Source organism: Chitinophaga sp. 01L420, from assembly GCF_056399985.1.
The window spans coordinates 1-115,343 of record NZ_JBFTSK010000005.1; the positions used below are offsets into that span (position 1 = coordinate 1).

The 115,343-nt window shown below is 44.0% G+C and carries 101 protein-coding genes (1 of these 101 running past the window's edge); 41 read left to right on the forward strand and 60 right to left on the reverse strand.

What is annotated here, in order from left to right; translation table 11 throughout:
• From AC1DP6_RS06420 to ftsZ, 6 genes are all read left to right on the forward strand, one after another.
• A partial coding sequence (locus tag AC1DP6_RS06420; protein ID WP_477054089.1) for an FtsW/RodA/SpoVE family cell cycle protein occupies positions 1-447 on the forward strand: 447 nt, incomplete at its 5' end.
• 40 nt (positions 448-487) lie between these two features.
• The gene (gene murG, locus AC1DP6_RS06425) at positions 488-1,579 is read left to right on the forward strand and encodes an undecaprenyldiphospho-muramoylpentapeptide beta-N-acetylglucosaminyltransferase (RefSeq protein ID WP_477054090.1); all 1,092 of its coding nucleotides are present in this window, start codon (positions 488-490) and stop codon (positions 1,577-1,579) included.
• Between the two features lie 16 nt (positions 1,580-1,595).
• Positions 1,596-2,951, forward strand: a complete 1,356-nt coding sequence (gene murC, locus AC1DP6_RS06430; RefSeq protein WP_477054091.1) for a UDP-N-acetylmuramate--L-alanine ligase — start codon at positions 1,596-1,598, stop codon at positions 2,949-2,951.
• A gap of 26 nt (positions 2,952-2,977) precedes the next feature.
• Positions 2,978-4,066, forward strand: a complete 1,089-nt coding sequence (locus AC1DP6_RS06435; RefSeq protein ID WP_477054092.1) for a cell division protein FtsQ/DivIB — start codon at positions 2,978-2,980, stop codon at positions 4,064-4,066.
• A complete protein-coding gene (gene ftsA / locus AC1DP6_RS06440) occupies positions 4,063-5,466 on the forward strand; it encodes a cell division protein FtsA (RefSeq protein WP_291922745.1) in 1,404 nt (467 codons plus the stop codon). The genes AC1DP6_RS06435 and ftsA overlap by 4 nt, the downstream gene beginning before the upstream one ends.
• A gap of 171 nt (positions 5,467-5,637) precedes the next feature.
• Positions 5,638-7,491: a cell division protein FtsZ gene (gene ftsZ, locus AC1DP6_RS06445; RefSeq protein ID WP_477054093.1), complete on the forward strand. Its 1,854-nt coding sequence runs from the start codon at positions 5,638-5,640 to the stop codon at positions 7,489-7,491.
• Positions 7,492-7,624: 133 nt separating this feature from the next.
• On the opposite strand, the gene AC1DP6_RS06450 is transcribed toward ftsZ, so the two are convergent.
• From AC1DP6_RS06450 to AC1DP6_RS06460, 3 genes are all read right to left on the reverse strand, one after another.
• Positions 7,625-9,382, reverse strand: a complete 1,758-nt coding sequence (locus tag AC1DP6_RS06450; RefSeq protein WP_477054094.1) for a DUF4091 domain-containing protein — start codon at positions 9,380-9,382, stop codon at positions 7,625-7,627.
• Between the two features lie 185 nt (positions 9,383-9,567).
• Positions 9,568-11,520 (reverse strand): KUP/HAK/KT family potassium transporter, encoded by a 1,953-nt coding sequence (locus AC1DP6_RS06455; RefSeq protein ID WP_441573613.1) that lies wholly within the window; start codon positions 11,518-11,520, stop codon positions 9,568-9,570.
• 154 nt (positions 11,521-11,674) lie between these two features.
• Positions 11,675-13,225, reverse strand: a complete 1,551-nt coding sequence (locus AC1DP6_RS06460) for an OmpA family protein (protein ID WP_477054095.1) — start codon at positions 13,223-13,225, stop codon at positions 11,675-11,677.
• Between the two features lie 314 nt (positions 13,226-13,539).
• Between AC1DP6_RS06460 and AC1DP6_RS06465 the strand changes: the two genes are divergently transcribed.
• Together AC1DP6_RS06465 and recJ are read left to right on the forward strand one after the other, a co-directional pair.
• Positions 13,540-14,505 (forward strand): polyprenyl synthetase family protein, encoded by a 966-nt coding sequence (locus tag AC1DP6_RS06465; protein ID WP_133806442.1) that lies wholly within the window; start codon positions 13,540-13,542, stop codon positions 14,503-14,505.
• A 63-nt stretch (positions 14,506-14,568) separates the two neighbouring features.
• A complete protein-coding gene (gene recJ, locus AC1DP6_RS06470; protein ID WP_441573611.1) occupies positions 14,569-16,278 on the forward strand; it encodes a single-stranded-DNA-specific exonuclease RecJ in 1,710 nt (569 codons plus the stop codon).
• A gap of 73 nt (positions 16,279-16,351) precedes the next feature.
• Here recJ and AC1DP6_RS06475 read toward each other — a convergent pair whose 3' ends face one another.
• Complete coding sequence (locus tag AC1DP6_RS06475; protein ID WP_477054096.1) at positions 16,352-17,149, reverse strand: carboxylesterase family protein; 798 nt, start codon at positions 17,147-17,149, stop codon at positions 16,352-16,354.
• A 160-nt stretch (positions 17,150-17,309) separates the two neighbouring features.
• Complete coding sequence (htpG, locus tag AC1DP6_RS06480; RefSeq protein WP_477054097.1) at positions 17,310-19,139, reverse strand: molecular chaperone HtpG; 1,830 nt, start codon at positions 19,137-19,139, stop codon at positions 17,310-17,312.
• A 340-nt stretch (positions 19,140-19,479) separates the two neighbouring features.
• On the opposite strand from htpG, the gene AC1DP6_RS06485 reads away from it, so the two are divergent.
• From AC1DP6_RS06485 to AC1DP6_RS06520, 8 genes are all read left to right on the forward strand, one after another.
• Complete coding sequence (locus AC1DP6_RS06485; RefSeq protein ID WP_477054098.1) at positions 19,480-22,764, forward strand: Ig-like domain-containing protein; 3,285 nt, start codon at positions 19,480-19,482, stop codon at positions 22,762-22,764.
• A gap of 201 nt (positions 22,765-22,965) precedes the next feature.
• Positions 22,966-23,316, forward strand: a complete 351-nt coding sequence (rpsF, locus tag AC1DP6_RS06490) for a 30S ribosomal protein S6 (RefSeq protein ID WP_245898643.1) — start codon at positions 22,966-22,968, stop codon at positions 23,314-23,316.
• A gap of 4 nt (positions 23,317-23,320) precedes the next feature.
• Positions 23,321-23,593: a 30S ribosomal protein S18 gene (rpsR, locus tag AC1DP6_RS06495; RefSeq protein WP_133806446.1), complete on the forward strand. Its 273-nt coding sequence runs from the start codon at positions 23,321-23,323 to the stop codon at positions 23,591-23,593.
• Positions 23,594-23,599: 6 nt separating this feature from the next.
• On the forward strand, positions 23,600-24,046 hold the full coding sequence (gene rplI / locus AC1DP6_RS06500) for a 50S ribosomal protein L9 (protein WP_079469410.1): 447 nt from the start codon (positions 23,600-23,602) through the stop codon (positions 24,044-24,046).
• Positions 24,047-24,199: 153 nt separating this feature from the next.
• Positions 24,200-25,075, forward strand: a complete 876-nt coding sequence (locus AC1DP6_RS06505) for a hypothetical protein (RefSeq protein WP_477054099.1) — start codon at positions 24,200-24,202, stop codon at positions 25,073-25,075.
• Between the two features lie 35 nt (positions 25,076-25,110).
• On the forward strand, positions 25,111-25,734 hold the full coding sequence (locus AC1DP6_RS06510; RefSeq protein WP_477054100.1) for a rhomboid family intramembrane serine protease: 624 nt from the start codon (positions 25,111-25,113) through the stop codon (positions 25,732-25,734).
• A gap of 54 nt (positions 25,735-25,788) precedes the next feature.
• Complete coding sequence (locus tag AC1DP6_RS06515; RefSeq protein WP_477054101.1) at positions 25,789-26,514, forward strand: hypothetical protein; 726 nt, start codon at positions 25,789-25,791, stop codon at positions 26,512-26,514.
• Between the two features lie 53 nt (positions 26,515-26,567).
• On the forward strand, positions 26,568-26,969 hold the full coding sequence (locus tag AC1DP6_RS06520) for a hypothetical protein (protein WP_477054102.1): 402 nt from the start codon (positions 26,568-26,570) through the stop codon (positions 26,967-26,969).
• 122 nt (positions 26,970-27,091) lie between these two features.
• Here AC1DP6_RS06520 and AC1DP6_RS06525 read toward each other — a convergent pair whose 3' ends face one another.
• From AC1DP6_RS06525 to AC1DP6_RS06620, 20 genes are all read right to left on the reverse strand, one after another.
• Positions 27,092-28,195, reverse strand: a complete 1,104-nt coding sequence (locus AC1DP6_RS06525) for a D-TA family PLP-dependent enzyme (RefSeq protein WP_477054103.1) — start codon at positions 28,193-28,195, stop codon at positions 27,092-27,094.
• An 81-nt stretch (positions 28,196-28,276) separates the two neighbouring features.
• Entirely contained in the window at positions 28,277-29,590 is a 1,314-nt protein-coding gene (locus AC1DP6_RS06530; protein ID WP_477054104.1) for a gluconate:H+ symporter, read from the reverse strand.
• A gap of 49 nt (positions 29,591-29,639) precedes the next feature.
• Positions 29,640-30,917 (reverse strand): ABC transporter permease, encoded by a 1,278-nt coding sequence (locus AC1DP6_RS06535; RefSeq protein ID WP_477054105.1) that lies wholly within the window; start codon positions 30,915-30,917, stop codon positions 29,640-29,642.
• A 138-nt stretch (positions 30,918-31,055) separates the two neighbouring features.
• Positions 31,056-32,429 (reverse strand): NADH-quinone oxidoreductase subunit N, encoded by a 1,374-nt coding sequence (locus tag AC1DP6_RS06540; protein WP_477054106.1) that lies wholly within the window; start codon positions 32,427-32,429, stop codon positions 31,056-31,058.
• Between the two features lie 62 nt (positions 32,430-32,491).
• Positions 32,492-33,928 carry a complex I subunit 4 family protein gene (locus AC1DP6_RS06545; protein WP_441573599.1) on the reverse strand — a complete coding sequence of 479 codons (1,437 nt, stop codon included), beginning with the start codon at positions 33,926-33,928 and terminating at the stop codon, positions 32,492-32,494.
• Between the two features lie 33 nt (positions 33,929-33,961).
• Entirely contained in the window at positions 33,962-35,860 is a 1,899-nt protein-coding gene (gene nuoL, locus AC1DP6_RS06550) for an NADH-quinone oxidoreductase subunit L (protein WP_477054107.1), read from the reverse strand.
• Positions 35,861-35,914: 54 nt separating this feature from the next.
• Complete coding sequence (gene nuoK / locus AC1DP6_RS06555) at positions 35,915-36,232, reverse strand: NADH-quinone oxidoreductase subunit NuoK (RefSeq protein WP_106527262.1); 318 nt, start codon at positions 36,230-36,232, stop codon at positions 35,915-35,917.
• A gap of 59 nt (positions 36,233-36,291) precedes the next feature.
• Positions 36,292-36,786, reverse strand: coding sequence for an NADH-quinone oxidoreductase subunit J (locus AC1DP6_RS06560; RefSeq protein WP_133807222.1), 495 nt, complete (start codon positions 36,784-36,786; stop codon positions 36,292-36,294).
• Between the two features lie 59 nt (positions 36,787-36,845).
• Positions 36,846-37,349 (reverse strand): NADH-quinone oxidoreductase subunit NuoI, encoded by a 504-nt coding sequence (nuoI, locus tag AC1DP6_RS06565; RefSeq protein WP_441573596.1) that lies wholly within the window; start codon positions 37,347-37,349, stop codon positions 36,846-36,848.
• Positions 37,350-37,401: 52 nt separating this feature from the next.
• A complete protein-coding gene (gene nuoH, locus AC1DP6_RS06570) occupies positions 37,402-38,445 on the reverse strand; it encodes an NADH-quinone oxidoreductase subunit NuoH (RefSeq protein ID WP_477054108.1) in 1,044 nt (347 codons plus the stop codon).
• A gap of 21 nt (positions 38,446-38,466) precedes the next feature.
• Entirely contained in the window at positions 38,467-39,555 is a 1,089-nt protein-coding gene (locus AC1DP6_RS06575; protein ID WP_441573594.1) for an NADH-quinone oxidoreductase subunit G, read from the reverse strand.
• A 75-nt stretch (positions 39,556-39,630) separates the two neighbouring features.
• Entirely contained in the window at positions 39,631-40,995 is a 1,365-nt protein-coding gene (nuoF, locus tag AC1DP6_RS06580) for an NADH-quinone oxidoreductase subunit NuoF (protein WP_477054109.1), read from the reverse strand.
• Positions 40,996-41,061: 66 nt separating this feature from the next.
• Complete coding sequence (locus AC1DP6_RS06585; RefSeq protein WP_477054110.1) at positions 41,062-41,274, reverse strand: hypothetical protein; 213 nt, start codon at positions 41,272-41,274, stop codon at positions 41,062-41,064.
• On the reverse strand, positions 41,274-41,777 hold the full coding sequence (locus AC1DP6_RS06590) for an NADH-quinone oxidoreductase subunit NuoE family protein (RefSeq protein WP_331957363.1): 504 nt from the start codon (positions 41,775-41,777) through the stop codon (positions 41,274-41,276). Before AC1DP6_RS06590 ends, AC1DP6_RS06585 begins: the two co-directional genes overlap by 1 nt.
• Before the next feature lie 32 nt (positions 41,778-41,809).
• A complete protein-coding gene (locus AC1DP6_RS06595; RefSeq protein WP_441573590.1) occupies positions 41,810-43,030 on the reverse strand; it encodes an NADH-quinone oxidoreductase subunit D in 1,221 nt (406 codons plus the stop codon).
• A gap of 12 nt (positions 43,031-43,042) precedes the next feature.
• Positions 43,043-43,558, reverse strand: a complete 516-nt coding sequence (locus AC1DP6_RS06600) for an NADH-quinone oxidoreductase subunit C (protein WP_477054111.1) — start codon at positions 43,556-43,558, stop codon at positions 43,043-43,045.
• A gap of 43 nt (positions 43,559-43,601) precedes the next feature.
• Positions 43,602-44,165: an NADH-quinone oxidoreductase subunit B gene (locus tag AC1DP6_RS06605; RefSeq protein WP_133806465.1), complete on the reverse strand. Its 564-nt coding sequence runs from the start codon at positions 44,163-44,165 to the stop codon at positions 43,602-43,604.
• Positions 44,166-44,189: 24 nt separating this feature from the next.
• Positions 44,190-44,681 (reverse strand): NADH-quinone oxidoreductase subunit A, encoded by a 492-nt coding sequence (locus AC1DP6_RS06610; RefSeq protein WP_477054112.1) that lies wholly within the window; start codon positions 44,679-44,681, stop codon positions 44,190-44,192.
• A 65-nt stretch (positions 44,682-44,746) separates the two neighbouring features.
• Positions 44,747-46,510, reverse strand: a complete 1,764-nt coding sequence (locus AC1DP6_RS06615) for a tetratricopeptide repeat protein (protein WP_477054113.1) — start codon at positions 46,508-46,510, stop codon at positions 44,747-44,749.
• Between the two features lie 36 nt (positions 46,511-46,546).
• Positions 46,547-47,458 (reverse strand): substrate-binding domain-containing protein, encoded by a 912-nt coding sequence (locus tag AC1DP6_RS06620; protein ID WP_477054114.1) that lies wholly within the window; start codon positions 47,456-47,458, stop codon positions 46,547-46,549.
• Positions 47,459-48,024: 566 nt separating this feature from the next.
• On the opposite strand from AC1DP6_RS06620, the gene AC1DP6_RS06625 reads away from it, so the two are divergent.
• Together AC1DP6_RS06625 and hisS are read left to right on the forward strand one after the other, a co-directional pair.
• Entirely contained in the window at positions 48,025-48,462 is a 438-nt protein-coding gene (locus AC1DP6_RS06625; RefSeq protein WP_477054115.1) for a low molecular weight protein-tyrosine-phosphatase, read from the forward strand.
• A gap of 21 nt (positions 48,463-48,483) precedes the next feature.
• The gene (gene hisS, locus AC1DP6_RS06630) at positions 48,484-49,833 is read left to right on the forward strand and encodes a histidine--tRNA ligase (RefSeq protein WP_477054116.1); all 1,350 of its coding nucleotides are present in this window, start codon (positions 48,484-48,486) and stop codon (positions 49,831-49,833) included.
• A gap of 81 nt (positions 49,834-49,914) precedes the next feature.
• On the opposite strand, the gene AC1DP6_RS06635 is transcribed toward hisS, so the two are convergent.
• The 5 genes from AC1DP6_RS06635 to AC1DP6_RS06655 form a co-directional block, all read right to left on the reverse strand.
• Complete coding sequence (locus AC1DP6_RS06635) at positions 49,915-51,918, reverse strand: protein-disulfide reductase DsbD family protein (protein ID WP_477054117.1); 2,004 nt, start codon at positions 51,916-51,918, stop codon at positions 49,915-49,917.
• A 105-nt stretch (positions 51,919-52,023) separates the two neighbouring features.
• Positions 52,024-52,479: a protein-disulfide reductase DsbD domain-containing protein gene (locus AC1DP6_RS06640; protein WP_477054118.1), complete on the reverse strand. Its 456-nt coding sequence runs from the start codon at positions 52,477-52,479 to the stop codon at positions 52,024-52,026.
• 35 nt (positions 52,480-52,514) lie between these two features.
• Complete coding sequence (purQ, locus tag AC1DP6_RS06645; RefSeq protein WP_441573580.1) at positions 52,515-53,207, reverse strand: phosphoribosylformylglycinamidine synthase subunit PurQ; 693 nt, start codon at positions 53,205-53,207, stop codon at positions 52,515-52,517.
• Positions 53,208-53,397: 190 nt separating this feature from the next.
• On the reverse strand, positions 53,398-54,375 hold the full coding sequence (locus tag AC1DP6_RS06650) for a hypothetical protein (RefSeq protein WP_441573579.1): 978 nt from the start codon (positions 54,373-54,375) through the stop codon (positions 53,398-53,400).
• Positions 54,376-54,390: 15 nt separating this feature from the next.
• Complete coding sequence (locus AC1DP6_RS06655; protein ID WP_477054119.1) at positions 54,391-55,911, reverse strand: hypothetical protein; 1,521 nt, start codon at positions 55,909-55,911, stop codon at positions 54,391-54,393.
• Between the two features lie 194 nt (positions 55,912-56,105).
• On the opposite strand from AC1DP6_RS06655, the gene AC1DP6_RS06660 reads away from it, so the two are divergent.
• Positions 56,106-57,020 (forward strand): TIGR01777 family oxidoreductase, encoded by a 915-nt coding sequence (locus AC1DP6_RS06660; protein ID WP_477054120.1) that lies wholly within the window; start codon positions 56,106-56,108, stop codon positions 57,018-57,020.
• Here the strand turns inward: AC1DP6_RS06660 and AC1DP6_RS06665 are convergent.
• The 7 genes from AC1DP6_RS06665 to AC1DP6_RS06695 form a co-directional block, all read right to left on the reverse strand.
• Positions 57,010-58,254, reverse strand: a complete 1,245-nt coding sequence (locus AC1DP6_RS06665; RefSeq protein WP_477054121.1) for an anthranilate synthase component I family protein — start codon at positions 58,252-58,254, stop codon at positions 57,010-57,012. The two genes, AC1DP6_RS06660 and AC1DP6_RS06665, sit on opposite strands and share 11 nt — an antisense overlap.
• A gap of 73 nt (positions 58,255-58,327) precedes the next feature.
• Positions 58,328-58,780, reverse strand: a complete 453-nt coding sequence (locus tag AC1DP6_RS06670; protein WP_477054122.1) for a hypothetical protein — start codon at positions 58,778-58,780, stop codon at positions 58,328-58,330.
• Between the two features lie 94 nt (positions 58,781-58,874).
• Positions 58,875-60,146 (reverse strand): adenylosuccinate synthase, encoded by a 1,272-nt coding sequence (locus AC1DP6_RS06675; RefSeq protein WP_477054123.1) that lies wholly within the window; start codon positions 60,144-60,146, stop codon positions 58,875-58,877.
• 200 nt (positions 60,147-60,346) lie between these two features.
• Positions 60,347-62,593, reverse strand: a complete 2,247-nt coding sequence (locus AC1DP6_RS06680) for a RelA/SpoT family protein (protein WP_477054124.1) — start codon at positions 62,591-62,593, stop codon at positions 60,347-60,349.
• A 149-nt stretch (positions 62,594-62,742) separates the two neighbouring features.
• Positions 62,743-63,483: a response regulator transcription factor gene (locus AC1DP6_RS06685; RefSeq protein WP_441573572.1), complete on the reverse strand. Its 741-nt coding sequence runs from the start codon at positions 63,481-63,483 to the stop codon at positions 62,743-62,745.
• A gap of 239 nt (positions 63,484-63,722) precedes the next feature.
• Positions 63,723-65,162, reverse strand: a complete 1,440-nt coding sequence (locus tag AC1DP6_RS06690) for an alpha-L-fucosidase (protein WP_477054125.1) — start codon at positions 65,160-65,162, stop codon at positions 63,723-63,725.
• A 2-nt stretch (positions 65,163-65,164) separates the two neighbouring features.
• Positions 65,165-67,744 carry a beta-mannosidase gene (locus AC1DP6_RS06695; protein WP_477054126.1) on the reverse strand — a complete coding sequence of 860 codons (2,580 nt, stop codon included), beginning with the start codon at positions 67,742-67,744 and terminating at the stop codon, positions 65,165-65,167.
• A 54-nt stretch (positions 67,745-67,798) separates the two neighbouring features.
• On the opposite strand from AC1DP6_RS06695, the gene AC1DP6_RS06700 reads away from it, so the two are divergent.
• Entirely contained in the window at positions 67,799-67,969 is a 171-nt protein-coding gene (locus AC1DP6_RS06700) for a DUF6728 family protein (protein ID WP_441573569.1), read from the forward strand.
• Here the strand turns inward: AC1DP6_RS06700 and lpxB are convergent.
• The 8 genes from lpxB to metG form a co-directional block, all read right to left on the reverse strand.
• Positions 67,966-69,069 (reverse strand): lipid-A-disaccharide synthase, encoded by a 1,104-nt coding sequence (gene lpxB, locus AC1DP6_RS06705; protein ID WP_477054127.1) that lies wholly within the window; start codon positions 69,067-69,069, stop codon positions 67,966-67,968. The genes AC1DP6_RS06700 and lpxB overlap by 4 nt on opposite strands.
• Positions 69,070-69,087: 18 nt before the next feature.
• Positions 69,088-69,393, reverse strand: coding sequence for a hypothetical protein (locus AC1DP6_RS06710; protein ID WP_477054128.1), 306 nt, complete (start codon positions 69,391-69,393; stop codon positions 69,088-69,090).
• 97 nt (positions 69,394-69,490) lie between these two features.
• Positions 69,491-70,267: a 5'/3'-nucleotidase SurE gene (surE, locus tag AC1DP6_RS06715; RefSeq protein WP_477054129.1), complete on the reverse strand. Its 777-nt coding sequence runs from the start codon at positions 70,265-70,267 to the stop codon at positions 69,491-69,493.
• Between the two features lie 84 nt (positions 70,268-70,351).
• Positions 70,352-71,131 (reverse strand): ABC transporter permease, encoded by a 780-nt coding sequence (locus AC1DP6_RS06720; RefSeq protein ID WP_477054130.1) that lies wholly within the window; start codon positions 71,129-71,131, stop codon positions 70,352-70,354.
• Entirely contained in the window at positions 71,131-72,024 is an 894-nt protein-coding gene (locus AC1DP6_RS06725) for an ABC transporter ATP-binding protein (RefSeq protein WP_441573564.1), read from the reverse strand. Before AC1DP6_RS06725 ends, AC1DP6_RS06720 begins: the two co-directional genes overlap by 1 nt.
• Before the next feature lie 97 nt (positions 72,025-72,121).
• Positions 72,122-74,524, reverse strand: a complete 2,403-nt coding sequence (locus tag AC1DP6_RS06730) for a 3-hydroxyacyl-CoA dehydrogenase/enoyl-CoA hydratase family protein (RefSeq protein ID WP_477054131.1) — start codon at positions 74,522-74,524, stop codon at positions 72,122-72,124.
• A 26-nt stretch (positions 74,525-74,550) separates the two neighbouring features.
• Entirely contained in the window at positions 74,551-74,928 is a 378-nt protein-coding gene (locus tag AC1DP6_RS06735; protein ID WP_477054132.1) for a four helix bundle protein, read from the reverse strand.
• A gap of 146 nt (positions 74,929-75,074) precedes the next feature.
• Positions 75,075-77,213 carry a methionine--tRNA ligase gene (gene metG / locus AC1DP6_RS06740; RefSeq protein ID WP_477054133.1) on the reverse strand — a complete coding sequence of 713 codons (2,139 nt, stop codon included), beginning with the start codon at positions 77,211-77,213 and terminating at the stop codon, positions 75,075-75,077.
• A gap of 157 nt (positions 77,214-77,370) precedes the next feature.
• On the opposite strand from metG, the gene AC1DP6_RS06745 reads away from it, so the two are divergent.
• Positions 77,371-78,255, forward strand: coding sequence for a S66 peptidase family protein (locus AC1DP6_RS06745; protein WP_477054134.1), 885 nt, complete (start codon positions 77,371-77,373; stop codon positions 78,253-78,255).
• 108 nt (positions 78,256-78,363) lie between these two features.
• Here AC1DP6_RS06745 and AC1DP6_RS06750 read toward each other — a convergent pair whose 3' ends face one another.
• From AC1DP6_RS06750 to AC1DP6_RS06760, 3 genes are all read right to left on the reverse strand, one after another.
• Entirely contained in the window at positions 78,364-79,176 is an 813-nt protein-coding gene (locus tag AC1DP6_RS06750; protein WP_477054135.1) for a HesA/MoeB/ThiF family protein, read from the reverse strand.
• Between the two features lie 15 nt (positions 79,177-79,191).
• Positions 79,192-80,568, reverse strand: a complete 1,377-nt coding sequence (locus tag AC1DP6_RS06755; protein WP_477054136.1) for a sensor histidine kinase — start codon at positions 80,566-80,568, stop codon at positions 79,192-79,194.
• 303 nt (positions 80,569-80,871) lie between these two features.
• Positions 80,872-81,129 carry a hypothetical protein gene (locus AC1DP6_RS06760; RefSeq protein WP_477054137.1) on the reverse strand — a complete coding sequence of 86 codons (258 nt, stop codon included), beginning with the start codon at positions 81,127-81,129 and terminating at the stop codon, positions 80,872-80,874.
• Between the two features lie 416 nt (positions 81,130-81,545).
• On the opposite strand from AC1DP6_RS06760, the gene AC1DP6_RS06765 reads away from it, so the two are divergent.
• Entirely contained in the window at positions 81,546-82,097 is a 552-nt protein-coding gene (locus AC1DP6_RS06765; RefSeq protein WP_477054138.1) for a YqgE/AlgH family protein, read from the forward strand.
• Between the two features lie 503 nt (positions 82,098-82,600).
• Here AC1DP6_RS06765 and atpC read toward each other — a convergent pair.
• Together atpC and atpD are read right to left on the reverse strand one after the other, a co-directional pair.
• On the reverse strand, positions 82,601-82,909 hold the full coding sequence (gene atpC, locus AC1DP6_RS06770; protein ID WP_441573556.1) for an ATP synthase F1 subunit epsilon: 309 nt from the start codon (positions 82,907-82,909) through the stop codon (positions 82,601-82,603).
• An 8-nt stretch (positions 82,910-82,917) separates the two neighbouring features.
• A complete protein-coding gene (atpD, locus tag AC1DP6_RS06775; RefSeq protein ID WP_441573555.1) occupies positions 82,918-84,420 on the reverse strand; it encodes a F0F1 ATP synthase subunit beta in 1,503 nt (500 codons plus the stop codon).
• Positions 84,421-84,762: 342 nt separating this feature from the next.
• Between atpD and AC1DP6_RS06780 the strand changes: the two genes are divergently transcribed.
• A complete protein-coding gene (locus AC1DP6_RS06780; RefSeq protein WP_477054139.1) occupies positions 84,763-85,989 on the forward strand; it encodes a purple acid phosphatase family protein in 1,227 nt (408 codons plus the stop codon).
• Between the two features lie 35 nt (positions 85,990-86,024).
• Here the strand turns inward: AC1DP6_RS06780 and AC1DP6_RS06785 are convergent, their stop codons facing one another.
• On the reverse strand, positions 86,025-86,900 hold the full coding sequence (locus AC1DP6_RS06785) for a DUF4349 domain-containing protein (RefSeq protein ID WP_477054140.1): 876 nt from the start codon (positions 86,898-86,900) through the stop codon (positions 86,025-86,027).
• A gap of 21 nt (positions 86,901-86,921) precedes the next feature.
• Entirely contained in the window at positions 86,922-87,575 is a 654-nt protein-coding gene (gene pnuC, locus AC1DP6_RS06790) for a nicotinamide riboside transporter PnuC (protein WP_477054141.1), read from the reverse strand.
• A 334-nt stretch (positions 87,576-87,909) separates the two neighbouring features.
• Between pnuC and AC1DP6_RS06795 the strand changes: the two genes are divergently transcribed.
• Positions 87,910-89,400 (forward strand): DUF6600 domain-containing protein, encoded by a 1,491-nt coding sequence (locus AC1DP6_RS06795; RefSeq protein WP_477054142.1) that lies wholly within the window; start codon positions 87,910-87,912, stop codon positions 89,398-89,400.
• Between the two features lie 125 nt (positions 89,401-89,525).
• On the opposite strand, the gene AC1DP6_RS06800 is transcribed toward AC1DP6_RS06795, so the two are convergent.
• Together AC1DP6_RS06800 and AC1DP6_RS06805 are read right to left on the reverse strand one after the other, a co-directional pair.
• On the reverse strand, positions 89,526-90,041 hold the full coding sequence (locus tag AC1DP6_RS06800; protein ID WP_477054143.1) for a GNAT family N-acetyltransferase: 516 nt from the start codon (positions 90,039-90,041) through the stop codon (positions 89,526-89,528).
• Between the two features lie 9 nt (positions 90,042-90,050).
• On the reverse strand, positions 90,051-90,668 hold the full coding sequence (locus tag AC1DP6_RS06805; RefSeq protein WP_477054144.1) for a hypothetical protein: 618 nt from the start codon (positions 90,666-90,668) through the stop codon (positions 90,051-90,053).
• Positions 90,669-90,731: 63 nt separating this feature from the next.
• Here AC1DP6_RS06805 and AC1DP6_RS06810 point away from each other — a divergent pair, with 63 nt between their 5' ends.
• On the forward strand, positions 90,732-91,898 hold the full coding sequence (locus AC1DP6_RS06810; protein WP_477054145.1) for a hypothetical protein: 1,167 nt from the start codon (positions 90,732-90,734) through the stop codon (positions 91,896-91,898).
• Here AC1DP6_RS06810 and AC1DP6_RS06815 read toward each other — a convergent pair.
• Positions 91,864-92,037 (reverse strand): hypothetical protein, encoded by a 174-nt coding sequence (locus tag AC1DP6_RS06815; RefSeq protein WP_477054146.1) that lies wholly within the window; start codon positions 92,035-92,037, stop codon positions 91,864-91,866. The genes AC1DP6_RS06810 and AC1DP6_RS06815 overlap by 35 nt on opposite strands.
• 391 nt (positions 92,038-92,428) lie before the next feature.
• On the opposite strand from AC1DP6_RS06815, the gene AC1DP6_RS06820 reads away from it, so the two are divergent.
• From AC1DP6_RS06820 to AC1DP6_RS06870, 11 genes are all read left to right on the forward strand, one after another.
• Positions 92,429-94,546, forward strand: a complete 2,118-nt coding sequence (locus tag AC1DP6_RS06820) for a M48 family metallopeptidase (protein WP_477054147.1) — start codon at positions 92,429-92,431, stop codon at positions 94,544-94,546.
• Positions 94,547-94,634: 88 nt separating this feature from the next.
• Positions 94,635-96,614: a DNA polymerase III subunit gamma/tau gene (locus AC1DP6_RS06825; protein WP_477054148.1), complete on the forward strand. Its 1,980-nt coding sequence runs from the start codon at positions 94,635-94,637 to the stop codon at positions 96,612-96,614.
• Between the two features lie 118 nt (positions 96,615-96,732).
• Positions 96,733-98,394: a pyruvate dehydrogenase complex dihydrolipoamide acetyltransferase gene (locus AC1DP6_RS06830; protein WP_477054149.1), complete on the forward strand. Its 1,662-nt coding sequence runs from the start codon at positions 96,733-96,735 to the stop codon at positions 98,392-98,394.
• 162 nt (positions 98,395-98,556) lie between these two features.
• Positions 98,557-99,063 carry a GbsR/MarR family transcriptional regulator gene (locus AC1DP6_RS06835; protein WP_133806502.1) on the forward strand — a complete coding sequence of 169 codons (507 nt, stop codon included), beginning with the start codon at positions 98,557-98,559 and terminating at the stop codon, positions 99,061-99,063.
• A gap of 131 nt (positions 99,064-99,194) precedes the next feature.
• Entirely contained in the window at positions 99,195-99,473 is a 279-nt protein-coding gene (locus AC1DP6_RS06840; protein WP_477054150.1) for a hypothetical protein, read from the forward strand.
• Positions 99,470-100,417 (forward strand): TIGR01777 family oxidoreductase, encoded by a 948-nt coding sequence (locus AC1DP6_RS06845; RefSeq protein ID WP_477054151.1) that lies wholly within the window; start codon positions 99,470-99,472, stop codon positions 100,415-100,417. The genes AC1DP6_RS06840 and AC1DP6_RS06845 overlap by 4 nt, the downstream gene beginning before the upstream one ends.
• An 18-nt stretch (positions 100,418-100,435) precedes the next feature.
• A complete protein-coding gene (locus AC1DP6_RS06850) occupies positions 100,436-100,813 on the forward strand; it encodes a CoA-binding protein (RefSeq protein ID WP_477054152.1) in 378 nt (125 codons plus the stop codon).
• Between the two features lie 206 nt (positions 100,814-101,019).
• A complete protein-coding gene (locus AC1DP6_RS06855; RefSeq protein ID WP_441573540.1) occupies positions 101,020-101,493 on the forward strand; it encodes a ribonuclease H-like YkuK family protein in 474 nt (157 codons plus the stop codon).
• A 152-nt stretch (positions 101,494-101,645) separates the two neighbouring features.
• Entirely contained in the window at positions 101,646-102,131 is a 486-nt protein-coding gene (locus AC1DP6_RS06860; protein WP_477054153.1) for a hypothetical protein, read from the forward strand.
• Positions 102,132-102,221: 90 nt separating this feature from the next.
• Positions 102,222-102,710, forward strand: coding sequence for a hypothetical protein (locus AC1DP6_RS06865; protein ID WP_477054154.1), 489 nt, complete (start codon positions 102,222-102,224; stop codon positions 102,708-102,710).
• A gap of 11 nt (positions 102,711-102,721) precedes the next feature.
• Positions 102,722-103,108 carry a hypothetical protein gene (locus AC1DP6_RS06870; protein WP_477054155.1) on the forward strand — a complete coding sequence of 129 codons (387 nt, stop codon included), beginning with the start codon at positions 102,722-102,724 and terminating at the stop codon, positions 103,106-103,108.
• Positions 103,109-103,171: 63 nt separating this feature from the next.
• On the opposite strand, the gene AC1DP6_RS06875 is transcribed toward AC1DP6_RS06870, so the two are convergent.
• From AC1DP6_RS06875 to yihA, 5 genes are all read right to left on the reverse strand, one after another.
• Positions 103,172-104,731 carry a SusD/RagB family nutrient-binding outer membrane lipoprotein gene (locus AC1DP6_RS06875; RefSeq protein ID WP_477054156.1) on the reverse strand — a complete coding sequence of 520 codons (1,560 nt, stop codon included), beginning with the start codon at positions 104,729-104,731 and terminating at the stop codon, positions 103,172-103,174.
• A 24-nt stretch (positions 104,732-104,755) separates the two neighbouring features.
• Positions 104,756-108,106, reverse strand: coding sequence for a SusC/RagA family TonB-linked outer membrane protein (locus AC1DP6_RS06880; RefSeq protein WP_477054157.1), 3,351 nt, complete (start codon positions 108,104-108,106; stop codon positions 104,756-104,758).
• A gap of 19 nt (positions 108,107-108,125) precedes the next feature.
• A complete protein-coding gene (locus tag AC1DP6_RS06885; RefSeq protein WP_477054158.1) occupies positions 108,126-109,094 on the reverse strand; it encodes a FecR family protein in 969 nt (322 codons plus the stop codon).
• Between the two features lie 69 nt (positions 109,095-109,163).
• On the reverse strand, positions 109,164-109,754 hold the full coding sequence (locus AC1DP6_RS06890) for an RNA polymerase sigma factor (protein ID WP_441573533.1): 591 nt from the start codon (positions 109,752-109,754) through the stop codon (positions 109,164-109,166).
• A gap of 91 nt (positions 109,755-109,845) precedes the next feature.
• Positions 109,846-110,454, reverse strand: coding sequence for a ribosome biogenesis GTP-binding protein YihA/YsxC (gene yihA, locus AC1DP6_RS06895; RefSeq protein ID WP_133806507.1), 609 nt, complete (start codon positions 110,452-110,454; stop codon positions 109,846-109,848).
• A gap of 76 nt (positions 110,455-110,530) precedes the next feature.
• Here yihA and ubiE point away from each other — a divergent pair, with 76 nt between their 5' ends.
• The 5 genes from ubiE to AC1DP6_RS06920 all read left to right on the forward strand — a co-directional run.
• A complete protein-coding gene (ubiE, locus tag AC1DP6_RS06900) occupies positions 110,531-111,277 on the forward strand; it encodes a bifunctional demethylmenaquinone methyltransferase/2-methoxy-6-polyprenyl-1,4-benzoquinol methylase UbiE (protein WP_477054159.1) in 747 nt (248 codons plus the stop codon).
• The gene (gene porT, locus AC1DP6_RS06905; protein WP_477054160.1) at positions 111,250-111,951 is read left to right on the forward strand and encodes a type IX secretion/gliding motility protein PorT/SprT; all 702 of its coding nucleotides are present in this window, start codon (positions 111,250-111,252) and stop codon (positions 111,949-111,951) included. The genes ubiE and porT overlap by 28 nt, the downstream gene beginning before the upstream one ends.
• 134 nt (positions 111,952-112,085) lie before the next feature.
• Complete coding sequence (locus AC1DP6_RS06910) at positions 112,086-113,429, forward strand: dihydroorotase (RefSeq protein WP_477054161.1); 1,344 nt, start codon at positions 112,086-112,088, stop codon at positions 113,427-113,429.
• Between the two features lie 167 nt (positions 113,430-113,596).
• The gene (locus AC1DP6_RS06915) at positions 113,597-114,925 is read left to right on the forward strand and encodes a MutS-related protein (protein WP_477054162.1); all 1,329 of its coding nucleotides are present in this window, start codon (positions 113,597-113,599) and stop codon (positions 114,923-114,925) included.
• Between the two features lie 136 nt (positions 114,926-115,061).
• Positions 115,062-115,343, forward strand: partial view of a YifB family Mg chelatase-like AAA ATPase gene (locus AC1DP6_RS06920; RefSeq protein ID WP_477054163.1) — the start only. 1,257 nt of this gene lie beyond the right edge of the window; only the first 282 of its 1,539 coding nucleotides appear in the window; it begins with the start codon at positions 115,062-115,064; the stop codon falls past the right edge of the window.

Consider the following 115,343-nt stretch of genomic DNA (forward strand, 5'->3'; position numbering starts at 1 on the left):
ATTTTAGGTAAAGGACCCGGCAATAGTACACAACGTAACTTCCTGCCGCACGCCTATTCTGATTATATCTATGCAACGATTATTGAAGAATATGGCATGTTTGGCGCCTTCCTGATACTGGCAGCTTACATGATCTTATTACTGAGAAGTATCAGGATCTATAAAAGATGTCCGTATGCCTTTGGTGCATTCCTGGCAGTAGGGCTCAGTGTTACACTGGTGATACAGGCGCTGACCAATATGGCAGTAAACGTGCAGCTGTTCCCGGTTACAGGGGTTACCCTGCCACTGGTGAGTATGGGCGGATCTTCTGTTTTATTTACAAGTATGGCCATCGGAATTATCCTCAGTGTATCCAGAAATGTAGAAGAAATGGAAGGAAAGCAGGCAGAAAAAGAACGTTTGGAAAGAGTAATGGCGAGTACGGAAAACGCTGCAGTCGCTTAATACGTATTTATATAGCATCAATCGTAATTAGTATAACAATATGCAACGCAAAGTGATCATAGCAGGCGGCGGTACCGGGGGACATATCTTCCCCGCGATAGCGATCGCGAATGCGTTGAAAAAATTGCAGCCGGACATCAACATACTATTTGTAGGTGCCACCGGAAAAATGGAAATGGAAAAGGTGCCACAAGCAGGCTATCCAATCGAAGGATTGGAAATCGCAGGATTTAATCGCAGCAATATCTTCAAAAATATACTGCTGCCTTATAAAATCTGGAAAAGTTTGCGCCGCGCAAAAGCCATCCTGAAAAACTTTCAACCCGACGCAGTAGTAGGTGTGGGCGGATACGCCAGCTTCCCTATGCTGAACAGGGCGCAGAAAAATGGTATTCCTACCCTGATACAGGAACAAAATTCCTTTGCAGGTAAAACGAATAAAATATTAGGTAAGAAGGCGAAGAAGATTTGTGTGGCATATGATGGAATGGAGAAATTTTTTCCGGCAGACAAACTGGTAATGACCGGTAACCCTGTCAGGAACAACATTTCACAATCGGCTGTAACAAGAGAAGATGCCCTGCATCATTTTGGCTTACGCACCAATAAGCAAACCATCTTTGCAGTAGGCGGCAGCTTAGGCGCTAAATCCATTAACGAGGGTTTACAACCATTGCTGAAAATGATAGTGGATAAAGACATACAGCTGATCTGGCAAACCGGAAAGCCGTATTATGAAACCGCTAAAGCAGCTGCTGCACCGTATGAGTCGCACATAAAAGTATACGACTTCATTAACGTAATGGACTTTGCCTACAAAGCAGCAGACGTAGTGTTATCAAGGGCAGGAGCATTGGCCATTGCAGAATTATGTGTCGTGAAAAAGCCCGTGATATTTGTGCCTTATCCTTTTGCAGCGGAAGATCATCAGACTTCCAATGCGATGAACCTGGTAAACAAACAGGCAGGTTTAATCATTAAGGACGAAGAAGTAAAGTCACAATTAAGCAGCGTGTTGTTCAGCCTCCTGCAAAACAAGGCGCTGATGGAACAGCTGGAAAATCATATCGGTAAATTGGGGAATCCCAATGCTGATATGGTTATTGCAAAACAAGTATTGGAAATTATTTAGCGATTTAGCAGCATATATGGATTTGAATAACATACAAAGGGTTTATTTCATCGGTATCGGTGGTATTGGCATGAGCGCCATTGCACGCTTTTTCAATGAAAAAGGAGTGCAGGTAAGCGGTTATGACCGTACTTCCACAGCGCTTACAAAGCAGCTGGAAGCAGAGGGTATGCAAATCCATTACACAGACGATATTAACGCAGCAGATAAACAAGCTAACCTCGTAGTATATACGCCGGCGATACCGGCCGCTCACACAGAGTTGCAGTGGTTCCGGGACAATAGCTATGAAGTGGTAAAGCGCAGTGATGTTTTGCAGGAAATTACACGTTCGCTGTTTGCCATCACAGTAGCTGGTACACATGGTAAAACAACAGTTTCTACCATGATCGCACACTTGCTCACCGACAGTGGGTATGGCTGTAATGCTTTCCTGGGTGGTATCAGCGTGAACTATAACAAAAATTTCTGGAGCAGCGACAAACAAGTGGCTGTAATTGAAGCAGATGAATATGACCGCTCTTTCCTGAAATTAAGTCCGGACGTAGCGGTGTTGACTGCCATGGATGCAGATCACCTCGATATATACGGCACGCCGGAAGCAATGGAAGACGCTTTTATTCAGTATACACACAATATTAAGCCCAATGGCACGCTGATTGCTAGGTTCGGCCTGCATCGGAATAACGAACTCAATGCAACAAACAAGTTGTTGTACAGTTTACAAAACGATGCTGCCAACGTTTACGCTGCCAACATCCGCATGCACAACGGCGGATATGAGTTTGATGTAATGCAGCAGGATTGGATGATCGACAACATTTCCATGCACATTGGCGGAATGCACAACGTGGAAAATGCAGTTGCCGCCATCACCGTAGCACACCTGCTGGGAATAGATGCTGATAAGATAAGAGCTGCCATCGCTAATTTCAAAGGAATCAAACGCAGGTTTGAATACGTGGTAAAAAATGATCGACAGGTATATATCGATGATTATGCACACCATCCTGAAGAATTGCGCGCACTGATTACCAGTGCAAAAGCATTATTCCCCGGTAAAAAATGTACAGTTGTTTTCCAACCACATTTATTTACCCGTACCCGTGATCTGGCAGATGGTTTTGCTGAAAGTCTTTCTCTGGCAGACGAAGTAATACTGCTTCCTATCTACCCGGCACGTGAACTGCCTATTGAAGGGGTTAGCAGCGAAATGATTGCAGCAAAAATGACAGTACCGGTAAAAATAATACCGAAAGAAGAAGTAGTGGAATATTTAAGATCAAAAGATACCCCATTACTGGTTACTGCCGGAGCAGGAGACATCGATCAGTTAAAAGAACCGATTGCAAACGAATTAAAAATGAAGTAAACATCACAACATAAATTTTAAAATACTTGTCTAAAACAACCACAATATTAAAACGCCTGGGCATCGCTCTCCTTTGGGGAATGGCATTGTCTGGCTTTATAGTATTGCTGGTAGCGGCTATACAAGATAAAGACGCTGGCAAGTGTAAAGGTATACAGGTGAAGTTTGAAGGGAAAGATGACAACTTTTTTATTGAGTCCAAGGATATAAAATCCCTGATCACAAAAGATAAAAGTCTGAATCCTGTAGGTAAACGGATTGGTGACATCAACATATCGCAGCTGGAAGCAATAGTGGACCAGGACCCGTGGGTAAAGAATGCGGAAATTTATTTTGATAACGGGCAGCAGCTGAATATCAAAGTAACGCAACGCGAACCGGTAGCAAGGGTGTTCACGTTTTCCGGGAATAGCTTTTACCTCGACGGAGCCGGAGAACATATCCCCGTATCCAGCCGTTATGCTGCCAGAGTGCCTGTATTCACCGGCTTTCCCACAGATGCGGAAAAGTTGCAGAAAGCAGATAGTCTTTTAACCGCCCAGATCGTAGATCTGGGAAGTTATATTGGCGATGATCCTTTCTGGATGGCACAGGTAGAACAGTTAATGATTACGGAAGATCGCAGGTTTGAGTTCATACCTAAACTGGGAGACCAGGTCATCGCTTTCGGAGAAGGGATAGATATAGATAAAAAATTTACCAAACTGTTGGCTTTTTACAAAGAAGGATTGAATAAAGTAGGCTGGAATAATTATACGCGCATCAATATCGCCTTTGACGGTGAAGTGGTGTGCACCCGTAAAGATGGCGTAATTCCATTGCAACCGGTTTTCAAAACGGATAGTTTGAAACTGACGGCACCAGATGAGCCGCCGATATCGGACAGCGAAGACTCTACTGCAGCGACACCAGCAACAGCTAAACCGGAACACGCAGTAGCGGCAAAACCGGAAAAGAAACCGGCACCGGTAGTAAAAGAAAAGGCTAAAACGCAGCATGTAAAAGTGGTAAAGAAAGAAAAAGCAGCTGTTGCGCCGGCCAAACAACAACCTAAAGCAGTGTATAAGCCAGGGAATAAATCTGTTAACACATCAAAAAAACAAAAAACGCCATGAATCAGGAAGCTCCCATCATTGTAGGACTCGACATAGGTACTACGAAGATTGCTGCCATTGCAGGACGGAAGAATGAATACGGGAAACTGGAAATCCTGGGATTCGGTAAAGCTACATCGTTTGGTGTGCAGCACGGTATGGTGCTGAACATTGACCAAACAATAAAAGCTATCAGGCAAGCACTCGAAAATTGTTATGCATCCAACCCCAACCTGGAGATTAACGAGGTATATGTTGGTATAGCCGGTCATCATATAAAAAGTTTGCAAACCCGCGGCGATATTGTGCGCAACGACACCGATGCGGAAATCTCCCAGAAAGATATTGACCAGCTGATCAACGATCAGTACAAAACAGTTATTCCCGCGAGTGATCAGATCATCGATGTGATCCCGCAGCAATATATAGTGGATAGTTTGCAGAATATCACCTACCCTATTGGTATGTCTGGGGTGAAGGTGGGCGCAAACTTCCATATTATTACCGGCGATAAAAACGCCATCCGCAACATTAACCGCAGCGTGGAAAAATCAGGTCTAAAAATCCGTGACCTGGTATTGCAACCACTTGCCTCTGCAGCTGCTGTTATGTGCGACATGGACTTTGAAGCAGGTGTAGCCATTGTTGATATTGGTGGTGGTACCACTGACCTAGCCGTGTTTTACGAAGGTATTCTCAAACATACCGCAGTAATTCCTTACGGTGGTGAAAACATTACCAATGACATCAAAAACGGACTGGGTGTATTAAAAACACAGGCAGAACAGATGAAAGTGCAGTTTGGTTATGCACTGGCAGATGAAGCTAAAAGCAATGCCTATATCACCATTCCCGGATTAAGAGGTCAGAGCCCCAAAGAAATTTCAGTGAAGAACCTCGCGCATATCATACAGGCGCGGATGAGTGAAATACTCGATTTCGTAGTATATCATCTCAAGCAAATCGGTATGGATAATAAAATGCTGAATGGCGGTATTATCCTCACCGGTGGCGGATCCCAACTGAAACACCTCATACAGCTGACAGAATACACCACCGGCGCAAGCGCCCGTATAGGTTTCCCCAATGAGCACCTTGCAAGTGGTCACATAGATGAGCTAACCAAACCTATGTATGCTACCTGTGTGGGCTTGATCCTGAAAGGATACAATGATTTTGAAAATGATCGTAAAGCACTGGAAGAAAATTATGTAAAAATTAATACAAGCTATCTTGCCAAAGAACAGGCTGCACAGTCAGTTACTCCAACAGACGACTGGATAGAAGAAGCTGCCCCCACCAGCCAGGAAATACAGGACAGGAAAGCAAAAGAGCGGAATGCGTCATTAAAGAACTTCTTGGACAAAATGAAAACAAAGATCATTGATATGTTCACAGAAGAAGAAGATGCAAAACTTTAAAAGTTAAATGGCGCAATTGTTGCAAAAACGAAACGTTAATACAATAAGAATTAAGAACCGATAATTAATAATGACAGGACAAATGAACCATAGTAACAGTAAAGCATATACGCACTTAATTCTTAATAGTTCATTATTATTTATCGTACTAACCCATAAAAGTATAGAGTCATGATACATTTTGATCTTCCTAAGGAAAAATCTTCTATCATCAAAGTCATCGGCATAGGTGGTGGAGGAAGTAATGCGGTGAATCATATGTATAGCCAGCGCATTGAAGGGGTAAATTTCATTATTTGCAATACCGATGCACAAGCTATTGCTAATAGCCCAGTTCCCAACAAAATTCAGTTGGGACCTCACCTCACCCAGGGGCTGGGAGCCGGTGCGAATCCTGAAATAGGGAAACAGGCGACAGAAGAATCCTTTGAAGAAATCAAAAAAATACTGGAGGTAAATACCAAAATGGCCTTCATTACTGCCGGTATGGGCGGTGGCACCGGCACCGGTGGCGCTCCTATTATCGCCAAAATATGTAAGGAACTGGGTATTTTGACTGTTGGTATTGTTACCACCCCGTTTTCTTATGAAGGCAAAAAAAGGATGCTGCAGGCAGACGAAGGCGTTTCCCGCCTGAAAGAGTATGTAGATACCCTGCTGATCATCTCCAACGATAAATTACGCCAGAAATTCGGCGACCTGAAATTCAAGGCGGCCTTCGAAAAAGCGGATAACGTATTGGCTACTGCTGCCAAGTGTATTACGGATGTCATCAATTCTACCGGTCAGATCAACGTGGATTTTGCCGACGTTTGTACCGTTATGCGTAACGGTGGCGTGGCAATTCTGGGTGCTGCACTGGCAGAAGGTGAAAACCGCGCGCAAAGGGCTATTGAAGACGCATTGACTTCTCCGTTGCTGAATGATAACGATATACGCGGTGCTAAATGGATACTTATCAACATCTCTTCTTCCGAAGGTGAATTTGAACATACACTGGACGAAATGGATATTATCCAGGCCTATGTACAAAGCCAGGCCGGAGAGGATTGCGATGTGATCCTGGGTGTGGGCTACGATCAAACACTGGACAGGCAACTGGGTGTAACCATCATTGCTACCGGTTTTGAACAAAAACCAATCACACAGCAAAAAATCACTCCCTCCAACCCGGAGCGCGTAGAACCTAAAATTGTAATGCAATTAGGGAAAGATGGTGATGAAAAAAAAATGAGCGTACAACAGGCACAGGGGCTGCTGTTCCAGGAGCCACAGGATCTGATGGCACCACGTCTCATGGAACCAGTCATCACACATCCTGAACCAGTGATGGCTTATACACCACCACAGCCACAACAACAGGCGCCTATTGCACCTGCTCGTCAGAACTATGTGCTGAATATCCAACAGGTACCACCAACACAGCCTCAACAGCCTGACCAGCAGCAGATACAACAACAAATCCAACAGGCCCAGCAACAACAACTGCAGCAAATGCAACAACAACAAATGCAGCAGCCAATACAGCAACAACCTGTTCAACAGCCGGTTCAACAAATACCACCTGCACACGCCCAACAGCCGAATGTGAATATCATTCAGCCACAAACCGGTAATGCGGCAGGAGGATATTTAAACAGACCGTCTCATATATATGTAGAACCAGGTACACCTACTCCCGAAATGAAGATGGTGTATAAAGAAGATGAAGGTACTGTAAACGTACCTCCTGCTCCTCCTGAAGTGCCTATGCAACAGGCATATGAAGATCTGGAAGAACAGAAACGCAAACAGGCAGAAAGAGTAGCCAAATTACGCAGCATCAGTTTCAATGTGAAAAACATGGACAATAATGCGGAACTGGAAAATGTGCCCGCCTATCTGCGCAGAAATGTAAACCTGGATAACGGTGCCGGCTCCGCTGAGCATTTCTATTCGAATTACACCGTGAGCGATCCCGGACAAAATAATCATACAGAAATTAATACAATCAATACCTTTTTAGATGGGAAAAAGCCCGATTGATGAACACATTTGATTGTTTTTTAGTTGTGTTAAAAAAAAATCCTCCGGTTCCCCGGAGGATTTTTTTTATATAGTAATACTATTGCAAAGATGGTTATAAACGTTTAACCTTTACCGTTATATCGACTATAAATTATAAACTGTTCAATGCCTGTTTGGCTGCTTCTAAAACAACCGCTGCTGGCGTGGTTTTCAACGTTTCTTCCTCAAAAGGTTTCAGTATATTATTCAATTGATCCAAAGCTGCTGTTTTATTCGCTTTAGTAAATTCAGCTCTCAGAATGCTTATCTTCTCATAATCCTGTATACCTTCCACCATTCTTTCGAAACGGATAGAAGATCTCGGTCCCGGATATACGAAATAAGTATCTCCGGCTGACCAGCTACGGAAGCGGGAATCCTGTAACGGATCTGCTACCCAGCAATTAAATGCCCAGCGTAAATAACCGTTATATCCTTTTAAGGCAGCATGCCATCCCATAAATGCAGATTCTGCCGGAGGCGAAAAAGTGAAAGTGTTTGGAAATCCTTCTGTACAGCAGGTATAGAAAGTAGTCGGTAAACCTTTTGCCAAACGTGCTTTCAGTACATCTGCAGGAAATGATTCTCTCAAAGCAATACAATAGTCGTGAATTTCATTGGCCAGTGGTGCATGATAAGAACCTGCCAATGATAATTTGAAATCTTTATCTGCTTTACGGATAACGGTCATCGCCTGCYGCATATCTTCCATAGGTCTTTCATCCATAGCAATAGCAGTGATATTAAACCATCCTTTTACTTTCAGGTGTTTCACAAAATCATTCAGCATAGGTTGCCAGTGAGCACTATATTCAGGTGTACCTGGCTTGGCTACAATGAAAGTATCTTTTGCAGCAGCTTCATCGTAATAGTAGAATTTCAGATTCCATGGAATCATGCTATAGCAGTTGATTTCCTTGCGGATACCCTGGTCCATCATGAACTGTACCCACTTATCAAAAATAGTATAATCATAAGCCCAGCCACCATTTTTTTTCTTCGTCCATTTCACCATAGTACCATAAATATCTTCCGTTTGGCTATTCCATGGATCGTAAATGATGGTGGTGGTAATCACTTTCTGACCAGCATCTGCCAGCATTTTTATGTAAGGCTTCATTGCCTTGAAATGAGCCTCGCTCCAGGGTTTCACACCATATACACGTGCTATAGCATAAGGACTCTGCCACAGATCCAGGTGAAAGCTCCAATCTTTCGGAGCGGGTAATGTATGCTCCAACACCGTTACTTCGTAAGGCATATTTACCGCAGTGGCACCACCTTTTACGCTCACAGTGCCTTTATATACACCGGCTGGCGTATTGGCAGGTACTTGTATACTCAGCCAAACAGGTTGTGTATTATTGGCGGCAATGTCTCTTTTGGTGAGGATGTCGATGCCATCTGCTACCAGTGAAGAGTCAAACTCTCCGGGTTTGCGATATCCGCAGCCACCACCGTCTTTATTCAACCCATCGGTCATAACATATCTTACAAAGCCCGTTGTTACTGCATTAGCAGCAATCTGATGGCCTTTGTTATCCTGTAGTGCAGACGCCTGAACAGTAACAGCTGATTGCGCAATAGTTGTCCAGATCACCAATTGGGTGTGAATACGCTCACCTTTCCATGCGGTGGCTTTCCAGGTGTCCCTGAGAAGAGCGTTACCAGGTGCATTTCGCTTTTCATAACGTGTATCTGCAGTACCGAATGCTACGTGAAGCCGGGCGTCATTAACAGCGGCCCAGGAGGCTTTATTTACGGGTTTGGGATCGGGCAGTTCCCTGTAATCGCTGGCAGGAGTTGTTTGCGCCCATAGGTTTTGTTGCAGTGCCAGCATTACCAGCACGCCAAAAAATTTGTTCACCATTACTAAAATTTAGCTTTTTTCAGAAGTTGGAGCCAATATCCAGTACAGAAACCAGCTCCCTTACACCCCAATATCTATAAAAAAAATGGGAATATCCAATTTGTGGGATAGGTGGAAATCAGGAAAGCAAAAAGCTATTGTCCCGCAAATCTCCGCGACAATAGCTTTTTGCTTTATGCTTTATGCTAATGTACAATCCTCTTCAGCTGAAGGTTGGTAACAGGTGCTACTACCAAAGGATACTTTTCTATGGTTACATAGCTGGAATCCAGTCCGAAGCCTCTTTCTTCCGATAAACTGATCTTTTTCAGGAAGAAATACATTTTCATGACCATCCTTTCGTACAAAGGCAAATCATTATCATGTGAAAGGAATTTCTCCATTACAATGAACTGGAAGTCTCCTACTACATTATTCTTACTCAATGATTCGTAACGGCTGGTAATATTTACTTCTTTGTTACGAACCATATCTTCCACCACCATCCTGAACATCAGATTAATACGCTGTTCCACTTTGAATCCCAGGCGGAATTCCACGCGTATTACTTCATTCGGGATAATTGTTTGTACGGAGTATTCACTTAAATAAGGTTCATCTACCACATCCACATGCACAAACCAATAGATATCTGCCCGTTTAGGCTTTTTATTAAGAATAGAATAGATGATCTTATGTTCTATCTCCTTAGGATTATCCGCGCTGCTCATATATACCAGGTGAGTGGCATATTTGGGAATAGATGTATCGTTACTCAGTTCCTGGATAATAGGTAGATAATCTTCCAGTCGCACAAACTCCACATAACGGTTTTTGATTTTACGGGATTTGAACCAGACAATCATCACCAGGAATAGTGCACCCGCTACAATCACCGTAACATAACCTCCGTGCATGAATTTAATAACATTCGCAAACAGGAAGGAGAATTCAATCGTGAAATAGACGACCAGGTATAGTAGTATCCACCCGACCCATACCCGTTTGGTATACAGGTAAAAGGCAAAGAGACAGGAGGTCATGAGCATACAGATGGTAATAGACAAACCATAAGCCGCCTCCATATTGGAAGACTCCTGGAAGATCATTACAATAGCCGCACAACCCACAAACAGCATCGTATTGATACCGGGAATATAGAGTTGTCCCCTCATTTCCGTTGGGTAGTTTACCCGCATTTTCGGCCAGAGATTAAGTCGCATGGCTTCCGCGATGAGGGTAAAGGACCCGGATATCAATGCCTGACTGGCGATTACGGAAGCCAGTGTGGCGATTAATACACCAAAAATGATGAACCATTCCGGCATAATGGTAAAGAATGGATTCTGGTCTTTAGGAAGAATCTGACCTTTTTGTGTCAGCAACCATGCGCCCTGGCCCAGATAATTCAAAATAAGACAGGATTTAACGAAAATCCAGGAAATTCTGATGTTACCCCTACCGCAGTGTCCAAGGTCAGAATACAGCGCCTCTGCCCCTGTTGTACACAGGAATACAGCACCCAGTATCAGGAAACCTTTAGGATAAGTCGTTAAGAGTTCAATAGCGTAATGGGGACTAAAAGCTTTAAAGATGCTAAGGTCATCGGCAATGTGTGAAATACCGAGGATACCGAGCATAGAAAACCACAGTACCATGATGGGGCCAAACATACGACCGATAGAAACGGTACCGAACTGTTGCATCACAAAGAGGCCTGTAATAATGGTCAGTACTATTTTTACGATAGTAAGCTGTCCCAGGTCTTTGAAAACTTCCAGTGTTCGTAACCCTTCAATAGCAGAGGTGACGGTAATGGGAGGTGTAATAATACCATCAGCGAGTAAGGCCGCGCCCCCGATCATACCGAATATAACGGTCCATCTGGCATGGCGTCTTACGAGCGCGTACAGTGAAAAGATACCACCTTCCCCTTTATTATCTGCCCGGAGGGTCAGGATAACGTATTTAACGGTGGTTTGCAGGGTTAGTGTCCATATGATACAGGAGATACCACCTATCACCAGCAGATCGCTGATGGGGTTGCCCCCTACGATGGCCTTGAAAACATAAAGTGGAGATGTTCCGATGTCGCCGTAGATAATACCGAGCGCTACTACGAGACCTGCCAGGGAGACCCTGTTAATGTTTATTCCCACGTAATAATAAGTTGGTTAAAAAGCCTTCAAAATTAGGGGTAAATATTGACACTCCAACAATAAATCGTAGCGGAGTGTTTAGTGAATAAAAAAATCCCCACCCGAATGAACGGGCGGGGATTTTTTTAGTTATCATCTTAATGAGTGATACTGATTAGTTAGCAGGAGCTAAATCAACAGTGCCAGACTCACCAGGAGTGTTTTGTTTGATGAAACGACCGCGGTCGATTCCTTGTTTGTCAGCCAGGTAGTCGATAACTGAATCAACACGACGGCTGCTCAGGTCAACACCACCTTTCTTACCTTTCGCACCTGCGTGACCTGTTACCAGGACGTTGCAAGATGGGTTAGATTTCAGGGTAGCTGCAACAGAAGCCAGGATAGCTTCCTGATCTTTACCAACTTTGGTAGTGCTTCCTTTGAAAGAAACGCTAGGCAGAACCAGGTTAGCGCAAGTCACTGCAGGAGCAATGTTTTTGCAGCATTCTGGATCTGGGCATTTACCAACACCATCAGCATCAACTGGCTGGCAATAAGTAGGCGTGATCAGTTGTTTGTCTTTGTAATCAGGAACGCCATCACCATCAGTATCTTTAGCAACACCATGAGAATCAACTGGTGCACCTGCTGGAGTGTTAGGTTCGCGATCGAATTGGTCAGTTACACCATCACCATCAGCATCAGGCAGAACCGGAGCTGGGATCTTCATGTGACGTGGGTTGCTCAGCTCGCTGTAAGCGTATTCCAGTGGGTTGATCCACCATAATGGCTGTACACGTTTAGCTGGGTTACCCAGGTTGAAGTTCAGACGTAAGCTGGTGTAAGAGTAGAAATCTTTAGAAGAACCATAAGGATTAGCATATCCATCCAGGTATGCGTCAAATGGCATGGTGATTTTTTCTTCAATACCGATGTTGAAACGTTTAGAAACTTTAAACGCTACACCAGTACCGAGATCCAGGGCGTGACGGAGCAACTGGTTGTCATCCTTACGACCAATGGAAGTTCTGTTACCCTGTGAAGGAGCATTCTGTTCGTACTTCTTGTCCTGAACACTCTTGATATAACTTTTAATATCAGAACGTTTGCCAGTCAGTTTAGCTGGATCGTATTTGTAACCATTGCCGCTTGCATCCAATGCATCTACGTCAACGTCAGCCATTACGATAGAGTAACCAGCCAGTAAATACCAGTTAACTTTAGGTTCAGCTCTGTAGAACAGGATGTTGCTCAAAGAAGCAATCACGTCCAAAGACAGCTGATGATTCTGAGATTTGTAGTTCGGGATGATCTGACCACCGTTCAACGCCGCAGTCTTAGCCCATGGGTTACCATTAGCTATGATAGTAGGACGCAGTCTGTAATCCTGACCTTTATCAATGGAACCGATGTACTCAGCTCTCAGGGAGAAAGTGTGACCCAGCGCTTTTCTCAGGGAGATACCGCCACCGAAACCTGCTTGAGGAGGAACAGTTCCGCTAATCAGGTGTAAACCACCACTAAAACCCAGTTCCCACATATCTCTCGGTTTCGCCGGGAAATTCGATTGGTGGTTCGTGAAGTTATTTTGTTGTACCATACGCTTGCTAGACACTTTGGTGCTATCCAGAGCATCATAGCCGGTTGGTTGAACCTGTGCAAAACTAGAAGATGCTGATAGTAAACCCACAGCGCCTGCCAGTAATAAGTACTTTTTGCTTGCCATAATTGTTTTTTTTATTAAAAACTGTTAAAAATTTACTAATAACCCGTTTTTTACCTAGCAAAGGTAAATATCATAAATGAATATACAAATTTTTCTTGCAATATTATTTTCATTGATAAGTCCTTCAATATTAGAGCTTAAATGAAAGTATTTATATACCTTAAATCCAGTTAAGTTAAACTTATGCATACCTCGTGTTAAAGGAATCTTTACCTCATGTTAAAGGAATGTTATACTCCATATACAAATTAAAGGCCAAAATGTTAAAATGTGATTTATAAAACCTAGCTTAGCAATCCTTTTTTATTTAATACATGGATGACATTAAACACCTGATAGGTAAAGAATTACAGGATTTTGAAAGTAAGTTCGCAGATTCAGTAAAAAGTCATGTGCCATTGCTGGACAGGATTATGCATTACATTGTGAAGCGCAAGGGAAAGCAGATCAGGCCCATGTTTGTTTTATTATCAGCAAAACTTTTCAGCGACAATATCCAGGAGAGTACCTACCGTGCAGCAGCACTGGTAGAATTGCTACATACTGCTACACTGGTGCATGATGATGTGGTGGATGACGCCAACGAACGCCGGGGACTCTTTTCTATCAATGCTTTATGGAAAAATAAAATAGCAGTGCTGGTTGGCGACTATCTGCTGTCTAAAGGCCTGCTGCTATCTCTTAATAACAATGACTTCCGAACTTTACAGATATTATCTGAAGCGGTGAAAGAAATGAGTGAAGGGGAATTGCTGCAAATTGAAAAAACCCGTAAACTGAATATCAAGGAAGATATTTATTTCGAGATCATCCGTCGCAAAACGGCCTCATTACTGGCCTCTGCCTGCGCTGCAGGCGCATGGAGCAGTAGCAATGACGAACACACCACGGAACAAATGCGCCTTTTCGGAGAGAAAGTAGGTGTCGCCTTTCAAATAAAGGATGACCTGTTCGATTATGGTTCCGCCAAAATCGGTAAGCCTACCGGTATTGATATCCGCGAGAAAAAAATGACCCTTCCACTCATCTATACGCTGGAACATGCCTCCACAGAAACCAGGAGAAAAATTATCAACATAGTAAAAAATCATAATACCGATAAAGACCGCGTAGAAGAAGTCATCCGTCTGGTAAAAGCATCCGGAGGGATTGATTACACCAGGCAAAAAATGTTTGAATACCGCGATGAAGCCCTTACCATTTTAAATAAGTTCCCAGAAAATGCTGTCAGAAACGGACTGGAATCTCTTGTTAGATTTACAACTGACAGAACATTTTAGAAAGAATAAAAAATAATGTAATATGCGGAAGAAGCGGATAGCTTAAGCCTTTAAAATAAAATAATGCAAAAACGCTGGACAGTAAAGGCATATCAACCAAATCAGGAACAGTTACTACAGTCATCATTGCGTATACACCCGTTGCTATGCCGGTTATTAGTACAACGCAGTGTAACCAACTTTGAGGCTGCCCGGCAATTTTTTCGCCCTACGCTTGAAGATCTCCATGATCCATGGAAGATGAAAGATATGGATAAAGCCATTTCACGTATAGAACTGGCTTTCTTCCAACATGAAAAAATACTGATTTACGGAGATTATGACGTAGATGGCACTACCGCAGTAGCTACTGTGTACGCTTTTCTACAGAAACTCTACAGCAATATTGAATTTTATATCCCGCACCGCTACCGTGAGGGCTACGGTATTTCCATGCAGGGCATTGAATATGCCCGGGATAATGATTTCAGCCTGATTATAGCCCTGGACTGTGGTATTAAATCTATAGAACATATTACAGTGGCCAAAGAATGGGGAATTGACTTCATTATCTGTGACCATCACCTTCCCGATGCCATATTACCTCCGGCAGTAGCCATTCTGAATCCGAAACAGGCAGACTGTCCCTATCCTTATAAAGAGTTAAGCGGGTGTGGTATCGGTTATAAGCTGATCTGTGCTTTTGCTCAAAAAAGAGGATTACCATCTGCCGAGGCCAATAAATTCCTCGATCTGGTAGCCACCAGCATTGCCGCAGATATTGTTCCCATGACCGGAGAGAACAGGATACTGGCTTTTCATGGTCTCATAAAAGTAAATGAAGATCCACTGCCAGGTATCAAAGCGCTGATTACCCTCAGTGCACTAAAAGAAAAGTTAACCATTGCCAACCTGGTATTCGTAATTGCCCCGCGTGTGAATGCAGCCGGCAGAATGGATGATGCCCGGAAGGCGGTCAACCTTTTTATAGAAAATGATGTGGAAAAAGCAGCCGCTATTGCTGCCGTATTACACGCAGATAATTTCGACAGAAAAGAAATTGACAGCACCATTACCCAGGAAGCAATTTTGCTCCTGCAAAATGATGTGGACATTGCCAACAGAAAATCAACTGTCCTGTACCAGGCCCACTGGCATAAGGGAGTAGTAGGAATTGTTGCGTCCAGGTTGATTGATAAATATTACTATCGCCCCACAATTATTCTCACACAATCAAACGATAAGGTAGCAGGGTCCGCACGCTCTGTTATGGGCTTTAACGTATATGAAGCCATTCACCAGTGTAAAGATTTGCTGGAAAACTATGGCGGACATTTTTATGCAGCAGGGATGACCCTCAAAACAGAAAATGTAAAAGCCTTCCAGGAACGTTTTGAAGAAGTAGTGGCCAGGACGATACACCCGGATCAACTGGTGCCCGAAATAGTGATTGATTCAGAAATTCATTTCTCCGACATCACGCCGGCATTTTTTAATATTCTTAAACAATTTGAACCCCTGGGACCAGAAAATCTGCGCCCTGTTTTCCTGGCCAGAAATCTTGTAGACAACGGTTATTCAAAGATTGTAAAAGATGAGCACATTAAATTTTCTGTAAAACAGGGGAGATATGGCCCCACCATGTCCGGGATTGGCTTTTATATGGCGGAAAAATTCCCGGTAATGGCTGGCAAAAAACCTTTTGACATGGTATTTTCGCTGGATGAAAATGAATGGAACGGTCAAACCTCTCTCCAACTAAAAGTAATTGATATCAGAATCGGAAATAATTGATCTTTATTCAGATATTTTGTTCCGGTGAGTACCCCTCCTGAGGCAAAATATCTGAATAAAAAACAACCAATTATTATTTATGCTGCTTTAACAACCAGGTATATACATCGGCATTGGCATAAGTGCGTGTCCAGGCATCATGGCCGCCGTTAGGATACTCTGTATACTGCACATTTCCTCCAATTGCTTTCAAGGCTTTCACCAGCGTCCGCGAATTCTCCACATTTACAGTTGGATCATCTGCTGAATGGAAAACCCATGTAGGCATTGTTTTCAACGCCGGCATACGATTTACATCCCCTCCTCCGGAAATTGGAATAATAGCGGCAAATTTTTCAGGATGAGCAGAACTCCAATCCCATGTTCCATATCCGCCCATACTTAAACCTGTCAGATAAATCCGGCTGGGATCCACGTGATACTTAGCCAACACTTCTTTATAGAGCACATCAAGATATTGTGGATTCCACCAGCCGCTTAAACATTGTGGAGCAATCATCACAAAAGGCTTTCCACTCACTACCTTTACCAGGCCTACATTTCTCAGTACATTAATATCATTCCCCATTTCTCCAACTCCGTGCAGGAAAATGACAACTGGCCACTTGTGGCTTTTCTCGCTGTTATAAGTACTTGGAATATATAGCAGATAGCTACTGATATTCCCACCCTTTGTGTCGATTTTTTGTACGGTGATACCGGCCGTTTGCTGGGGAAAAGTATCCCCTGCCGGTGGTGGCGTTCCAGGTGTGGTTGTTACCGGTGGATTTGTTGCAACTGGTTGTGTGGTTTCTGTTTTCGAACAGGAAAAAAGTGCGAGCGTACTCAACACAATGACATGGCTTAAAATCTTAATTGCTCTTTTTTTCATATAACTACTATAAACTAAAAATCCCCCGGCAATATGCCAGGGGATAGGTTTTACAATATTTTTCTCCTGCCTTATTTAATATTATATGCAGTTTCGGGGGTTGCTGCAAATAAAAACTAAAAACCAGGAAATGAAATACTTTTTTTATTGTGCAGTTATCTTACTTTCTTTCTCCCATCAGTTCTACGCTTCTATTGACAAATGCGGTAAGATCCGCTCCTGTTAATAAATTCTGCGATAATAGTGCCAAATCCGCCAGATTCTTTATCTGCTTCTGTTGCAATGTATTATCACTTTCTTTCAGTATCTGTGTATATACCGGGTGATTCGCATTCACCGTCATACTTATTTCGTCAGGCATATTGGCATACCAGCTCATTCCGCCACCGCCCATAGCCGCCATGTCTTTCATACGGCGCATCAATTCCGGACGGGTAACAATAACTGGTTGTGCATCAGTACTCAAACCTTTCATTTCCACTTTGATGTTGGGCTGGGTAACCTGCGCACCAAACAATTCTTTCAGTGTACCTTCCTGCTCCTGCGATAATACAGTGGTGGTGTTCTCGTCCTTATCTATCAGGTTATCTGCAATGTCTGCATCCACGCGGGTGAAAGAAACATTATCCCACTTCATTTCCATATTGTTGATGAAAGCGGCATCTACCATGGTTTCCATCTTCACTACGAGGAAGCCCTTATTTTTTGCAGCCTGTACATAGCTGTCCTGCTGTACCGGGTTGGTAGCATAGAGTACCACCAGCTTCTGCTCCTTATTGGTTTGCAGTGCTGCTGCTGCAGTACGGTATTCTTCCTGGGTATAAAATTTACCGCCGGCCACATCTTCCATTATCAGGAATTTGTTGGCTTTGTCCATGAACTTGTCATCGGTCATCATACCGTATTTCACAAAAAGACCAATGGAATCCCATTTATCCTCAAAAGAAGTACGGTCATTACGGAAAATTTCATCCAGTTTATCCGCTACCTTCTTAGTGATATGTGCGTTGATTTTCTTTACATTCGGATCTCCCTGCAGGTAACTACGACTCACGTTCAGCGGAATATCCGGGCTATCGATCACACCATGCAGCAACATCAGGAATTCAGGAACAATGTCCTTTACTTCATCTGTTACATATACCTGGTTGGAGTACAGATTGATCTTATCTTTCTGCATCTCGTAGCTCTTGTTAATTTTTGGGAAGTACAGGATACCAGTAAGATTAAAAGGATAATCCACATTCAGATGAATCCAGAATAACGGTGCTTCCGCGTATGGATATAATTCTTTATAAAAATTCTGGTAATCTTCTGTGGTCAGTTCACTTGGTTTCTTAGTCCATGCAGGGCTGGTATTGTTGATCTGTGTACCTTCAAAAGTAACCGGAACGGGCAGGAACTTACAGAACTTCTCCAGGATAGAACGGATGCGGCCATCTTCCAGGAATTCTTCACTTTCTTCGTTGATATACATCACGATTTCAGTACCCCTGTCAGCTTTGCTGGTTTCTTCCAGTTCATATTCCGGGCTGCCATCGCATTCCCAGCGAACCGCTGCGACATCTTCTCTCCAGGATTTGGAGAAGATTTCCACTTTGCTGCTCACCATGAAAGAAGAATAAAAACCAAGACCAAAATGTCCGATGATATTGGTACCATTCTCTTGCCCTTTGTACTTCTTCAGGAACTCTTCCGCTCCTGAAAATGCCACCTGGTTAATATATTTATCCACTTCTTCTGCAGTCATACCTATACCATGATCTGCAATGGTAATCGTCTTTTTCTCCTTGTCTACTCTTATATCGATCGCAATGTCGCCCAGATCTCCTTTAAACTCCCCTACACTGGCTAAGGTCTTTAATTTCTGGGTAGCATCCACGGCATTACTTACCAGCTCGCGGATAAAAATTTCATGATCGGAGTACAGGAACTTCTTAATAATTGGGAATATGTTCTCTGTTTGAACACGTATTGCACCTTTTTGCATTGGTTATCTGATTTTTTTCGTGAACATTTTTCAAAGTGTGTGCCAGCAGGGTTATACTGACAAGATGACAAGACACAAATTAAAAAAATATAAAATATAAATACAGCAGGCTGTGAATATACAGAACCTATACTTGCCCGCACAAAATTTTATCGGAAAAAGGACTGCTATTTTCCATTTGCCTCTTTTGTTACAAAACCTAAGCAAGCGTAGCATTCATATAAGAATATGATATGGTTAAGGATCTTAACTATTAACAAAAAAATCATATGAAGGATGGTATGAATTCCGTAGATTTAAGATACCGAAATCTGATTACCCCCCTTTCTAAAAACATACTATGGAAAAACCTCTATTCTCTTTATTATTTATTGGTATTCTTATTTGTAACAACGTGGTTGGGCAAACTAATCCAGGGGCAAGGCCATTGCCATATCAACAGGATTTTGATGCCCTTCCCTCTTCTGCCACTACTTACCCGGATGGATGGCAGGGATGGTTGTTAGCAGGCTCGCCTTCCGGCAATTTTAATACCGCAGCACCTTCCGGCGACAAACCACTGATAGCCAATGGCAGCGCATCATCCACTGCTAATGGTGTATACAACTACACCGGTAAACTTGGATTCTTAAACAGTGGTAGTGTGGATAATGCACTGGTACTTTCTGTCAACACCGGCGGGCAACAAAATGTACAGCTGAGTTACGATGTAATGACTATCAGGAATCCTTACGATGGCAATTCAAACACACGTATAAATGAAGTGGTTGTACAATATCGTATAGGCGATACCGGTAGTTTTATTAATATCGGTGAGACTGCCTATCAGAACGACACTATTACACAAACCGGATCGGGTGTTACCTTGCCACAGCATGCTGTCAATAAATCAGTGCTGTTACCTCCCGCCTGTAACAACCAGGCGCTGGTGCAGTTGCGCTGGGTAAACCGACAAATCAGCGGAGCTGGCTCCAGACCTGGATTTGCCATTGATAATATACTGGCAAACGGATCTGGCAGTGATACTACTTCACCTGTTATCAGCAACCTGGTTCCGGCCAATGCTGCAGTGGGGGTATCTCCCGTAACATCTCCCCAGATTACCTTCAGTGAAAATATACAGGCAGGTAATGGATTCATTTTCCTGCACAACAGCAACACGGGTACGACAGACAGTTTGGCTATAAATAATGCTGCGGTAATCATTAGCAATAATGTACTCACTATTAAAAAAATACTGCAGCCTAACCGGCACTATTATATTACAGCAGATAGCGGTGTAATAAAAGACCTGTCAGGAAATGCGTTTGCAGGCATCAGCGACAGCACGCAATGGGGCTTTGCTACCGGCAGTCAGGAACTCAGTTATTCCTTTAACGACTGTACGCCCAGTGGCAGCAGTGTCCTCAGCGGAGGTTTTACCCAGTACAGTGTAAGCGGAGCACAACTATGGGGCTGCACCACTTTTGGTCAAAATAACAGCAATGGCATACAGATCAATGGTTATAGCGGAGGTCCGGTTGAGAATGAAGACTGGTTAATTTCTCCTGCCTTTGATCTGACAAGTTTACATTTCCCACTGTTACAATTCAGCAGTCGTACTGCCTTTGCTGGTCCATCCCTCAGCCTCCGTGTATCTACCAACTATACTGGTAATGGCGATCCACGGCTGGCCACCTGGACGACCATCAATGGTCGCTTTCCTGATGCCGGTAGTGATGCCTGGAAATTATCTTCCGGTATAAATCTTACGCCATTCAAACAAGGCAGTGTTTACATTGCTTTTGTGTATACTTCAGGTCCATCGGTACAGGCAGCACGCTGGACAATAGACGATTTTGTGCTTACAGATACTACTGCCGCACCTGCGCCTACCCTGAACAGTAGTCCTGCTATGCTTGATTTCGATTATGTGAAATCCGGACAAACATCGGAGGCACAAAGCATTCATTTCTGGGCAAATGATTTTACCAGTGATCTGAATATCAGTGCTCCTGCGGGTTTCAAGGTATCACGCGACAACAGCACCTTCAGTAACCAGGTAACCTTTACACTGGCAGACATTAATGCTGGTCCGCAGGATGTATATGTACAGTTTGCTCCTGCAGCCACCGGACAGCCTTACAGCGGTACGCTTAGCTTTAGCAGCACGGCCTTCTCCGACCATCACATTACGTTATCCGGTACTTCGCTGCGCTCTTTAAAAGTAGTTAACTGGAATATTGAATGGTTTGGTAGTCCGGCGCAGGACCCCGCTAATGATAGTCTGCAGCAGGTGAATGTAACCACCGTACTTAAAAAGCTGGATGCAGACATATTTGCATTGGCAGAAGTAGTGGACACCGCGCGCTTCCGGGCAGTGGTAGCCCAGCTGCCGGGTTATAGTTATGTACTATCAGATTTCGGATCTTACGCCGACAGTTTAACAGATGTGGATTATGTGAGTGCACAGAAGCTGGCTTTTGTATATAAAACGGCTGTAATCAGGAAGATCCGGAGCTACGGTATACTGAGAAAAGGCGGCAGCAGCAATGCCTATTATAACTGGTCCTCAGGACGTTTCCCTTATCTGATGGAAGCCACCGCCAAACTGGACAATGATTCGGCGCGGATACAGTTTGTATTATTACATGCCAAGGCCAATACTGGTACCAAGCCGGAAAAAATTACTTCCTGGCACCGGCGTAAGGATGGCTTGAAGGAATTAAAAGATACCCTGGATCTGCAATACCCTTATAGTAATATTATTATGTTGGGAGATTTTAATGATGACTTGTCTAAAACCATCACTACAGAGTTATTACCGGATAGCACCACATCTTACATCGACTTCATGAATGACAGCAGTGACTACCGGCCGCTGACGTTGCCGTTAAGTTTGTCCGGGCAGCGATCTACCATCAGCTTCCCTTCAGTTATTGATAATGTCATTGCTTCCAATGAGGTAGGTGTGGCCTACCTGGCAGGCTCTGCAAGTATTCAAAAGCAGGTAGAGAAACTGGTGAACAGTTATGGCAGCACTACTACGGATCATTACCCGGTAATGAGTCGTTATAGCCTGCCGGTATTGGCGAATCCTTTGCCTGTCACTGGTTTTGATGCCAAAGGCGATGGCAGCAAGGTATTGGTGAGCTGGCATACGCCGTATGAAATCAACAGTAAATACTTTGTGGTAGAGCGTTCCAGGAATTATCAGACATATGAGTCGGTAGATACCATTGCGGCTCATGGCACTACCCGGGAAGCATCGGCCTATATTACCTATGATGAGAAGCCCTGGTTCGGGTTTTCTCAGTACCGGTTAAAAATAGTGGGCCTGGATAGCAGTATCCGGTACAGCCCGGTAAAATTGATTTTCATGGCTGATAAGGATTTTTTATGGAAATTATTGTGGTGTATATTTGGCCGCCAATTGCAGTATTGGATTGATTGGCCGCGTGGTGGACCAGCAAATGTGGAGTTGATAGATGTGCAGGGTCRTGTCCGTTACCAGGGCCATACGGAGTTGATGAAGGGCAAAAATTATAAAACCATTGATATAGGACAGTTGCCAACGGGTATTTATTTCCTGCGGGTACAGTCGGGTGAACAGGTGCAGGTTAGCAAGATTCTCGTTAACCACTGATCTTTTTGAAAAAACCATGCAACGAGACGCCGCCCTGGGCCACCGGGGCGGCTTTTTATATCCTATTCATTTGACTATCAATATAATACACATACATCGCAAGATATTTAGGGAATAACGGGCCAATCGCGTGGAAATAAGGAATAGTTCAGTATCTTTGCGGTCCTAATTTTTTAATTAAACCATTTAAAACAGGGAATTATGAACTACGAATTGATGGTGATCTTTACCCCTGTGCTTTCCGAGGACGACTACAAAGCCGCCCAGAAGAAATTCGCTGATATCATTAAAGATAACGGCGGAGAAATCACGCACGAAAATCCCTGGGGATTAAGATCACTGGCGTATCCTATCCGGAAGAAAACTACAGGAATGTATGTTGTTCTGGAATACAATGCGCCATCCGACCTCAATGAGAAGCTGAAAATCCAGCTGAATCGCGATGAAAATGTATTACGTCACATGGTTACTGCGCTGGATAAGCACGCTGTTACTTACAACGGCCGCAAAAGACATGGCGTAAATGCTGAATCTAAAACCACTGAAGCTTAAAACTATGGCAGTTAAACCGAAACAAGAAATCAAGTACTTAACGGCCGTAAAAACCGAGAAACGTCAGAAGAAATACTGCCGTTTCAAGAAGTTGGGCATCAGGTACGTAGATTACAAAGACGCGGAGTTTTTGAAGAAATTTTTGAACGATCAAGGCAAAATGTTGCCACGTCGTATTACGGGTAACTCCCTGAAATTTCAGCGTAAAGTAGCCCAGGCTATTAAGAAAGCTCGTCAAATGGCTTTATTGCCTTATGTTACTGACCTTTTAAAGTAAGAAGTTATGCAAATTATCTTAATACAAGACGTAGATAACCTGGGTCAGAAGAATGAACTGGTTAGCGTAAAAAATGGTTACGCCAGGAATTTTCTGATTCCTCAGAAATTTGCAGTGGAAGCAAGCCCTTCTAACATGAAGCAACTGCAGGAACGCCTGAAGGTGCAGAAAGTAAAAGAAGAGAAACTGCTGGCTGAAATTGCGAAAGTAGTGGAAGTTCTGAAAGCTTCTCCTGTTAAAATTGGCGCTAAAACCGGTACTTCCGGTAAAATATTCGGTAGCGTAACTGGTGTTCAGATTGCACGTGCAATTAAAGAACAGAAAGGTTATGAAATCGACCGTCGCCGCATCCACATCCTGGATGACGTTAAAGAACTGGGTACATACAAAGCTCGCCTCGATTTCGGTAAAGGCAACGAAACCGAACTGGAATTTGAAGTAGTAGCTGAGTAATATTCCAACTTGTTGGAAAAAGAAACTTCCCGGACTGAATCAGTCCGGGATTTTTTTTGTGTCCGCATGATCGCATATCTGTTCCGTTAGCCAATCAACCGCCGGAAAACTCAAATCTTATTAGTATTTTCATACCCTTATTCCGCCATGAGTATGAAAAATGTTATCTACTGTTTATTTATCGTTATCACTGTTTCAGCCTGTAGTACCAATAAATACAAGGCAGCCGTTCCCCGGCTGACAACTATTGGTATCCGTGGCGACAGTATTCCCCAATATACCTTTCACTATGATGCTGCTGGCAATCTGCAGGAACTGGTGCATCATGAACAGTTGAATGATACCAACATCAGCACCTTTTTTTACGATAGCTCCCATCGCATTACCGGCATGACATTATCCAGCCGGGATACCAACACCAACAAAGTACAGGAACGTGCTAAGGTAACTGCCTGGGATGAAGAGGGTAATGTAACGGCCATACAATATTTCGATGCCCAGGAGCGTCCATTACGTTCTGCCAGCATCCGCTGGAAAAAAGGCCTCCCCGAAGTAATGAAATATTCTGATTCCACGCAGGCGATCAGCTGGAACTACAAACAAGGCAACCCTGAACGTAAGGATATCTGCATAGATACCTTTGCAGGTAAGCAAAAAGATACCCTGATTACTTTGCGAACCGCCCACTATGAGTGGGATGATTCCATTAATCCAATGCATCCGATTCTAAACCAGTTGCTTATCAGCCATGCGGTGGCACCGGTTATTTATCTGACTCCGCTGGGCGACCTCTCCAATGCATTTCTGCACCTGAGTACCAATAATCCTTCCCTGGTGAAGATTACAGAAAAGGAAAAATCAATCTATCAGCAACATTTCCAGGAGTATGAACGTTCCACTGTTGTGCAATACACCTATAACTACAATGGTAACGGATATCCAACAGGAGCATGGGTACACCTGCACAGTGAAGGGTTCACTAAACTGGGCACTGATACCGAGTTCATAATGGAATATCGCTACGAGTAAAGCGTTATTGGTGTTTTTTCATTAACTTTTAGGAGATGAAAATCACAGACCGACTTAAAATAATGCCGGTTACACTGGTGCTGATTAGTATAAATGTGGGAATGTTCCTGTTTACCATCCTAACAGGAATGGATATATGGTGGGGAAATGGTACACAGCTGTTGCACTGCGGTGCCAACTACTGGCCTTTGACCATCCATCATCAGGAGTATTGGCGATTATTAAGTAGTATGTTTTTGCATGCCGGATTGTGGCACCTTTTTACCAATATGCTGGGATTGTTCATTGGTGGTTTTTTCCTGGAGCCCGTATTACGTAGTCTCCGGTATAGTGGAGCTTATATCATTACCGGTCTTTTATCCGACTATGTCAGTATCTGGTTTCATAAAAGTGCAGTAGGAGTAGGTGCATCCGGAGCTATTTTTGGCATTTACGGGGTGTTTCTGGCGCTGCTGACAACGCCTCTCTTCCACCGGGAAACACGTAAGGTGTTCCTGGCTTATATAGGCTTATTTATAGTATTAAACGTAATAGCTGCGGTTATCTCGCAAGGAGTGGATAACGCGGCGCACCTGGCTGGCTTTCTGAGTGGCACCCTTATCGGGTATCTTTTCTTCTTCACTTTAACAAAAACAGATGGAGAAAGACTATCCGTCTAAGCATCCTCACAAAGGTCTAAATACTTACATTTGTACACTTAAATGCGACAAAAGATGATGAATAAGTTATGGTTCCTGCTATGTGCTGCCACTATACTGGTAGTTGGCTGCAAAAATAAACAGGCAGGCAACACTACTACCGCAGCCAACGACTCTACACCGCCAGCCATTCATAATATCCCTGATGATACCCTTCAGATGGGGAGTAAAACATTTTTTGTCTACTTTATTGAGAAAAAAGATTTTGACAAATATCCCCTCCCTCCTGTAGATTCCAACGAAACAGATGTGCTGGCAAAAGATACCCTCGTAAAACGGGAAGGTACCCGGCTCACCATTCAACTGCAAAATGGCAAGCAAAGAGTGATGGCCAACAATAGCAGCGAGGGAGAAGACTATATCGGATACACCTATGCCGCCAATTATCCCGTTATTAAAAGAAAAGGATTTTTTGTTACTTATTATGAAGGCAGTGCTTTTGAACTGGTGAATGCCTTAAACGGAGACTCCATGATGACCTGGTCTGCTCCTGCAATTTCGCCCGACAAAAAATATCTCATCACCTCCTCTATGGACCTCGTGGCTGCCTTTGATCCAAATGGATTTCAATTGTTTTCCGTGAATAATAATGATATCAAACCTGTGGGAGAAGTGAGCCTGACTGACTGGGGTCCGGGTATGGTCCAATGGATTAATAACAAAACAATACTGTCCGAATATATTACCATCGATGAAGAAGGAAACACGCAAATACAATACGTAAAAATGGTGATGCAATAAAGACTATTTAGTATATTTAAATAGCAATCACCAAAATCAAATCCACGCCATACATGAAAAAACTGATCACCTCTGGATTATTGTTTGCATTCACCTTTTCCTATACAGCATTTGCTACGAATATACCCGTCAATACGCTGCTTCAGGTACCTACGATGAATGTAGATGGCACGGCCAGTTCCATTGTAAGTAAGCTGGATAAATCGCTGCAGCTAACGGCCGTACAAAAGCCGAAATTACTCAATATTGTAACAGGCTATTTAAAACAAAAAATAGCTATTCAACCGTTGCAACAAAGTAATCTGAAAGCATATACTACCAAGATGAACAGTATGCAAAATGGCCTGCAATCAAAATTAAAACCATTGCTTACGCTCACCCAGTACACAGAGTACCTTGGTTTGAAACCAAAGTCATATGATGAAACAAATGTTTTGTCAAACTTGTACTACTGAGCGAAAAGCGAAAAGCAAAAGGCATAAAGCAAAAAAAAGTTATTGAAGCGAATGAATAAAGTGGATATTGTTCCGCTCTAATCATTCGCTTCAATAACTTTTTGCTTTTTGCTTTTCGCTTCTTAAACAATAATCTGTCTGTCGCGGGCTACAATCCTCCAGTTGGCTGTAACCGTATTTCCTTCCGCCACATAGGCCTTTTCGTATAAAGCTACCGTAGGACAAATATGCAGTGGTACACCATAAAACACAGTGCCTACCGGATATAATGCAGTATCTGTGACTTTGAGTATCAAGTGTTCCTCACTTTGTGATACTGGTTCTGCTGCCGGTGCATTGAGGAAATATACCCTTGGCTGCGGGCTTTCAGCCGCCACGGATTTATGCCCCAGGTCCAGGCAAATATGCGTTTCATCGATGACAGAAATTACCCGGCTGATCACCAGCGCCGCCCATTTAAATGCCTGCTCCGGCAAGTTTCTGCCATATCCCCAATCCCAGAAAATAAAAGTACCAGGGCTGCATTGAATATCTTTTCTTTTTGCATACACCGGAAAAGTAGGACTGCCTCCGGCAATAATAACCGGCTGCGGAAAGCCACCGGCAACGATTTGCTCTGCCAGCACAGCTACAGGTGCATAGGAAGCATCGCATTTCTCTTTTCGTACATCCATATCCGTATCATGAATATGGCCATCATAAGCGTGTAGTCCTACCGGCGTTATTCCCGGTAAAGTATGCAGGTATTTATATAGTTCCAGTGCTGCTGCTGCAGGTTTGATACCAGTGCGGTTCATTCCTATATTCAAATCCATGTATACCGGCAAACGGCGTCCCTGTGCAGCAAATATCCCGCTGATCGCCAGTGCTGCATCCGGATTATCCGTAATACACGAAAAAGATGTTTGAGGATATTTCTGTACCAGTTCCAGCAAACGTACAATCTTTGGCCCTACCGGCTGATAAGCCAGTAATACATCCGCTGCATTTACCATTCCCAGCATTTCTGCTTCTGCTATAGTGGCACATTTAAAACGCTGTATGCCCGCTTCCTGCATCAGTTGCGCCACTTCCGCAATTTTACTTGTTTTTACGTGTGGGCGTAACCGTTGTACATCATCGATCATCGTTTTTAGCAACGCAATATTCTCTGCTACCCTATCTTTATAAACAACAACAGCCGGAGAGTCAACTTGCGCGGCATTTGTAAGCTGATACCATTCCATGAAAAAAAATTTATTCCAATTTATTTTTATCGTTTCCCTGTACGCAGACTAAAGGAATATAATTACGTATATACATCTTCGTTATACCACCAAACTTAACAGCAAACAACCGATTAACCCTGTTACAGAAACAATCGTTTCCATCACTGACCATGTTTTGATGGTATCCTTCACTGACAAGTTAAAGTATTCCTTGAACATCCAGAAACCTGCATCATTTACATGTGAAAACATCAGGCTGCCTGCTCCGGTAGCCAGCACCATGAGACTAGGATTTACACCAGAAGCCGCTACCATAGGCGCTACAATACCAGCAGTAGTTAATCCTGCTACCGTCGCAGATCCAATACATACCCGTATAATAGCTGCAATACCCCAGGCCAGTAACAGCGGATGCAGGTGCATGTTCTGTAAGGTATCCGCAATATAACTGCTTACCTTGCTATCATGCAATAATTGTGTAAGCGCACCGGAACCACCTATTACAAGAATAATAACGGCTACATCTCTTACCGCTTCATCCATAATACTCATTACTTTTTTTGCCGGCATTCCTCTCCCCAATCCTAATAAATACATGCCGTTTAATACCGCCAGTAACATCACAATCAATGGCTCTCCCAGCCAACTGGCTATGTGATAAATGATATCATCTTCCCTGGCAAATACTTTCACCAGCGCTGTTACTGCCAGTAAAAATACAGGTAACAATGCGGCAAAGAGACTGGTAAACATACCAGGTAACTGCTCTTCCGGAATGGGAGCACCCACAAACATTTTTCCCGGAGGATTCGTGTAATGCTTAAGAAAGCGGGAAAATACCGGCCCTGCCAATATAATAGCAGGTATCGCCACCATAATACCAAATACCAGCGTCATCCCCATATTAGCGTGAAACTGCTGTACCAGCGCAGTCGGTGAAGGATGCGGTGGTAAATAACCATGGGTAACAGATAAAGAGGCCAGCATAGGAATACCCAGGTATACCACCGGCAATTTGGTACGTGCTGCCACTGTAAAAATTAGCGGCACCATCAACACAAATCCAATATTATAAAACAAGGGAATACCCACAATAAAGCCGGTGAGCATCAGTGACCATTGCACATATTTTGGTCCGAACAGGTTCATTAAGCCACCTGCAATCTTCTGCCCTGCCCCGCTTTCCGCTACCAGCTTGCCTAACATACTGCCAAAAACAATGACCACAATCAGTGAGCCAAGCGTTTTACCTATCCCCGTTTGAATAGATTGGGTAATGTCCGTTACATTCATATGCAACGCCAGCCCCATCAGCAAAGACACTATCAGGAAAGAAAGGAAAGTATTTAAGCGCAGCCAGGTTACCAGTATGACCAGTAAAATAATAGCAGCAATAACGATTAATAAGGGCATATGGCTTACTGTTTTACATGAACATGGAAAACAACAAGATAATAAAATATTATTCGTATCTCAAGGCAATGATAGGATCTAATTTAGAGGCTTTATAAGCGGGATAAAGGCCGGAAACCAATCCCACTGCGGCGCATATAGTTACGCCTATTAAAATCCATAACCAGGGTATTATAAAAGATGATTTCAGTAAAACAGACACTATATTTCCTAATAACATACCCATAATTACACCTATCACACCACCCATTACACTGATAATAATGGCTTCAAACAGGAACTGGGTACGCACAACGTGACTGGTAGCGCCCAGGGCTTTGGTTACACCTATTTCGCGGGTACGCTCTGCCACAGATACCAGCATGATGTTCATCAGGCCAATAGCCGAACCGAAAAGGGTAATAAACGCAATCACAATAGCAAACAAATTCACCTTGCTCAAACTGGCGAACAACATTTCCGCTATACTATCGCTTTTACTAATATCAAAATTATCTTCTTCATTTATAGCCAGCCCACGGATAACGCGGAAAAGCCCGGTAGCCTCTCCCTGTGCAGCATCCATCTGCTTGATGTCATTGACGTTCACCCCAATCTGGTAACTGGCACCGGGGCGGTTGAAGACTCTTCGTGTGTTATTAACCGTTGTAATCACCACATTATCCGCGCTCATCATTTTACTGCTCCCTTTGGTAGCCAGCACCCCAATTACCCGGTAACGGATATCTCCCACGCGAATAGTGCTGTTCACCACATTTTTCAGCTCCTTTCCAAACACTTTCTGTGCTACATCATTGCCCAGTATCGCTACATTTCTGCCGGACTGCACATCCAGCGTATTAAAGTCCCTGCCCTGTGAAATCTCATAATTGGAAATCTTCAGGTAGTGTTCATCTCCCCCTATTACCTGTACATTAGGATTCGTTTTCTTCTCATCCTTATATACTGTAGCAATCCCGCTAGCCTGGAAAGAAACACTAACCGTGGCCGGAAAATCATAACGATCACGGAAAGCAATCGCTTCCTGGTAGGTGATAATTTTATTACTATTGGATTTCTTTACTTTCTTAATATTCTTGTTGCCTTTGGATGCTTTATTATCATCATCTCCCATATGCACCTGCATCCCCCGGTTACGGATAGAAAAACTGTTGGCGCCCATACTGGCAAAGCTGCTGTAGATACTGCTCTTCATGCTGTCTATCGCAGTAAGAATACCTACCAGTACTGTAATACCTAATGCGATAATAGCCACAGTAAGGCCTGTGCGCAATTTATTGCCAGTTACAGAACGATATGCCAGTGAAAAAATATCTCTTGATTGCATAATGACGGGTTACCTATAAAGTTAATGTAATATAGCTATTAAATCCATTCCTTTTGGGATGAACGGCTAATCGTATAAAAGAGAAAGACCGAAGTAATACTTCGGTCTTTCTCTTTTATACGATTAGCTGTCAGTTGTTTACAACCAGCATAATAACAGATTCGGGAACAGTCCTAATACCAATACCAGCGCAATAGTCAGGATCAGGCCAGCTTTAAAACCACCGGAGATATTTTCCACCTCCGGTTCGCCTGTTTTAAAATACATGGCAATGATCACGCGGAAATAGTAGTACACACTGATAGCTGCGCAGAGTACCGCCAGTATCACCAGCCACAGTAAGTGACCATGCTGGATAGCAGCAGACAGTACAAAGTATTTCGCAAAGAAACCAGCTGTAACAGGGATACCTGCCAGTGAAAACAGGAACACGGCTACTGCTGCCGCCAGTAAAGGCTGCTTACGTGCCAGTCCGTTGAATCCTTCGAAAGTATAATCCTTCAGTTTCATCAGCACAGCAAACACACCAATGGTGGCAATGCTGTAGGCCGCTGAATAAAGGATAATACCCTGTGTACCCATATTGTTCATCGCCACTATTGCAAAGAGCATAAAACCCGCTTGTGCAATACTGGAATATGCCAGCATACGTTTAACACTTTGCTGAAACACGGCACTGAAGTTACCAAGTACCAGGGTGGCTGCAGTAATAATAGACAGTATCAGTGTCCAGTGTTCGCTGATGGCACCACCGGCGAAGCTGGTATGGAACATCCGCAGGAAAGCCACAAAACCACCGGCTTTTACTACGGTAGACATGAAAGCAGTAAACACAGTAGGTGAACCATCATATACATCCGGTGTCCAGAAGTGAAACGGCACCGCAGATACTTTAAAGGACAAAGCAAACACAATGAGAATGATACCGCATAACGCTAACGGATGAACGCTTTCAGCGCCTAAACCTAAAGCAGCTACATCAAACGTACCGGCTGCACCATAAATCAGGGTAATACCCATGAGCAGGATACCGGTAGAGAAAGCTCCCATCAGGAAATATTTCAGGGATGCTTCATTGCCTTTCAGGCTTTTCTTATCTGCCCCTGCCAGTATATACTGTGGGATAGACATGATTTCAATCGCCAGGAATAACATGAGCAGGTTGCTGAAAGAGGCAGCCAGCGTAATACCCGCCAGGATGAAGAAAATCAGGGCAAAATAATCACCCACATGTTCTCCTACTTTTTCAAACTCACTACCTGATAACAGGAAATATAACAAAGTGGCTCCCAATGCTACCGCATTGAATATCACACCAAATTTGGTCACTTCAATCATGCCATACATTACATATCCGCCAAGCTCCACAGACGGATACTGTGCCAGGTTAGCAATAAATGCTATTATGATGGCCGCGATGGCAAAAAATTTAATATGCTGCTTATTGCGTACAAATAAACCAACAAACATCAGTACAACGCCCGATAAAGCAGTAGAAATTAGTGCATTCATATTTTTGCGTTACAAAACCCCGTTACAAATTTTTCCACCTGTTATTTAGTAACCACTAAATATCAGAATAATTGATTTACCACTTCCGTGGTGCTGCTCACCAAATCCAGCATGGGTTTGGGATAAACACCCAGCACTATGATCATGATCACAACCAGACTCAAAGCAAGGGTTTCACCAGGCTGTAAATCTGTAGTAGTTTCGGTTAAGTCATTGCTCTGACCGAATATTACCTTCTGTATCATACCCAGGGTATAAACAGCAGCGAGGATAATACCTAATCCGGCAAATGCCATGAACCAGTGATTATATTGGAACAATCCGCTGAACATCAGGAACTCACCGATGAAACCATTGGTAAGCGGTAATCCGATGTTAGCCAGACTGATGATAACGAAGAAGATAGCCATGCGCGGAGCTTTCTGTGCCATTCCGCCCAGCTGGTCCATATTCTTAACCCCCAAACGCTGCTGTATCACTTCTACAATGATCCACAAACCAATGATATTGATACCGTGGTTAAACATCTGCACCATTACACCTTGCAGACTTTGTTCAGTATTAGCAAAAATAGCCGCACACATTAAACCGATGTGGGCAATGGAAGAATAGGCAATCAAACGTTTCAGGTCATTCTGCACCATCGCAATGCAGGAAGCATAGATGATACCAATGATACATAATACAATCACTACATCAGACCACATCGCAGCACCTTGTGGAATTACCGGTAATAACCAGCGGATCACACCAAATAACCCCATTTTCACCATTACACCGGAAAGGATCATAGTAACAGGTGTAGGCGATTGCTCGTAAGTATCCGGCTGCCAGGTATGGAAAGGGAAGATGGGCATTTTGATGGCAAATGCCACAAAAAAGAGCCAGAACAACCATTTCTGATCCTCCGGATTCACCTGTAAATGACTAAAGGAAGCCCAGCTGAAAGAATGATCAGGCGTCAAAGAATACAGGTAGATAATACCTACCAGCATTAACAGGGACCCGAGGAAAGTGTATACAAAGAATTTAAATGTAACGGCTATACGTTTTTCTCCTCCCCATAAAGAGCAGAGGAAATAAACAGGTATCAGTGCGAGTTCCCAGAATATATAAAACTGTAGGGCATCAAAAGCGGTGAATACACCGGTTAAGCCGGCCTGCGATAATAACATCAAACCATAAAAACTGTTAGGTTTTTCGTAGTTGCGGTTATAAATGGTGATGAAAACAAGCAGAGAAGCAATCGCTGTCAATAAGCAAAGCATCACACCCATTCCATCTAACCCTACCCGGAATTGACTTCCCAGCTGCGGAATCCAGTTGGCAACAAAGTTCAGACTGTCAGGAGCAGTGCGAAAGGTACACCAGGTTCCTATTGCGATCACCACTGTTGCCAGCGATGAAATCATGCCCAGTACCTTTGGCCCGGACCCCTTCAGACCAAATGCGATAAGGCCTGCTATGAAAGGAATCAATATTAATAAAACTGTCAACATAATTTATCTGCGCTTGTAACTTCTGCTATTGGTTTATAATAAGAATCCGATCACAAATAATACGATCATACCGATCACCATGGCAAAGATGTAAAATCCTACCTGTCCGTTCTGTAACAGGCGGATACGTTGTCCACCCAGCTGTACACCACGGCCTACACCGTTCACCAACCTGTCTATACCAGCTTTTTCCACTGTATCGCGGAAGAAACGGCCCAGTTCATAGAGCGGTTTAACGATGATAGTATCATACAGTTCGTCTATATACCATTTGTTTTCGAGCACTTTTGCAAAACCGGTACTTTCCGTACCTGCGTCTTCATAGTTTGCAAATTTCTGATGTGCAAACAGGATGAATACAATTACTAGTGCACTGCTCACACCCATCAATAACCATTCTGTACCATGTGACAGGTGATGTGCTACTGCAAAAGGAGCTGAAGGTGCAAAAACCGGTTCCAGGTATTCTGCCAGCCAGTTCTTCGTCCCAAATACTTCTGGTAAACCGATATAACCGCCCACGATAGAAAGCACTGCCAGTATCACCAATGGAATGGTCATAGCAGAAGGACTTTCATGCAGGTGATGTTCCTGGTCGTGTGTACCGCGGAACTTACCGGAGAAAGTAATATAATATAAGCGGAACATGTAGAAAGCTGTCATCAGCGCGCCAACGAGGCCCAGTACATATAATACCGGGTTATTGGCATACGCCTGTGCGAGGATCTCATCTTTCGAAAAGAAACCGGAGAAACCAGGGATACCTGCAATTGCCAGACAGCCCACGAGGAATGTCCAGGCGGTAGTAGGCATGAATTTTTTCAGGCCGCCCATTTTCCGGATATCCTGTTCTCCACCCATAGCGTGAATAACAGAACCGGAGCCCAGGAACAACAGTGCTTTGAAGAAGGCATGTGTCATTACATGAAACACAGCCGCTCCATACGCACCCACACCGAGGGCCAGGAACATATAACCTAGCTGACTTACTGTAGAATAAGCCAGTACTTTTTTAATGTCGTTTTGCTTTAACGCAATAGATGCTGCAAACAGTGCCGTAGCCAGACCAATGATCGCAATCACCGTTTGGATATGTGGCGCCAGTGTATAGATCACGTTGCTGCGTGCAATCATGTAAATACCAGCAGTAACCATCGTTGCCGCGTGGATCAGTGCAGATACAGGCGTTGGACCCGCCATCGCATCCGGTAACCAGGTATACAAAGGAATCTGTGCAGATTTACCCATCGCACCAACAAACAACAGCATCGCAATAGCAGTAATAATACCGTTGTTCATGCCCAGTGGAGCTGCTTTCGCAAACACTTCCGGAAAAGTCACTGTTCCAAACTGCGTGATCATAAAGAAGATGGCTATCAGGAAACCCAGATCACCAATGCGGTTCATCACAAATGCTTTCTTGGCGGCGTTATTATAGCTGGTATTTTTAAACCAGAAACCGATCAGGAGGTAAGAACAAAGCCCGACACCTTCCCAACCAATAAACATCATTACGTAGTTGGCGCCCAGCACCAGGATCAGCATGGAAAAAATGAAGAGGTTCAGATAGGCAAAATACCTGGCGAAACTTTCATCACTTTCATCATGCATGTAAGAAGTAGAGTAGATATGAATCAGGGTACCTACGCCGGTGATCACCAGCAGGAACAAGGCACTCAGCTGATCTACCTGGAAAGCGAAAGGAATATGCAGGGAACCTACAGAAATGAAATCAAACAGGGTGACAACCTGTGCAGAAAATCCCGGAGTTTTCACTTCCAGGAATATTAATAAGCTAATCACAAAGGACGCCAGTACAGCGCCGCTTCCAACAAATCCTACCAGGGACTTGGATAAAAATCTGCGTCCCAATCCATTCACCAGGAAACCTAATAATGGTAAAAATGGTACAAGCCAAACTAGATTAATCATTTATCAATTCTATTTACGACGTCGAAAAATTTAATAATTAAGAAAGCAGAATTATTAATTTTTCAGCCTGTTAAGAATGTTAATATCTACTGAGTGTGTGTTTCTGTAGACCATAGTAATTATAGCCAGTCCTACCGCTACTTCCGCAGCCGCTACCACCATAATAAAGAATACAAACAGCTGTGCCGATCCGGCATCTACCCTGCCTGCGTCTGCCCACATTTTAGAAAATGCTACCATCAACAGGTTTACCGCATTCAGCATCAGCTCTATGCACATAAAAATAATGATCGCATTTCTGCGCATCAGTACACCCATCACACCTATGCAAAACAAGGCGATACTCAGGAATATGTAATATTGAACAGGCATAAAATAAATTACGAATTACGAATTACGAGTTACGGAGAAGCCCGTATACCCGCATGTTGCTAATCTTTTTTACCAATCACTACCGCTCCTACCATTGCGCTGAGGAACAGGATGCTGCTCACCTCGAATGGTACCACATATTGTTTGAACAGGAGCATACCCAGGTTTTTGATCAATCCGATATCAGTAGACTGTGGGCTCAGTGCCGGCATGCTGGCATCGCGCAGGGCGGCTACCAATACTACCAGTAAAGCACCACCGCTGATGGCACCTGCATATTTCAGCCAATTGCGTTTCTGCGGCTCCAGTTCAGCATTCAGATTCATCAGCATCATCACGTAAAGGAACAATACCATGATGGCTCCTGCATATACAATGATATGCACGACTGCCAGGAACTGGGCATTCATCATGATATAATGCCCGGCAATGGTAAAGAATGTTACGATCAGGCACAACACGCTCGTCACAGGATTTTTACTCAATACCACGCCCAACGCTGAAACCAGCGCGATGACCGACAGCACTATGAAAACTATTTGTTGTATACTCATTCCCATCTCTGCTATGTTTGACTATTGTATTTTTAGCTAAATGTGCGCTGTGAATAATATTATTTGTTCTCTTTCGGATGAGGAATCAGCAAATCATCTTTTCCATAGATGAAACCTTTACGCTGATAATTTGCCGGAGCAAATGTTTCAGACATATATACTGCATCTTTAGGACAAGCTTCTTCACAAAAACCACAGAAAATACAACGCAGCATATTGATTTCATATTTTGCAGCATATTTTTCTTCCCTGTACAGGTTTTCTTCTCCCTCTTTCCTTTCTGCTGCTTCCATGGTAATGGCTTCAGCAGGACAAGCTACGGCGCACAATCCGCAGGCAGTGCATCTTTCACGTCCTTCTTCATCCCGGTTCAGTACATGTAAACCACGGAATACCGGGCTAAAATCACGTTTTTTCTCAGGAAAACTAACCGTCGCCTTACGTTGAAAAAGATGCTTGAAAGTAATACCCATGCCCTTTGCAATAGCAGGGATGTACAACTTCTCTGCGAAGGTCATCGGCCGGCGATCTACTGCTTTTGCCCTGTTTGTTAATGCTTGCATAATGAATGCTTTATTTAATCCACACGATCCGTGTGTATTTAATTAGATGATATTAATGTTGACGTGCCAGTATTAACGCTCCTGTGATCAGCATATTCACCAATGCCAATGGAATCATTATTTTCCAGCCCAAACGCATCAGCTGATCGTAACGGAATCTCGGAACCGTCCACCGTACCCACATAAAGAAAAATATGAAGCACAATGTTTTAATAAACAGTGCCAGGAATCCGAGAATAGTCAACAGGTTACCATCCAGTCCCAGGTTATCCATATACGGGAAAGCATAACCACCGAAATACATGGTAGCAATCAGTGCGGAACTGACGAACATATTGATATATTCTGCGAACAGGAAGAAACCCAGTTTCATGGAAGAATATTCCAGGTGATAACCACCATTCAATTCATTCTCTGCTTCCGGTAAGTCAAATGGTGCACGGTTAGTTTCTGCAAAAGCACATACCAGGAAGATGAAAAAACCCAGTGGCTGATAACATACATTCCATAAGCTGTGGCGTTGTTGCTCTACGATGTCTTTTAAGCTCAGAGAGCCTGTCAGCATCAGCAGGGCTATCAAAGCCAGGCCCATAGGCAGCTCGTAGGAAATGATCTGGGAAGCAGCACGTACAGAAGCCAGCAGGGAAAACTTGTTATTGGAAGCCCAGCCACCTATCATGATACCATATACGCCCATGCTCACGGTACCGAAAATGAAGAGGATACCGATGTTTACATCTGCCACCTGTAAGGAAACAGTGCGACCAGCAATTACCAGGCTATCTCCCCAGGGGATCACAGCACTGGTCATACAGGCTACTAACATGGCAATAGACGGACCGAGAATAAAGAGGAAGCGGTTGGAGTTGGAAGGAATAATCTCTTCCTTGAAGAAGAGTTTACCACCATCTGCCAGCGGCTGCAGCAATCCCATAAAACCGGCACGGTTAGGACCAATACGATCCTGTATCCATGCTGCCACTTTTCTTTCACCCCAGGTAGAATACATGGCCACTACCAATGAAAGTACCAGTACCACTGATATCAGGAGTACTTTTTCAATTATAAAAAACCAATCTATGCTTAATAAGGTCATACTTACACGTAATTACGATTGTTACTTCTTAAAATCATCAGAGTGAGCCGGGCCCTGGATCTGCGAGAGATCCACATCCGGTCTGTTTACCTGGCTTTCAGAGTGAATATTAAACAGCAGCTTAGGTTGTCTGCCGTCCAATACTTCCACCAGCGGATCTTTAGGTTTTACGGTGTTCACGTAATGACCCTGAGAAATAACGCTGTTACGTTCTATTTTGCGTGGACCTTCGATGATCCAGTCTTTTGCTTCTTTTTTATCAAAGCGGCAGGTATCACAGATAAATGCTTCCACTTCTCCGTATTTATCCTTGCGGGCAGTTACACGGAATACTTCGTCGCCACGCATCCACAATACTGTTTTACCGCAGCATTTAGGATTTTCGCAATTACGGTGTGCATCTACAGGTTTCAGGAACCATACACGGTTTTTGAAGCGGAAAGTCTGATCTGTTAAAGCACCTACCGGGCAAACATCTATCACATTACCGATGAAGTCATTATCCAGTGACTGGGAGATATAAGTGCTGATTTCAGAAGCATCTCCGCGGCCCAGAATACCATGTTCACGTTTTTCGGTGAGCTGATCAGCGGTATACACACAACGGTAGCAAAGGATGCAACGTGTCATATGTAATTTGATATGATCGCCGAGATCTACTTTATCAAAAGTTCTGCGTTTGAATTCGTAGCGGGTACTGTCTGCTCCGTGTTCGTAGCTCAGATCCTGCAAGTGACATTCTCCTGCCTGATCACATACCGGGCAATCCAGCGGGTGATTGAGCAACAGGAATTCCACTACCCCCTTACGTGCGTCCAGTACTTCCGGAGAAGTGATGTTGGCCACTTCCATACCATCCATTACAGTAGTACGGCAGCTGGCCACCAGTTTAGGCATAGGGCGTGGATCGGCATCTGAACCTTTGGATACTTTCACCAGGCAGGTACGGCATTTACCACCGCTACCCTGCAGCTTGGAGTAGTAACACATGGCCGGCGGCACTATTTCTCCTCCTATCTTCCTCGCCGCGTTCAGTATGGTTGTACCGGGTTCCACCTCTACAGAGATGTTATCGATTTTAACCTTAAATAATTTTATTTCCTCCGCCATCTTAATATCTTTTGTGCTCCCGGGGAGCAACGTTTATTTATATATTGATTCCTTATTTCAGTATATGCATGCCCGTTATACAGCCGCTGGTGTAGGCAATGGCAATGGATCTGCATAATGTGCCAGACCAAAATTGCGGGTCTGTGATTCCTGAGGATTAGCCACATGCCATTCGAATTCATCGCGGAAGTGGCGTATAGCTGCTGCTACCGGCCATGCAGCAGCATCACCGAGCGGGCAGATCGTATTTCCTTCTATTTTGCGTTGAATATCCCACAGCAAATCGATATCACTCATTTTGCCTTTACCATTCTCAATGTTCTGCAGTACTTTCTTCATCCAACCGGTACCTTCGCGGCAAGGGCTGCACTGACCGCAGCTTTCGTGGTGATAGAAACGGGCAAAGGTGAGGGTATTGCGTACAATACACTGGTCTTCATCCATTACAATGAAACCACCGGAACCCAGCATGGAGCCTGTTGCAAATCCGCCATCAGCGAGACTTTCATAGGTCATCATACGGGTTTCGCCTTTCGCTGTTTTCAGCAGCAGGTTAGCTGGTAACACCGGAACGGAAGATCCGCCGGGGATACAGGCTTTCAGGCGTTTATTATTTTTGATACCACCGCAGTATTCTTCGGAGTAAATAAATTCTTCTACGGAGATATTCATTTCTATCTCGTACACACCGGGTTTGTTGATATTACCGCAGGCAGAGATCAGTTTGGTACCGGTAGATTTGCCGGTGCCGTATTTAATATATTCATCGCCGCCGATATTGATGATAGGCACTACAGCTGCGAGTGTTTCTACGTTATTAACAACAGTAGGGGATTGCCATAATCCTTTTACTGCCGGGAATGGTGGCTTGATACGTGGGTTACCGCGTTTTCCTTCGAGAGATTCTATCAGGGCCGTTTCTTCACCACAGATATAAGCACCCGCACCGCGTTGTACATATATTTCCAGGTCGAAACCGGTTCCATGGATATTTTTACCTAGCCAGCCTTTATTTTTAGCTTCTGCAATGGCCTGTTCCAGGATGTCCGGAATCCAGGCATATTCACCGCGGATATAGATGTAGCAACTGTTAGCGCCGAGGGCAAAGCTGGAGATGAGTAACCCTTCAATGAGGAGGTGGGGTAAGAATTCCATCAGGTAACGGTCTTTGAACGTACCCGGCTCTGATTCATCCGCGTTACAAACGAGGTAACGGGGAACACCTTCTGGTTTGGCGATGAAACTCCACTTCAAGCCGGTAGGAAACCCTGCGCCACCGCGGCCTCTGAGGCCACTCTTTTTCACTTCTTCCAGTACGCCTTCCGGTCCCAGCGTTTTCAGCGCCTTTTCAGCTGCAGCATAACCGCCGTTGCTCCGGTAGGTATCATAATACCGGATGCCTTCTATATGTGCTTTATCTAACAGTAATTTGCGTCCCATTTTCTTCCTTATGGTGTAATGGTTCCGGTAAACCCGGCCCCATCAACAGATTTTTGTGTATATCTTTTATGCCTTACGTATGCCGTGTTGGGAAATGCGATCTGCCAGTCTGTAAAACAACAGGCCCGCGCTAACACCACAAATAAAGGAAACAAACCAGTTATCTATCCGCCATAATGCGGTGAGTAATCCCACCAGCAAAAGAGCTTCTACGAATTGTAGTCTGTGGCGCTGATACATTTCCTTGAAACGTATGGATATGGTATGTTTCGGATGCATCAGTTTGCGTTTGCTTTAGATCTGCATTCTGTGATAATTTCATCTACTTTAGCCGGCGTCAGGTGTTCACGGTAATGTTTACCCAATTGCATCATGGGCGCATATCCGCAGGCACCAAGACATTCTACGGTTTTAAGGGTAAATAACCCGTCTGCCGTAGTTTCGCCTACACCGATCCCCAGTTTACTTTTAATGTAATCAATGATCTGATCGGAACCACTTACCATACAGGGACCTGTCTGGCATACCTCAAAAAGATAGGTACCAACCGGCTTCAGGTTAAACATGCTATAGAAAGTAGCTACTTCATATACTTCAATTGATTCCAGTTGCAGTAATGTTGCAACGTAGTCCATTGTTTCTGCACTTAACCATCCGCCAAATGCTTCCTGAGCCAGGTGCAGCACCGGTATCAATGCACTTTTCTGCTTCCCTTCCGGGTAGCGCGCAATGATTTCTTTTACTTTATTCAGTTTCTCTTCCGAAAATTGAACCACAGCCATTATTTTAATCAGCTTTAATCTTCAAAATATTCTTACGCATCCAGCTCACCTGCAATCAGGTTCAGGCTACTCATACACACGATCGCATCGCTCAACATACCACCCTGTACCAGTTCAGCGTAAGCCTGGTAATAGATAAAGCAGGGACGGCGGAAATGCAGTCTGTAAGGACTACGGCCACCATCACTGATCAGGTAAAAACCAAGTTCGCCATTAGCGCCTTCTACAGCGTTATATACTTCACCTGGTAACATATCTGCTTCTCCCATCACTATTTTAAAGTGATAGATGAGTGCTTCCATTTTTGTATATACATCCTGTTTCTCAGGCAGGTAGTAGGCAGGAACATCTGCGTGATATACATCATCCGGCAGTGTTTTCAGTTTATCCATCGCCTGACGGATAATGCTGAGACTTTCCCACATTTCTGCGTTACGTACCAGGAAGCGATCATAGCTATCACCGGTAGTACCAACAGGTACAGAGAAATCAAAATCCTGGTAAGAGCTGTAAGGATTTGCTACACGTACATCGTAATCCACACCGGCTGCACGCAGGTTGGGACCTGTGAAACCGTAGCTGAGCGCTCTTTCCGCACTGATACCACCTACACCCTGTGTACGTTCCATGAAGATACGGTTACGGGTAAGCAGGGTTTCAAATTCTTTCAGTACAGCAGGATACTCTTTGAGGAAACGCTCGATTTTAGCAAAAGCAGCTGGCGTGAAATTTCTTTCAAAACCACCGATACGACCAATATTGGTAGTCAGTCGGGAGCCGCATATTTCCTCATATATTTCGTATATGAGTTCACGATAGGTCATCACGTAAACGAAACCGGTTAATGCGCCGGTATCTACTCCCATTACGGAGCTACAGATCAGGTGATCCGCAATACGCGCCAGCTCCATGATGATCACACGCAGGTAATCCACTCTTTTAGGCATTTCCAGGCCCAGGAGCTTTTCTACGGTGAGTATCCAACCCATATTATTGATAGGGGCAGAGCAATAGTTAAGACGATCTGTCAGTGGTGTAATCTGGTAATAGGGACGGCGTTCTGCGATCTTCTCAAAAGCACGGTGAATATACCCTACGGTAGAAACAGCGCTCACAATACGTTCGCCATCGATTTCCAGAATATTCTGAAATACGCCATGCGTAGCCGGGTGAGTAGGACCCAGGTTAAGCGTCTGCGTATCTTTTTCTATAGAGCCTTCCGGCAGTTTTATATGTTGTTTCTGATCTAACATAACCTGGTTGTATTAAAGATTTCCCCCTCTTCCAAACATCTCATCATCTTTATCAATACGCATGGAGTCTTCCAGCGGAAATTCCTTTCTCATCGGGAAATAGGTCATTTCATCCACATTCAGTACGCGTATCAGGTTGGGATGTCCTACAAAGTTAACCCCGTAAAAATCATAAGTTTCGCGCTCCATCCAGTTGGCGGATTCATACAGCTTGGTAGCTGTAAACACATCCGGTTGGGCTACTGGTGCGAATACTTTCAGACGGAGCCTGATATTATCCTGCAGGTTATGCAGATGATATACTACTGCCAGCTCTTCATTTTTTCTATCAGGATAATGCACCGCAGTGATATCCGTTAAAAAACGAAAACGCAATTCCTCATCGTCAAACAGGAATTGCATTACTTTCAGGTTATAATCTTTCTGTGCGGTGAGGGTAAGCAGGCCAAACGGCTCTTCAAAGCCGGTAAGCACATCTCCAAACTTCTCCGTCAGGCGTTGCTGTATGCGTTCGTTTGTTAAAGACATTAACAATTTGAAATTTACAATTAACAATTAACCATTCCCCTCCTTACTTGATACCATAAGACTCCATCAGCTCTTGATATCTGTCGGAGTTACGGCGGCGGAGACTTTCCTGGCCTACCAGGTCCTGTATTTTCATAAAACCATCGATAATACCTTCTGGTCTCGGAGGACATCCTGGTACATATACATCTACCGGAATTACCTGGTCAATACCCTGTAATACAGAATAGGTATCAAATATACCACCGCTGCAGGCGCAGGCACCTACGGCCATTACCCAGCGTGGTTCAGCCATTTGCAGGTATACCTGGCGCACGATAGGTCCCATTTTCTTAGAAATGGTACCCATTACCATCAGCAAATCGCACTGACGGGGTGTAAACGCCATACGTTCTGCCCCAAAACGGGCCATATCGTAGGTAGCTGCCATGGTGGCCATGAATTCGATACCACAGCAGGAAGTAGCGAATGGTAAAGGCCAGATGGAGTTTTTACGCGCCAGGCCTATTACTTTGTCAAATGATGTGGCGTAAAATCCCTCACCGGAATATCCCTCAGGAATTTCCACCGTTTTCACCTTGTTATTATATTGAACCGGACGAGCCATTTGATTTAATTTAGAGATTTAAAATTAGTCTTCCCACTTCAGTGCACCCTTCTTTGTGATGTAGATAAAACCACACAAAAAGAAGCCCACAAACATCAGCACAGCAGTAAAGCCTTCCCATCCCAGTTCCCTGAAATTAACAGCATAGGGGTAGAAAAAGATTACTTCCACATCAAATAACACGAAAAGAATAGCAGTAAGAAAGTATTTGATGGCCACCGGCTGCCGGGCATTGCCCTTTTGCTCGATTCCACTCTCAAAGTTAATAAGCTTATCGCTGGTTTTGCGTTTAGGACCCAAAAAGTGAGTAGCTAACATCGTGATCCCTACGAAACCTAAAGCTGCAACAAGTTGCAATACTATAGGGAAATAGCTAGAAGGAGTAGTCGTTGCTGACAAAAATACAGTGTCTGTATACATAAGCTTCCCGATAAAAACATTGTCCGAATGCGCAAAAATACTGTAAGTTGACCAAATATCAAATCTATTAGGGTCTAAAATATTATCTTTTTTCACCAACCGGAAACTAAAAAACCTCCTGTGGGTACAGGAGGTTTTTTAATATCGTATATAATTAATAATTATTTCTTATTCTGGCCTTGTTTGGCAGCTGGTTTAGCAGCAGGCTTGGTAGCCGCTTTTTCACGGGCAGCCATGTTTTCTGTGATCTGTTTAACAGCAGAGTTATTCGGATCTATTGCAGACAGTTTATCAGCATATACCTTTACATTGGCTTTATCTTCCTTAAAGTAGTAGTATAACAACTCATAAGTGTAAGCATTAATCAAGGTAACCTTGTATTTAGCCGGATCTACTTCTGAAATTTCTATGTATTTGTCATAGAAAGGCTTTGCAACACCAGCCTGCGCTTGCGGATCTTTCACAAAATTAGTCATACCTCTCCAGTAGTAACCAGTACCCAGTTCAGGTTTTGCTTCGATCACTTTCTGGAAAGCAGCATCAGCTTTAGCCAGCAGGGTGGTATCTGCAGGCTTCACATTTACTGCACCATAGTAGTAGTTAATACCTACGTTGAAGTAATCAATTGCCTGCAGTTGTACTTTATTGGCAAGAGATAATTCGTTCGCTTTTTCATACCATTCTGCAGCAGGAACAAAACTTCTGGCTGCTTTCAGCTGATCCGCAATCTGGATAAATGTTTCCGGATCCTTCGTAGTGATAGCACCCGCATATTTTTCCAGGTAAGCCAATGCTTTGGTATTGTACTGGTTCTGCGTAGCAGAATCGCTGGATTTCAGGCGCATGTAGATAGTGCTCAATAACTTATAATCATTAGAGTCCAGTTTAGCGTCACCTACTTTTGTTGCATAATCATCCATCACTTTTTTCGCGTTCAGGGAGTCACCTTTCTGGAGGTAAGCATCACCGATCAGCAAGTTCAGCTTGTTCTGATAAAACTCATCAGCACCTGGCAGAGTAGCCTGGCCTTTGCTGATAGCGGCATCATAATCTTTCTTGAAGAAAGAGATGTAAGCCGCCAGGTATTGGTTCTTTGTTTTATCTGCCGGATCTGCTACAGCCATATATTGCTCCAGGTATTTAGCAGCATTTTCCCAGGATAACTGATCCTTTTTAGGTGTGATGTAGAATTGAAACAGCTCGTAGAAAGCAGGACCATATTTAGGGTCCATGTTGGTAGCTTTGGTGTAATCTGCTACTGCTTCAGCTTTCAGCCTTGCATTGTAGTTCACCAAACCTTCTTTCATGACAGCTTCTGCATTGTTTGGATCTACTTCCAGTGCTTTTTCATAAGTGGTGATGGCTTTACCACCATTTTCACCACCCAGGAAGCGGTAAGCATCTCCCAGTTCAATATAATCAGCTGCGGTAGCAGTGTATTGTTCTTTTTTCTTGCGTCCTTCATTGTTCAGGAGCTTTTCCATTACAGTCAGGGCGTAAGCACGATCACCACCTTTTAGCTCGGTGCTGGCATCTGCTATTGCGCGGGCTACATCGCCATCACGACCTTGAGTAGCAGCACTGGCAGCGTCAAACTTTGTTTTGGCAGCAGCGGCATCTCCCTTCAGCAGATCAATACGGCCCATACCTACCTGTAATAAAGCGGAGGTAGGCACTGCCTGTAAACCTTTCTGGAAAGTAGCTGCAGCACCTGCTACATCTTCTTGTCCAAGCTGCGCTATACCGAGGTAATAATAAGCTTTGTCCTCCGTAGGCTTTGCTGCAATCACTTTCTCAAAATTCTGCTTGGCAGACAGATATTTACCATAATACAGGTCTTTTAATCCATCCTCCACAGATTGGGCCATCGCACCGCTAGATGCAGCGCAAAGCAATGCTACGATTAAACTTTTCCGTTTGTTCATGCAATCTGGTTTTTTAGTTTTAGTTGTGTTTTTTTACTACTTAAGATTTGCTTCTCTGAATACTACATTCAATCTGGCCGGAAACAAACGGAACTGCTTGATAACAAGCTGTCCTTCATAACTGCCGAGAAAGGTGGCGAATCCACTGCCCAGTCCGTGATAAGGTTCTTTCAGGCAGAAAAAGAAGCCGCGCTTCAATGGATAGGTACCAATACCAATATACGCCTGGTATGGTTTAACAAATTCTGAACCATTGTCTGCTCTTAGCCTCACTACAGATACTTTTTTTGTAAAAGCCATTGACAATGAGTCATTAGGATCAGAGATCCAGCTAACTCCTATCACACCTATTGCGTCTTTGTTTTTTGACACGTAGTCCACCACTTCCGGGTTGGTTTTAGCAGCCATAGTATTGGTTGGCAAAGGCTTACCCATATTGATGGAGTCCATGATATATCGCACGGTGCTTGAGTTGGCATTATCAAACACCAGTTGCCATTTCCTGTCCTTATTTGTGCCGTTCATAATACCGCGTACCTGTTCCATATTTAATATGGAGTCAGGGTTCTCCTTGTTCACCACCAGTGCGAGCGCGTCCCAGGCAAGTAAAAGGCTGTTAGGCGTAATTTTGATTTGCTTGAAGTAGTCGCGCTCCTGTTGGTTGAAATCGCGGGTAACGATCACCAGTCGGGCACTATCATTTAAAAGATCTTTAAAGCATTCAGCCTCCGGTTTATAGGTAGGAATGATATGCGCTTTGGGATACAGTGATTCAAAAACTTTTATTTCAGAATCTATCAGCGGCTTATAAGTTTCATCCACACTGATGCGGATGGTGCCTTCTGTAGCTGTATCTAATTTTTTCGCATTTGGATTAGGCCCACAAGCGGCCATCACAGTAATTGCTGCTAAATATACAGCATTCATCTTTCTAAAACTGAAAAACATATCACACCCCTTTAGTTCCTGTTAAAAAAAAGTTTTCTTACTCCGTTATAAACTCTAAAGAGGCCGTACGTTATCAACACCGCACCCACTATACTCATTGCTGAAGGGGATATACGGAACTGTGCCATTCCCAGTTTTTCTGCAAAAATTGCGAACAGACCAAAGAGTACAAAAAATATCCCTCTGATCAGCTCACCCATTGGCCGATACCTGTTTTCCTGTCGTCTGCTTGTTTGTTCTTCGTGTGTTTCCATGTTGCGAATTACAATTATACAAAAAAAAATTTTTTAATCGGGCAAAGAGAATTTTAGAAGAATGTTAAAAAACTGCCACAAAACTGCACTCTATTGCTTACGCAGTCGCAATTTGAGGCATTTTTTCAACATGTTGTTATATTTCGATCTAAAATCTCATCATTTCCTGTGTTTTACAATTTGCATCCATTTATGCTTTGTATCCGGGAAATCCCCAATTTTTATCCTTGTTTTCATGATAAAGATGCAAATGAATGCACATTTCCATAATATCTTGTAGGTTTGCGGCCTGATATTCAAATATTCATCCGCATGAAAATATTGATGGTTTGCCTGGGTAATATTTGCCGTTCACCTCTGGCAGAAGGGATAATGAGACATTTGGCGAGGGAAAAAGGACTGGATTGGGAAATTGATTCTGCCGGTACTGGTAACTGGCATATAGGCCATGCGCCTGACCACAGGTCCGTGAAAGAGGCCCGGAAAAATGGAGTGGATATATCCGGTCTTCGTGGCAGACAGTTTCAGGTCGCAGATTTTGATACATTTGACCTTATTTATGTAATGGACCGAAGCAATTATACGGATGTATTACGTAAGGCCCGCAACGAAGCCGATAAAGCGAAAGTGCACTTCCTGCTGCCGGAACAACAGGAAGTACCTGATCCCTGGTTTGATGATGCACTGTTTACACCAGTATATAAAATGATTTATGAGGCCTGCGAAAACATTGCAGACCAGCAACAATAAAACTTTTAATAATTTTTTGAGATGATAAAGCCCGGTATTCCTAAAGGCACCCGTGATTTTGGCCCGGTGGTAGTGAGAAAACGTAATTACATTTTTCAAACCATCAGAGACACCTTTGAGGTATTCGGTTTCCAGCCGCTGGAAACACCCGCGATGGAGAATTTGTCTACATTGACAGGGAAGTATGGAGAAGAAGGAGATAAGCTAATGTTCAAAGTGTTGGACAACGGAGATATTTATACGAAAGCACACGAGGCAAAAGATAACAAGGAACTCCTGGCAGCAGTAACCGAAAAAGCATTGCGCTATGATCTTACGATTCCTTTCGCACGTTATGTGGTAATGAATCAGAATGAACTGGCACTTCCTTTCAAACGTTACCAGATGCAACCAGTATGGCGCGCGGACAAGCCTCAAAGAGGCCGCTATCGCGAGTTTTACCAATGTGATGCAGATGTGGTAGGTAGCAACTCTTTACTGAATGAAGTAGAATTATTGCTGATCTACGATACGGTACTGACCAAACTCGGGTTACAGGGTTATGAACTACGTATCAATAACCGTAAAATATTGTTTGGCCTCGCCGAAGTAATAGGTAAGACTGAATTGCTGACAGATATTACTATATCTATCGACAAACTGGATAAGATCGGTGCTGAAGGTGTTAGAAAGGAGTTACAGGAGRGAGGTTTGACTGATACCGACATAGACACCATTGAGAAATTCCTGGCCATTGATGGTAGTAGTGATGAAAAGCTGGCACAATTAAAAGAACTGCTGCAATCATCCGAAACGGCTTTGAAAGGCATTGAGGAATTATCGTTTGTAATTAATTCGGGATATGCCAGCTTTAACGCCACACCTATCATAGATGTTACCCTGGCACGCGGTCTTAACTACTACACCGGTATGATTGTAGAAGTAAAAGCACCTGCTACCGTGAAAATGGGCAGCATCGGTGGTGGTGGCCGATATGATGATCTCACAGGACTCTTTGGCCTGAAAGGCATTTCGGGTGTAGGTATTTCTTTTGGTGTAGATCGTATTTATGATGTATTGGAAGAATTACAATTATTCCCCGAAACAGCACAACAATCTACCAAGGTATTATTCCTCAATCTTGGGGAAGACAGTGCCCGTACAGCTTTTGGATATATGATGCAATTGCGGAAGAAAGGTATTGCTGCGGAATTATTCCATGAAAATGCCAAGATGGATAAACAGATGAAGTATGCAGATAAGAGAAGTATACCTTATGTGATTATCCTGGGAGAATCTGAGTTACAGGAAAATATGATAAGCGTGAAGAATCTGACTAATCGCCAGCAGGATAAAATCAATGCGGCAGCATTACTGGATTATTCTTTCTGATATTCTTAATATTAGCGTATAAACAATGAAGGCTACACAGATTGTGTAGCCTTCATTGTTTATACGCTAATATTACTTTAACTATTTAGTGCTTTTAAAAGCCTCCAGACCGCATTTCAGCCAATCTGCATATGCTTTTACATCCGGAGTATAACCTACTGGATGCGTCAGCAGCTTTTCATCAGGACTGATCAACACATAAAATGGCTGTGAGTTATTGATGAAATTTTCCGTCTGCATAGTGGCAAACTTATCCCCATAAGTTTTAATCTCCTTCTTAAAACCATTGCTTGTAGTGAATAAAAACTGCTGATCTTCCGGTAACAATTTCCTGTCATCCACATAAAGCGAAACCAGGATATAATCCTTTTCAATCAGCACCTTCACTTCTTCCTTCGGCCATACATTCTCTTCCATCTTGCGGCAGTTAACACATGCCCAACCAGTAAAGTCGAGTAAAAGCGGTTTATTCTGCTCTTTAGCTAATTTCAGTGCTTTCTCATAATCATTGACCACATTAGCTTCCACACCTTTGGCGGCATCTTTTCCATAAATGCTATAATTCAATGGTGGCGGGAATCCGCTGATCAGGGAACGATTGGCATATTTTGTATTGGTAACACCAGGAACCAGGTAAAGCGTAAATGCCAGGAAAACAAGTGCCAGTGCAATTCTGCCTTTACTGAGCTTCTTAATTGGTGAATCATGCGGGAAGCGGATCTTACCAAACAGATACAGTACAATACAGAAACCGATAATAATCCAGATAGCAAAGAATACCTCACGTTTCAGTAATCCCCAATGTTTTACCAGATCAGCATTTGACAGGAACTTAATTGCCATAGCTAATTCGAGGAAGCCCAACACTACCTTTACGGAAGTAAGCCATCCACCGGATTTAGGCAGGGAATTAAGCCATCCCGGAAACAGCGCAAACAGGGCAAATGGAAGTGCGAGTGCAAATCCAAAACCAGCCATCCCTACAGACAACTGAATAGCTCCACCATCTGTTGATAAAGATCCTGCCAGTAAGGAACCCAGAATAGGACCTGTACAGGAGAAAGATACCAGCGCCAGCGTTAAAGCCATGAAGAAAATACCTACCATACCGCCTACACTGCTCTTAGCATCTACTTTATTAGCCAGACTGCTAGGCATCGAAATTTCAAAATATCCGAAGAATGAAATAGCGAATACAATGAAGATCACGAAGAAAGTCAGATTCAACCAGATATTGGTGGATATATTATTCAGAATTTCCGGATTCAGTGAATCCAGGAAGTGGAACGGCAAACTAAGAAGTACATAGATCAGGAAAATAAAGAACCCATATATGATGGCATTTACGATCCCTTTCTTTCTGTCCTTTGATTGCTTTGTGAAGAAAGATACGGTTAATGGAATCATCGGGAATACACATGGTGTAAACAATGCAATGAAACCACCTAACATACCCAGGATAAATAATCCCCAAAGGCTTTTCTTCGCACTTCCTTCCTGTCCTGTTCCGCCGCAATCTTTTACAGGATGCTGTAAATCAATCGTCTTACGCTTCAGTGTTTGTGCATTATCAGCAGATTCCTGTAGCCCTGCTACCACACTAATCAGGTTGCCGGAAGCATCTTTGTTGAATTTAAATGCTTCTTCTTCTGGTCCTACTGCTTCTTCTCCTTTCAATGCCATATAGTTGACACTGCCTTTAAATGAAGCAGGAACGGCACCTGTAAATTTCACAGTCGTTTCCAGATCAACTGTATTTTCGAAATATTTGATCTCTAAATTATCGAAGAGGGGCTCTTTACGGGTATCTAATTTACCTGTTTCTTTAATGCCTGTGATGCTGGAAACAGATGCCGAAGCGCTATCCAGCACCACTCTCGTATTAGGATCATCATTTCCCATGGTAGTAGAAAAAAGCAACCAGCCTTTTTCTATGGTGCCCTTCAGGTGAAGCACATATTCCTGGTCATTTTTCTTTTCTGCAGAAAACTGCCATTTAACAGGCTTCGGGCTGGCGTCCTGCGCATTTGCGCTGAGCGCAAAAATGGCGAAGACAGGTATCAAAAATGAAAGCAGATGCTTCATAAAGTCAATAGGCTTTAAATAATATAGATCTGAGAAAACAAGAAACGAGTTCCTGTTGAGAGGAACTCGTTTTACGAGTATTGTTATCAGTTACCGGATGCAAAATTATTTTCCTCCAACACTCACAGCAAACTCCACTTCTTTCGGAGGCAAACACTGGTGATCATCACACACCATGAACTCTACCGAGCCTTTTACTTTAGTAGCTGCTTTACCTTTCACGGTTACTTTCTGCACGAAATCTACGGTGCTTTCGTAATATTTCAGTTCAGAGTTGAAGTTCTTATCAAATGACTTGTGCAGTTTACCTACTTCTTCCACTTTACCTGCTGTGGCCACCAGTGGATTCTTGGTGAATTTGAAGGCAGTTGGTACTGGTCCTTCTCCTGCTTCCTGTGCATACACGTGCCATCCGGCATCGATGGTAGCAGTAGCGTGTACTTCGTAGGTAGTTGCATTTACTTTCTTGGCAGTGAAATTCCATTTTACCGGATTCTCGATCTGAGCGCTTGCCAGAATGGGCAAGGCGAACAAAGCCAGTGCTGTTAATAATTTTTTCATGCTTTTCTTTTTAATTGGTTGGTTGATTTAATCTATTAGTTGTTGTTGATCAGACTCTGTAAAATCAGCTGACCATCAGTATTACCCAAAGCCAGGCTGGTAGCCCTTTCTGGGTGAGGCATCATGCCAAAGACATTTCTTCCTTTGTTACAGATACCTGCTATGTTACGGATGGCGCCGTTATGGTTAGCAGATTCAATAATATTGCCAAACTCATCGCAGTAGCGGAATAACACCTGGTTGTTTTTAAACAGTTCATCCAGCGTGGCGTCGTCAGCGTAGTAGCGCCCTTCTCCGTGTGCAATAGGAATCATCAGTGATCTGCCTGCCACATCTTTAGTAATGGATGCGGTAGTGTTTTCACTTTTCATGTATACATTTTTGCAGATGAACTGCTGATGCTGGTTCTGTAATAATACGCCTGGCAGCAATCCTGCTTCACATAATACCTGGAAACCATTACAAACACCAATTACACGGCCACCTTTATTGGCAAATTCTATCACGCTCTGCATCATTGGGCTGAATCTCGCAATAGCGCCGCAACGCAGGTAGTCACCATAAGAAAAACCACCCGGTAATACGATACAATCTTCTGTGCTGAATGCGCTCAGGTCTTTATCCTTATGCCACAGTTCTATTACTTCCTGTCCCAGATCATTACGCAGGGAATCAATCATATCATGATCACAATTAGAACCGGGAAAGGTGACAACGCCAAATTTCATCTGAAAATGTTTTGTGTTTATGTGTAAATAATGCTTTAAAAACTGTTTTTACCCGATGTTTTTGTCATCATTTTTCACGAATGACAAATCTACTGGGAAAGGACAAAATTACTTCGCCGTTCGCAATTTTCCATTGCCGTTTGTCCCGATTTAACAAATTACTGGTAATCAGCCCCTTAAAATGGAGAAATCAGCTGAAATATTGCATTACGATAACATATGCCAGCGTAATGAAGTGGATAATGTTGGCAAAAGTATCGTTAGTGACCGACCAGAATACATTACCCGCAAACATAGAAACCGGTAATACAGCCAGCACCCAATAGGCAGCGGAAAAGTGTACGTTGAAGAAAGGTACCAGCATGGCTACCACCACATATATAATTAATGCCGCCCATATCTTGCGGCCCTGTATTAACATTTTCTTAAGAGGACGCTGTAATAACAACCACCCGATCACAAAAAAGAGCAAACTGGCCACCATGGCGCCCCATACCTTATAATCAGTAATCATGGGCAACGATGCACCAATATTCGGGATCTTCCACAATAATGTCATCTGCCCGGTAAGGAACAAATAAGTTCCCATCAGGTAAAGCGGACATATTAACCCCAGCAACGCAATAATCCACTCCGCCAGCCTGAAAGCACGCATAATCAGCATACTCGCCAGCAGCAAAAAGCAAAAAATAACAGAAGGGAAGTAAAACAACCCACTCACCCCCAGCGCAAAACCAATATTAAATACCACATCACGGGCCGAAGTACGTGTATACAACTCCGTTATGCTGGTAAATACCCACAACATAATCAGGTTCACCAGCAAAGCCGGGGAAAATACGTTCCAGCTTTGCAGCATGGAAGTAAAAAGCAGGAAACACATCGCCGGCAAATACGTAGGCCGGGGAAACAACCGGTGATGGTTGATAATACGGGTGAAGAGCAACGACTGCAGAAATAACATCAACACTGCCAGTGATGTAAAAAACAAAGGACTATTTCCCACCAAAGTGGTCATCCATTTCACCAGCAGGTGATACAAAAGCCCCTCCGATCCATCCGCCATATAGGTAGACGGATGAATCAGATAGTAAAACTTAACGAGCAGTGTATATATTAACAACAGCAATACCGTAAGAGGATTGCCTGAACGGAAAAATCTTATCACAATGCAAAGGTGTGATTAAAAGTCAATTTTAGCAAAGCAAATATAATTCCTATAGATACATGGTATCACAACAGTACGACCGGAAATTTGTTTTCCATACCGGGGCATCCAGGTAAAACCCTTATCCAGGTTGCGCAAGGTAGGCATACGGTTAACTTTACCGCCCGGCGCCAGACTTACATCCGTCAACATATAACTTCTTCTGTCCAGCTCATTATACAGGAAACGCAATTCACTGCCTACGTTTACCATCAGGTAAGATAAATACAGATCCGCATTATCGTCATACTGGCTCTTGTGCACAAAGTTGTTCCATTGCATATTGCCTTCGTCATCAAAAGACAACACCACTACATTATCATAGTGATAACGCAGTCCCTGTGAATTGTTCCAGTAGTAAGGATTGTAATACATGGAAGAATACGGGGAATAGTAATAAGGGGCATACATACCACTGTATGGGCTGCCATACATATAATTCCACCGGTTCCAGGGCTGGTAACGGGACGAAGTAGAGAAAGATTCTGCCGTGAGCAGGAAGCCTCCATTGGCCGTATTAATGATCTTACGGATAAAGTAGTCATTAAAAGCAGCATTGGTACTGGATTCTCCGCGGGCATTTACTTTCAGGTCATCCGGAAATACCTGCGACTTCTCGTATACCGTTTTATAATTGCCATAGTCGTACTTATACAGGTATAAGCCTTCTACGTTCCCTCTTTTCTGTTTATAATAAAACGCAGTGACCAGCGCCGTATGCTTATTATTATCAAGCTTCATTTTTACCTCGTCCAGCAGCTGCGCTTTGAATCCCATCGGGCTGGCTTCAAAACTGTCTACCAGTGCGCGTTTAACAACCATACTACCGCTCACTACATAATCCCGGTTAGAAGTACGTTCCAGCTTATTAAAGATCAGGTCCCCGGTATTGGTGAGGTTAAAGTTGCTCAGGAACTGCTTTTTCTGCATCGGCAGAGAGAAGCGGCTATTGTTTACCAGGCTCATAGCGCTGTCATACAGGAAGGTATAAAACACGTTGTTGTCTTCCCTGTCCTGGTTGATCTTATACACCATGATGCGGTTCTTATCTTCCGATACTTCCACAGAATATACCTTGTTCTCTTTGGAATAGATGCCGATACGGGTAGAATCGATCAGGACGGGTGCATCACTGAAAGTAGCCTCCGGCGACATGGTAGCACAGAAGCTGTATACCGCATCTTTACGCTGGAACTGGTAGATCATGAGCACCTTGTCCGGATAGGCTACAAAGTCCATACTGATCACCTTACGGGGCAGGAAGTCCAGTTTCACCCTGTTTTTCAGCTGCATCGCGTTATCATATACCGATACAACATAATCACCACGGTCTGTTTTATACACGAGGATATTACCGGCTACCTTGCCAATAATCTCAAACTCAGTGCTCTTGTAGTCATCTTTCTCCGGCTCTGAATAGGTGATTTTCTGTGCCATTGCTGCCGTGCCGGCGAAAAGCAGCAACAATACTAACTGTAGGCGGTATAGCGTATGCATGCGGTAATATAGATTTCAGATATGTATGATAAAGCAGATGGCACATTTGCATGCACCATTTTCAAACTTACATTAAAATTCAGAAATTAAGTTGTCAATTTAAAGCTGGTAAGTCCTGCCTTTACATAAATTCCAAAAGGCCCGATTTATTGTGTATTTTTATTAAATTATTTTAAAAAATCAGCTATTACTTAATGGAAACCGTTATTATAACCGGTGGAACAGGACTCATAGGGACGGCATTAACCCGGCTGCTGCTGGAACGCGGCTACAAAGTAATTATTCTTAGCAGGAGCCCGGAAGCAGGCAGTAACAAGGCGGTAACATATGCCCCATGGAACATTGAAACACAAACCATAGACAAAGCAGCCATTCAACAGGCAGATTATATAGTACACCTGGCAGGAGCCAATGTAGGCGATAAACGCTGGACGGCAGCCCGGAAACAGGAAATTATTAACAGTCGTACCAGGAGCTGTGAATTGCTGTTCACCGCGCTGCAAACAATCCCCAACAAGGTAAAGAAGGTGATAAGCGCCTCGGCTACGGGCTACTACGGGGAGTTTAATGACCATGCGTTTACGGAAACAGACCGGGCGTATACCGATTACCTGGCCAGTACCACCCAAACATGGGAGCAAAGCATTTCAAAAATAACTGCATTAAATAAAAAGCTGGTCATCTTCCGTACAGGCATTGTCCTGAGCCGGGAAGGCGGCGCATTAAAAGAATTCTACAAACCGCTCCGGTTTGGATTTGCCACCATACTGGGTTCCGGAGAACAATTTGTACCCTGGATCCATATTCATGATATCGTAAGATTATACTTCAATGCTATCGTCAACGATAAGCTGGAAGGCATATATAACGCCGTAAGCCCTAACCCGGTGACTAACCGGGAACTGATCCTCAGTATGGCCAAAATAGTGAAAGGACGCAGCTTTATGACCACTTACRTGCCTGCCTTTGCGCTGAAAATGGCGTTGGGAGAAATGAGTGTGGAAGTATTGAAGAGTGTAAAAGCTTCTGCTGACAAAATACAAAGAACCGGTTTCCAGTTTTCCTATCCCACCATCAATGAGGCGATGGAGCAGTTGTTCAGTCAGTAATGGTTTTTTCCATGGCAGCTGCTTTCAGTAAACATTCTTCCCATTCTTTTTCCGGGTCACTGTAAAAAGTGATAGCGGAGCCGGTCTGGAAGGAAAGATATTGATTAGCGGCATTATACAGCATGCTTCGGATCACTACATTAAAGTCGAAATCGCCGCTTGGCGTAATATAGCCTACTGCGCCGGAATAAAGCCCCCGGCGGGTTTGTTCGTATTGCTCAATGAGCTGCATCACCCTCATTTTAGGTGCACCTGTCATGGATCCCATGGGGAATGAAGTACGCAATACTTCCGTAAAAGGCAACTGTGGGGATAATTGCGCCGCCACAGTAGAGATCATGTGGTGTACATGTGCAAAAGAATAGATGCCAAAGAGTTCGGTCACTTTCACGGTGCCCTGTAGTGCAGTATGGGATAAGTCGTTACGTACCAGGTCTACCACCATTACATTTTCAGCGCGTTCCTTTGCATTGTGCAATAATTGTTGTTGTAGCTGCAAGTCAATAGCGGGATCTGCATCTTTGCGGCTGGTGCCCTTAATCGGTTGTGAAATCACTGTATCCCCTTTTTTCTGCATAAAACGTTCAGGGCTGGAACAGGCCATGTAGCGATCATGCAGGCGGTAGTAGGCCGCAAACGGTGCAGGCGACAACGCATTCAGTTTTGCAAATAAAGCCGGTGGATGAACACTCACCGCTTCCATGTAATTTTCGCGGCAGAAATTAACTTCATAGCAGTCGCCATGAAGAATATGCTGCTGCAGCTCTTTCACTGCGGCGATATAGCGGTGATGATTCAGGCGGCTGCGCAGCGGCTGCAGACCGGAGTTGTGGGCAGGTGCCACGTCAACGGGCATACGTAAACAGGCCGTAAACACGGCATAGGCGTCCTGTTCACTGAAGGCTTCTCCGCCAATATGTACCTGTCCTTTCTGGAGCTGCATAACTACACGCGGCACAAAGAAACACATATCAGGAAAGCCGATACCGTCATAGTGCTCCGATTGCAGTCCCGGCACGGTCTCGTTTTTGAGATCATATGCCAGGTGACCAAAAAGCCAGTCCTGATGTGTATTATAAAACGCCTGTAAAGCCGGGAAAGCATTTCCTGCACTTACTTCGAGGGTATGTAAGGCATCTGCCGCAAGTATGGCTTCGTATTGGTGCCAGGGAGAATCGTAGTTATTATTATCTAAAAAACAACAAATGTTGAACTGGTTTCCCCAATCCAACATTTGTTGCTTAAATATTTTCTGATTATCAACCGGAAAAGTGTGGAATATCCTGATAACAATCGCGTTTTAGTGCTTAAAAATCATCATCGTCATCATCAAAACGATCGTTGAACAGATCCATGTCTTTGAATTCATCATCGATGCCCAAATCATCGTCATCATCGGCTTTTTTAGTGCCGGTGGCAGGACGACCACGTTTTCCTTTTGACTTAGGCATGTCAAATTCTTCAAAATCAGGATCATAATCATCATCTTCCCCTTTTTCCCAGGCGTCATCAGCATCATCTCCTTCATCGTCAGCATCATCATCTCCATCCTCATCGTCATCTTTACGTTTGGATTTAGATGCGGGCTTATCTGATTTCTTTGAGGCAGATTTGGAAGGTTTCACATCTTCATCATCATCTTCCTCATCATCATCATCCACCTCTTTCTTAGGCTTGGCCGCAGCTTTAGGAGCGTCTTTTGCAGTCTTAGGAGAAGTAGTTTTTTTGGTCTCTTTCTCTTTATCAGATTTTGATTTCATAATAGGTTGCCTTATTTCTTTGCCGTAAAGTTTTAATAGTTTTTTTTATTCGCCAAATTTTTTTTGCCGTTTTTTTTCCTTACTTTTTTTCCTTTTACTTTTCTAGGATCTGATCGCGTCCGGGTCCGTTAGAAACGTATTTCACGGGCACACCCAAATAGCTATCCACTGCTGCAACAAACGCTTTCATCTCTGCTGGTAACTCGTTGAATTGCTTGCAGGTAGAAGTTTTGTCGCTCCATCCGTTAAATGTCTCCCAGACAGGTTTAATGTCCAGACCGTTTAACTGGAAGGGTAATTGTTTCGTTTGTTGACCATTTATTTCGTAAGCGGTACAAGCCAAAACTTCATCAAATTCATCCAGTACATCACTTTTGGTCATTACCAGCTGGGTAACACCACTCAGCATGCAGGTATAATTCAGAGCCACCAGGTCAATCCAGCCACAACGGCGTGGGCGACCAGTTACTGCGCCAAATTCATGACCTGCACTACGCAGTTTTTCACCGGTAGCATCATGCAGTTCTGTAGGGAAAGGTCCGCCACCAACACGGGTACAATAAGCTTTGGTTACACCAATTACTTCTTTGATCCACTGCGGAGCAATACCTAAACCGGTACATACACCCGCAGAGATGGTATTGGAAGAAGTAACAAATGGATAAGTTCCAAAGTCAACATCCAGCATACTTCCCTGTGCACCTTCTGCCAATACTTTTTTACCGGCTTTCAGTTTTTCATTCAGGAAATATTCACCACTTACCACATTCATTTTCTGCAGGAATGGAATCGCTTCAAAAAATTCAGCTTCCCAGTTGGCGATATCTTCTGTAAACTCGTTTATATCATACTGACACAACAGTTGCAGGTGCTTCTGTTTCAGTTTCTCATACTGATTTTTAAAATCCGGTGACAATACATCTCCCACACGCAACCCGTTTCTACCGGTTTTATCCATGTAAGCCGGGCCGATACCTTTTAAAGTAGAGCCTATTTTATCATTACCTTTTGCTATTTCGGACGCTTTGTCCAGCGCACGATGCGTAGGAACAATAATATGCGTTTTTTCCGCGATAAACAGATTTTTTGTCAGATCCACACCCAGTGCTGAAATATCTTCACTTTCCTTTTTGAAAGCCACAGGATCCAGCACCACTCCGTTACCAATCAGATTAATGGTCTTTTCATGGAATACACCGGAAGGAATTGTACGTAATACTACTTTCTGTCCGTTTACATATAAAGTGTGACCAGCGTTCGGGCCACCCTGAAAACGGGCAATCACGTCATACCTGCCGGCAAAATAGTCCACAATCTTACCCTTGCCTTCGTCGCCCCATTGCAGGCCTAACAAAACGTCTACCATAATGATTTAATTAAATATCGGAGGTTGTTGCTTTAAAAGAAGTCGCAAAATTAAGGCGAATATTAACAAATACAAATTTTGTCAGCTTTTAACAGCTGTTAGCCATTAGCTTTTAGCTTTTAGTAAATGCAGCGAAGACGAAGTTATGTTAATCTTCGCTGCATTTACTAAAAGCTAACTGCTAAAAGCTAAAAGCTTCATCAGGATTCTTCCAGACGTTGTATAGATTGAATTCCTTCAAGCTTTTTAAGCCTTTCTACGAGTTCATCCAGCTCCTCCTTGTCGTGCACATATACTTTAATCAAACCCTCAAATAAGCCTTCTTTTGACTCAATACTAAGAGCAGAAATATTAATCTTCAATTCACCTGAGATGATATTGGTAATCTTGTGAATAACTCCCACATCATCCATACCAATAATGCGCAAACCAGTCAGGAAAGAAATCTCGCGGTTCTTCACCCACTTGGTTTTTACCACCCTATGGCCATAATTAGCCAATAACTGTGCGGCATTGGGGCAGTTGGTACGATGTATTTTCAGTCCTTCACTGGCTGTAATAAAGCCAAATACATCATCTCCGGGAATAGGACGGCAACAGTTGGCCAGTTTATAGGCAATCTTATCTGAGCTTTCTCCGAAAATAATCAGTTCCGCATCTTTTTTGGAAGGTAACTGATGCTTGATATGCTCTTCCGGCACATGATCCGGCACCTTCACCGGTTTTGGGGGTTCCAGTTTATCGCCCAGTACATTAAACTGCTTCAGCTCCTTCAGGTCAATATTCTTGACAGCTACCTGGTAGTACAGGTCCAGCGGGGAAGGTTGTTTATAGAACTGAACCAGTTCATTGATGTTATGCTGGTTAATAGAAATATTCATGTGAGACAGCTTACGCTCCAACGCCGCTTTCCCATCCATAGCCACTTTACGCTTTTCTTCCTTCAGCGCATCCTTGATCTTGGATTTGGCTTTGGCTGTCAGCACAAAATTCAGCCAGTCTTCCGAAGGCTTTTGTTTATTGGAGGTAATAATCTCTACCTGGTCACCACTGCGTAGTTTATGGCTCAGCGGCACCAACTTATAATTCACTTTGGCGCCAATACATTTATTACCCACTGCACTGTGGATAGAATAAGCAAAATCAAGTGCAGTAGAGTTTACCGGCAATATTTTCAAGTCCCCTTTGGGAGTATAAACATAGATTTCTTCTGTGAACAGGTTGCTCTTGAAATCGGCCAGGAAGTCCAGTGTATTGGAATCCGGGTTGTTCAGTATTTCCCGGATCTGGGTAAACCACTGATCAAATTTTGATTCCTGCTGTGGAGAAGCCCCACTACCTTCCTTATAGCGCCAGTGCGCTGCCACACCTTTTTCCGCATAATCATTCATGCGTTTGGAGCGGATCTGTACTTCCACCCATTTACCATTAGGCCCCATCACTGTTACGTGTAAAGCCTCATACCCGTTGGATTTGGGGTTACTGAGCCAGTCACGCGTCCTCTCCGGGCTGGGGTGATAAAAGTCTGTAATGATGGAATATACTTTCCAGCAATCTGCCTTTTCCTTGTCCAGTGCGGAGTCCAGGATAATACGGATAGCAAAAAGATCGTATACTTCTTCAAAGGCTACGCCTTTGGTTTTGATTTTATTATGAATAGAATGGATCGATTTCGGGCGGCCATATATCTCGAACTGGAACCCTTCTTCCTGCAGCACCTCTTTGATAGGCTTGATAAACTCGTTAATATAGCGGGTACGCTCACGTTTGGTTTCCTTGAGGCGCCTGGCTATTTCCCGGTAGGTTTGCTGCTCGGTATATTTCATGGCCAGGTCTTCCATCTCGGATTTAATATTGTATAATCCAAGGCGGTGCGCCAGCGGCGCATAAATAAACACTGTTTCAGAAGCGATCTTCAGCTGTTTTTCCCTGCTCATACTGTCGAGGGTACGCATGTTATGCAAGCGGTCGGCCAGTTTGATCAGTATTACCCTGGGATCATCTGCCAGGGTCAGTAATATTTTCTTGAAATTTTCTGCCTGTGCGGTACTGGTGCTGGAATCGATGACAGTAGATATTTTTGTCAGACCGTCAACGATGTGCGCAATTTCGTTACCAAATTCGCGGGCAACATCTTCCAGGGTTACTTCCGTATCTTCCACGGTATCATGTAGCAATGCACAGATGGCGGAGCGTACGCCCAGCCCTATCTCTTCCACACAAATCTGCGCTACCGCCAGCGGATGCAGAATATAAGGTTCCCCGGATTTGCGCCGCATTTCCTTATGTGCATCAGCTGCCATTTCAAAAGCAGTACGTACCAGCTCCCTGTCGCCTTTTTTCAAACGGGGTTTTAATGCCCTTAATAAAGCACGGTAATGCCGAACGATCTCTTTCTTTTCCTGCTCTTCGTCTAAATTATATTTTTGTACTACCACTGTTTCCATTGGAATAAAGTTACGATTTAATATAATCTGAAAGAAAAGCGGGGAGCGAAAAAGCGGGGTTTGGTATAAATGTCCTGCCCTTTCCCGGCTATGACACCAGAAAAGGGCAGGAACGATGATTGTTTTAGGTTAGTTGTATGACTCGCAGGTCACGTAAGTGGAACACATATTTTAACAGGCAGTAATGTTTCGGGCACATTCAGCCGCAGGCCAACGTTATAAACTGTTTCCAGTTCTACACGTGGTTCCAGTTTCAACTGTTTCCGGATGCGGCCAATAAACACGTCCATACTGCGACTGGCATAAAAATCTTCTTTTCCCCACACCCTTAGCAGTACTTCATCTTTCTGCACAATGATATTAGGCCGGCTCAGGAAATACCGCAGCATCTTCGCTTCGATGGGCGACAGCTTACTTTTTACCAGTTTACTTTCTGTTTCATAAATTTTCAGCTTCCGGTAATGGTAGGTGTAGGTGCCCAGATTATGTCCGATCAGCAACTCTGTTCTGTTCGGACGGGTCCATTTCAGGATCACCTTGATCCTTTTTACCAGTTCTTCAAAACTGAAGGGTTTTATCATGTAGCCATCTCCGCCCAGTTGAAAGCCACTAATGCGGTCTTCTGGCTGGGTTCTTTCGGACGACAGGAAAAAAATGGGGGTCAGCATGGTGCTGTTACGGATTTCTTTGGCCAGTTCAAATCCGTTCATTTTTGGAATAACGATGTCGATCAGGCAAATATCATAGCGGTTCCTGACATAAAGATTCCAGGCATCCACGCCATCGTAACAGTGTTCTACATTATAGCCAGCCTGTTCCAGGTGCTGTTTTACTATGCCGCCAAAGGCTTTATCATCTTCAACAAGTAAGACTCTTGGGTTTCTGTTCATAAAGCTACCATTTGTGATATTCCCGATTGTGAACTCCCCATTTGTTACTAACAAACGGACTTTGCTTTCAGCAGCTACTTCTTTTCCGAAGTTTAATTTGCCGGGAAGCGTTTTGTTACCTGCACTCATCGGCTAAAAAGCAGGATGAGTTTTACGCTCCGTCTATAAAACAAAAAAGAGATGGCCGCGGGTAAGCGACCATCTCTTTTTTTTATTTATCAACACTAATTCACATCAATTCACAGCTTTTCCACATTTGCTATTTTTATAGCAACGGCATGCTGAAACCCTTTCTGGCGAATAGATTCAGGCACCTGAACGGCTACTCCGGCAGCAGTAGTTTTCCACACCAGCTTATTGGTAGTTCCCAGTAACTGTAAGCGCGTTCCTTTAGCAGGCGTCAATCCTTTAAAGGTAATTACAGCCGGTAATTTTTCATTTTCATCCAACAGATAGATCGCATACACGCTACCATCTTTTTTACGGGTGAAACATACTTTACCATCTTTGTAAGGCGCTACTGCACGGGTGCCATAAATAGCATCTCCATTGACGTGCATCCAGGCTCCGATATTTTTCATGGTAGTATAAGCTGCCTCGTGTAATTCACCATCAGGACCAGGAGCCACATTCAGCAAGTAGTTACCACCTTTTGCTACAATGTCCACCAGGTTGTGGATCAGCGTATTCACTGATTTATACTTATCGTCCGGTGCATACGACCAGGAGCTGCCCATAGTCATACAGGTTTCCCACGGATAGCTCAGTGGCTTTGCAGGAATTTCCTGTTCAGGGGTACGGTAATTTTCATACGGACCATGCACAGTGCGATCCACCACAATCAGTCCGGGCTGATGGCTGCGGGCCATGGTAGTAATTTTGCCCATGTCTATATCCTGGTCCTGTGGAGCCGTTTGACTCCAGGAAAGTGATTCTTTGGTCTGCTGTTTCAATGGACGTACCCAACCGCCATCCAACCAAAGGATGTCCAGTTTTCCGTAGCCTGTCATCAGTTCTTCAATCTGGTTGTAGGTAAACTGCTTGAACTTGTCCCATTTTTCCGGATATTTCTTTATGTCATAATTCACATTTCTATCCTTAGGCGGGAAATAGCTCCACCAGTAGTATTCGGTGTGCCAATCGGGCTTGGAGAAATAAGCGCCTGCGTGAATACCTTCCTGCCGGAAAGCCTGGAAGACTTCCTTCGCCACATTAGCACGTGGATTTTTGCTGAAAGCGCCGTCTGCAGCGGTTATCTTATAATCTGTTTGTTTGGTATCAAACATACAGAAACCATCATGGTGTTTGGTGGTAAATACCAGGTACTTCATACCGGCATCCTTTGCTGCTTTAGCCCATTTTTCGGGGTTAAAGTTCACCGGGTTAAATGATTTTCCCAGTGCTTCATACTTTTTCAGGTAGTCATAATAGGGAACACCTGCCGGCTTACGCTGCGTCCAGCCTTCATCTTCCGGGCAAATGCTCCAGGATTCCACAGCACCCCATTGGGAGTAAGGCCCCCAGTGCATGATCATCCCAAACTTCCAGTCCTGCCATTCATCCAGCTTTTGTAGAACTGCCTGATCTGTTTCAGGTACATAGGGATGCTCTTCGCTTTGTGCTTTGCAGACATTGATGGCCATCCATGCACAGCCTAATACAATCCAGAATTTTTTCATTGTCAATGTTTATAAGACGATTCTAAAGTGGTTATCTTCAATGCCTGTTGAATTATTTCAGGCAATTGCKTTGTTTGCAACCTGATCGTCCGGGTTTCTCCGGGCAACAGATCGAAATAGTTTTCTTCAAAATGTTCCGACGCCAGCGCATTGTCCAGCGACAGGCAAATGTTCCTGGCCAGCTTATCTGTCTTCAGACGGATATAAACGGCCTCCTTGTCATTACCTGCTTTGCTGGTCACTACCTCCAGATGTGGTGTTTCGAGATTCATCTCCTTCGCAGTAGCAAAGTAAAAGATATTCCGCTCCATATCCTTACTGTCTATTCGCAGTTGTGTATAGAATATTATCGTTGTTGGGCTTTTCCCCTTCAAAATAGCGGCGGTATCGATCGCATGTACCTTTGCGCTGGTATTACTATTTAATCTTATATCCTTCAATTCGTCCTTCCAGATAACTTTACCACTTAGATCCATTGCGGTCATCAACAGGCTGACTGCTCCCCGGTATTCATCAGTAACAATATAAGTAGCCAATTGCCCTTTTTCAATAACATTGGATATCAGGCAGGGCTTAAAGGCCTCTTTTACATAATACTGCAGGGCTTTCCAGCGCCCACTATACTCACGGCCCGACCAGGAAGCACCCGGCCAGCAATCAGTCAACTGCCAGTAAAGGGTGCCCATACAATAAGGCATTGCCCTACGGTGCGCTTCTATGGCCATTTTCATGCCTTCTGCCTGTAATACCTGACTCAGATATACAAAAGACGGGAAGTCTTTTGGCTCCCGGTAATAATGCAACATATAGGTTTTAATGGCAGTATTCCCTTTAGCAGGGCTCTTCTGATGCGATTGCATCACATTGGAAAAAATATCGTAGTCGTCTTTTGTAGCAAACGTGCGAATGGTTTCCATAGATGGGAAGGACTGGAAACCATATTCACTCATAAAGCGGGGAATATGTGTATTGAAAGCTTCAAACCATTCCATGCCATGCCATACACCCCAGTAGTGGTTATCGCCTTTGGTAAAATCCTCCACCCTGCCCCAGTTGCTGATAGGGGAAGAATGAAAGTAAAAGGCACCCGGCTGATAAGCAGCCACCTGCTGCGGTAATATCTCTTTAAATAATTTATCATACCCTTTCAACAGGCTTTGCCACTGCGTATTCGTATAGGCGTAACCGCTTTCCCAGCCCCAGTTTTTAATCGCCACGCCTACTTCATTGTTCCCACACCACAAGGCCAGGGCAGCGTGATTGCGCAGGCGCCTGATATTGTCTGCTGCTTCCTGTTGCACACTTTCCAGGAAAGCCGGATCGGAGGGATAGAGGGTACAAGCAAACATAAAGTCCTGCCACACCAGTATCCCCTTCTGATCTGCCAGTTGATAAAAGATGTCATCTTCATAAATGCCACCACCCCAAACACGCACCATGTTAAAGTTGGACTCCACCATGTCCTGGAACAGTTTGCGCTGTTTCGCTTCCGTTACCCTTGGCAGAAAGTTATCCTGTGGAATATAATTGGCGCCTTTCATGAATACCGGGCGCCCGTTCACTTTCACATAAAATGATTCTCCCAGGCTATCGGGTTTATTCACTACTTCAATCGTACGCAGTCCCACGCTGTTTTTACTGGTGGCGATTGTTTTCTTACTGCTTTGTAAGTTGGCCTGCAGCTCATACAGGAAAGGATCTCCCACGCCGGCGGGCCACCACAGAACGGGCTTATTAATAACGAATGGCACCTTTAGTACATTGATACCCGCCTGCAGGCTAACCGGCTTCTTTGCCAGCTCAGGCAGTAATCCATGCGAATTTTTCCCCTGCAACTGCAGCGTGTACTCACCTGCCGCAGCGACTTCTATGGTTACTTCCGCCTGCATATCTGCCTGTGCGGAATCCAGCTTTACCTGTTGCCAGTATACATCACGAATCGTTGCCTTGTTCCAGCTACGCAGGTATACCGGACGCCAGATACCGGAAGTAACCAGGCGCGGTCCCCAATCCCATCCATAATGGTAGGGCGCTTTACGGGCATATATGCTTAATGGAATATCGCTGGCATCATTACCAGCCGGATAGATAATACTGTCCTGTAAAAATTTGGGCATGTCCGTTTTAACCGGACTTTTAAACAGGATGCGTAATTCGTTATCACCCGCTACCAGCCATTCTTTCACATTCACAATATGTGATACAAACATGTTGGCAGACTGTAATATCAAATGGTTGTTGAGGTATACATCTGCATAAGTATCCAACCCTTTGAATTCCAGTTCCACCACATCAAAGTTCAGGTCCGCTTTTTTCAGCTTCCACTTTTTGCGGTATTGCCAGTCCTTCTTATCCACCCACTGCACGGCCTTTTCATTGGTTCCCGCAAAAGGATCGGGAATTAATTTCAATGCCAGCAAATCGGTATGTACGGTGCCTGGCACGGTGGCTAGCCGCCAGATGCCTTCATCTGCACGGGAAAATTCCCAGCCAGATGCCATTGGATTGTTCGCGTTGTCCTGCGCTGCTAAGTTGGTTAAAATGGTTAAAAACAAACAAGCAGTTAACAGTATATATTTCATGATTCTTATTTTTCAGAAGAACCAAAAATAGTACTGATTTACGATCTTTGAGAAATGAAAAGTATCTGGCAACAAATATTGAGGTATCTCTATATAGGCAAAAAGGATCCCAATGCACCAAAAACACGCTACGTGGCAATGATGCATGGGATGAACAGAATATCGTTATTACTTTTTTTAGTAGCGATCATTATTATGATCATCAAGCTAATCAGGAGACATTAAGCGATGGCATATTCATAGATCACTTCGGCAGCGCGGCGGGAAGCATCCTTTTCTCCCAGCTTATGCCATAGTTCTGCGTAATCTTTCATGACGCGGCTTCTGGCGGCTTCATCTTTCAGTAAAGCAGTTAGTTCCCTCAGTAAGTTTTCTTCGGTGAGGTCATGCTGAATGAGTTCTTTCACCACCAGCTTATCCATCACCAGGTTTACCAGGGAGATGTATTTTACTTTGATCAGACGTTTTGCGAAGAAATAGGAAATGGGGTTTCCTTTATAACACACTACTTCAGGTACGCCAAACAAAGCCGTTTCCAGTGTGGCCGTGCCGGAGGTTACCAGGGCTGCTTTCGCCTGACGCAGTAAATTATACGTTTGCCCTTTTACCATTGACACATTAGGATGTTCTCCGGTCAGGGCTTCCAGGAAATGATCATCCAGACTTGGCGCCTGTGCCACTACAAACTGGTAGTCCGGAAAATGTTTCGCCATGGTGAGCATGATAGGTAATTTCACACTCACTTCCTGTTTACGGCTGCCAGGTAATACGGCAATCACCGGCTTATCAGACAATGGCGCATCGGCAGGCTGTTCTTTGGCAGCTTTAATTACTTCCACCAAAGGATGTCCCACATATTCTACTTCATAATTCCATTTGTGATAAAAGGCTTTTTCAAAAGGAAGAATACATAGCATTTTGTCTACGCTCTGTTTCAGCTTCTTTACACGGTTTTCTTTCCAGGCCCATACCTGCGGAGAAATATAATAGACAATTTTAAAACCTTGTTGCTTACCCCACTCTGCGATGCGCATGTTAAAACCAGGGTAATCTACCAGCACCAACACATCGGGTTTGAATGCCCCAATATCTTTTTTACAGATATCTATATTACGCAAAATGGTACGGAGATTCATTACTACTTCCACGAAACCCATAAAAGCCAATTCTTTGTAATGCTTTACCACATGGGCTCCGGCAGCTTCCATCAAATCACCACCCCAACTGCGTATATCCGCAGACGTATCCAGCTGCCTTAATTGTTTTACAAGATTACTGCCATGCAAATCACCTGACGCCTCTCCTGCAATAATGTAATATTTCAAATTCGTGTAGATTAAAAATTATCTGATCAGTTTAAGCAATAAAATGCCGATCGCATACAGCATGGTCATCAGGAAAATACCTTTGGCGGTAATGTCCAGCCGCTTTCTTGTATACAGGAAAAATACCAGCCCGTTCAGCAACAGGCAAATGCTGGTGAGCTTGGGAATCATCTGCCGGTTATCTTTTAAGATGCCCAGAAATTGTCCCAGCCCCACGTCACTATGCTGTAACCTGATCACAAAAAAATAGTACAGGAAAAACGCGGCCAGGGGAGTTAAAAACCCCAGTAAAATCCCAAATGGAAGATTGTCTTTTTTAAACATACTGATGATAGCATTTAGCTGTTAGCTCTTAGCTTTTAGTTTATCACTTGCCGGAAAGCACTTGCTTTTAACTTTTTGCTTTCTGCTTTTTGCATTATCACAGGTCTTTCCAATCCGCTTCCAGCTTCTTTTTTAACGAATAATTAGTCAGGTCAAACTGTACCGGCACAATAGATGCGTAATTATTATCCAGTGCCCATACATCTGTATCTTCTCCGGTATCGCGGTTCTTAAATTCACCGGTTAACCAATAGTATTTTTTTCCATGCGGATCACGGCGTTCATCAAACTCCTCTACCCATTTAGCGTCTGCCTGCCGGCTGATTTTCAACCCTTTAAATTCCTGTTCGCTCACAATCGGGATGTTCACATTAAACAAGGTGCCCGGCGGTAAATCAGATTCCAGCATACGCTTGGTCACCTGGTAAGCTACTTTCTTTGGTAAGGTAAAATCTGCATCATAGCTATATTCCAGGAAGGAAAAGCCTACAGAAGGAATACCTTCAATAGCTGCTTCCATAGCGGCCGACATCGTTCCGGAATAAATAACGTTGATCGAATGATTGGCCCCATGGTTAATACCGCTCACACAAATATCCGGCTTGCCGTGCAGGATTTTATCGCGGGCCAGCTTCACACAATCTACCGGTGTACCGGAGCATTGCCATGCTTCTATGCCTTCAAAAATATCTACCTGGTTCAAACGCAAAGGAGTACCAATGGTAATCGCATGCCCTTTGCCCGACTGCGGACTATCTGGCGCTACTACCACCACTTTTCCCAACGGCTTCACCGCCTCTATCAACGCACGTATTCCTGGCGCAGTGATTCCATCATCATTCGTTACCAATATTACACGTTCCTTTGTAGCCATAATTCACATTTTTGCTTTGCACAACAAATTTAAGCTCTCTGTTAAACATTTCGCTTTAAAAGAATGTGAAATATATGGATATTTCTACAGATCGGATTTTAATACTTTCCTGAAAACCAGGTAGATGCCTAACGCGATATAACCGATCATAGCGGCTACATACACATAGGTATCATACTGGAATACATAAGGCATTACTTTCCCAAGCAATGGAAAAGGCAGGAGTTCGTCACCGCTCTGCAGGGGTAACAGCCCTCCAACAGGACCTACATATCTTTTAACGAAAAAAGATAACAACTGGTCCAGCATCATATTATATGCAATAAACAGCACGATCCCCAGTCCGGCACGCTTTACCAGCACCCCTATCAACAGCGCAATGGTCAGCATCACATTGAGCTGCAGGAAGTAATACAGCATATACTCATATCCTTCAAAAGTAAAGGGCGTATCACCATAGATCATCCCTATCAGCATGCTGCTTACAGTAGCCACCACCAGGGTAGTCAAAGAAATGGCTACCAGCCAGAATAATTTGGCATATACAAATTCTTTTCTTTCCCAACCATCAATCACATTTTGCCTGTTGGTACGGTAAGTATATTCATTGGTAACCAGGATGATCAGCAGCAAACCGAATAAAAGGGAGATATAACTGTTCATAGATGCCATGGTGAGCCATACATTCGGGAAACTGAACGGATTTCCTATCAGTTTACCTAGCTGTTTGAAGTTCAGATCACTGAACTTATCGGCTACCATGAAATTGCCGGCAGGAATAACGATGAGTGCCAACAGCAGCATTACCCAGAATGTACGGTAGTTCTTTACTTTCAGCCATTCGGTATATATAATTTGTTTCATCAGGCAGGGATATTAGTGATTTCCAGGAATGCAGTTTCAAGACTTTTCTTTCGGAGTTGCAGGTGATTCAGCCAGATACCCTGTTTGGCACAGTAGCCGTTGATGGCCGCCGCATCGGGCGAAACGGTAAAGGATGCTTTTATAATGCCACCGGTAATTTCAGCACCTGTACAACCGGGATATTGCAGCAGCGCAGTCCGCAAGGCACTGTTATCTGCGGCTGATAATTCCACGTAGTCGTTGCGGCTGATTACCTCATTCACGGCACCGGACAACAGTAACTTTCCGGACCTGATGATGGCCACATGTGTACATACTTTCTCTACCTCGTCCAGCAGGTGACTGGCCAGGATAATGGTTTTACCAGTATCCGCCAGCTTCCTCACCAGGCTTCGTACCTCCGCAATACCGGAAGGGTCCAGTCCATTGGTAGGTTCATCCAGGATCAATACTTCCGGATCTCCCAACAGTACAGCAGCAATGGCCAGCCGTTGCTTCATACCCAGTGAATATGTTTTAAATGCAGAATGCTGGCGTTGGGTAAGACCGCAAATCTCCAGTACGCGGGCGATATCATCTTTTCCCCGCTGCTTGATCGCAGCGGAAATTTCCAGGTTTTTATATCCGCTGAGATAATGATAGAAGTTGGGCGTTTCCAGCAAAGTGCCTATCTGCCGACGTTCCCTGGCGGTAGGTGTTTTATCAAATAAAGTAAAACTGCCGGTATCGGCTTTGAGCACATCGGTCACAATGCCCAGCAAGGTGGTTTTACCGCTGCCGTTAGGCCCCAGCACACCAAACACACTGCCTGTCGGCACTTCAAAGGAAACACCCGACAAGGCCTGTACTGTTCCGTATTTTTTGGAAATGTTTTGTAAGGATAGAATTGGCACGGGAAATAGTATAAAAGTGTAGAATAAAAAGGGAAATGCAGCGAATGATCTTATGGCTAATCTTCACTACATTTCCCATAAATTAAAATAACAGTTTTTAGTTTCGTACAGGCTTGCCTGTTTTGATAACACTCTGTAAACGCTCCAGTGTTTTGCGTTCACCGCAGAGACTCAGGAAAGCTTCGCGTTCCAGGTCCAGCAGGTATTGTTCGCTTACATAGGAAGCTTCTGTGAGATCTCCTCCACACATGACATATGCCAGTTTATTAGCTACTTTCTGGTCGTGCTCTGAAATATAGTTACCGAACTTCATAGCGTAAACGCCTGCCAGTAAGGCACCCAGTGCACCACGACCCATTACTTTGATATCTGTTCTTTCTACCGGACGGGTATATCCTTCATCGGCCAGCGCTATTACACTGCGTTTCGCATCTGCAATGAGGCGGCTGAGATTCATGGTTATTTCATCGTGTCCTTTGCGAAGTACACCCATATCAAATCCTTCGAAACCGGAGGTAGCTACTTTTGCGGTAGCAACGGTCATGAAGTAATCTTTCAGTGGTTCTTCCTCGATACGTCCTTCTTTGTATTCCAGGCTGGCGCGGAGCGTCATTTCTTTGGTACCACCACCGCCAGGAATCAGACCTACACCCAGTTCCACCAGTCCAATATAAGTTTCGGCTGCTGCCTGTACTTTATCTGCATGTAAACACATTTCGCAACCACCACCCAGGGTCAATGCATGCGGCGCTACTACCACCGGTATAGAGGAATAACGTAAACGCATGGTGCTGCGCTGGAACAGGCGCACCGCCATATCCAGTTCATCAAATTCCTGTTCTGCCGCCAGCATGAAGATCATGCCCACATTGGCGCCGGCAGAAAAGTTAGTGCCTTCATTTCCGACTACCAGGCCGCGGAAGTCTTTCTCCGCGCGGTCTATCGCCTTATTCAATCCTTCCAGCACTTCACCGCCAATGGTATTCATTTTTGTTTTCCAGTCGAAACAAACTACGCCATCTCCGAGATCAATCAGGCTACAGGCGTTGTTTTTCCAGACAACATTATTGGAGAAATTTTCCAGGATGATGAATTGTCCTTCACCAGGCAAGGTTTTGTAGGCCTGGCTGGCTACATCATAGTAAAATTTCTTGCCGTTATCTACTTTGTAGAAGGTTTTGATACCCTTACCCAGCATATCTTTCACCCATTGGGCTACTGTTAATCCTTTTTCTTCTATCAACTTTACCGATGCTTCCACGCCCAGCAGATCCCAGGTTTCGAATGGACCAATCTCCCAGCCAAAACCGGCTTTCATGGCATCATCTACTTTATAAAGATCATCAGCTATTTCCGGGATGCGGTGTGATACATAAGAAAGCAGGTAAGCATGGAATTGTTTATAAAACTCTCCTGCTTTATCTGTGGCGGCGTTCAGTATTTTAATACGTTGCTTCAGGTCTTCCACTGGTTTAGCGGCATCGATGCTGGCAAACTTCGCTCTTTGCTTAGGCCCGTATTCCATGGTTTGCAGGTTCAGGGTAAGGATTTCCTTACTGCCGCCTTCACCTTTGGTTTTCTTATAAAAGCCTTGTCCTGTTTTATCTCCCAGCCAGTTGTTTTCCACTACTTTCTGCAGGAAATCCGGTATTTTAAATATGCCGATAGCTTCATCCTGCGGGCAGTTATCCATTACGCCCTTGGCTACTTTCACCAGGGTATCTATCCCTACCACATCTGCGGTACGGAAGGTGGCTGATTTAGGTCGTCCTATTACCGGTCCGGTGAGGGCGTCTATTTCATCAATTCCCAATCCCATTTCCTGCATGATGTGGAAAATGGCCATGATAGAAAACACGCCTACCCTGTTGGCGATAAATGCCGGGGTATCTTTACACAATACGGTGGTTTTACCGAGGTAAAGGTCACCGTAGTGCATGAGGAAATCTATGATAGCGGGATCTGTATGTGGAGTAGGTATTATTTCAAGTAAACGGAGGTAGCGGGGAGGGTTGAAGAAGTGGGTACCGCAGAAGTGTTTTTGAAAATCTGCACTGCGGCCTTCTGTCATCAGATGAATGGGGATGCCGGAAGTGTTGGAGGTGATGAGGGTACCGGGTTTACGGAATTGTTCCACCTGTTCAAATACGATCTTCTTTACATCCAGGTTTTCCACTACTACCTCAATGATCCAATCCACATCTGCCACGCGCTTCATATCATCTGTGAAGTTGCCTGTTTTGATGCGTTTGATCACATCTTTGGTAAAAACAGGTGATGGATTAGATTTAATGGCGGCTTGCAGGGCATCATTCACAATCCGGTTCTTCACAGCGGGATGGTCCAGTGCGAGGTTTTTCTTTTTTTCCGCGTCATTCAGCTCTTTGGGCGCTATGTCCAGCAGCAAAACCTGTACGCCAATGCCTGCGAAATGACAGGCAATCCTTGATCCCATTACTCCCGAGCCTAAAACGGCTACTTTGTTGATGTGTCTCGTCATAGCTTTTAGCTTTTAGCTGTTAGCAGTTAGTCTTTTGCGGAGCTTACAGCGGTTGTCAGTTTACTGATCATTGAATTTAGCATTTTTTGGACTTCAATCAGCAGGGGGAGGATGATTTCTGAAATACTTTTTTGGAAGGAAGGGTAAATTTGGCTAGAGATTAACAGTTGGGGTTCCATTTCAAAAGAAGAACCAAGGGCCGTTTGCAGGAATTTATTATAATGTAGATCTGTAGACATAGCGGCTCCCTCAGCGATATTACTAGGGACCGAAACCGCAGCTCTCCTGAGCTGGCTTATTAAACCAAACTTCTCTTCTGAAGGAAATAATTTTGTGAGCTCATAAACTTTCACACAGAGATCAAATGATTTCTGCCAAATAATAAGGTTCCTGAAGTTTCTCATGGGTTAACATTTACATAATGAATATAAAAAAACATGATAAATATAAAAACAAAGCCGATACAAATTGTACCGGCTTTACTCGCTTAAATCTATTTTTCTTTATCCGCTTTAATCTAAAAGCTAACAGCTAAAGGCTAAAAGCTGTTTCAGTTTACTCCACTGCCTGGCTTTACCGCTTCTGCGGGGTTTACAAAAATCAGCTTCCCGTTATCTTCGGCCATGAGGATCATTCCCTGGCTTTCGATACCGCGCATTTTGCGGGGGGCCAGGTTGGCTACCAGTGTTACCTGTTTGCCGATGATCTCTTCTGGTGAAAAGTGCATGGCGATGCCGGATACGACGGTACGTTGTTCAGTACCAATGTCTACCAGCAGTTTTAATAATTTATCTGCTTTCGCTACTTTTTCTGCTTGTAAGATGGTGCCTACGCGCAGGTCCAGTTTGGCGAAATCATCATATTGGATTTCTGGTTTGGCAGGAGCAGGTGGCGCTTCTTCCACTGCCGGAGCTGCAGCGGCGGCAGCTTCCATTGCCAGTTTCAGGCCGTCATGAAGTTTCTGTACCTGTGCAGTAACCTGGTCGTCTTCTATCTTTTTGAATAGCAGTTCCGGTTCGCGGAGTGAGTAACCAACGTTTACCAATTTTTGGCTACCTGCGTTGTCCCATTCCAGCATACGATCTACTACTTTCAGCATGTGACAGATCTTCCTGGAGGTGAAAGGCAGGAACGGATGCGAGAAGATGGCTAGGTTGGCTGTCATCTGCAAAGCAATATGCAAACAGATGTCTATACGGGCACGTAAATACTCCTCACTTTTCCCTTCATACTTCTGATGCTTTTCGCTCCATGTTCCGTTCTTCAGGTTTTCAAGTACAGTGGCCAGTATCCATGGTTCATTCTGTTGCAGGTATATATTTCCTTTGCGGGAAAACTCAATAACTTCAGACAGCGCTTCCCGGAAGCGGTAATTCTCTATACTGTTCTCTATCTTCTCTTTCGCCAGTCCGAATTCTTTCAGGATATCACGATCAGCATCTTCTATAAATTCCTCATGCAATGGTGGTACTTTTCCTCCGCATAATTTATGCATCAATACCATTGCCCTGTTCACAAAGTTGCCGAAAACGGCTACCAGTTCACTGTTATTCCTATCCTGGAAATCTTTCCAGGTAAAGTCATTATCCTTGGTTTCAGGAGCAGTGGCGCAGAGTACATAACGCAGTACATCCTGCTGATCAGGGAAATCCTGGATATAATCATTTACCCATACCGCCCAGTTACGGGAAGTGGATACTTTTTCACCTTCAATATTCAGGAACTCGTTGGCAGGTACATTATCCGGTACTACAAAACCACCGTGCGCTTTCAGCATGGCCGGGAAAATAATACAGTGGAATACGATGTTATCCTTACCGATAAAATGTACCAGTTTGGTATCGTCTTTACACCAGTAGTCCGCCCAGTTGTCGGTGAGTTCTTTGGTAGCAGAAATATAACCGATCGGTGCATCAAACCATACGTACAGCACTTTTCCTTCTGCATCTGGTAATGGCACTTTGATACCCCAGTTGCTGTCACGCGTCATGGCGCGACTTTGCAATCCACTATCCAGCCAGCTTTTACACTGACCGTATACGTTGTTTTTCCACTCTTTATGACCATCGATGATGTATTCCTTCAACCATGGTTCATAGTTCTGCAGCGGCATGTACCAGTGTTTGGTGGTTTTCTTCACCAATGGTGCATTGCTCAGAGCAGAGTGAGGGTTGATCAGTTCATCCGGGCTCAGGGTTCTGCCACAGCGTTCGCATTGATCGCCATAGGCTTTATCGTTACCGCAGTTGGGGCAGGTGCCCACAATATATCTGTCGGCCAGGAACATTTCTTTTTCCGGATCGAAATATTGCTCACTTTCTTTTTCTTCAAACAGTCCATCATTATACATCTTCAGGAAAAAATCCTGGGAAGTTTTATGATGAATAGGATCACTGGTACGGGCAAATATGTCGAAAGAGATGCCCATGGCGGCAAAGCTATCGCCTATGATTTTGTGGTATTTGTCTACTACATCCTGCGGGCTTACACCTTCCTTCATCGCTTTGATGGTGATAGGTACACCATGTTCATCAGTTCCGCAAACAAATTTTACATCAGCCTTTTTGGAGCGTAAATAACGCACATAAATATCTGCAGGCAGGTAGCAGCCGGCAAGATGTCCTATGTGCACCGGGCCATTGGCATACGGTAATGCCGCAGTTATTAAATATCTATTAAATTTTGCCATATTCTCTTAACGAATGCTTAAATAAACTTTAAATCAGGTGATTGTTTTTGGAATCACCATTACAATTTATCACCTTAGTCAGCGAATAAAGATTGAATTTACGCTAACTAATCTGCAAAGGTAAACAAAAGGTACAATGGTAAAAATTCCGCCATATTTGAAAAAAGGTGATCTGATCGGAATTACCTGCTCCAGTAGCAAAATGGACCTGCAGGCAGCGGAGTACGCAAGAGATGTACTCAACTCCTGGGGCTACCGCGTGCACCTCGGCATTACTGTGGGCACCAGCTTTCATAACTTCTCCGCACCGGATGAACTGAGACTGGAAGAACTACAGGATATGCTGGATGATCCGGAAATAAAAGCCATTGTTTTTGGCCGTGGTGGTTATGGTATGGTGTGCATCATCGACAAGCTGGATTTTACACGCTTCCGCAAGGAACCCAAGTGGTTATGCGGTTATAGTGATATCACTACCCTTCACTCACATGTGCATCGCCAATTCGGTATTGCTACCCTGCATTCCATGATGTGCAGCGGCATTACTCCGGAAACAGTGGATAACGAATATGTACATAGTCTGGCTACTGCTCTCAAAGGCAAGCCATACCGCTATACAGCCGCAGCGCATCCGCTGAACCAGGAAGGAAGAACCACCGGTGTGCTGGTGGGTGGCAATTTATCTATGCTGGCTAATCTTTCGGGTACCGATTCCCAAATCAATACCAAAGGAAAAATCCTGCTGCTGGAAGATATCGGCGAATACCGGTATAACATCGACCGCATGATGTATAACCTGAAACGCGCCGGATGGCTGGATAAACTGGCAGGACTCGTGGTTGGAGCTTTCGTGGACGGCAAGGAAACAGATACTCCTTTTGGTCAGACAGAATATGAAATTATCACCAACCTGATTAAAGAGTATGAATACCCTGTTTGCTTTGGTTTTCCGAGCGGACACCAGGCAGCTAATTATGCACTGAAATTAGGAGTGAAGCACGAACTGAAAATCGGCTCAAAAACGATATTATCGGAAGTCTAAAAGAAGCCACTCCGTTAAAAAGTGAAGGCCCGGAATATCCGGGCCTTCACTTTTTAAAATAATATTCGTTTACCGGGGTACCAAAAATGAGATCCCCCTTTGTAGTGTTTAATCTTCTACATCCGGTACAATCTCCAATCCATATTCTTCCGCAGTGAGAATGCCGGCAGCGCGGGTACTTTCAATGAGAGCGGTATCAGGTTGCAGCTCATGTACCTGGGTTTGATTATGGAGATAGTCAATGCCATACAACTTTCCGGCAATACCTGCCGGAACATCCATGAGATATTTTATGACTTCGCATACCATCTGCATGCCCAGTGCACCATGGGTAGCACCAATGGCCCCTGCATCAAAGTTGCGGTAATCTTCCGTGAGTGGTAACGCGCAGCGGTAGGAGGCGGAGGTAGTACCATCCGGCAGGGGCATATTAAAGCCGGCAAACCAGGCCATCCAGTTATGCACTTCGCCGGTGATGAAAGGTTTGTTATGCACCAGGCAGGCATCATTGATCACCAGGTGGGTGGGCAGATGCTGAGTGCAGTCTATCACCAGGTCAAACCCTATCAGCATCATCCCGATCGACTCTGGTTTTACCTGCATGAGAATAGGATAATGTTTGGTATATGGGTTGACCGCCCAAAGCCTGCTGGCAGCCATTTTAGCTTTATGCTTGCGGATATCCTGCATCTGGTATACCGGTTGCCGGTGCATATCTTCATCATTGATCACGCCGTAATCTGCGATGCCGAGTACGCCTATGCCGCTGGCGCTGAGGTATTGTATAACAGGACTTCCCAATCCGCCCGCACCAACTACCAGCACACGGGCTTCTTTCAGTTTTTCCTGCATGCTGCTCCCCATGCCCGGAACGGCAATAGGGTGCTTAAAATGCTGTATTTCTTTTTCACTAAGTATCATGTGCTTATCCTTTATCTAATCCTGTGGAAATTCCAAGGTAAACTTACTGCCTTTACCAACAGTACTTTCCACTTTAATTTTTCCTTTATGTGCATCTACGATTGCCTTCACATAGGTGAGTCCCAGACCAAATCCCTTTACATTATGCACATTTCCTGTGTGGGCACGATAGAATTTTTCAAAGATACGTGAAATAGTATCGCGGCTCATGCCGATACCATTGTCCGCAATCACTATAAACAGGCTCTTACGGGTATTATAAGTCTGTATTTTTATCTCCAGCTGATCATTGGAATACTTGATGGCATTATCCATCAGGTTAAAGATGAGGTTGGAGAAATGTACATCATCTGCTTTGATGACCGGGTTAATGGCATCCAGTTGCAGATCCACCACCCCATTTTTGGCAGCCAGTTGTAATTGCAGGTTATCGGTGGTATGCTGAATAACAGCATGTACATCTGTGGGTTGCAACTTAAGCCCTATTTCGTCTTTCTCCAGGAGGGCGGATTGCAGGATGCTTTCCACCTGTTTATTCATGCGTTTATTTTCTTCCTTAATAATACCGGAGAAGTATTGGATTTTTTCCGGTTTAGACATCACTTTTTCATTCCGGATGGCGTCTATTGCCAGGGAAATAGTAGCCAATGGCGTTTTCAGCTCATGGGTCATATTATTGATGAAGTCCGACTTTATTTCCGAGAGTTTTTTCTGATTTAACAGGGTCCGGATGGTGAGGGCGAAGGCCATAATGATGATCATGGTGAACAAAATACCTCCGGTTATCATTACCCCAAGTTGTTTCGCAATTGAATCATCTGAGGGCATGATGATGACCAGCTTTTCTCCTCTGGCATTTAAATCATTGGGGCCGGATAGTGCTATCACATGAAGTTTATACTGTTTATGGGTATTTACGCTATCGGCCTCATTTTGCTGGTACATTTTTTCAAACCCGGGCGACTGCATTTTCCAGGTAAAAAACTCCGATCCGGAAGCAGATCCGGCGATGGCGAATTCAAAATCTGTGGAATCGAGGTAATTTTTCCTCATATTGTTCTCAATGCAATGTTTTACTTCCAGAGGAGTAAAGAAGTCACTGACAGCCGGGCCGTTATTCCCCATTCGGGACATATCGAGGTTAAACCCTTTTGTAGAAGTCGAGGATTCTTTAGGAAGGGTGTTATCCAGCTTAAACACCACAGCAGCATCACGGCGCAGCATCATATCGTTATATACACCGTTAGCCATACTGACCGACCGCTGAAAAAGCTGTTCCCGTTTAATGAGTATAGCACTTTTGATCCAACTCACCTGGATATAAATAATTCCAAGCAGAGACAGTGTAATCAGCACAACGAGGACGGGGAAAATTTTCTTCAGTGGTATCATGTAAATTTTGTCAGGCTTTAAATTACATCAAAGATAAGTGTACAGAAATAGTAAAATATGTTAAAAAAGATGTTTGCTATAGCAACTATGATACAAAATTCCGGGCGGGGTATTGTTAGCAGCTTTATTAACAGCAATACAACATTACTTTAACGTAATTTTAACTGGCCACTGCTGATTTTATTAATGCTTCTTTCCTTACCTTTGCTTCAGAATCTTGGTACTAAATTTGATTAGTTCAAGATCATAACAAAGTAATTAAACTTTCTACATACATCGATGTGGATTCGTTCCATAAGCGATTTAGATTTTGGTTGATAAAATGGTAAGGAGGTTTTCTAGCCTCCTTTTTTTATTTTTCCTATCTCTCCTTTCCCCGATTAAGTTGAAAACCAGGGGAACATCTTTTTTCAATATTCTTTCAATGCCATTCGACCCGCGTTTGCCATTCTCAAATCCTCTTTCCCAGAGATATTTTGATGAATAAAACCTTGTATACCTGCTTTCTTTGAGCAGTATATCTCTTTCTCCAGCTACAGCCTGCTTTAACAGCGCTACCATGGCTGATTTTGACCTCCGATTCGGTTATACCATCCCCGCATCAAGTCCACCTCAAGTCCACATCAAGTCCACCTTTGCTGCAATACTTCTGTATGTACTTAGCCTGTGTCAGGCATAACATAAACGGAATCAATATAATGTAAATACATGCTTGTGGGTAATGATGGGGTGTTCTTAATGCACTATATCTTAAAGAATATTTAGGGACAACGAATATAAAATTTCTTCCAAAACATCCCAGATGCAGGCTTACGGGCTGCTGACAGGCTTAGATCTATGGAATTCTTCCCTAATAGATTAACTAAACTGTACACTTAAAATTTACACTATCCACCCAATTTTCAACTTGATCCCTTTTTTTCCTTTACTATTCAATCATTTAATTAAATTTGAACAGGCTATAAAATTGTATGTCTATGGTAACTTTGTCGCCCGGCATTTTGCTGATAGCTGATCCATTTCTGAAAGATCCAAATTTTGCGCGCACGGTAGTATTGCTTTGTGAATACCAGGAAAAAGGCAGTTTTGGTTTCGTAATCAATAAGTTATTTGACCAGTCGCTCAGTGATCTCGTTCCTGAAGTGCTGATTGGCAATGTGCCGGTGTATTATGGAGGACCGGTACAGATGGACACAATACATTTTATTCACCGGCAGCCGGAGCTGATTAGCGGTGGACTGGAAATACTTCCTGGTATCTACTGGGGCGGAAAGTTCGATAGCGTGGTAGATGCCCTCAATAAGGGCTTGCTGGACCCTGAAAAGGTAAAATTCTTCATCGGGTATTCCGGGTGGACGGAAGGGCAGCTGGAGGAAGAAGTGAAAGAGAAATCGTGGATCCTTTCTCAGACAGATGCAACACTGGTATTTGATGCTAAAGAGCAGCAAATATGGCAGCAATCGCTCAAAAACCTGGGCAGCACCTTTGCCTTGATGGCAAATTATCCAATTGATCCTTCCTTAAATTAAATGGTAATATTCTGAATAAGAACGACATCGGTGGAGCCCGCCGTTTAAAGTGAAAAATGAACAGAAGGAATGCTGTTTATTTAAAACAAATTAAATATCTTGCTAACGTAATTGCTAATTATTACCAGTTACATAACCCGTTTTCAGGTAAGTAAATAACCGATAAGAATACACCTATGAAGGCAAAACCTATGAAATATTTTGCTTCTTCTATAGACCGACACAAGAATCTTACCTGAATACTAATCATTTATCGTCAAAGGCATATTCATTAGGTAATATACTCAGCCCTTGATAAGGACTGTCTATTGATGTACAGTATGTAACTGCGGCTATCTCGTATAGTCGTTCAGGTAACGTATTGTATATAGATGAATAGAGAGGAAATCCTGGTGAACAGTCCTGTTCATAACCGGGTCATCTAAGATTGGAATAGTTAGGACAAAAACGAAGGCCGGGTAATCTTACCCGGCCTGGTTATTATAATGTTTTTGCTGGTATGCTTATTTCTCCACTGCTACAGCGCCTTCTACGAGTACGGTAGCCTTATTGCGCAACACTTCCACGAATCCACCACTGATAGTAAAAAACTCTGCACGGGTTTTATCTGTCAGCACTTTCATTTTACCATTTCCGAGAGCTGCAATTAATGGCGCATGTTTATCCAGTATTTCAAAAGAACCGTCAATGCCCGGCAGTTGTACTCCGTACACTTCTCCGGCATATAATTTTCTTTCTGGTGTTAATACTTCTAATAGCATGTTATGATCGTAAATGGTGAAGGGTAATGATCCCGGCAAAACCGGGATCATTGACTTAATTAGTTATTCGCTGATTCCAGTAATTTCTTACCTTTTTCAATAGCTGCTTCGATGTTACCTACAAGGTTGAAAGCCGCTTCAGGATACTCATCTACTTCACCGTCCATGATCATGTTAAAACCACGGATAGTTTCTTCGATAGGTACGAGTACACCTTTCAGACCGGTAAACTGTTCTGCCACGTGGAAAGGCTGTGACAGGAAACGTTGTACACGACGCGCACGGGATACCGTCAGTTTATCTTCGTCGCTCAATTCATCCAGACCGAGGATGGCGATGATATCCTGCAGTTCCTTGTAGCGTTGCAGGATCATTTTCACGCGCTGTGCACAGTTATAGTGAGCTTCACCCACGATAGCCGGAGACAGGATACGGGAAGTTGATTCCAGCGGGCTCACAGCAGGGTAGATACCAAGATCGGAGATCTTACGATCCAGTACCGTGGTAGCATCCAGGTGAGAGAAAGTTGTTGCCGGAGCCGGATCCGTCAAGTCATCCGCAGGTACGTAAACCGCCTGTACGGAAGTGATGGAACCATTTTTAGTGGAAGTGATACGTTCCTGCATCAAACCCATTTCAGTAGCCAGTGTTGGCTGGTAACCCACCGCTGAAGGCATACGACCTAACAGTGCGGATACTTCAGAACCTGCCTGGGTGAAACGGAAGATGTTATCTACGAAGAACAGGATGTCCTTACCACTACCTGCAGAACCATCTCCATCACGGAAGTATTCTGCCAGTGTTAAACCGGACAATGCCACACGGGCACGAGCTCCAGGAGGTTCGTTCATCTGACCAAACACAAACGTAGCCTGTGATTGTTTCAGTAATTCTTTATCTACAGCGGTAACATCCCAGTCACCGTGTTCCATTGATTCTTTAAATTTATCACCGTATTTTACGATGTTCGCTTCGATCATTTCACGCATCAGATCGTTCCCTTCACGGGTACGCTCACCTACACCGGCGAATACGGATAAACCTTCGTAACCTTTTGCAATGTTGTTGATCAATTCCTGGATCAATACAGTTTTACCCACACCGGCACCACCGAACAAACCAATTTTACCACCCTTAGCGTATGGCTCAATCAGGTCAATTACTTTAATACCAGTGAACAGTACTTCTGTTTCAGTAGCCAGATCCTCAAATTTTGGCGGATCGCGGTGAATAGGATAACCGTTTGACGCATCAATATCACCCAAACCGTCAATCGCCTCACCTACCACATTGAACAAACGTCCTTTAACCTGGTCGCCAATTGGCATTTTAATAGGCGCGCCTTTATCAACTACAGTCATGCCACGAACCATACCGTCGGTGGAGTCCATTGCCACTGTACGTACACTGTCTTCACCCAGGTGCTGTTGTACTTCCAATACTACCTTCTGACCATTTTCGCGGGTAATTTCCAATGCGCTGTAGATTTCGGGCAATTTGTCATCAAAATGCACGTCCACCACGGGACCGATAATTTGTTTGATCTTACCTGTGTTAGGCATATTTTTAAAGAGGTTTATAAAAATACTAAAATGTTACTGTTCCAAAAACGGCAGCAATTCATTGCGTACAGTTTCCAAAATTTGCCGCAAAGGTAAGAGTTAATGGGTGAAAATCAAAACGCTAACGACGAAAAAAAACCTTTTCCCGCCGCATTTTTCAACGTTTTTCTCATTAATATACTTTTAGCCGCCAGCAATGTAAAGCGTAGTCTATCAAATTATAAATAATTAATATTTATAAATAACCATTAACAGGACACCACCATCCATATAAAAATAGCTTCCTTTTCTTAATTCCTTTGCTATTTTTAAGCCCGATCCTGATATATACAATATATAAATATGAAAAAGACAAACAGTGAACAATCCCGAAGGTCCTTCCTCGGCAATCTCTCTAAAGCAGGATTATTGGGCATCACCGGAATTGTACCCGCAGCCGCCAAAGCCGGTATCCTGGCAGATAACAAAAAAGTAGCCGCCCCCGATCATGCTTTCCTTTGCAAACCTTATCTCCAATATCCCGGCCCACACACCATTGCTGTGATGTGGCTTACCTCACGCCCCTGCTACAGCTGGGTAGAATATGGCACAGATGGCCAACTGAACCAGAAAGCCCATACCGTTACCAACGGACTGGTAGACGCCAATAGCCGCCTGCACCGTATTGAACTGGATCACCTGCAGCCCGGAAAAAAATACAGCTATAAAGTCTACTCAAAAGACATTGTGTCCTTTGAGCCATATAAACTCACCTACGGCGATACCATCAGCAGCGATACCTACACCTTCACTGCACCCGATCCGCAGGCAAAGGAAGTGTCCTGGGTCATTATAAACGATATTCACGACCGCCCCGCTTCTATCCCACACCTGATGGGCCTGAACGGCAGCGATCCCTATGATTTTGTTTTTTTTAACGGAGATGTATTTGACTACCAGGCCGATGAACAACAGATCATCGACCATATGCTTACCCCCTGCGGCGATACCTTTTCTACCCAAACACCTTTTATGTATGTGCGCGGCAACCATGAAACCCGCGGCAAATACGCCCGGGAATGGCATCAGTATTTTGATAACCCCGGCCATGGCAACTATTTCACTTTTACAATAGGGCCTGTATCCGCTATTGTGCTGGATACGGGAGAAGACAAAGAAGATGAACACCCGGTATATGCGGGTATCGTTGACTTTGACGCCTACAGGGTACAGCAGGCTCATTGGCTGGAACAACAACTGCAAAGTCCGGCCTTCAAAAAGGCAAAGCATAAAGTAGTCATGATGCACATTCCTCATTACCATTCGGGTGAATGGCATGGCGTAAAACATTGCCGGGAACTGTTTGGCGGACTATTCAACAAACATAAAATTGATATCCTCATTTGCGGACATACGCACCAATATGGCGTATATGCCCCTGCCAAAGGACAGCATGAATATCCGCTGATTATTGGTGGTGGCCCCAAAGATGGTTCAAGGACCCTCATAAAAATTAAAGCCGATCAGCAACACCTGGTGCTCACCATGCTGAAAGACGATGGCACTAAAGTGGGTGAATACACGGTGTAAGTACCGGATGCCGGAGCCATTGCTCCGGCATTTTTTTACTCTTTTTTATTGGCGGCCATCAACGCATTAGCCAACTGCAATAGTTTCAGCAATATCCAGGCAGCAGCAGCCGCAATAAAAATGCTGGCCACCAGTACCGCATAGTACTTGATCGTCCACTCCAGCGCTACTTTCACACGGGTCACCCCACCAACTGATTTCTGGGCTGCTCCTTCATACATCGAAAATTGCACGGTGCAGAATTCATTCTCCGAATCAAAGTTCCCTAATTCCACACCCAGTCCCTGCAATTCCGTTTCCACTTCATAAATCCGGTTATGCAGGTTGATGAAATCTTCAATGTGCCCGTCCTTTTTCTTCAGCTCGTTCAGAGAAGCCAGTGATTGCTCTAATGATACCTTCTTCGCATTGAGTTTGCGGTATTCATTCGTTTTATCCGTCTTAGTAATTTCTGTGGATTTAATAACACCTATTTCCTGCGCTGCATGATAAAAGGAATCGAACTTCTCCGGCAAAACACCAATCAGTAACTGGATTTCACGGTTGCCTTTATTACCGGACTCCTGCTGGTACTGCACAGTTGCATCGAACTTATTAATGGTACTGTGGAGCAGTTTTTCATCTTCCGTAAAATGCGATGACTTAGATCGTACATTCGCTACTTTTTCATATTTCTGATTCCCCGTAACGCTGGCAGGACCTGCGTTTGAAGGGCCATATGCTTTCCCTTTTTCAGATGCATAATTCTTCCGCTGTTTTTCAATACCAGACAAAAAACTATTGTTTCCTGTCTCCTCATACTGAAACCCTTTGTAGGTATAGCCATAAAGAATTCTGAAAAGAAACATTACAACAAAAATGGAGATAAACACAACGGCTATACGCCTGAATTTTTGCTTAGTAGTGAACATAGGTGATGGTGTTATGAATTGTTATGGTTTAGCTGGCAGGGATTGCTGCTGATAGGCTTTCACCCATTTCATCAGTCCCAGCGTAGCGATGATGAGCAAGATGAAATATTCTATTCCGAGGAATTTGACACCTTTCTGAAAATAAATGATAGTGGCAACCACGTCTACCAATACCCACAGCAGCCAGTTTTCCCAGATTCTTTTCGCCAGCATAATATTGGCAAATACGCTTAAAACGGCCACCAGTGAATCGGTATAAGGATAAGCAGCGGGATGTTCAAACACGCCTGGCCACCAGGTATGCAAACGGCTGATGATAAAGCCCGTTGCCCCGGAAAGCAGGATAGCAGCTCCCCCCAGCAGCCATCGTTGCCGGTTTCCCAAAGCGTATATCGGCTCATTCTCGGGTTGTTTTCTATACCAGAAAAGCCAGCCGTAAACACCGGTGGCAAAGAAATATATCTGCAGAAACATGTCTGCATACAATTGTAGTTGCCAGAAAAGAATAAAGAAACAGCTCACATTTATCAATCCTACCGGCCAGGTAAAAATATGGTCCCGGGCGGCCAGCCAAACACATAACAACCCTGTTAAGGTGCCAACAAACTCGATGTAACTAACCGAATATCCTAATGCGGTAAAAAAGATATGATGAATACTAAAAAATGAGGCCATCTTATAAATTAAATCAGCTGCCACAATATTACAGTAATGTTTTATTATTCCCATAAGTGTTTCATTAAACCCTGTATGACAAGCTATTACAGCGGAATATTATTTTGGAACCATTTTTGTCATACAACGTATATAGCGCGGGAACTGCAGCATGAAGCGTTATAAAAAATTTAACAAATTCCTTTAACATTTAAACATGACGCCGCCATCTAAACAGTATTCGAAACCATTAAAAAAATGCTTGTTGAGATAAAATAATTTTACGCACAACAACATTCATTACATCTCCAGGGTCTACTATAAAACAACCTATCAGGACTAAAAAACAGGAGTTATGAACAGATTAATGAAACACGCAGGAGTATCCCTGTTACTTATATCATTCTTTTTGGGCAGTTGTGCATCTACTTATGCACCTGTTTCCAATGATCAATATGATCAATACGGTTCTTCTTATGGATCTGGCCCGCAGGTACAAATAAGCGGTTCCATTTCATTTTATGATGAGTTGAGCCCTTATGGCCGCTGGGTAAGTTATCCCGGATATGACCAGGTATGGATACCTAATGCCGGCCGCGATTTCAGACCTTATTATTCTAATGGGCACTGGGTTTATACAGACTATGGCTGGACCTGGATGTCTGATTATTCATGGGGTTGGGCTGCTTTCCACTACGGCCGTTGGTTATTTGATGATTTCCAGGGCTGGATGTGGGTACCAGGCAATGACTGGGGTCCGGCATGGGTAAGCTGGAGAACAGGTGGTGACTATTATGGATGGGCGCCAATGGGACCACAGTATTCTTATAATGCACCTGCTAACTATTGGGCGTTTGTGCCAAGACAGTATATCAACAGTCCGCGTATAAATAACTACTACGTTAATAACAGCCGGAATGTGACGATTATTAACAACACGACTATTATCAACAACACCAATAATTACCGTGGTAACAGAGTATATTCAGGACCTAACGCCAACGATGTGCAACGTTATTCCGGTCAGGCGGTGCGACCAGTAAGAGTGGAAAACATGAGCAGACCAGGTACGGGAAGGGTTGACAACAACCGTTTACAAATTTATCGTCCGGATGCTGCCGCCATTCAGAGAGGCCGTGAAGCGGATCGTACAAGGCCGGTACAATCAATAGATAATAGCCGTCCTACCCGTGTAACGCCAGGTAATACCGGTAACAACAATACAGGCAACACCCCTTCCAATAATGGAGGCAGGGTTATTCCGGGCCGTGAAACAAATCAACCGGTAAACAATGGTAGCTTTCCTGCCAATAACAATGGCGGCGGAAGAGTAACTCCAGGTAGTACCACACAACCAGGAAATAATACCCCTGGGAATTATAACAGACCATCCAGGATTACACCAGACAGGACAAATGATCAACAGCAACAGAGACAACAGCAACAACAACAGCAGGAACAGCAGCGTATACAGCGGGTACAACAACAACAGCAGCAAGAACAAAGGATACAACAGCAACAACAGCAGCAGCAACAGCAACAACGCGTACAGCAGCAGCAACAACAACAGCAGGATCAGCAACGTATACAGCGGGTACAACAACAGCAGCAGCAGCAACAGCAAAGGGCTCAACAACAGCAACAACAGCAGCAGCAACGCGTACAAAGGGAACAACAGCAACAGCAGCAGAGACAACAGCAACAGCAGCAACAACAACAGCAACGTGTACAGAGAGAACAGCCGCAGCAACAACCACAGAGACAACAGCCACAGAGACAAGAACAGCCGCAGAGACAGGAACAACCACAAGGTCAGAGCCAACGCGTACCACGCGAAGGACGATAACAACAGGTGTTAATGCTGCATAAGCATTGACCTCCATGATAGAAAAAAAGTACGAATGATAACCAGCAGTAAATGATGTTTAGTGAGATGACATCACCTTAGTCTGGCATTTCATTCGTACTTTTTTATTTTGTATAAACGTACTTATAGAGTTGATCTTTTACCTGCTGAAAATTGGCTGCCGCCGGAGGAAATCCTTTATACATCAGGCACAGAGTAAGTGGGCCAGATTCCGGGTAATAGGATGGCTGCTCATAGGTGTCCGGAAAGGTTTGATAGCCCAGCCGCTCATAAAATTTAATTCTGCGTATAGCCTGTTCTGTTGCAGGAGGTTCTACTTCCAACACAATCGTACCTAACTTTTTTTCCAATAACTGCATTACCTGTGTACCAGCACCTCCTCCACGTGCATCTGCATGAATGGCAAAGTGCTCAACAAAATTAAACGCCGGCAATTTCCAGTAAAACACAAACCCGGCGAAGTATTCTTCTTCCTTCACAATACGCAGTATCTGGATTTTACCGGCAGCAATTAGCGCCAGTTGCCAATCCCAGGGGCGTTTTTCTGCTTTAGGAAAAGCTTCTTCATACAAATCCTTTATTGCTTCATCAGCAATGGTAACGGGTATCATATCAATCATTTAGCTAAGTTACTGATTATCCTTAGCAGACGGTACGCATTCAAAAGGATCCGGATTTCCGGGAGGAATGGGTTTGGTAACGGACCAGCAAAAATTCATTGGCTGACTGGTAATACTCATCAGTTTCACATTTACCTTGCTCCCTTTGCGGCTGTTGGAAGCAGCAATACTACGTGTTCCCTTCTCCGGAATATTACTGATGGTATATTGTTCAGTTTTAAAAATTTCATTGTTATTCCGCATGTACTCCACTTTCACCACCACATTATCCAGGGCGTATTCCGTCTGATTATTTACGGTGACGTTTAGGTCTTTAATGCCCCCCAGCAATCCGGTGCGGTAGTCTCCTGCTGTTACTGCGATAAACTGTTGCCAGTTGCGACGATAATAAGCCCTGCGTTCAATAAACTGTCCGGCTGTTCTTTGCTGCACTTCCTGGTGGGTGGTAATCTGCTGGCTTACTGCCCCGAATTGATCCAGGCTTTTGCGTAAATCGCGGTTTTCGTTCCACAGGCGCTGGTTTTCAGACAATACTTTGTGTACGTGCCGTTGTTGCTGGCAATAGCCAAGGCCGAATACAACTACCAGCAGCAACAGTATGGCGGGATAAACGTAAGTTCTTTTCATGGTTTGGAAGAGAGAAAAAATAATGCCAATGCAGTTTTTATTACATTTGTACAAATGGTCTCAATGCAACTGATTATTGTAAACGATGAACTAACAGCCCGGCAGTTTCTCGATGTGCATGTAATATTAAATAAAGATGTACCTGGATGGATAAGGCCGCTGGATAAGGATATAAACGTAGTATTTGATCCAGAGAAAAACAAGGCATTCCGTCATGGAGAAATTATCAGATGGATTTTAAAAGATGATAATGGCAGGTCCATTGGCAGGATCGCAGCTTTTGTAAATAAGAAATATAAAAATAAAGGGGACGAATGTCCGGTGGGAGGTGTTGGATTCTTTGACTGTATCGATAACCAGGAGGCAGCCAACTTACTTTTTGACACTGCCAAACAATGGCTGCAGGAAAGAGGTATGAGGGCTATGGATGGTCCTATCAACTTTGGCGAACGCAATAACTGGTGGGGATTACTTACACAGGGATTTCATGAACCCATTTACTGCATGAATTTCAACCCGCCTTATTACATCCGTTTATTTGAGCAATATGGGTTCCAGCTTTTCTTTAACCAGATCTGCTTTGGAATGAAGGTAAGTGATCAGTTACAACCTAAGTTTTTTGAACGCCATGCTCATATCGCAGCAGATCCTGCTTACAAGGCGATACATATCCGGAAAAATGAGCTGCCGAAATTTGCAGAAGCTTTCAGTATAGTATACAACAAAGCCTGGGCACAGCATGGAGGTGGCAAGGAAATGGGAAAGGCACAGGCGCTCGCCCTTTTTAAGCAGATGAAGCCATTGCTCGATGAAAAGATCGCCTGGTTTGTGTATCATCATGAACAACCTATTGCTATCTGGCTCAACCTTCCGGATCTCAATCAGTATATTAAGCATATGAATGGAAAATTTGGGCTCCTCCAAAAACTGAAGTTCCTGTGGCTCAAACAAACCGGCTATTGCAAAAAAATGATAGGGATTATATTCGGTATTATACCGGAATTCCAGGGGAAAGGGATAGATGCCTATATGATTGTAGAAGGCGCTAAGCTTATCCAGACTGATATGGCACACTATGTAGATTATGAAATGCAGTGGATCGGCGACTTTAACCCGAGAATGCAGAATGTAGCAGAAAATCTTGGTGCAGTTCCTTCCAGACAACTGACTACCTACCGCTATTTATTCGACCGAACTATTCCATATAAAAGGCACCCAATGGTGGGGTAATGAAGTGATCCGGCTGCAGGCGTTGTATATCTCCTGCATCCGGATACTGCCACTGATCGGCTGCTCCGGGAATGCGTCCGGTTATGGAAAGGTCGCACGCATCGTAACGCATGAAAGCGGTAATTGTTATTCTCAACATTGCCTGCTGTAATTTTTATCAGTATCCGATCTTCTTAAATAAGTGTGACGCCTTTACCGGCCGTTATTTTTGAGGGTAAACATGAAAAAATGCCATTAATATGTAGTTGAAAAAAGTGTCATTAGGACAATTTTTACTGAATAACTGTCGTTCGCAATGAAGAAACACCTTTCCGTAACTTTTCCTCAAAAAAAACTATTGACCATGTGGCAACTAATATATTATTATAAAATATATACATTTGAAAAATCCCATAAAAACCAAATCAGGAGCGCTGCTCAGCAGCCCATATAAATATCCGATAGCCTCAGAGTAGCAAAGAAGTTACTGAATATTATATACATTTAAATCCCTTTTGCTGTTACGATCGTATCTAACCTGATGTTTTGTTATGACCAACTTATATCCTGAGTGCCCGGAGAACGCGGATCTGGCACTTGTTCAGCCCACGTTATTATTTAGGCAACAGATAATGAAAGCCATCAGCTGCGTTGTCTTGTTCTTTATTCTTTACGTGGTATTATTGCTCACAGCGGTGGCCCTGGCGGTGACCTTTGTATCAGGAGGGATAATACTATTCCGCACTTATCCTACCTGGATTTCCGGCATCATAGGACTTAGTCTTGTGTTACTGGGAGGGATGGTATTGTTTTTCCTCATTAAGTTTCTTTTTAATAAGCGTCCCGCAGTTAACCCATATCGTACCCAGATTTTTGCCGATAACCATCCTGATTTATTCGACTTTATTACTCAACTGGTAAAAGACACGCGTATTCGTTTCCCAAAGAAAATATTTGTAGTGCCCGACATGAATGCCACTGTTTTTCACAATTCCAGCTTTTTAAGTTTGTTCTGGCCTACCCGTAAAAACCTGGAGATTGGATTGGGGCTTGTCAATAGTGTGAATATCAGCGAACTTAAAATGCTACTGGCACACGAATTCACGCATTTCTCACAGCGAAGTATGAAGCTGGGCAGCTATATATACACCTTAAATAAGACGTTGTATAATATGCTGTACGAAAATGAGCGGTGGGAGGAAATGGAAGTACGATGGAGCCATGGTGGAAGTCTGTTAAGTTTTTTTGCCCATATCACTACCCGGATCCTGAATATCATGCAATTAGTGCTGAGGAAAATATATTCCCTGATTAACAGGCAGTACCTCACTTTAAGCCGGGAAATGGAATTTTATACGGATACGGTGGCAGTGGGCCTTACCAGTACTGAAACCGCCGTGAGCGGCTTACGCCGGTTAGAAATGGGCAGCTACTGTCTGGATCACTGTTTTCATAAACTGCCTGACCTCGCGGAAAGAGCGGTTCGGTTTTCCAATATTTTCAGGGTACAACGCGCCCTCATTCATTACTATGCCGCCCAGAATCACCTGGCACTTGACAGCGCCGGACTACCTGTTATTACAGACAATTATTTTCAAACCTTCCTGAAAAGCAGGGTGCAGTTACGGGAGCAATGGACGTCCCATCTTACAAGAGAAGACCGGGAGGCGCATTACCTGCAGGCGAATGTATCATGCAGGCAAATCAGCAGCAGTGCCTGGGGGTTATTCAGAGAACCGGAGCGTTTGCAGGAGCAAATGACTGCGCTGGTATATAATTTCACCGTTCTCCCTGCTGCGGAAACATTCACCGAAATCAGCCCGGACAGCTATATTGAGGAACTGGCTCAACGTCACCAGCTATATGAATATCCCAAGGTATTTAATGATTATTATGACAACCGGCCATTCAATGAAATGACTGAAGGATACACCCACTTGCTACTACCGGAAGAAATCGAAAATTGTGGTATTCAAACGATATATCATCCGGATATCATTGTGAGGATGCGGACATTTTACCGTGACCGTCAGGATGCTGAAACCCTTCAGGCAATCAGTAGCGGGCAGTTTCAGACCCGCTATTTTGAATTTGACGGACAGAAATACAGTGCTGCCCGGGCCAGACAACTGGCACGGATGCTATCGGAAAAAGTGTCTGCCGAACAGGAATGGCTCCAGACACATGACCAGAAAGCATTTCGTTATCACTACACTATTGCACATCAAAAAAATCCAGCTACTGCCCAGCTGCTAAAAGAGAAATATCTTCAGATATTACAATATCAGCAAACCGGCCATCAGCTGAATGATCAGGTGATACGGATTATACATTGCATCAGCCTCCTCTTTAATACAGGTGAACATGATATGGAGTCGATGCCGGCACTTTTTGATGAGTTATCTGCCGAATGCTGGAGTTTCCGCATGATGACAGAAAACATCAGTAACTCTCCCCTCTATAGTTCCTTTCCGGAAGGATTGAACGAGAAGCTCAAAAAATTCCGGCAGCAGGACTGTACCTTTATGGAAGATATGATACCCGATTATGTAGCTATCCAGGAGCTGCATGAAATCAGTTCTGCCATGATGGAACATTATAATAATGGAATCATATTATTAAAAAAGGCCTACCTGGAATTTATTTTAACGTTAGAATCAGGGGAATAACACCCTGTCAAAGCGCCGTTCCTGCTGTGCATTTTTCTCTTACTGAATTTGTGCGTATTTTCGGCGCTCGCGAAAGCGTAGCAGTCATATGGAGAATTTTATCGTTTCAGCCCGTAAATACCGTCCACAGAACTTTTCAACTGTTGTAGGACAAGCACATATTACCACCACTCTCAAAAATGCCATCCGCAATAACCAGCTGGCGCATGCCTTCCTGTTTTGCGGACCTCGCGGAGTAGGAAAGACCACCTGTGCACGTATCCTGGCTAAAACCATTAACTGCGAAAACCTGCAGCCGGATGGGGAAGCCTGTAACGAATGTCATTCCTGTAAATCCTTTAATGAAGGCAGTTCTTTCAACATCCATGAACTGGATGCTGCCTCCAACAACTCGGTGGATGATATCCGTACCCTCGTGGAACAGGTCCGTTTTGCACCACAGGCAGGAAAATATAAGATCTATATTATAGATGAGGTACACATGCTCAGCTCCTCGGCATTCAATGCTTTTCTGAAAACCCTGGAAGAACCGCCATCATACGCGATTTTCATCCTGGCTACCACAGARAAGCACAAGATATTGCCTACTATCCTGAGCCGTTGCCAGATCTTCGACTTTAAACGTATTACCATACAGGATACAGTAGACCATCTGCAGGAAATCTGTACCAAAGAGCATATTGAGGCAGAAACCGATGCCTTGCATCTGGTGGCCCAGAAGACGGATGGCTGTATGCGTGATTCCCTGAGTACCCTGGATAAGATTGTCAGCTTTACCAGCGGACATCTTACCTATCAGAATACACTGGAGCACCTGAATATCCTGGATTACGATTATTTTTTCCGGGTAATGGATTCCGTATTACAGCAGGATATAGCTAGTGCGCTGCTCCTGTTTGACGAAATTTTGCAAAAGGGCTTTGAAGGAGATAATTTCCTGAATGGTTGGGCGGAATTTTTGCGCAACCTGTTGTTGTGTAAAGAAGACAAAGCGCTTCACCTCGTAGAAGTATCCGGTAATCTGAAAGAGCGCTACAAGCAGTTATCCGGTCAGATAAGCCCCGCTTACCTGATCACAGCCCTGCACCTGCTCAACGAAACAGAGATCAATTACCGCATGGCGCGTAATAAGCGCTTACATGTGGAAATGGCCCTCATCAAGTTATGTTATCTGCAACAGGCGGTAACGCTGGTCAGCGATGACAGCACCGGAGAGGTTTCAAAAAAAAAATTAGTACCTGATGGTTCGGTACCACAAAAGCTGCGCGCACCTGCTGCCCAGCCGGTAACGGCCAAAACCATCACAGATAAACCAGCTACTACTGAAAGTATTGCATCGGCGCCTGCTGCCCGTTTAACGGTAGATACCGGAGCAACCGGGCAGACACCAGTCCCTCCCGCAGCACCAGTACAAAGTCCGGTAGCTGCAGCACCGGTACAAACACCTCCCGGAGCTTTGCCCGTAGAACAGCAGCAGCAGCCGGTACCAACAGCACCAGTAAGTGCGCAGGCACAAGCCGTTGCAGCTACGCCGGCAAATACCACAGCTACAGCCTCTGGCACCGGTATGCCTGTAACAGCGGCTCCTGCCGCCACCGCAGCCACACCGGCCAGCAAATTAACCGGACTCGCCGCCATGAAAGAGGCGATGGCAGCGAAACAGCAAACTACTACCCAGGTACAGTCTATCGCACTCACAATGGGAGCAATTTCCGTGTACTGGGAAGAATTTATTGATCTGTACCGGCAAGCCAACAAAATGACGGTGGTGAGTAACTTACAGCTGGCACAGCTGAAGTTGCTGGCCCCTACGGAAGTAGGCATCGTAAGCAGGAACATTGTGCAATTCCGGTTTATGGAAGAAGAGAAGCTGGTGATTGCTGAGTTCCTGAAAAAGAAATTTAATAATCCTACCATTGTGCTTACCCTGCAGCTGGACGAAAGTCAGCAAACACAGGATATTGGCCCTGCGCCGCTATCCAGCAGGGAACAATTTCAGCAGATGTCTGAAAAATATCCAATGGTAAAAGAGCTGAAAGACAGACTTAATATGGAGCTGGATTTCTAATCCGGGCACTGTAATTAAATATAAACGATAGATAGACATTTTTAAACAGTTTACAATTCCTTCTTTGCGTTTTTGCGCAAAAACATGTAGGTTTGAACAAAATTTTGAATAAAACACTATGGCAGAAGTTATCAGAATGCCCCTTTTGAGTGATACGATGACGGAAGGGGTGATTGCGGAATGGCATAAAAAGGTGGGCGATACAGTAAAGGCAGACGATGTTATTGCTGAAGTGGAAACGGATAAAGCAACCATGGAAGTGATGGGTTACGTAGAAGGAACCCTCCTGTATATTGGTGTGGAGAAAGGAAAAGCAGCTAAGGTAAACGGAATTATTGCCATTGTAGGTAAACCGGGAGAAGATTATACTTCTCTGCTGGAAGATAAAAAAGAGGCTACTGCTGCTCCTGCAGCTGCTGCAGCCACACCGGCACCTGCACCACAGGCCGCTCCTGCTGCTACTGCTGCACCGGCTGATGATGCTGCATTAAAAGAAGCACTGAAAAATGCGACTGTTATCCGTATGCCGCTGTTGAGCGATACCATGACAGAAGGTAAAATAGTTGCCTGGAATAAGAAAGTAGGCGATGTTGTGAAGAATGACGATGTACTGGCGGAAGTGGAAACGGATAAAGCGACCATGGAAGTAATGGGCTATGCCGACGGTACCTTATTATATATAGGTGTAAAAGAAGGTGAAGCTGCCAAAGTAAACGGTATCATTGCCATTGTTGGTAAAGCCGGTACCAGTGTAGATGCTATACTGGCTGCTGAAAACGGAGCTCCTGCTGCACAAACTGCGGCTCCTGCTGCGCCTTCACAAAACGGGACTGCTCCTGCTGCCACCACTACTGCTCCTGCCGCTCCCGCTGCAGTTGCATCCGGTAATGCAGACGGCCGTGTTAAAGCTTCTCCGCTGGCTAAAAAAGTGGCAGAAGAAAAGGGCATCGACATCAGCCAGATTCCTGGCTCCGGTGATGGTGGCCGTATCATCAAAAAAGACGTAGATAGCTTCGTTCCTGCTGCCAAAGCAGCTACTCCTGCTCAAAGCACAAGCAGCGCAGCACCTGCTGCTCCTGCCTTTGTTCCGGCTGGCCAGGAAGGCTTCACAGATATTCCGCTGACCAAAATGCGCCAGGTTATTGCCAGACGCCTTAGCGAAAGCAAGTTTACTGCTCCTCACTTCTACCTGAAAATAGATGTGAATATGGATAAAGCCATGGAAGCACGTAAATCTATTAACGAAATTTCTCCGGTTAAAATTTCCTTCAATGACATGGTGATCAAAGCTTCTGCGATGGCACTACGTCAGCATCCTGCGGTAAACAGTAGCTGGATGGGCGACTTTATCCGTCAGAACCAGCATATACACATCGGTTCTGCGGTAGCCATTGAAGATGGTTTGATTGTACCGGTGATCCGCTTTGCTGATCAGAAAACACTGAGCCAGATTGCCAATGATGCAAAAGGCCTGTACGACAAAGCCAAAAACAAGAAACTGCAACCACAGGAATTCAGCGGTAATACCTTCAGCATCTCCAATCTGGGTATGCTCGGTATCGATGAATTCACTGCTATTATCAACCCACCGGATTCAGCGATCCTGGCAGTAGGTAATATCACAGAAACTGCGATTGTGGAAAAAGGTCAGGTGAAAATAGCCAACATTATGAAACTGACCCTGAGCTGCGACCACAGAAGTGTGGATGGAGCTGTAGGCGCCCGTTTCCTGGCTACCCTGAAAGGGTTCCTGGAAAATCCGGTAACCATGCTGGTATAAACTGATTATAATAGCTATACGAAAGGCGGAGTGATACACTCCGCCTTTTTTGTGAGTTATCCGGTCATTGGGCCGTAAAATGTTTCATTATCTTTTGAAAGTTCAAAAACTTGGTATACATTTGACCCTGTAAATTGTCAAACGCTATAAATTACAACCTACATGAACTTAGTGGAAGCAAAGGCACAGTTTATTCAGACCTGGGGATCTTTAGGCGCTCAGTGGGGTATTAACCGTACGATGGCTCAGATTCACGCGTTACTGCTGGTAATGCCGGATCCGTTGTGTGCAGATGATATCATGGAGCAACTGAATATTTCCCGTGGTAATACCAATATGAATGTGCGGGAACTTATTAACTGGGGACTGGTGGAACGTATCCTCATTCCAGGTGAAAGAAAGGAATTTTTTGTAGCCGAAAAAGATATCTGGAAAGTAGCTACCTATATCGCACGCGAAAGAAAGAAACGTGAGCTGGATCCTATCATGAAAGTGCTGTTACAGCTGCAGCAGGCAGAAGGCGATCCAAAAGACAAAGAAATGAAAGCCTTCAAAGATTCCATCTCCAACATTACCAAGTTTGCTCAACAAACCGATAAAACAATTGGTGCATTTATTAAATCAGAAGAAAACTGGTTCTATAGCAGCTTGCTGAAACTCATCAAATAATTTTTTTTGTTTCAATATTTCATTCTTTACTGAAAATTCTGAAATATGGAAAGAAAAAAAGGATTTTATTACTTACTGATGTCGTTATCCAGATCCTGTTATTGCTTTTAGCTTTTATACGCTCTTCTTCTATGGAGCCTTTCAATACACTACTGGTAGCCCTTTTCATCTATCAGCTTTTCAGCTGTATCATTCACCAGGGGTTTTCTATTTCCTTTTTCAGAAAGATATATCACTGGATATTGATTCCTGTACTCATGCTCTGCGCCATCCTGATAGTACTCAGCGTGATGAATATTGGCTTTGCCCTGTTTGGCCTGCTATGGCTGGTATATTCCGCTCCCTTGCTGATGATTTGCTACCTGCTGCTAACTTTTTATGAAACGCTTGAAAACGATCAATTATCGTGAAAAATAAACGCATCATCGTCGCTGCCGGCACCGGCTTTATCGGCAAAAGCCTGGTCGAATATTTCCGAGAGGAGAACGATATTATCATCCTTACCCGCACGCCACGCCCTGCTGCCGGCCGGATCAGCTATATAGCCTGGGATGGTAAAAATGCCGGCAAATGGACCGCAGCACTGGAAAATGCGGACCTGTTGATTAACCTCACTGGCAAAAGTGTCAACTGCCGCTATACCCCGCAAAACAAACAAGCCATACTGGATAGTCGCATCAACGCCACCAACGCTTTAGGAGCGGCCATTCAGACCTTGAAAAATCCGCCCAAAGTATGGATCAATGCAGGCAGCGCCACCATCTACCGGCACGCGGAGGACCATCCCATGGATGAATTTAATGGGGAGATGGCCAATGATTTCTCTGTTCAGGTATGCAAATTATGGGAGAAAACTTTCAACGATATTACCCTGCCGCATACACGAAAAGCAATACTACGTATAGGCGTTACCTTAGGCTGGCAGCCCGGGGGTGTTATGCAGCCTTATCTGAACCTGGCAAAGTTCGGTCTGGGCGGCTATCAGGGCAGTGGCAAACAAATGTTTACCTGGATACATATCACAGATGTATGCAGGATGATAGCCTGGCTATACGAAAATGAAACGGGCAGCGGCACTTACAACTGTACGGCTCCCAATCCGGTGACCAATAAAGTATTCATGCAATCATTGCGGGCAGCTACCGGCCATGTATTTGGCTTGCCGGCCCCAGCTCCTTTATTAAAAATAGGAGCCGCCCTGATCGGTACAGAAACGGAGCTGCTATTGAAAAGCAGGTGGGTACTACCATCCAGGGCACAACAGGCAGGTTTTACTTTTACCTTTCCGTTGTTAAAAGATGCGTTCCAGGATATCCTGACTCATCTGCCCCGGCATGCTTACCACTTGTTTTGAATTCCGTAAATTAGTGGTATGGAAACCAGCAACGATAAAAAACTCACCGTGGTACTGGGTGCATCACCCAATCCCGAAAGATATAGCAATATGGCTGTGAACAGACTTACCGCCAAAGGCCATCCCGTAGTGGCTATCGGGAGTCGTGTGGCTACGATTGGGGATATCCCGGTGATCACCGAACATCCGGCATTGGAGAAAGTAGATACCGTTACCATGTACCTGAATCCTGTTGCTCAGAAAGCGTATTACGACTACATACTGCAGCTGCAACCCCGCCGCATTATATTCAATCCGGGTGCAGAAAACGAGGAACTGGAAGATATTGCCAGGCAGCATAATATTCAACCGGTAGAAGCCTGCACACTGGTACTACTCAGTACTGGCCAGTTTTAGCCGCATCTCTTCTTTCTTTCTTCTCATTTTTTTAACGTGCAGCTGTTGGTAATTGCTAACAGCTTTTTCGTATATTCGTATATATTGCTGTTATCCCCCAATGAACGCATCCCATATTGTTGACCCACCAAACGCATGGCATTACTTCGACAGGCAGGCATTATAGCATAACCCAATTTGCATGTTCACCCTTTAATATACATTTTATGCAATGGAGAAGATTTAATGGAGAGGTCATCCACCTTCCGGTAAAGGAGGAAGTACGACAAGCCATTGTTCGCGAAACCGCTAAGGGATTTCGTCTGAAAGTGTGCATTGGCACTGATTCCCAGGTAAAAGGAGTGGATACTGAATTCGCTACAGTGATCGTTTTCCTTCGGGAAGGTCATGGCGGATTTATGTTTATCCACAATGAAAAAACCAAAAACCGCTATTCTATCAAAGAGCGCATGCTGGTAGAAGTAGGCAAGAGTATTGAGATTGCGTATGAACTGTGTGACCTGTTTACTGAATATAATGTAGACATGGAAGTTCATGCAGACATCAATACCAACCCTCAGTTCAAGAGTAACCTGGCCCTGCGCGAAGCAATGGGTTATATCCTGGGTATGGGCTTTGCCTTCAAAGCCAAACCTGAAGCGTTTGCCAGCAGCAGCTGCGCCAATAAAATAGTGAACTAAGGCGCCTGTTTTTTGTACCTCTCTCAAATATTTTTCTGACGTGATACCACGTCAGGTGGCTTTTTCTCCCCTTATCTAGCTATACAAATCCTGCCCGAAATTGTAACTTTCCCATTGCTCCCACGCTTAACATACATAAAATACCTTTATTTATGACCTCACCAAAATCATTAATAGCAATATTGCTATTAGCCACTATAAGCATTGTTGCCTGTAAGAAAGATAACATAACTCCTGCTCCTAAAGGGGATGCGCTTTTTATTGATTTCAACAGCCAGATAGCGGCATCTGCGGAGTTCCCATATAAAAGACTACTAATCACTGCCGATGCCAGCTATGAAGTCAGGTTTAACGGAGAAAAAAAGGAAATCATTCAATTATCCGGTAGTATTCATGATAGTTTGAAACCCTACCTCTCCAGCTTTCCACGTGCAGCCATCAAAGCGGATCCTCAAACAGCTAAGTACAGTGCTCTGGGAGCATCAGACATCCCTTATCAACGGTTCAGCTATGTACCCGAAAGGTCTGACGACATCACTAAAATCACCATAGATCAAGGTATTGTTGTACCTTATATAGACGAGTTTCAGAAAAAAATAAATCAAACCATTATCAATTGTAAGCTATTGAGACCTTAATCCCTTTAGCAGGAAATTAATACTGGTGGGCTGTTTAAATTTTACGGGAATGAAACAGCTTCCTTATTCATCGTTTTAAATAACCCTATTATGACATCACCAAAATCACTGGTAGCAGTAATGCTAATTGCTTCCTTCAGTATTGCAGCCTGTAAAAACAAAGGCGGAAATACCACTGCACCTCCTTCAAAGGGTAATGCCTTGTTTGTTAATTTCGGCGGCGGCAATGTACCGGTACCGCATACCAAAAAGCTGCAGATCACCGCTGATGCCAGCTATGAAATTACTTATACCGGAGACAAAAGTGACACCACTACTTTACCCGGTAATGTTCATGACAGTCTGAAACAATACCTCACCAGTTTTCCGCAAACCACCATCAAAGCAGATACACTGGTAAGCAGCTATAGTCTTCTCGGCGCGGCAGACAATTCCTTCGAAACATTCACCTACATACAGGAAACACCTGCCGACACCACCAAAATCTCCATAGATACCGGTACCAGCGTGCCTTACATGGATGATTTCCAGAAAAAAATAAATCAAACCATCGCCAATTGCAAGCTATTGGCCAATTAATACCCTTTACTATGAAAATAAAATACTGGATAGCTACTTTCCTCCTGTTTATACTTATTTCCTCCTGCCAAAAAGAAGAAGAGGATACTTCTACAACAAAAATTGAAGGAAAGTGGCTGCTTATAAAAGCAGACGGCGACATGATTGGACTGGAATCCAGGATAACAAACAGGCAGGAATTAATTATCCAGCATGGAGAATACAGATTGCTGGTAGACGATTTACAGCTGGTAGCAACTACCTATAACGTTGTACAGGCCGACATCGATGCTGACCCCAGATGGCAACTCAAACTTGGGAACCAGAATTCTTACTATATCGAAATAAAAAAGAACCTGCTTTATGTGTGGGATAAAAACCCGGAGGGAATGAGGCTAATCTATCAGAGAATATTATAGCGCTTTTATAAAACAGGAAGGCCCGCATCAGCTGATGCGGGCCTTCCTGTTTTATAAAAGATGTTAGTCTTTCAACAACCACATTACACTATTTACATTATCACTTCCACMAAACTGCCGTTGAATAGCAGCATCCATATTTGCATTGTTATAGCTTAATTCGTTGGCAGGATACAACCATCTTACCGGAAACTGTGTACCTGGCGTATTCAGATTAGTTGTGCTATTCAACACAAATGCCGGGTAGCCGGTGCGTCTTTGTTCATACCACGCATTATAGTTGCAACCTTGCAGGAAGCCTGCGACGTACTTCTGTGTAATGATCTGCGACAACTGATTTTGCATATTGCCAGTGAGTGCTACGGAAGTAACGTATGCCTGAATATAAGCATCATCCATTTTCATGTTGTGATGAAAATCAGCCTGATCTGGTGTGTAGGTAGCTGTAAACTTCATGGCATTGGTAATGCCATTTGCATAATAGGTTTGAGCCGCTGTGCTGGAAATCCATCCACGTACAGTGGCTTCTGCCAGTACAAATTGCAATTCAGGATAGCTGAATACACTTACCGGCTCTGCACTTACCAGGTTTACATAGCGATTGTTCAGATCAGAATAATCTTTAGATACACGCATGGTTTGCAGTGCAGAAAATGCGTTGGATGGTTCTGCACCTACATATGCATCCCAATCGCTGGGTAGTTTTCCTGCAGCAATTTTTACAGGAGAAGGTTTTGCATAATAGAACAGGCGGCGGTCCTGCAATGTTTTCAACGGCGCGATTAACGTTGCTGAAAGCATGGTATAATTCGATTTCACAAATGAATTACCTGAACCCGCCGGCACATCGGACCATGGATAATTTTGACCAGCAGCAGGAGTATAAGTCAATGCAAAATTATCGGCATAAGAACGCATCAATGGTCTGTTGGCTACGATATCTTTAAAACGTTCCACCACTTTCAAATCTGCATCACCAGTTTTTTTATACAGGTTCATCAACACATGTAATTCAAAACTGTTGACCAGCCTGCGCCAGTTATCTACTTTACCGCTATATATAGGATCGCCTGCAAAATCTTTTCCTGTTGCAAACAATGCGTTCGCGCTATCCAGTTCATTCAGGATACCCAGGAACACTTTCTTTTGCGTGTCATATTCCGGCTGAATGATATTTTCCGCTTCGCCTTTACCCGCCTGCGAATAAGGAATATCGCCTACCTGCATCGTAGTTTGAAAAAACTGCCATGCCCGGATAAAGTGACCTAGTCCGTTGTATGATTTTCTGGCCTCTTCATCCAGTGCAGCATTGACCATAGGCGGGATATTGCGCAACTGCAGCAACCGGTCAAAGTTGCTTCTCCCGAATTTATTATACTGTAAATTCTCCTGTCCTTCTCCCCAGGTAAGGTATTTACCCAACAGGTAGGGCTGCATAAATCCTTTAGTGGTACTGATGCTGCTTCTTGTGATATTCAGGATCATCTGGGTAGCCAACAGATCTGCCCCCACCTGTGTTGTTTGATTGGGGTTGGTATTGATCTTATCAAATTTAGAACATCCCGCTATCATGGTGGCCGCTAATGGGATCGCCAGTATATATTTCAGTGAATTATTTTTCATGTGATTTACTTTGATGATGAAAGATTAGAACCCAATTTTGAAATTAACCCCGATCATCCGCTGCGATGGTGAATTCAGGTTTTCATCGTCCACATCAGGATCTGAAAATTTGAATTTGGTGAAGAGGAACAGGTTCTGCGCAGTAACGGAAACGGATGCATTTTTAATACCGGAATGAGCCAGCTTATTGGCCGGAAAACGGTATCCTACAGACAGTTCACGCACTTTTACGAATGATTTCTTTTGAATACCACGATCACCACCTCTGAAGTTCTGTGCATAATCCTGGTAAGACACTTTGGTATCGTTGTCAGCATACTGACGGGTATCGCTGATGATCTTACCGAAGTTATCATAGCTTGCACTACCGGATATTACTTTTACGCCTTTACCTACGTAATTAGTTAAGCCTTTCACTACTTCATCATAACGATACTGATTATCTGATTCAGGATTGGTACCGGAATCCCACATTTTATCATAAATGTAGTTATACATCCATCCGCCGATACGTCCGTCGATATTGAGTCCTACAGTAAAGTTGCCAATGTAGAAGGTGTTGATAAAACCAAAACTAAAAGCAGGATCTGTATAACCATATAATTGTTCATAATCACTTTCTACCGGAATACCATTGTTATGAATAATATTGCCCTTAGGATCTCTTAACCAGTAGTTGTCGGTAATTACGTCGAGTCTTTCTTTTGTTTTTACCCAGGGCTTTTTAGCAGAATATACAGAGTCGAGGTCTATGTAGTAACGATGTTGATTAGACCAGTTAACAGTAGATACCCACTGGAAATTTTTGTTTTTGATCACCGTACCGCCGACAGTAATTTCTACTCCTTTTCTAACATAGGTTTCGCCGGTATTCACCAGGGTAGACTCAAATCCGCTGCTACCTGAAATAGGCACCAGTTCCTGCTGGTTGAAATAATATTTGTTGAAGTAAGCCACATCTATATTCAGGCGTTTTTTAAACAGGTAAGCGGCAGTACCGATTTCCCAGGTACGTTGTGAACTTGGGAGGATATCGGCACCCAGTAAACTACCGGGATACCTGGCAGAATTGGCACCGTTCCACACACCTGTACTGGTGCTGTAGAGGCGGTTGATCGCATATGGATTTGCAGGTGTTTTAAAGGTGGCCCAGGAACCGCGGATTTTCCACATATCAGTAAAGGCAGGCATTTTGAATAATTCAGATAATACCACACTTGATCCGATAGAAGGATAAAAGTAAGCCCTGTTTGCTTTCGGCTGTGCAGAGTTCCAGTCATTCCTGCCGGTAGCATCCACGAAAACAGTATTCTTCCAGCTAACTGCCAGTCTTCCGTACAAGCTATTTACCTGGTTGGCCGTATAGGACGGGCTGAAAGTAGGCGCTTCTACAGATCCATTCAACGAAAAATAGGTGGGTGAAACCAATCCGTTTTTAGTAGAAGCATTTAATCCTTCTTTTTGATAGTAATAAATGGTACCACCAGCCATCGCATCAAAATTCCAGTTACCCACTTTTTTGGTGTAGCTCAGTATCGCATCGTTATTGGTACTCCAGCCCCATGAGTTGTAGATGGCGTATAAACCTTTTGCGTTCCAACCACCTCTGGTAGAATAAATATTAGCTGTTGGGTTGGTTTGTGTTTCTTTATTACTGTATACATCATAACCGAGACGCACCAGGAGAGTCAGGTCAGGATTGAATTTATAGTTGGCGGTCAAACTGGCATTGGTAGTATTCTGTTGAATTCCATCCAGTTTCTCGTACGCAATCAGGTAAGGGTTATCGTACCAGTTAGTGTACATCCAGTTTTGTGTTTTGTTAGGTACTTTCCAGTAGTCGCGGTATTGGCGGATATCATATTCGGGACCTGTCCACATGGTGAGCTGGTAGATGTAACCCTGGTTACCATAACCAGTACCCCATGTTTGCGGCGCTATTCTTTTGCTGACACCCATATGCCCTTCGAGGTTAAACTTCTCTGTTGCTTTCAATTCACCACCCAGCGTGAAATTGTACATATTCAGTTTAGCATTGGGGAATTGTCCTTTGTTGTAGATGTGGTTCATAGAGGCGCGGAAGCTACCATACTTGCCGCTTTGGGATACGTTGATATTGTTGTTGGTGATTAATCCCAGCTCCATAAAATTCTTCAGGTTATCTTTTCCTGCAGAAGTCAATGGCCTGTTATCTTCAAATTGTTTGGTGGCCGGATTCCAATCCCTGGCGGTGTTGCCCACATCTAATTTTGGGCCCCATACGTAGTCGTTATCAATTGCTCCGTACTGCCCGCGGGCATAAGAAGTTTGCGATTTAGGGATAGCGAGGAAGCCACTCTGCAGCATGGTGTTGCTGTTGATATTCACGGACAGGCCGGTGCCTGTTCCTTTTTTGGTGGTTACCAGGAGTACGCCGCCGGAGGCTCTGGAGCCATACAATGCGGATGCAGTGGGTCCTTTGAGTACATCGAGACTTTCAATATCATCTGCAGGCACATCGCGCAGCGTCATGTTGGCATAAGGTACGCCGTCAATTACGAGCAAAGCTCCTTCACCTCTAAGTTCAATAGTAGGTTTAGCAAAAAATTCAGTGGAATTTTTCACTACCAGCCCTGATACCTGTCCGGTGAGGGAGGTGGCGAGATCTACTCCTTTTACCGTTTGTACAGCTTCTCCTTTTACTTTTTGTACGGCGTATCCCAATGCTTTTTCAGAACGTTTAATACCGAGGGCAGTGACTACTACCTGGTCGATACTGATCGCCTGATCATTCAATACGATGGTAATGATTTGTTCGCCTTTTACGATATATTCTTTAGGCGTGTATCCCATGAGATTAAATACCAGCACCTCTCCATCATTTACATTATCGATAGAGAAGTGACCGTCTTTATCTGTGACCGTTGCCTTCGAAGTGCTTTTCACCTGTACAATTACGCCTGGCAATGCGTTGCCGGCAGAATCTTTCACCGTACCTTTTATGGTTTGCTTTTGTGCTGCATCTATCACCGTGGTTAATTTGGTTTTAGTACTGCCGGCATCTTCCGCTTTTACCACGTATAGTTTGCCATCTATTTTTTTACATACCAGGCCCAAAGGTGCGATGTATTTATTCAGACCTCCTTCAATGTTATCTGCTTCAAAAACACCGGTGCCTGGCAACAGGATACTTTTTCCTTTCAGCAGGTTGGTGTTATAGCTGAAGCGCACATCAAATTTTGCTTCCAGTTCATTGATCACAGTGATCAAAGGCACTGCCGTGGTGTGGTTTTCGCGGGTGGCGGCTGTTGTTATCTGTGCGGTTGTCCATTGCAGACAGCATAACAAAGCAGTAACCATTATCAGTTGGAAACTGATTGATTTAACTCTTTTCATAACTTAATTTTGGTTGTCTCTAAAGGTTTTTGTTATTCACGTAAATGATCTTGTGCTGTAAAACGAATTTTAAATTAAAGGACTGTTCTATCGTAAGGATCGCCTGTTGTAGATTGTCGGATGGAAGATATCCGGTGAAGAGAAGGCCTTCTATTCCTTCTGCTTCGAATGCTACTTTATAATCATATTGTTCACCTAGTTGTTGCATGACTACTTTTAGTGGTTGACTTTTAAATGCCAGCAGGTTGTACTTCCAGGAAGTTTGAAACAGGGTATCTACGGGCTGTTTCGATAACACCCTGGTGTTGCTGTTAAACGCAGCCATTTCTCCTGGCTTCAGCAGCAGGGATGCGGTGTTGCCGGCATCTACTTTTACACTCCCCTCGTTCAATACTACAGCGGCATTGCCATTGCCTGTATTTACATTGAAGGCCGTTCCCAGCACACTGATATCCACGAGGTTGGCGGCATGCACGATAAACGGTTGTGTGGCCTGGTGTTGAACGGTGAAGAAAGCTTCTCCTTCCAGCCATACTTCGCGGCGTTGGTCATTGGTGTTTACGGCCATGCTACTGCGTTGATTGAGCCGTATAACGGTGCCATCTTCCAATTGAATGGTTTGTACCTGGCGCGTATTGTTGACAAAATGTTGGCGGTTATCCTTCTCCCTATAGTATACTATAGCAAGGGAAGCCAGGCCTACAAAGGGAATCAGGGCGGCCGCTATTCTGAAACGGGTTCTTTTCCATAACGGGATCACGGGTGTTGCCGGGGTATGCTGCATAATGGTATTAAAAACATTGGCAGCAGCTTCCTGCGGCATCGCCCGTCCGTTTCCGGTTTCCAACAGTTCTTCCACAGACGGAAATTCACTGGATACCGGATCTTTTTCCAACCAGGCAATGAGTTGCAAACGCTCTTCCTGTGTAGATTTCCTTTCGGCTAGTTTTATAAAAAGGTCCTTTACACTATGCTTCTTTTCTTCCATTGTTCCTCGTTGACATAACAGTAATACGATCGGGATGATCTAAAAGACGATCGGCAGGAAAATTTTTCTTTAGTTCCGGTAGATATGGCAAAAGACAGCCATGACGATAGAGATATCGGCGTGTTGATACAGGTAATGCCGTACAAAGCGGGAAGCCTTTACCAGCTGGTCTCTTACGGTATTGACAGAGATGCCCAGGTCATCGGCAATTTGCTGGTTGGATAATCCCTGTACTTTGCTCATTTTGAAGATCCGCTGCCGTTGGGCAGGTAAATGAGAGATGGCATTCATTTTAATGACTTCCAGCTGCCGGGTGTAGAGGATATCGTCCATGGCGCCGGTATCTTCTGTATATAATTGCAGAAAATGTTCGCGGAAATTTTTATCATGAACCGCCTTTTTCAGGTAGTCGAATACGTAGTTGCGGGTGCTGGTAAAGAGGTAGGCCCGGAGAGACAAAGCCGGGTTGAGTTGTTCGCGCTTCAACCATATTTTCAGAAATACTTCCTGTACTGCATCTGCCGCCACGTCTGGCAAGCCGCAAAGTTTCAGGGTATAGCCGTATATGGGATCGCGGTATTTTTCGTACAATTCCCGGAAGGCTTCCTGATCTCTCTCCACTATCCTTTTACACAGTATTTCATCTGTTGCATCCAGCATGCCAACAAGTATTTGGGTAAAAAAATGCCATCATTTAACAAGTAGTACCAAATATAAAAAAATATTGGAGAGAGGAGGGCGACTCCTTTTATCAGGCAATGGCCCGGAATTGCGCATTCATTTCATCGATATAATTGAGTATTGCATCTCTGCCTGTTTTCTTTATGGTAGAGGTCACGAAGTTAGGCGGGAGAAACTGCCATGTTTCCCTCATTTTGTTGAGGAATGTTTTTACGTTTTTGCTCACTTCCGCCTGGGTGCTTTTATCGGCCTTTGTAAATACGAGGCTGAATGGAATATTCCATTCACCGAGCTGGTTAACGAAATCCAGGTCTATTTTCTGTGGTTGGTGGCGGCTGTCGATCAGCACAAATACGCTCACCAGGTTAGTACGTTTGCGCAGGTAGTTTTCGATCATCTGCTGCCATTGACGGCGTTGTGATAAACTTCTTTTAGCGAATCCATACCCTGGTAAATCCACGAGGTACCAGGCCTTATTGATGGCAAAATGATTAATCAGCTGTGTTTTACCGGGTGTACCGGAGGTTTTGGCTAATTTTTCATTGTTGGCCAATATATTGATCAAAGAAGACTTACCCACGTTAGAACGGCCTATAAAGGCGTATTCCGGTAATGTAGGACTGGGACATTGTTCCCAATCGGGACTACTGATAAGATATTCTGCTGACTTAATTACCATAGTGATATTTGCTTTGTTCCATTAAAAAACCCGTATCTCCTTATTTACATACTACATTTCTTTAACTTTGCGGACTATGTCAGAAAATGTAAATGTTCAGAAGATCGTTCCCTTTGAAGGGTCAAAATTAAGCAAGAAGGAGCAGATAGCGACCATGTTTGATGATATTGCTCATCGCTATGACTTTCTTAACCACTTTATGTCGCTCGGAATCGACATTATCTGGCGGAAAAAAGCATTGGGCTATTTGAAGTCGCTTCAGCCCAAACTCATGCTGGACGTAGCTACCGGCACGGGCGACTTTGCCATTATGGCCGAAAAGCACCTTCATCCGGAAAAAATTGTGGGCATTGATATTTCTGAGGGGATGTTGACTCATGGACGGGAAAAGATCAAAAAACTGGGCCTGGCAGATAAAATTACGCTGCAATCCGGCGATAGTGAGACAATAAGTTTTCCGGACCAGACGTTTGATGCCATAACGGTGGCTTTCGGCGTAAGGAATTTCGAAAACCTGGAAAAGGGGCTGTCTGACATGTATCGTGTACTGAAACCAGGGGGTAAATTGGTGATCCTTGAATTTTCGAATCCCACAGTTTTTCCTATTAAACAATTATATAATTTGTATTTTCGTTATATTACACCGCTGCTCGGGAAATGGATAGCGAAGAGCCAGGCGGCTTACAGTTATCTGCCAGAATCTGTGAAAGCGTTTCCGCAGGGTGAAGCAATGCGAACTATTTTAACTAACACCCGTTTCCAGGCCGTTACATGCAAAACGCTAACATTCGGCATATGTTCTATTTACTGCGCTACGCGCTGATATTCGTTTTATTGGTTGGAATGCTTCCTGCAAAGGCGCAAACCAATATGAATATGATAGAACATGATGCAAAACCCTATTACTTTGGCATTACGCTGGCCGCAAACCAGTCCTATTTTAAACTCGAGCATTCCCCTGCCTTCCTGGCGAGCGACTCTATTATGGTGGCAGAGCCATTGAAAACAATGGGGTTCAACCTGGGATTACTGGCTAATGCCAGACTTAGCGAGCATTTTGACCTGCGTTTTAATCCGCAGCTCATCTTTGCTTCCAAAAATCTGTATTACCGGGACGCCTATCCCAAACCACAGGATACCGAAAAAAAGATAGAATCTATTTTACTAAGCTTCCCCTTACAGATCAAATTTAAGTCGGACCGCATCGGCAATATGCGTGTATACACCATTGCCGGGCTGAAATACGACTATGATCTGGCCTCCAATGCCCGCCTACGCAGAGCAGACGACCTCGTAAAAATCAAAAAGAGCGACTATGGCTATGAAGCCGGCGCCGGATTTGAGTTTTACTTTGAGAGCTTCATCTTTGCTCCTGAATTCAAAATCAGCAACGGTTTCGGCAATGTACACGTGAAAGACCCTAACCTGCGGTACTCCAATGTGGTGGAAAAACTGCAATCCCGCATGTTTGTATTTTCCATTCACCTGGAAGGATAACGGAAAGAATTACGAATTAAGAATTACGAATTACGGAGTTGTGGGGAGATAGTAATGAATACGCTTCTCGTTTACCATCTCCCCACAACTCCGTAATTCGTAATTCTTAATTCGTAATTCTTTATTTTTGCGGCATGCAAAATTACCTCATCAGGAATATAGCCGTGGTAAACGAAGGACAAACCACGGTACAGGATGTATGGATCAGAAACAGCCGCATTGAAAAAATAGCGCCTAATATCACTGTCAGTGGCCAATACACGGAAATTAACGGAGAAGGGAAACACCTGCTGCCCGGCGTGATAGACGACCAGGTACATTTCCGCGAGCCCGGCCTCACACAAAAAGCGACTATTTATACAGAAGCACGCGCTGCCGTAGCCGGTGGAACCACCAGCTTCATGGAAATGCCCAATACCAAACCTGCTGCACTCACCCAGGAATTACTGGAAGATAAATATATCATTGCCCAACAACATTCACTGGCGAACTACTCCTTTTTCATGGGAGCTGCCAATGATAATGTGGAAGAAATTCTGAAGACGAACGCCAAAAAAGATAGTGTTTGCGGCGTAAAAATATTCATGGGTTCTTCTACCGGCAACATGCTGGTAGATAACTACCTCACCCTGGAAACCGTTTTTTCCAACAGCGAATTACTGATAGCTACCCATTGCGAAGATGAAAAAATCATCCGCAGTAATATGGAAGCTTTTCAGCGCGAAAAAGGAGATCACCTCACCGCTGCTGATCATCCGCTGATCCGTAATGTGGAAGCTTGTTTTGAGTCGTCACTGGTGGCTATACAGTTTGCACAGAAGCACAATGCCCGCCTGCACATTCTTCATATATCCACTGCCCGCGAACTGCAATTGTTCAGCAACATGCTGCCACTGGCGGAGAAACGCATCACGGCAGAAGTATGTGTACATCATCTTCATTTTACGGCAGATGATTATGCACAATATGGTAACCTGATCAAATGCAACCCCGCCATTAAAGCAGCAGATAACAAAACCGCGCTGTGGCAGGGACTTTTGGACGACAGGCTGGATATTATTGCCACAGACCATGCGCCACATACCTGGGAAGAAAAACAACTCCCCTACCTGCAGGCGCCATCTGGTGTGCCATTGGTACAACACAGTCTCTTGCTGATGCTGGAACATGCCCGTCAGGGTGATATCACAATAGAAAAAGTAGTGGAAAAAATGAGCCATGCACCCGCTATCTGTTTCCAGATAAAGGAAAGAGGATTTTTGAGAGAAGGCTACTTTGCAGACTGCGTCATCGTAGATCTTAATGGCCAGACCAGCGTAAACAAACAGAACATTTATTATAAGTGTGCCTGGAGCCCTTTTGAAGGTCATACCTTCCCGGCTGCCATCACCCATACTTTTGTAAGCGGCCACCTGGCTTATGCTGACGGCGCTTTCAATGAAAATGTACTGGGTCAGCGGTTAGCATTTAGCCGCTAATAAGAGCTGAAGGCGAAAAGGCCATCGAAGTGGATAATACCAGCGGAACCTCCGTCAGTGATCCCTTTCGATGGTCTTTTGCTTTCTGCTCTCAGCTTTTCTTTCTAATCTTATGGAATTTTTCTATCCTTGCATCTTCCACCGTATATTCACTAAAATGACGCTGCATGCAACTGGACAAAACATCCTACTACGACCTGTCTATTTTTAACCGCGACGAAGAGTATTCCCTATTTCACCGGCTTGATTTTACCACTACTTCCGGAGGTCGTGAATTCCTACGCCAATTATTCAGCAACCCATTAGAAGATATTACCTCGATCCAAAACCGTCAACGGGCATTACAGTATATCCTGGAGCAGGAAAGTAACTGGCCCTCTATTATCTCCAACGGCACGGTGGTAGTAGTGGAAAATTATATGGAAGCGCAGATCGAACCCATCTCTAATACAGAAGGGATGTCGTTGTACATACAGGCAGTGATCAATAAAACATTGTATGCACCTGATTTTGGTTTCATTAAGTTCTCTTTCACACAGCTGGTAAACCTCCTGAAAGGATTCCGTTCTTTTATCAACGCCTTTAATTCAGATGACACCCCCAAATTGCTGAAAACATTGCTGGACAGGGCGCAGCAGCTGCTAACAAAAAAAGATTTCTATGAAATTCTGAAAGCGGATGAAGAAGGGAAACTGAATTATATAGAAATACTACGTTATGATAATTATATCAGGAAAAGACATAAAAAGGTGATCACGGAACTGGTGACCCTTTACCAGCAACTGGATGCTTACTATGCAATGGCCAAAGCGATCAAGCATTACAAGCTGATTTTCCCTACCTTTTCCAATAGCACAAGACCTGTTGTGAAAGCTAATCAGCTGTATCACATCATACTGCCGGAGCCGGTAGCTTATGATGTAACACTGGATGAAGCTTCGCACTTTATGTTCCTTACAGGCGCAAATATGGCGGGTAAAACCACCTTTATCAAAGCAGTAGGAGTAGCGGTATTTCTGGCGCATATAGGTATGGGCGTACCTGCCCAAAGTATGGAGCTGAGCTTCTTTCATGGCATCTTCAGCAACATACAGGTACAGGATAATATATTCAAGGGAGAAAGTTATTTCTATAGTGAAGTATTGCGTATCAAGAATACAATTCTGCAAATCAGCAATGGCAAAAACTGGCTGGTGCTGATTGATGAAATGTTTAAAGGCACCAATGTGGAAGATGCCAGAAACTGTTCCCTGGCGGTTATCCGGGGACTGCTGCAAAGTACCAACTGCCTTTTCATCTTGTCTACTCACCTCTATGAAATAGCAGAAGATCTTAGTGCAGAGCAACGCATTCAATTCAAGTATTTTGAATCTACTGTTATAGAAGATGACCTTCATTTTACTTACCTCCTGAAAGATGGTATTGCAAAAGAAAAGATCGGGTACCTGATCCTGAAAAGAGAGAAGGTACTTGATTTGCTGACGCAAATCAGGTAGAATTACGAATTACGAATTTCAAATTACGGATTTGTGTGTAGATGGTAAATGGGAATAGCCATTTCGCTTATATCTGCTCACAAATCCRTAATTTGAAATTCGTAATTCGTAATTCTATAGTTAACCCAACATCCATATGATTGTTAAAACCTTCGGCAGCGCTATACAGGGCGTTAATGCCATCACCATTACCATAGAGGTAAATGTATCTTCCCAGGGAAACAGGTTATTTATAGTAGGCCTGCCGGACAATGCGGTAAAGGAAAGTGAGCGACGTATTGAATCCACTATTCAATGTATGGGATTCCGCATGCCACGAACCCGGACAGTGGTAAATATGGCGCCTGCAGATATCCGCAAAGCCGGTGCCGCATATGATCTGCCCATTGCAGCCGGCATTATGGCGGCATCCGGGCAA

What these genes read in the sequence shown, in the direction of transcription:
- AC1DP6_RS06685 (WP_441573572.1), bottom strand. Translation starts at nt 63,483, where the DNA reads ATGAACAGAAACCCAAGAGTCTTACTTGTTGAAGATGATAAAGCCTTT.
- porT (WP_477054160.1), top strand. Translation starts at nt 111,250, where the DNA reads ATGTTCTATTTACTGCGCTACGCGCTGATATTCGTTTTATTGGTTGGA.
- rplI (WP_079469410.1), top strand. Translation starts at nt 23,600, where the DNA reads ATGCAAATTATCTTAATACAAGACGTAGATAACCTGGGTCAGAAGAAT.
- AC1DP6_RS06560 (WP_133807222.1), bottom strand. Translation starts at nt 36,786, where the DNA reads ATGAGTATACAACAAATAGTTTTCATAGTGCTGTCGGTCATCGCGCTG.
- AC1DP6_RS06530 (WP_477054104.1), bottom strand. Translation starts at nt 29,590, where the DNA reads ATGCCCTTATTAATCGTTATTGCTGCTATTATTTTACTGGTCATACTG.
- AC1DP6_RS06505 (WP_477054099.1), top strand. Translation starts at nt 24,200, where the DNA reads ATGAAAAATGTTATCTACTGTTTATTTATCGTTATCACTGTTTCAGCC.
- ubiE (WP_477054159.1), top strand. Translation starts at nt 110,531, where the DNA reads ATGTCAGAAAATGTAAATGTTCAGAAGATCGTTCCCTTTGAAGGGTCA.
- AC1DP6_RS06860 (WP_477054153.1), top strand. Translation starts at nt 101,646, where the DNA reads ATGACCTCACCAAAATCATTAATAGCAATATTGCTATTAGCCACTATA.
- AC1DP6_RS06890 (WP_441573533.1), bottom strand. Translation starts at nt 109,754, where the DNA reads ATGCTGGATGCAACAGATGAAATACTGTGTAAAAGGATAGTGGAGAGA.
- AC1DP6_RS06855 (WP_441573540.1), top strand. Translation starts at nt 101,020, where the DNA reads ATGCAATGGAGAAGATTTAATGGAGAGGTCATCCACCTTCCGGTAAAG.
- rpsF (WP_245898643.1), top strand. Translation starts at nt 22,966, where the DNA reads ATGAACTACGAATTGATGGTGATCTTTACCCCTGTGCTTTCCGAGGAC.
- AC1DP6_RS06675 (WP_477054123.1), bottom strand. Translation starts at nt 60,146, where the DNA reads ATGGTAGACGTTTTGTTAGGCCTGCAATGGGGCGACGAAGGCAAGGGT.
- surE (WP_477054129.1), bottom strand. Translation starts at nt 70,267, where the DNA reads ATGGCTACAAAGGAACGTGTAATATTGGTAACGAATGATGATGGAATC.
- AC1DP6_RS06710 (WP_477054128.1), bottom strand. Translation starts at nt 69,393, where the DNA reads ATGTTTAAAAAAGACAATCTTCCATTTGGGATTTTACTGGGGTTTTTA.
- AC1DP6_RS06915 (WP_477054162.1), top strand. Translation starts at nt 113,597, where the DNA reads ATGCAACTGGACAAAACATCCTACTACGACCTGTCTATTTTTAACCGC.
- AC1DP6_RS06750 (WP_477054135.1), bottom strand. Translation starts at nt 79,176, where the DNA reads ATGATACTTAGTGAAAAAGAAATACAGCATTTTAAGCACCCTATTGCC.
- AC1DP6_RS06700 (WP_441573569.1), top strand. Translation starts at nt 67,799, where the DNA reads ATGAAAAGTATCTGGCAACAAATATTGAGGTATCTCTATATAGGCAAA.
- AC1DP6_RS06680 (WP_477054124.1), bottom strand. Translation starts at nt 62,593, where the DNA reads ATGGAAACAGTGGTAGTACAAAAATATAATTTAGACGAAGAGCAGGAA.
- murC (WP_477054091.1), top strand. Translation starts at nt 1,596, where the DNA reads ATGGATTTGAATAACATACAAAGGGTTTATTTCATCGGTATCGGTGGT.
- rpsR (WP_133806446.1), top strand. Translation starts at nt 23,321, where the DNA reads ATGGCAGTTAAACCGAAACAAGAAATCAAGTACTTAACGGCCGTAAAA.
- AC1DP6_RS06620 (WP_477054114.1), bottom strand. Translation starts at nt 47,458, where the DNA reads ATGTTTTTCAGTTTTAGAAAGATGAATGCTGTATATTTAGCAGCAATT.
- recJ (WP_441573611.1), top strand. Translation starts at nt 14,569, where the DNA reads ATGCAAAAACGCTGGACAGTAAAGGCATATCAACCAAATCAGGAACAG.
- AC1DP6_RS06910 (WP_477054161.1), top strand. Translation starts at nt 112,086, where the DNA reads ATGCAAAATTACCTCATCAGGAATATAGCCGTGGTAAACGAAGGACAA.
- AC1DP6_RS06850 (WP_477054152.1), top strand. Translation starts at nt 100,436, where the DNA reads ATGGAAACCAGCAACGATAAAAAACTCACCGTGGTACTGGGTGCATCA.
- AC1DP6_RS06615 (WP_477054113.1), bottom strand. Translation starts at nt 46,510, where the DNA reads ATGAACAAACGGAAAAGTTTAATCGTAGCATTGCTTTGCGCTGCATCT.
- AC1DP6_RS06525 (WP_477054103.1), bottom strand. Translation starts at nt 28,195, where the DNA reads ATGGAATGGTATCAGCTTACAAATGCCGCGCAAGTTGACTCTCCGGCT.
- murG (WP_477054090.1), top strand. Translation starts at nt 488, where the DNA reads ATGCAACGCAAAGTGATCATAGCAGGCGGCGGTACCGGGGGACATATC.
- AC1DP6_RS06625 (WP_477054115.1), top strand. Translation starts at nt 48,025, where the DNA reads ATGAAAATATTGATGGTTTGCCTGGGTAATATTTGCCGTTCACCTCTG.
- AC1DP6_RS06585 (WP_477054110.1), bottom strand. Translation starts at nt 41,274, where the DNA reads ATGCATCCGAAACATACCATATCCATACGTTTCAAGGAAATGTATCAG.
- AC1DP6_RS06535 (WP_477054105.1), bottom strand. Translation starts at nt 30,917, where the DNA reads ATGCAATCAAGAGATATTTTTTCACTGGCATATCGTTCTGTAACTGGC.
- AC1DP6_RS06885 (WP_477054158.1), bottom strand. Translation starts at nt 109,094, where the DNA reads ATGGAAGAAAAGAAGCATAGTGTAAAGGACCTTTTTATAAAACTAGCC.
- AC1DP6_RS06665 (WP_477054121.1), bottom strand. Translation starts at nt 58,254, where the DNA reads ATGTTGGATTGGGGAAACCAGTTCAACATTTGTTGTTTTTTAGATAAT.
- ftsA (WP_291922745.1), top strand. Translation starts at nt 4,063, where the DNA reads ATGAATCAGGAAGCTCCCATCATTGTAGGACTCGACATAGGTACTACG.
- AC1DP6_RS06475 (WP_477054096.1), bottom strand. Translation starts at nt 17,149, where the DNA reads ATGAAAAAAAGAGCAATTAAGATTTTAAGCCATGTCATTGTGTTGAGT.
- AC1DP6_RS06635 (WP_477054117.1), bottom strand. Translation starts at nt 51,918, where the DNA reads ATGAAGCATCTGCTTTCATTTTTGATACCTGTCTTCGCCATTTTTGCG.
- nuoF (WP_477054109.1), bottom strand. Translation starts at nt 40,995, where the DNA reads ATGGGACGCAAATTACTGTTAGATAAAGCACATATAGAAGGCATCCGG.
- AC1DP6_RS06515 (WP_477054101.1), top strand. Translation starts at nt 25,789, where the DNA reads ATGATGAATAAGTTATGGTTCCTGCTATGTGCTGCCACTATACTGGTA.
- AC1DP6_RS06510 (WP_477054100.1), top strand. Translation starts at nt 25,111, where the DNA reads ATGAAAATCACAGACCGACTTAAAATAATGCCGGTTACACTGGTGCTG.
- AC1DP6_RS06540 (WP_477054106.1), bottom strand. Translation starts at nt 32,429, where the DNA reads ATGAATGCACTAATTTCTACTGCTTTATCGGGCGTTGTACTGATGTTT.
- AC1DP6_RS06835 (WP_133806502.1), top strand. Translation starts at nt 98,557, where the DNA reads ATGAACTTAGTGGAAGCAAAGGCACAGTTTATTCAGACCTGGGGATCT.
- AC1DP6_RS06805 (WP_477054144.1), bottom strand. Translation starts at nt 90,668, where the DNA reads ATGAAAAGAACTTACGTTTATCCCGCCATACTGTTGCTGCTGGTAGTT.
- nuoI (WP_441573596.1), bottom strand. Translation starts at nt 37,349, where the DNA reads ATGCAAGCATTAACAAACAGGGCAAAAGCAGTAGATCGCCGGCCGATG.
- AC1DP6_RS06465 (WP_133806442.1), top strand. Translation starts at nt 13,540, where the DNA reads ATGGATGACATTAAACACCTGATAGGTAAAGAATTACAGGATTTTGAA.
- purQ (WP_441573580.1), bottom strand. Translation starts at nt 53,207, where the DNA reads ATGAAATTTGGCGTTGTCACCTTTCCCGGTTCTAATTGTGATCATGAT.
- metG (WP_477054133.1), bottom strand. Translation starts at nt 77,213, where the DNA reads ATGGCAAAATTTAATAGATATTTAATAACTGCGGCATTACCGTATGCC.
- AC1DP6_RS06785 (WP_477054140.1), bottom strand. Translation starts at nt 86,900, where the DNA reads ATGTTCACTACTAAGCAAAAATTCAGGCGTATAGCCGTTGTGTTTATC.
- yihA (WP_133806507.1), bottom strand. Translation starts at nt 110,454, where the DNA reads ATGGTAATTAAGTCAGCAGAATATCTTATCAGTAGTCCCGATTGGGAA.
- AC1DP6_RS06765 (WP_477054138.1), top strand. Translation starts at nt 81,546, where the DNA reads ATGGTAACTTTGTCGCCCGGCATTTTGCTGATAGCTGATCCATTTCTG.
- AC1DP6_RS06780 (WP_477054139.1), top strand. Translation starts at nt 84,763, where the DNA reads ATGAAAAAGACAAACAGTGAACAATCCCGAAGGTCCTTCCTCGGCAAT.
- AC1DP6_RS06720 (WP_477054130.1), bottom strand. Translation starts at nt 71,131, where the DNA reads ATGAAACAAATTATATATACCGAATGGCTGAAAGTAAAGAACTACCGT.
- AC1DP6_RS06800 (WP_477054143.1), bottom strand. Translation starts at nt 90,041, where the DNA reads ATGATTGATATGATACCCGTTACCATTGCTGATGAAGCAATAAAGGAT.
- AC1DP6_RS06730 (WP_477054131.1), bottom strand. Translation starts at nt 74,524, where the DNA reads ATGACGAGACACATCAACAAAGTAGCCGTTTTAGGCTCGGGAGTAATG.
- AC1DP6_RS06460 (WP_477054095.1), bottom strand. Translation starts at nt 13,225, where the DNA reads ATGGCAAGCAAAAAGTACTTATTACTGGCAGGCGCTGTGGGTTTACTA.
- AC1DP6_RS06600 (WP_477054111.1), bottom strand. Translation starts at nt 43,558, where the DNA reads ATGTCTTTAACAAACGAACGCATACAGCAACGCCTGACGGAGAAGTTT.
- AC1DP6_RS06735 (WP_477054132.1), bottom strand. Translation starts at nt 74,928, where the DNA reads ATGAGAAACTTCAGGAACCTTATTATTTGGCAGAAATCATTTGATCTC.
- AC1DP6_RS06640 (WP_477054118.1), bottom strand. Translation starts at nt 52,479, where the DNA reads ATGAAAAAATTATTAACAGCACTGGCTTTGTTCGCCTTGCCCATTCTG.
- AC1DP6_RS06595 (WP_441573590.1), bottom strand. Translation starts at nt 43,030, where the DNA reads ATGTTAGATCAGAAACAACATATAAAACTGCCGGAAGGCTCTATAGAA.
- AC1DP6_RS06605 (WP_133806465.1), bottom strand. Translation starts at nt 44,165, where the DNA reads ATGGCTCGTCCGGTTCAATATAATAACAAGGTGAAAACGGTGGAAATT.
- AC1DP6_RS06810 (WP_477054145.1), top strand. Translation starts at nt 90,732, where the DNA reads ATGCAACTGATTATTGTAAACGATGAACTAACAGCCCGGCAGTTTCTC.
- AC1DP6_RS06670 (WP_477054122.1), bottom strand. Translation starts at nt 58,780, where the DNA reads ATGAAATCAAAATCTGATAAAGAGAAAGAGACCAAAAAAACTACTTCT.
- AC1DP6_RS06755 (WP_477054136.1), bottom strand. Translation starts at nt 80,568, where the DNA reads ATGATACCACTGAAGAAAATTTTCCCCGTCCTCGTTGTGCTGATTACA.
- atpD (WP_441573555.1), bottom strand. Translation starts at nt 84,420, where the DNA reads ATGCCTAACACAGGTAAGATCAAACAAATTATCGGTCCCGTGGTGGAC.
- nuoL (WP_477054107.1), bottom strand. Translation starts at nt 35,860, where the DNA reads ATGATTAATCTAGTTTGGCTTGTACCATTTTTACCATTATTAGGTTTC.
- AC1DP6_RS06655 (WP_477054119.1), bottom strand. Translation starts at nt 55,911, where the DNA reads ATGCATACGCTATACCGCCTACAGTTAGTATTGTTGCTGCTTTTCGCC.
- AC1DP6_RS06880 (WP_477054157.1), bottom strand. Translation starts at nt 108,106, where the DNA reads ATGAAAAGAGTTAAATCAATCAGTTTCCAACTGATAATGGTTACTGCT.
- AC1DP6_RS06520 (WP_477054102.1), top strand. Translation starts at nt 26,568, where the DNA reads ATGAAAAAACTGATCACCTCTGGATTATTGTTTGCATTCACCTTTTCC.
- AC1DP6_RS06590 (WP_331957363.1), bottom strand. Translation starts at nt 41,777, where the DNA reads ATGGCTGTGGTTCAATTTTCGGAAGAGAAACTGAATAAAGTAAAAGAA.
- AC1DP6_RS06545 (WP_441573599.1), bottom strand. Translation starts at nt 33,928, where the DNA reads ATGTTGACAGTTTTATTAATATTGATTCCTTTCATAGCAGGCCTTATC.
- ftsZ (WP_477054093.1), top strand. Translation starts at nt 5,638, where the DNA reads ATGATACATTTTGATCTTCCTAAGGAAAAATCTTCTATCATCAAAGTC.
- AC1DP6_RS06870 (WP_477054155.1), top strand. Translation starts at nt 102,722, where the DNA reads ATGAAAATAAAATACTGGATAGCTACTTTCCTCCTGTTTATACTTATT.
- AC1DP6_RS06575 (WP_441573594.1), bottom strand. Translation starts at nt 39,555, where the DNA reads ATGGCGGAGGAAATAAAATTATTTAAGGTTAAAATCGATAACATCTCT.
- nuoK (WP_106527262.1), bottom strand. Translation starts at nt 36,232, where the DNA reads ATGCCTGTTCAATATTACATATTCCTGAGTATCGCCTTGTTTTGCATA.
- AC1DP6_RS06690 (WP_477054125.1), bottom strand. Translation starts at nt 65,162, where the DNA reads ATGAAAAAATTCTGGATTGTATTAGGCTGTGCATGGATGGCCATCAAT.
- AC1DP6_RS06830 (WP_477054149.1), top strand. Translation starts at nt 96,733, where the DNA reads ATGGCAGAAGTTATCAGAATGCCCCTTTTGAGTGATACGATGACGGAA.
- AC1DP6_RS06840 (WP_477054150.1), top strand. Translation starts at nt 99,195, where the DNA reads ATGGAGCCTTTCAATACACTACTGGTAGCCCTTTTCATCTATCAGCTT.
- AC1DP6_RS06815 (WP_477054146.1), bottom strand. Translation starts at nt 92,037, where the DNA reads ATGTTGAGAATAACAATTACCGCTTTCATGCGTTACGATGCGTGCGAC.
- nuoH (WP_477054108.1), bottom strand. Translation starts at nt 38,445, where the DNA reads ATGACCTTATTAAGCATAGATTGGTTTTTTATAATTGAAAAAGTACTC.
- AC1DP6_RS06760 (WP_477054137.1), bottom strand. Translation starts at nt 81,129, where the DNA reads ATGGTAGCGCTGTTAAAGCAGGCTGTAGCTGGAGAAAGAGATATACTG.
- pnuC (WP_477054141.1), bottom strand. Translation starts at nt 87,575, where the DNA reads ATGGCCTCATTTTTTAGTATTCATCATATCTTTTTTACCGCATTAGGA.
- htpG (WP_477054097.1), bottom strand. Translation starts at nt 19,139, where the DNA reads ATGCAAAAAGGTGCAATACGTGTTCAAACAGAGAACATATTCCCAATT.
- AC1DP6_RS06865 (WP_477054154.1), top strand. Translation starts at nt 102,222, where the DNA reads ATGACATCACCAAAATCACTGGTAGCAGTAATGCTAATTGCTTCCTTC.
- atpC (WP_441573556.1), bottom strand. Translation starts at nt 82,909, where the DNA reads ATGATCCCGGTTTTGCCGGGATCATTACCCTTCACCATTTACGATCAT.
- AC1DP6_RS06820 (WP_477054147.1), top strand. Translation starts at nt 92,429, where the DNA reads ATGACCAACTTATATCCTGAGTGCCCGGAGAACGCGGATCTGGCACTT.
- AC1DP6_RS06795 (WP_477054142.1), top strand. Translation starts at nt 87,910, where the DNA reads ATGAACAGATTAATGAAACACGCAGGAGTATCCCTGTTACTTATATCA.